Raw genomic sequence first — 115343 nt, 5'->3', positions numbered from 1 at the left:
AATGGCTAGCATCACGATGTACTGATCGCGCAAATCATCCTCCCCATCCGCAGGCGCATCAATAAAAATTGCATCTACATCTAATCGACCTGATAAATGGTTTCGCATTTGTGCAATAGCCATTTTTTCGGCTGTCAGTATTTTACTGCGCTCTGTTGTAGCATCAATAATTTTTTCAATCTCACTTCGAATGAGAACTGTATAATCACTTTCTTTTAAGAATGCCATGTTTTTATTTTACTTAGTAATATAATGCGTCTAAATCCCTCCTGTGTTTGTTAATTGCCTTAGCCCAGTCTGGTAATTTATATTCTTCACTTGGAAATGCACTTGTTTGTTTAGTGACTTCTTTCTCTTCGCAACATATTTCACAGTAGTAAAAAGAAGTACTCACAAATGCTTTATTGTTGCGACCACAATAATACCAGTAGCTTTCATTTCGAGAGAATTCATATTTATGTTTACAACTCATATTAAAAACGGTTTCTGCTGTACGACCTCATTTCCTCTATGGATGTGGTCATAGGTTTAAAATTGTCTCTCTCTATATAGTCAGATAATTGGTTTATGGCTTGTTCATCTGCATCGGGTCCGTCATCATGAGTTTTGTATTTTGGCTCAATTCCTTTAAGCTGACTAATTCCTGTTTGCATATCATTATTACCTTTCTCCCTTTCATTATGGTATATCCTACCATTCTGATAATATGGGTGCATGGTTAAAATACGGTCGTATTTATTAATCCGTGGACGCTCTACGATAATAATATTTAACGGTCTACGTTTCTCATTTTCAACCAACTTTAGAGCATCTTTTAACGGTTTGTTCCAAAACTGGCTTTCAACTTTCCAGTGTATAATTATGTTGCTTGGAATCTCTTTTTCGTAGTCATACATAAAGCGAATGGCATCCACCATTTGACACTGTTTACAAAAAGCTTTTAAGTGCCAAAAGTTACGACCATGCAAGCCCCAAACCTTAACAGCGTTGTAGTCGTTTTTGCCTGAGTAGGCTACATCCCAAAAACCTACAATGATTTTAAAATGGTCGATGCGGGGAGGCTTAGCCCATTGTATTAAGTCATCGGTAAAAATTTTACCTTCAGTATGCTTTTCGTGGTTGTACTCAGCTCGTGAGGCTAAACTTCCGTCTTCCTCTTCGATTTCACGGTAATAGTCATCATCATACTTTTGATGCCATGCCGGTTTATAGGTTACCTGGTCGTAAGCTTTTACTTCATCTAAGTGCCATTTTGGGTGTCTGGCTTCAAGTAAATTCTGAATACTTCTAGGCCATGGATCATTATTAGGGTGAAGGTATCTCCTAATAGGTCCGTCCATTGTTTTTAATAGATCCTTTTCAATCCATTCAACAACATCATCTTGTCTTTTGGGATTTTTAGAAGTGAACTTATCCTCTAAATCATCACAAACAATTAGGTTTGGTCGTTGAGAGCCTTCTCTTAATCCTCGTGGACTGGTATCCATACCCAAAGCTTTACCTTTAAACCTATTGTCCTTAGTATTAAAATCTCCATCAGTCCAAGAACCTACTAGCTTTTGATCTCCATAATCGTGTATAAGTAATGGGTTACTTTCAAATTCGGCTTGCACATCACTTAAAAGAGTTTCAGCCTTATCATAGTTATTACCTACAATAACCATGTAGATTTTTTCATCGTTAATCCATAACCACAATGGAATAAGAATATCACAATGAACCGACTTTGCTAAACCACGTCCCCACCTTACCAACTCTCTACATTTAGGATTCTTTTTAATTCTGTTGGCTAGCTTAATCTGAAAGTCTGCACAATCAGCATCGGCATAATGTTTAAAGTAGGTTATTACAAAGAAACCATAGTCTTTTTTCGCTCTCTCAATTCGTTCCTCTTGTTCTGTTTTGGTTTCGTTGGGGTTAATTGAGTTACCAGATCGAATCAGGTTAAGTTTCTCCTGATACTTTTTTAATGCCTGTTTATCTTGTGCCTTCATCGCTATTTAAACTTTAATGAAACATCGTTTAAATGCACCTCTTGAAAGTCGAGCATTTGTAAAAAAAGCTTTTCGTCATGCTCACGCAAAGCATCAAAAATCATTTCCATAACAGCGAGGTAGGTTGATAATGTTACCGTACTCTCTTTGTTAATAGTTTCAAGTGTTTTATTCCATTTGCTTACCCCGTCATCAACTTTGGCAATAGAGGAACGTAATTCGGTACAGCGTTCTAAATCGAGATTGCTCTCAGCTTCTTTAAGTTCGCGTGTGAGCGTTAAGCGCTGTTCAGTAAGGTCGTTTATTAGTTGTTTAATGTTGTCAGTTCGAACGCCAGGAGCTGATAAACGGGCATTTCGTTCAGCTCTCCAATTTTTTGTATTAATCCATTTGCTTAATGTTTGCTCACTAACATTCACTAACCGGCTAATTTCCTTAGCTGTCTTCCCCTGCTCTACAAAAAGTACGCGTGCTATTTTTTGTTCTTTCTCCTTTGCCATTTATACTTTATTTACATGCAAAAGTGGAGTATACAGCATTGTAAAACGAATATTAGTAATATGATTACACGCTATATTACAAGGCTTACACTATATTTTGCATATGCCTTTCGCATGGGCTAATCTTGTACATACTAAATGACAAATACGTCGCAAAACAAGTAATAAAGCAAATGTTTAAAGTTGAAAAATTAGCAGACAAAGCAGTATTAACCATTTATGGATACGTAGGGGGTTACTATATGGATTATAGAAATGTTGCAGCTGCTATTGAAGAGGTAAAGCAAACAGGATACAATAAGCTAGACTTTAGGATGCACACTTATGGAGGTTCAGTATTTGATGGAAATCTGATATACAATTTTCTATCGGGTTTTGATGGTGAACTAAACATATACATAGATGGGGTGGCAGCGAGTATGGGTTTTATAATCATGTTGGCTGCGCCAGTAGAAAATGTACATATTGCCGAAAATGGTTTAGGAATGTGTCACAGCCCCTCTGGTGGAGCTAATGGGACGGCTAAGGATTTAGAGCAGGCCGCGAATTTGCTTAGGTTGCTTGAAAAGAACTTTAAGGCCGTATTAAAGGAAAGAACCGGTAAAACCGATGACGAAATAGAAAGTTGGTTTGATGGGTCCGACTATTGGTTTGATGCCGATCAGTTAATTGAAATGCGCCTTGTTGGTTCTAAATTCAAACCTAAAGAAAATATCCAAAGCCTTGACACCGATACTGCAAGTGCCATTGGAGCCCGTGCAACATATGAACGTTTTGCTGCACTTACTACGACGCAAAAAACACAATTAAATTCAAAAGCAGAGATGAACAAAGCAGAAATGATTACAAGGTACGACCTTACTAGTGTAACGGCTGAAAGTACCGATGAAGAAATTTTGGCCGCTATTGATGCAAAAATGCAGGCTAAAGATGATGCTGCCAAAGCAGAGAGAAAAAAAGCTATTGTAGCGGCTGTAGATGTTGCTATTGCGGCTGGTAAAATTACTAAGGAGCAAAAATCCGATTATGTTGCTAGAGGAGAAAAGTTGGGTTTAGATGATCTTAACGGCATATTCGCAGATATGCAAAAGGCAGATAGTATTATTAGTCACATAAAAGGAGATAAAGCCGGTTTACCCAGTTCATCTGCTGAGCGTAAAGCTTGGACGTGGGATGATTATCAGAGCAAGGCTCCTGGTGATTTAGAGGCCATGGCCGAAACTGACCCAGAGCAGTTTAAAGCTTTGTATAAAGCTGAGTATGGAGTAGAGCCTGAAGTGTAGGTTCTAGTAATTCGATTGTAAACTTTTTTATTCAAATAAAATGAAATTATTTTTTAGTATTTTTTGCTCATTATTAGTTTCTGTGCTGTCAGGCGCAGGAATAGCCATGGCCACAGGATTGCCAGCCTTTGAAACAACAGCTGTTTTATTTTCAGCTTCGTTTATCCCTTTAAACAGCTTAGGCTTTATTGCTCAATCTGGTGTATATAAGGAGGTGTGGACAAAAGAAGTTGTAAAACGCTTATCGTCTCTAGGTGAAGGAACATTCTTAGATGGAATAAAAGATTATTCGCAGCACGTTGCCGCCGTAGGTGACGAAATGCAGGTTATTCATCTCACTTACTTTGGTATACACCCTGATGTTTTAATAAATAATACAACCTATCCGATTGCAATCAAGGAGCAGGATGGTGAAGATATACCTATTGCGCTTGATAAGTATCAAACTACCGCAACTCCAATAACCGATGATGAGCTGTATGCCTTGTCGTACGACAAAATGGGGCTCACAAAAGAGACGCATGCGGAAGCAATTTTGGAATGGAAAATACAAAAATCCATTCATGCTCTAGCCCCCTCGAGTGAGACTTCTACTATGCCTGTTCTAGTAACAACTGGAGAAGATGATGGTACAGGCCGTAAGCGACTTGTATGGGCTGACTTGGTTCGCTTTAAAAAAGCCATTGATAAGTTAGGGGTTCCTAAGAAAGGACGTCGATTAGTACTATGTTCAGATCACGAAAATGATTTGCTAGAGCTTGATCCAAAGTTTAAGGATCAATATTTTGAGCCTGTTGCCGGAAAAGTATACAACCGTTTAGGGTTTGAATTTTATTCTTATATGGCAAATCCTTACTTTTCTCCAGCCACAAAAACAAAACTCTCATTTGGGGCTATACCTACTGATACAGACAGGGAGGCGTCGGTATTTTTTAGCCTTAATCGGGCTGCAAAAGCGAAGGGATGGACTAAAATGTATCACTCTAAAGCAAGTACTGATCCGCTAACTCAACGTAATCTCGTTAATTTCCGTCATCACTTTATTGTGATGCCTACACGAGAGGAGGCTCGAGGTGCAATCGTGAGTGATAACGCATAACCGTAAATTATGAATGAATCTCGCATGGATATGAGTAAGCTTTCTGAACGAGAGCTGCTCATCCTTCTTAATGAAAGGCAAAACAACATGAACTCCAAGCTCGATGAAGTATCTCGGAGTCATTACACCTTACGAGATGAAGTTCATTTTATTAAAACAAAGAACAAAACATTAAGCGCAGTTTGGGGCGTGATTACGGTAGTAATAACAATATTTATAAACAGCCTAAAAATTTTCAAGTGATGGCAGCAAAAACAAATAAAGCTAAGAATTTAGAATTACTGGACAGATTTAAAACTGACGTCTTGTACAAAAACCCTAAAGGTGAGTATTTTACTAGTGAAAATCTTGCAAAATTGAGCCTTTCCTCTGAGGAGAAAAAAGCAAAAAAAGGACTGACTAAAATTGAAAGGTCAGAGATCGATAAAACCACTGACGCAGAATAAGCATGAACGGTGTAACTATTGATAAAGGAGACGTTGGGGCGGCTGTTAACCCGCTTGCAGATGCTATAAGTGGCCTATTGATAAATGGTGTAGAAGTAGAGTCGAGCGAGTCGGTTACAGGGGTGACGAATGGAACCTTATACAAGCTAGAAAAGATAAAGGATGCTGAGGCGATGGGTATTGATGCTGCCTATGATGTAGATAATGACTTGCGTGTATACAGACATATTACCGAGTTTTATCGTATGGCTGGTGCAGGTACTCCTCTTTATCTTGTAATTGGTTCATTATCCTCCTCAATGGAGGATTTAATAACCAATTATGGTGAACAAATGATAATTGATGCAGGTGGCGAAATTCGCCGTATTGCAGTTGCTTACAATCAACCGGCTGATTATACTCCAACTCTTGTTGATGGTTTAGAAGAAACAGTAAGGGCTTCAATTGCACTTGCGCAAGAGCTTACTGAATTTGCATGGGATACAAACAGACCCTGTAATATTTTTTTAGAAGGTAGAGGTATATCAGGTTTAGCGGCCTCACAACTAAACTTAAGGAATATTGAAGTTTCGGGGGTTGTGATGCAATACAGTAATGTATCAATTATGATTGGACAGGACTGGGACTATGCCGATTCCTTAACGGGGGAATCGAAAAAATTTGCGGATGTAGGTACACTGTTAGGTGTGTCAGCTAGCATTTCTGTAAACCAAAACATAGGAGAGGTGGAAACCTTGGATATTAGCGATGCAAATAACACAATATGGGTTACAGCTGGTTTAAGTAACCACAAAAAAATTACAGCGGTTGAAACCGACCTGAGCGAATACGACAGCAAAGGTTACATTTTTGGCATAAGCTATACTGGTATTACAGGTTTTCGTTTAAACGATGATCATGTATGTGCCCCTGAAGTAGTTGATTCAAGTGGTTATTTTAATGAAAATACAATTGCGCATGGCCTCACAATGGGAAAAGCTAAGCGTGAGCTGCTTACACGATTGCTCCCAAAAGTTAAAACGGTTGTGCCTGTAGATACATCCACTGGTAAATTAACAACCGGTATGATTAAGTACTTTGAAGGGATAGGTAATACAGCCTTTGATTACATGGCTGGACAAGGGCTAATTTCCGGGGGAGAAACTGTTGTTGATCCTGATAGCGACCTTTTAACCGGAGACAAGGAATTGCTTGTGTCTTTTACAATAGTACCAACTGGTACTATCAAGAAAATAAGTGGAACGATAAACCTTAAAACTACGTTGTAATGAGTTTAGTTAGGAAAAACGGAAAAGCGTATGACGGTGGAGATGTTCAAGTCACAATGTTTGGTAGTCTCAGCTACGAAGTAACTGAGATATCATACGCTACAGAGCAGGAACATCAACTAAATCACTCACTCGGTAGCAACAAAGGTACATCGTATAGTATGGGAAAAATTAACCATAATGGTTCAATTACTATTCGATTGGCAAGTATTAGCGCTGTTGAAAAGGCTGCGGGGGGATCTCTAATAGATATTAAACCGTTTGAAATAAATGTTACTTACACAAACGAAAATAACGATATCATTAATGATACATTATTGTGTAAGTTTCAAGATCAGGGGCGCGAAGTGCAAACCGAAATGGACTTAAAAAGGCAGTTTACACTGTTTGTATTAGATATTAATTATAACAATGCATAAATAAGCAGCCCTTCTGGGCTGCTTATTAAAAAAAAATTCACCAATGACGACAGAAAAAAAAGCAACCACTTTACAAACAGTGGTTAACATGAAAGAAGGCAATAGCTTGCCTGACGGAATTACACAAGAAATAATTGACGCTTGGAAAAAGCGGTATGGACAGCAAAAAATAAAGCTTGGAGAGCTTCCTATAAATGAGGACAGAACGCAGTTTCTGGCTGTAATTGGTCGTGTACCTGACCGTAAAACGGTTGGAGAGTTTGAAAAGTGGATGGATAAAGATCCTAATAAAAGCAAAGAGATTTTGATAAATGCCTGTCTTTTAACAGAAAAAGAACAAGTAAAAGCAGATGACTTTCTCTTTTATGGCGCTTTCGACTTTTTAACAACCCTGTTGCCAGTCGCAAAAAGTAACATAAAAAACTTATAAGCGGCTATCCTGCTATCGACAGTGTTGATGATAGTGATAGTCGCATAAGGCAACATGTTAATTTTTTTCGGCGCGGCAATGCTTTGCTTAGCTACTTTTTACACATACCATTTCCTGAGAATTTAGAGGATGAAGTATGGATGGAAAAGTTTAGACAGCTAGAATGGTTGGCAGAACAAGGTATACTAGGAGTAAAAAATAAGACAGATGGGTATTAAAATAAGTGGTATAATTGAAAGGTATAACGAGGCTTTTGGTGTAACAGCACAAAAAGTTGCACCTCGCTTAGTTCAACTGGCCAATTTAGAAGGCATAAACATTAACCTTCCGGGTTTAGATGTTTATAGTAACGATTCAACCGACTTTGCTAATGTTACCTTTAAAAACTCGCTTGATTCAGATAAAGTATATCGATTTGGAGTCAATTCGTCAGACAATAAAGCATTGCCTTTTTTTAAATTTCAGAGCACACAAGATTCTCAAGGTTTTCTAGCGCCTCCGCCTATGGTAAGCTTTAAGCGTGGCAAACATGCAGTAATAACACCAATTGACCGTACTGGTTATGAGGTGATAGAAAATTTTGGTTTAAGAAGTTGGCAAATTCGTATGCAGGGAATACTTGTGGATAGCGATTCGCATAACTATCCACAGCGTCTTGTAAAAAAGATAACTGAGATGTTTGAGGCTGCAGGGACTTATGCCGTTGAAGGAACAATCTGGGATGATTTGGATATTCAAGAGGTATTTTTTAAAGATGATTATCAAATTAGCTTTGTTGAGGGTTATGTTGATACGGTAAAGTACAGTGTGAGTTTAATTAGTACAAGTCAGGCTGAGTTTATTGTGCAAGGGCAATGATATGAAAATGTATTACGAACCAAATAGTAGAGTAACAGTTGGTAATGTTGTTTTTAACAATGTTAACAGAGTACAAATTACCGAGAGTGTAAAAGAACTGGGTGATAAAGCTATAGTTGTATTACCTCGAAACTATTCAACGATTGCCGGGCAGGGGGTTCTTGATTATTTGAAAACAGGTGATCCTGTAAAAATAGAACTTGGTTATGATGGAAACTATTGGACTGAGTTTTCTGGATTCTTAGACGAGATTGAAAGTAGTGAGCCACTTGTATTACATATAGATGATGCTTTTTATCACCTAAAACGCAACAACTTTGTAAAAGCATGGCCAAGTATAAGCTTAAAACAGTTGCTTGAATTTATTGCCCCAAATTACACTATCGAATGTCCTGGGGTCAACTTAGGTACTTTTCAGATTAGTAATGCCAGTAGCTACAGAGTTTTGCGAGAATTACAGAAACAATACGGCTTTTATTCATATATCCGGGATCAGGTTATTACCTGTCAGTTTGCCTACGATGTTAGGGGCATTGGTGATATATGGACTTATAAATTTTACAATAATGTAAAACGAAACGATCTTGCGTATCATAGAAAAGAGGATGTTAAAGTTAGAATTAAAGCCATTGCCAACCAGCGTAACGGTAAAAAGTTGAAGTATGAAACGGGTAGTGATGATGTAAACTATGCCAGTGTTAGAACTTTAAACTTTGGAGCAATAACTGAAAAAGAATTAAAACAAGCTGCTGACGCTTGGTATAATAAACTAAGTTTTGATGGGTATTCAGGTTCAATTACTGGCTTTGCTTACCCTAGAACTCATGCTGGAGATACTCTAAAAATAATTGATGATCTGGAACCTGAGAGAGAGGGGAATTATTTGATTGAAAAGACAATAATCGTTTACGATTTAACAAAGGGTTATGAACGTCAAAACACATTAAGCTTTAAAGTATGAGTTTAGAAAGTGTAATACAGGCAGCAACTGAAAAAGTAGCCGAAAAGGTTATTCCGGTAATGGTTACTGAAGGTACGGTTACCAAAGTGGATAGAGATGCAAATACCTGTAATGTTGAGCGTGAAGATTTACCGGATTTATTTGAAGTAAGATTAAACGCTATTACAAGTCCGGGTCAAAATGTTGTTTCCATTTATCCAAATCTTGGTAGTCGGGTTCTGGTTGTATTGGTTGAGAATAATAAAACAGATGCCTACGTAATTACCGCCACAGATATTGACGAAATAATCATAAACGGTGGAGTCAATGGAGGAATAGCAATCAGTCAGAAAGTGATAGATGAAATACAGGAGATTAAAAACGATTTAAACATGCTTAAAACAGCGTTTCAAAATTGGGCTCCGGCAAATGGAGACGGTGGAGCATTATTAAAGACAGCTGCAACTGCTTGGTTTGGCAATCAGCTTGAGGATCCAGATCCTGAAGCAATCATTAACGAAAAAGTAAAACACTAATGGCACGTGAGGATTATCTATTAGACGAAAACAACGACTTTGCTACGGCAAACGGTGACTTTGTTACGGGTGCTTCCGATGACCAGCACGTTGAAATGTTACTGGAGCTCAACAAAGGGGAGCTGAAAGAAAATCCGACTGTTGGAATAGGTTTAAATAAGTTTTTGAAACAACAAAACACCAGTTTAAACCAAATTAAAAGAGAGATTAAAGTCGGTTTAAAAACAGATGGATACACAGTAACCGATCTTAGCATAAGCGAAGATGGGAGCTTTGAACTTGATTATAAATTGGAGGAATAAAAAAAAGATTATGAAGAAATTTTTTAAAACATTTAAAGAGGAAATGATTTCACTAATCGTGTTAGTGATTTCGTTTGGTTGCCTAAACTGGGTATTAGGAAATTACTTTCCCAATTCTGCATTTTTTGACGTTATGTCTGAACTTGAAACGATAGCGTATAGTATAGTTCGTTATGTTGTTGTGTTGGCTACAGCATGGTTTGGGGTAAGGGTTATTTTTCCAAATGTATTTAGGTTTTTACGAGATGATTTTTATGGAAATTTCCCAACGCTTGAGAAAAATATAAAGTACATATTAGCTACAGTTATTTTTTTAGTGTTTGTGTTAGCTGGATCTATAACGGCATCGGCTCAGCCTGATGTAAGGCAAAAATTATTGAATAATCTAAATGAGCAACTACATGTAAGAGAAGTAACACAAAACAGCTCTCCTGATATAGATAAATACCTACACCATGTAGGCTTTGATTATCCAGTAGCTTGGTGTGCAGCGTTTGTTTCCTGGAATTTATATAATGTAGGAATTAGTAATCCAAATTCTGCGTGGTCGCCATCCTTTGCCAGAGATAAGGATGTGATTTGGTATTCAAAATCAGGCTATAAAAACAAAAAAACAATTGCGCTCGCTGGTGATGTTGTTACATTTTACTATTCATCTTTAAAAAGAGTTGGGCACGTAGGATTTTACATCAAGACTGATAAGTCTGGGTATTTTATAACAATTGAGGGAAATACAAATAATAACGGTAGTAGAACCGGTGACGGGGTATATAAAAAAAAGCGAAGCCCCAAAAAGGTGTATGCCATTTCTCGTTATATAAAAGTAAAGAATTATGACTGTAAAGGGTAAAATATTCATGTGCACAACCTTTCTGTTTCTAGGTATAGGAATTGGTTTGGTTGGAGGGTATACGTTTGCAAAAAAACAAGCAAATACAGGAAATCAGATTAATGTTTCCGTTGACGGTAAGGTTAAAAAAGACGGTAACGTGAATATTAATTTAGAAGGTAACGATCAGGATCAGGCAAAAAAACGCCGAAAATGAACAGCATAAGCATACTGTCGGGTGAAACCCTGTTTGATGTGGCCATACGCGAGTATGGACACATGCAGGGTGTCGCTCAATTAGCTAAGGATAACAATATAGAATTAACATCAATTTTAAGTCCTGGTAGTGTTCTTAAAGTTGATGACTCTGTAACCTATGATTTGCCTGCCGTTACAGTTCGAAAAAATACATCTATTGCACCTAACACACAAACGGTTCATCAAGGACAAAATATTTTTGACATTGCTATACAAGAGTACGGAACCCTACAAGGAATCGAAAAGCTAACAATTGATAACAGTATCGGTTTAACAGAGAATCTGCCTGTTGGAAGTGTTTTAAATATAAGAAACGAAAAGCTAAACAAATTAGTGGTTGAGTTTCTGGCCGGAAAGGGCTTAAAGATAGCAACCGACTTTAGTGTCGAACAATCGGAAACACTAAAACCTCAGGGAATTGGATATTGGAAGCTAGAAGTTGATTTTATAATAAGTTAAATAAATGGCAAGGAATATAACAGAAATACAGCAGGGAATAATTGACAACGTTCAGGATGATGAGGCGTTAAGCGAAGTGCTTACAAGTACAAGTAAAACGGCCTTATGGCGGCTTTTTGCGTATGTTTTTGCAGTTGCTTCATATTTGCTGGAGGTGCTATTTGATAATCACACATCTGAAATTGATGCGAAGCTAGCCACACAAAAAACACATAACGAAATGTGGTATGCCGAAAAAGCTAAAGCATTCCAATACGGGTATGAGTTAGTGACAGAAACAGACTACTACGAAACAGAAGATGAAGATGCAAAAATAGTAAGTCATGCTGCCGTAGAAAGTAAAAACGGAACACTGTTTATGAAGGTGGCAAAAACTGAAAATGGAGAATTGCAACCTTTAAGTACAAGTTCTCCTGATGAATTAACACCTTTTACAGCATATATAACAGCTGTAAAAGATGCAGGGGTTGTTATTAATGTTGTGTCTTCTGAAGGTGACAATCTTCGTCTTGTTATGGATATATATTATGATCCGCAAGTGCTAAATGCGGATGGAACGTTGATTACAGACCCTAGTCAATCACCAGTCGAAGATACGATAAGGAAATTTATTACTGCGCTACCCTTCAACGGTGAATTTATTCCAGCAAGTCTGGTTGATTCGCTTCAGCTCACTGACGGTGTTGATATACCTGAAATATTAAGCGTTGAAACAAAATACGCGGACAACGACTGGCAAGCGGTCCAGGGAAAGGTTACCCCTAACGCAGGTTACTTAACAGTTACAGATGATGATCTAACACTTAACTATAAAGCAAATGTTTAATATCGACTTTAATTCTGTTGTGATATGGTTACTTCCAAACAAGTTGCGAACGATATTTAATGTGGCCTGGTTAAAGGCTCTTATTTCGCAAATTGTTGTAGTGTATAATAACTTTATTAGCTATCGTACACAAACCTTGTACAAACTCAACCACAATAGTCAGGTATGTTATATCGAATCGGCTTTAAATGATGCCTTTGATTCTTCTGATAGAAGGATATACATAACAGACGCTGGAGGTGAGGTGGTAACACTAATTAATAGAGACACTGATTTGGACGCTCTAATCATATCTGATGATGTTGAAGGGGGTATAATAATACATAATGATTCAGCTTATTACGGGGGGAGTTATGATTTTATTGTAAACATCCCATATCAATTTTCGGAGGCAGATCTGTACAGGTTAAAAGGTATTGTTGATTATTATAAGCTGGCAGGCAAAAGATTTGATGTTGTGGTAAATATATAAGAAAGATGGATAAATTAACATTACAAGACAGGAAAGATTTTCCGCTTACAACTAACTCACTCGCATTTATGCAGGCCGCCTATGCAGCTATGGAGAAATTGGGCTATATAGGAGGCGATAACTATATCGTTTCGGGTTGCGAAGTTACAGGAACAAGTGCAGCCCCGGGGTACATGTTCTTAAAGGGTATTTTAATGCCCTTTAAAGGAGGTTCAATTTCAAGCAACGTGCAAATAGTAAAAAAGGTAACAGTTTCTAATGTAGATGCTGGTACTCGTGAGCAAACAAGCTATAATGCTGAGTTTGGAGTGTCAGCTGACGCAGAAAATAATATATCTTGGGATTCTATCATACGTACTGATACTATCATAAGTTTAATGTCGCAAATGACAGCTCTAAATAATCGTTTAGCAGATGTTGAAGATGATATTCTAGTAAACGCTCAGGATATACAATCTAATGCAGATAATATTGAAGAACTTGAACAAAAAGCGATTGTATCTCTCGCTAAAGGCACATACGGACCTTTTGATATCCGAGGTGGTAATCCTGACATTAATAGTGAAGTGATTCCATTTGGTGCTACAATTTCAACCGCAAATTATTTAGTTCTTGGAGCCATTCGACTTGCTAATGATACTGAAGATGGCAACGATGATTTGATATCGTGGGCTGTCAGATCTCGCAGTACTACAAATATGGAGATTTATTTTCAGGAAGAGTTTAGTGAAGATCAAAGTATATTTTTTGATTGGATGCTAATACCGTTAGATTAATTAATATGGGCAAACAGACTATAAATACGCTAAAAAACTGGTTTAAAACAGGATTATTACCAACGCAGTCTCAGTTTTGGGCATGGATGGATTCATTTTGGCATAAAGACGAGCAGATCCCTTCCGCTTCCATTGATGGGCTACAAACTTTGTTGGATTCTAAAATGGATGTTAAAGCGGTTGTGGCTCCTGAACAGGTAGGCGTTTATGATCCTGAAAAAAACTACGTATTTGATGCTTTAGTGGCCGAATACGTAAGTTTTAGTAATCCGGCAAGTGCAGACCCTCAGTTTCAAACCGAAAAGTTTTACCGACTTAAAGAAAATGCACCAGTAGGTGAAAACCCCGAAACCCATCCAGCCCATTGGGCTTATCAAGGCTCTACGATTGGTGAAATTACGATTGATGATGTGGTGGGGTTAAGGGAGGAACTGGACTGGTTGAGAGAGGATGGTGGTGGTACAAGCACAGCAATAGAAACCAGTTTCGACAACTCCGAAAACGACTTTGAGGCCGAAAATGTACAAGCCGCAATTGAGGAAGTTAAAGAGATAGCGGAGAGTAATATGGGTACCTCACAGGAACGATTCTCGCTAATAGGTCACACAAGCATACCAACGGCTTTTAGTGCAGCTACCAGTATTGTCTCTGTACCAAAATTCACTAATCTAACAAGCGTTAAGTTGGTAAACTCCGATGATGACAGCGAAATAGAAATAGTTACCGATAGCGTAGTAGCCGATTTACCTATAGCAGTTGCCGCAGGCGATTACACTTACGAATTGGCATACGAAAGCGGTTACGAACAAGGTGTTTTACTTATAAATTTTAGCGCATGACAACAATAACAGATGACATAATATTTGACCCTGATTTATCCTACGAGGAGCAATCAGAAGCATTCTTAACATATGCACAGGAAGTATTTGCAACCATAGACTTTACCGACATGAGCGATTTAGTTGATGATACTTGCACATGGACAGTTGAGCAAGATGGATTAAAATTCACTGCTACCCGTGTATACATTAATGTAAAATGGTACACCGTTAAATCACACACGTTTAGTGTAGAAGAAATAGAGGAGGAAGTATAATGGCAACTGGTTATGTAACTAATTACGGTAATAGTGAAAATGACGGACTGAGTTGGGATACTCCAAAGCGAAGTATTCAGAGTGCGATTGATGCAGGATTAAGTCCGATTTACGTAAAAGGATATCATAACGAATCCCTTGCAGAAACATCTGCTAGACACATATATGGTGATGGCTATATTATAATAGATGGAACATTGTTATCAAATTTTATTAGCTATATTAATTATAGCTATTTTTTAGGTTTAAGAATTCAGAATTTTGATAAATTATGTAGTAGTAACTTGTTTAGAGCAACTTATAGGGATGTGATTTTTAGTAAGATCGGCTACATTTATTATAAAGACGATACGATTGAGAGAGCAGCTCAGTCGTGTTTATTCGATAGTATAACTACTGAATTGGTAATTACTGGTTATGCGATTCGTTATAATAATACATTTTATAATTCGAAAATATCACTAAGTACGTTCGGTTGTAACTCTACATATACATATAGTAATGTATACTCTGAATGTGATTTAAATATTCAAATTTCTCCAAAATTTCAATATTCATTATTCCACAATTGCACATTCAAATTTACCGGAGGAGATCAGGATGCAGATGAAACAGACTATGCTGCACCTGTTGGCGATACCGATGATGATAAATTAGAAAATATACGTACCCGTATGGCTACTGTATACGGTGGTTCTTCATCCGATTATTTAATCGGCTGCAAATACCAAACAGACGGTGATTTGTTTATTGATGCAGATAACGAAAACTTTTACTTAGTCCCTGGATGTACAGCTGCGAGCATGAGTTATAAGGCTTCATATGTAGGTAAATATCCAGAAGGCGCAGTAGCCGAAATACCAGCCGATTTCACCACGTACACCAATATAGATGATGATGGTAATATTACCGACCAAACTACCAATGCCTATGCCGAAACAGCCATACAGGATATTGGCAAGCTACGACATGTAAACACGCTCAAAGCATTAGGAGAACGGGCAGTGCGTAATGGTAATCAGGTTAACGCCGATGCCGATTTAGGAGATGCCATTTATCCTGGTACAGATTTAACCGACGGCAGCACCTACATAGTTCGCACCGAAGCAATAAGTTTAACAGCTTCCGGCACAACCAGAGATGTTGGCGAAACATTTATAGCCTCTGCCGATGATGGTTTAGCTTTTACATCCGATACAGGCTATGTACAAGAAGTCTATTTAGACAAACCTCGCTGCGTCGAAATCAAAGCCAGCAAAACAGATGCTACACTAGCATCAGCCACATGGATAAAGCTCGATTTATACGAAACTCCTTACGTGAATTACGATGAAAACGGGTTAATAAGTGCAGGTAATTTAGATGAAGGCTATGATGCAGACGCAGCCGAAAAGATGTATATCCGTTATTGGAAAGCTCGTATTTATGTTCAAGCCCAAAACTTACCAGGATAATGTACGATGATGATAGCACATATAAAGGTCAGGTTTTAGGTTTATCGCCCGAAAAAGCAGAGTTCTATCCAAATGATTCTAGCCAATTGTTAGGATTCGAATTAGGCTTAAATGGAGATTCTGATAATCTATTTCCTGACGCAAGTAATTTAAAAGGTTTATGTCTTGGGCTAGGTGATCAGTTGCCTTTTATTAACCACAGTTCAAAGCTGTATATGAAAGAATAAAAAACAATGGGGTAAAAAGAGCCCCCGACTCCGTTAGTAGCTCTCTGACCTTCTACTAACAATAAAGGTGCATACACACCACGCCGGAGGCAAAATGCCTTGGGTTGGTGTGTATGCACCTTTTTTAATTAATTATTGCCAGAGAGACTACAAATATATAAATAACAAAACACAAATGAGTATTAAGAATTACACAAGTGCCCCATTGCCTTTCATGGGGCAAAAAAGACGGTTTTTAACACTGTTTAAATCAGCTTTAAACGAGTTTAAAACAGCCAACACTTTTATTGATTTATTTGGGGGAAGTGGCTTATTGTCTCACACAGCAAAAAGCGTTCGCCCGGATGCTCAGGTGGTGTATAACGATTACGATGATTATCACACCCGGTTATTACATGTAGATAAAACAAACCGCATGCTTGAGCATATCAGGGTATTGGTTAAAGACTGTCCACCGGATAAGAAGATACCCAATGAGATTAAGCAAAAGGTTATTGATTACATCCAAAATGAGGAACAAAAAGGCTTTGTGGATTATATTACGCTTTCATCTTCTTTGCTGTTCAGCATGAACTACTCAAAAAGCTTAAAGGATTTAGAAAAACAGACCATGTATAATTGTGTCCGTAAATCAAACTACAATGTTGCCGGGTACTTAGATGGTTTGCACATTGTAAAATACGATTACAAAGAACTTTTCAACAAATACAAAGGCATTGATAATGTTGTTTTCTTTGTCGATCCACCTTATCTGAGCACTGAGGTAGGAACATATAACAACTACTGGCGTTTAGCTGATTATTTAGATGTTCTCAACACATTAAAAGATACATCGTACTTTTATTTCACGTCTGATAAGTCAAGTATAATAGAACTTTGTGATTGGCTACAAAAGAACCTCGAGGCCAACAACCCTTTTGATGGTGCAATTAAATATGAAATGCCTGTTAAGGTTAACCATAATGCCGGGTATACTGATATAATGCTTTGTAAGGGTAATACAAGCGTTTCAGGCTCATTGTGTCAACCAATATACCAAAGCACCACCACAGATAATAAAAGCAGCTATTAAGCTGCTTTTATTATCTTTACACATATTTTTAAAGGGACATTCCGATTTAAAAAAAGGGACATTCCGATTTTTCAATTATAAAAGTATACCAATGAGTCCTGATGATATAATAACGCAAATACCCATCCACATACCGTCTCCGCCCATCGAATAACGAACGATACTGGTGGTAATCATGGTTATTACAGTAGGTATTGGACCGAAAAATAAACCAGAGATAGAGATCATTACAGAACGTGTGTCAAAAGCTATTCCGGGTACCCAATACCAAGGAGTGTACATGAGTACAATGCCAATACCACTTAAGATGATGCCAATGAGTATTTTGGTGCCTATGGGTTTGTTGTTTTTATTTTTTATCCAGAAATTTCCATAAAGCATGGTGAAAGCCAATAAGAGACCTGTGTTCTGTAATAACTCTATAATGATCGAATTTTCCATGAAACCTTGTTGTGTTTAATAGCATCCAAAACTTAATGAGCATTGCTTAGGCTCATTTTTATCCATCCTAAAGGGGAAAATTGGTTTAGAGTTGAGTAAATATTATTGACTATACGGCCAATAAGGCAGTATGTTACGTGATGTGGCTATGTAGTCGAAAATTGCCGATTACGAAAGGGTAAAAGAGAACCATGAGAATTGGGCCAGGTATAAAGCTGGGGTTGTATTGGATGGGGTGTTCTGGTAATTTTATCCACAGAATCATTGTTGTCATGAAGAAGATATCACGAAGACAGGTTGTCATTGATATACTTGTGGAGTTAATGGCTTGTTTTTGAGGTTGTAAGTCGTTGATGTACAGTTTGAATTTGTTTGCCTACTAAACAGTAGGTACAGGGTGAGCGTAAAATTGTTTTGATTTAGGGATTCAAAATCAAATGTGGTTAGAACATTGCTTATTTTAGCAAGGTTAATTAATTTAGGCGAACCATTTAAACTGATTTATTCAGGCATCTTCGTGTTGTAATAAATAATTTAAGAATAGCTCAGGTTAAAAAAGTGTGTGTTACTATTTTCGTACGTTGTTTAGTAGTAAAATATTTACGGTTGAGAATCGTTGTTATGGTATTCATGCAGATTATCTTTATTACTTTACAAATGATGTTTTTCTTTGATGTTTCCAATTACTAAAAATAAATAGTCATGAAAAATTTTAATTATCAGGCAGGAACAAAGATCCTTTTTGGAAAAAATAAAATCAATGAGTTGGCCGATGAAATATTACCATTTGGCAAAAGGGTTTTAATTACTTATGGGAAAGGTTCTGTGGTTAAGAGTGGGTTGTTGGATGCCGTAAAAAGTGAATTGAAGGAAAAAGATATTTATATAGAGGAATTGGGAGGTATTCAACCTAACCCGCGTTTGGCTAGTGTGAGAGAGGGTATTGCCATTTGTAGAGAGAAGAAAATTGAGTTTGTGTTAGCTATTGGAGGAGGTAGTATTATTGATGGTTCAAAGGCCATAGCAGCTGGTGTAAATTATCCAGGTGATGTTTGGGATTTTTATATCCGAAAGGCCGTACCAGAAACTGCGCTGCCCTTAGGTACCATTCTTACATTAGCGGCTACCGGATCTGAAATGAATGGAAGTTCGGTTATTACCAATGATGAAACGCAGGAGAAGTTACCAACAAGTAGCGAGTGTTTAAGACCAAAAATTTCGGTGTTGGATCCAACGTTGACTTTTACTGTGAATAAGTGGCAGACAGCATCAGGCGTAGTGGACATAATGAGCCATATCTTTGAGCAATATTTTACACCTGATTTGGGAACGGATTTGCAAGATAATATGGCAGAGGGTATTTTGAAAACATGTTTGAAATATGGGCCAATTGCGATCAAAGAGCCTAAGAATTATGAGGCGAGAGCTAATTTGATGTGGGCCTCAAGTATTGCATTGAATGGCTTGATGGTTACCGGTAAGATGTCGGGTGATTGGGGAACCCATATGATAGAACATGAGGTGAGTGCTATTTATGACCTCACGCATGGAGCAGGCTTGTCTATTTTGTTTCCCAATTGGATGAAGTTTGTTCTGAATGAACGGAATGCATTTAAATTTGCTCGTTTGGGAAAGAATGTATTCGGGATTGAAGAAAGTGAAGCTATGCTGGCAGCCACTAAAACCATTGAGGCGATTAGAGCGTTTTTTACATCTCTGGATATGCCAGCTTCGTTGTCGGATGTTGATATACCATCAGAGCATTTTAAAGTCATGGGTGAGAAAGCATGTCAGTTTGGACCCATCGGCTATTTTAAAAGGCTCAATGGAGAAGATGTTACGGCTATTTTAAAAATGAGTAAATAGAAATGGTCATATTGATCCATTAAATGAACTTAGGCATTTTTTTTGCTATATAAACGATATTGTCACTAAAAAACAATTATGTTATTTCGAAGTTTTTTTATACTGCTGGTTTCTGTGTTGTTTGCATCATGTGTAACTTATCAAACATTCAATATGGATGTTTTGATGCCTGCTAAACATACGGTTCAGCCCGAGGTTAAGTCTGTGGTATTGGTAGATAATTCGGTGCCTTTTAGGGGTAAAGATGTTCATCATATAAATACTTTGGGATCAGAGTTAAGTATTGATACCATCTGGCTGGATGCGTTTTCTGAATTGACCTTGTTGGCACTCAAGGAAGAATTACAGCGTAGAAACTTTTTTGATTCGGTATATTTACATGTTGATCCATTGAAGAAAGACCAGCGGTTTATTAACAGGGCTTTGAGTTGGAAGCAGGTTGACGACTTATGCCAACAGTATGATGCACAAGCTGTCGTTGCTGTCGAAAAATATTTATATGGTACTAAAATTCAAGTGGAAAGGATGTTTGATGGAGATTTATTGGGTTACCTGGATGCTGGAGGTGCCATATTGTGGCGAGGATATAATAATTTAAGCCAGAAAGTGATTTATCGTGAAACGCAAAAGGATACCATATCATGGGACGTTACTGGTGGTAATATCACACAGATAGCCAATGGACTACCTGCTATTAAAGGGGGACTGGGTGATTTGGCTCAATATTTGGGTGAACAGGCAGCAGATTACCTGGCACCGGTGTGGGAAACGCAGACAAGAGGTTACTATGTTGCAGGGAATTATCATTTTGTTCAGGCTGCTGAATTTGTTAATGCGGAGAATTGGGGAGAAGCCATTAAACTCTGGAAATATGTTTTTGATCATTCGCAAAAAAAAGTGAAGGCAAGAGCCGCATATAATCTGGCACTGGCAGCTGAGATTTTAAGTGATTATGAATCGGCTTTATACTGGCTTAAGGAAGGAATGAGTGTTTATAGTCAATTAAAGAAGACTGTTGTCGTTGATGATAGGAGGCGCATGGTGAAATACTTTATGTATATGAGCAAACGTGTTAATTCAGTTGAGGTGTTGAAAGAACAAATAGGAGCTATTCAATGAAGGTAAGTCTTTTAATAATTGTTTTATTGCTGTCATTTGCTTGTGGTAGAGCCCAGTTAGATATTGGTGATAAGGGAGCCAGCACAGCTTTGAAAATTCAGAATCTGATAAGTGGTGAAACAATGGTCTCGCATAATGCGTACCTGCGTTTAATGCCAGCTTCGTTAACGAAGGTGATCACCACTGCAACAGCATTGGAATTATTGGGAGAGAATTATACGTATAAAACTGTTTTTTCCTATACCGGATCGCTTGAAAATGGTAAGCTAATTGGTGATTTGCTTGTAGAATCGGATGGAGATCCAACATTGGGCTCTAAATACTTCCCCCAAACAGCCCCTGATATTTTTTTTGCAGATATCTTAAAACACCTGAAGAGAATAGGCGTTCAGTCAGTGGAAGGAAGTATTCGTGTATTAGGTGCTCAGGTGAGTTATTCGGCTCCCCGGTTGTGGGAAGATATGGGTAATTATTATGGTGCGTCACCGCAAGGTTTTAACTGGCATGACAATACTGCTGTAATTACCTTACGTTCTGGCGAGGTGGGAACGGAATGCAAGGTTGTGTCCGTAGATCCTGATATAAAGCCTTATCGATTGCGCTGTAAGGCTGTGGCAGCTTCTCATAGTAAAGATAGTGCCTATGTGTATGGTCTTGGCGAAATAGAGCAGTGGTGGATAGAAGGTTCGATTCCGCAACATCGTTCTTCTTTTAAGATAAAAGCTGCTTTACCAAAGCCTCAGGAAGCATTTGTCAATTATTTGATGAAGTATCTGGACAAAGAGGGTGTTGAAATTCATTGTAATAGAAAAATTAGTCTGAAGGGTCAGAGGAGACGCACTCCTATTTTTACCTATCAATCACCACCACTTTCTCAGATTATTAAAGTGGTTAACCATAAAAGTAATAATCTATTTGCCGATCAGCTTTTGTTGACCCTGGGTAAAGAAATAAAGGGAAGATGGTCGTGGGATAATGGTAATGCGGTGGTAAGGGAGTTTTGGCAGGATAAAATAGATTTCGATACTCATTTTCGACTGAGGGATGGCAGTGGGTTGACGCCGAAGAATTTGGTTTCGGTAGATGGTATGGTGAAGTTGCTGGAGTGGATGTACCGGAATAGTGATCATTTTGACGTTTATGCCGCATCGTTGGCCAGAGGAGGAGAATCGGGTACCTTGCGTAGTGTTTTTAAAAATCCTGATCTAAAAGGTCGTATTATAGGAAAGAGCGGTTCTTTTGAAGGTGTGTTGGGATATTGTGGTTATGCAACAAGCTTGGCTGGTAAAAAGACGGCTTTTTGTATGATTAGCAATAATTACCTTGTGTCAACTCGACAGGTTAGGATGGTTATGGATGATGTAATAACCCATATTTTGCTGGAGAATTAAAATATTTAATATGGCATTTAAAGTAGCACTTATTCAAAACGATATTGCCTGGGAGCAAGCAGGTTCTAATTTGAATCACTTGTCGCACCTACTTCAGGGATTAGAGGATCATGTTGATTTGTTGGTGTTGCCTGAAATGTTTGCAACAGGATTTTCCATGGATACTTCATGTATCGCACAAGGAATGGATGGACAAGTTGTAGAATGGATGAAGGAGATGGCTGAGAAATGTGCAATTGCCATTATGGGCTCACAGGCCATTGAAGAGAATGGTAAAGTTTATAATAGGGCTTTGTTTGTAACGCCCGATAAACAAGTTAGATATTACGATAAGCGACATTTGTTTAGCCCAGGTCAAGAAGATTTGCATTATACACAAGGAAAACAGCGTACTGTCCTTACTTATAAGGGTGTGCGTATTCTTCCTCAGATATGTTATGATTTGCGTTTCCCGGTATGGAGCCGGAATGGAAGCGATTACGATTTGGCTATTTATGTGGCAAATTGGCCAACGGTCCGAAAAGATGTGTGGGACGTCCTACTTAAGGCCAGAGCTATTGAAAATCAATGTTATGTGTGTGCTGTTAATCGGGTAGGAGAAGGGGGCGGAATTCATTATTCCGGAGCGTCTCAGGTGATTGACTTTAAGGGAAGGGTTCTGCTTAATATGAACCATAAATTTAATTCAATAGCTTACTGCAGGTTAGATATGTTGTCTCTTGTTTCTTTTAGAAAAAAGTTTCCAACTTATTCAGATGCGGATGATTTTACTCTTTTTTTAGATTGAATTTTGTCTTTTTATTGCATATTAACAATTTTATCGTTTAATTTAATAGAATGATAGTTGTAATTGTTTAAATATTATATAAATTATATTTTTGTGGTTCGAGATTTGGCCTCAATGATTTTGTTTTAGAAAATGATGGTTGTATTAACACTGTTTATATGAAAAGTTTTAAGGTAACAATAGAGGATAGCGAAGTTAAGTTCTTTAAGGATTTATTGGATAAATTTGATTTTGTTAGGTATGAAGAAGTGGATGGATTTGAAGAAGGTGAGGATATATCCGGGAGCGGATTTTGAGATACGCTCTAAAAAGAAAAGTAATATACAAAGCATTCAATCTGATTCTGCTAATGTAAGCCAACATTCAATTGGAAAAGATAGGCAAAGTAAACCGGATACAATGGAGGATATTCGTAGTGTGATTTCGAAAATAGACCAACTAAGGGATCGTTCAAAATAGATTTATAATCAGGTGTTGGGATGAATTTTTACATTGGACAGTAAGGATGAGATGTAGTAAGAATATGTAAGCGTTTGGAGTTGATAAGAACAAGATTGGTCTATTGTTAGGAAAATGAGTGGAATGCAGTGTTGATAAAAGTTGTTCAGGGCATCATTTTTGTAGTAGGATTGTTCGGAAAAACCAATACTATTTGTTATGAAGAGCTTCGTTTTTATTTTTAGTATGGCACTGATGTTTTCCTGGGGTGGAATGGCACAGGTGACTGAAAAAGTATATACATCGGTAGATAAGGTTCCTGTTTTTGGTAAATATGGTGGGAATGTTAAAAAATATATCCGTAAGAATGTTGCGTATCCTCTGGATGCTTTGGTGAAAGAAACAGAAGGTGAGGTGTTGGTTTCTTTTGTTGTAACAAGCAAGGGGCTCGTGAATAATGTGCAGGTAGAAAAAGGCTTAACGAAAAGCATTGATAACGAAGCTCTTAGGTTGGTGGAGGGCATGAAGAAGTGGAAGCCTGCAAAAGTTGGTGGTACAGCCGTGGCGAGTAAGGTAACTATTCCAGTAGGCTTTTATTTGACAGATGCCAACAGGAATTTGTCAAAGCAATTACAACCATTTTATGCCAAGGGGCAACCACCCTTGTTTGTGCTTGATAATAAAAAAGTAATGGGAATTAAAACCGTTGAGTATTACAATATAAAATCAATTCGGGTTGTTAAAGGAGAGAAGGCAGTGGCGATGTATGGTGAGGACGCTAAAAATGGCGTACTGGTCGTTGAAACCAAAAGAGGTACTCCTAGGGATTATCAGATGTATTAGATTAAAAATTATAAATCATCGCATATAAGGGAATTTATTCACTGAATAAATTCCCTTTTGTTTTACCTTTGTGGTACTTTTAGAACCTTCATAAGGAATTTAATGAGAGACCGAAGTTGTTGTGGGAATTTGAATTTCTATTTATAATGTAATTATTTTATGTATACACCAATTTTTTATTTGATAGTTTTTTTTATAGTAATTGAGTTCGTTTGGGATCGTTTTTTGCTTTATCTAAATACAACACAATGGAGTGATAAGGTACCTGCTGAATTGGAAGGTATTTATGATGCCAGCAAATATGCGAAGCAGCAACAATATTCAAGGGTCAATTATAGGTATGGTTGGTTTACATCGGTCTATGGTATTGTTTTGGTGTTGGCGATGTTGTTTTTTCAGGGTTTTTCCATGTTAGATCGTTGGGTTTTAAACTTTACTGATCATGAAATTCTAAGGGCCATTTTATTTTTAGGTGCACTGGGACTTGGTTCAGCTTTATTAAATCTTCCTTTTTCCTTGTATAGTACATTTGTGATTGAAGAGCGGTTTGGGTTTAATAAGACCACTCCTAAGATATTTGTGCTTGATTTGTTTAAATCAATGTTGATTGGAGCTATATTGGGTGGCGGCATATTGGCATTGATCATGTGGTTTGTTCAGCTGGCCGGTGATTTGTTTTGGCTGTATGCTTGGGGGTTGATGACTTGTTTTATGCTTTTAATGACGATGTTTTACACCTCTGTGTTATTGCCCTTGTTCAATAAACAAACCCCGCTTGAGGATGGCGAATTAAAAACAGCCATTCAGGCATTTTGTGAAAAAGTAGGCTTTAAACTGGATAATATTTATATGATGGATGGCTCTAAGCGCAGTACCAAAGCCAATGCTTTCTTTAGTGGTTTAGGCGCTAAAAAACGAATTGTTTTGTATGATACTTTGGTGAAGGATTTGGAAGTGGATGAGATTGTAGGTGTGCTGGCGCACGAAATAGGTCATTACAAAAAGAAACATACTCTATGGGGAATGATCAGTGGCATCATGCAAACGGGGATTATGTTGTATGTGTTTGCTTTATTTGTGTATTCGCCAGAACTCTCTCAGGCATTGGGGGTTCAAGAGCCTGCTTTTCATATCGGTTTAATCGCTTTTGGTATTCTCTATAGTCCTATTTCCGGTATTGCAGGTTTGTTTTCTACTTTGATTTCCCGTAAAAATGAATATGAAGCAGATGCTTTTGCGGCTAAATATCACAATGCAGAATCTTTGATAAAGGCATTAAAAACGATTTCAGTAAATGCTTTGAGTAATCTTACTCCACATCCTTGGTTTGTGTTTTTTCATTATTCTCATCCTCCCTTGTTATCCCGGATAAAGGCCTTGAACAAGTATAGTTAATGGAAAGAACTGTGCTGAATGTATAACGATATTTTTGATATATAATGAAAATAGAAATAGTTACAATAGGAGATGAGTTGCTCATCGGTCAAGTGGTGGATACTAACTCGGCATGGATGGGCAAACAACTAAATGAAGTGGGGCTTGAGTTGACTCGTATTAACTCTATTGGTGATGATGAGAATGAGATTTTAAATGTTTTACGAGAGACATCGAAAAGAGCAGATGTGGTGCTTATAACTGGTGGTTTGGGGCCAACAAAGGATGATATTACCAAAACGACCATGTGTAAATATTTCAATAGTCAATTGGTGTTTAATGAACAGGTGTTGGAAGATGTTAAGCACTTTTTGACAGGACGGGTAAAGGATATCAATGATTTTAATCGTCAGCAGGCTATGGTGCCCGGTAATTGTCAGGTAATTCGAAATCCCGTAGGGACGGCACCTATCATGTGGTTTGAGGATGCGGGTACTATTTTTGTGTCTATGCCGGGGGTTCCATCAGAAATGAAGCATGCGATGAAAACAGAAATATTACCCCGATTGGTTGCACGGTGTGATACGGGTGTTATTGTGCATCGTACAGTGCTTATTCATAATATTCCTGAGGCGGTATTGGCCGAGATGTTGGTGGATTTTGAGCGTAGTATTCCTGACTTTGTGAAACTGGCTTATTTGCCTGCTCCCGGTAGGATACGTCTTCGATTTACGGGTAGAGGAAGTGATAAGGAGAAAATAGAGGGAGCGATCCTTTTGCTTATTGAACAATTGAAAGGTATTGTTGGGGATGCCATTTTAGGTTATGATGATGTGGCAACGGTGCAGTTGTTGGCCTCTCTTTTTAATAAACATAAATTAACTTTGTCGTCGGCTGAAAGTTGTACGGGAGGAAATATTGCACATCAAATTACTATGTATCCTGGTAGTTCCAGTTATTTTAGAGGTAGCGTTGTTGCTTATCATAACGATGTAAAGATGGGCATGCTTGCTGTAAAAGAGAAATCATTAAAAGATTTTGGGGCTGTAAGTAAAGAAGTGGTAGAGCAAATGGCTATGGGAGCCAGGTATAATTTAGGAACAGACTATGCTGTAGCTACCTCGGGTATTGCAGGACCTGATGGAGGTACTCCAGAAAAGCCTGTGGGCACTATTTGGATAGCTGTGGCTGGTCCGCAAAGGGTGGTGAGTCAGTGTTATAGCTTTGGTTATATTCGGGAACGAAATATTATGCGCACAACAGAAATGGCCTTAGTAATGCTTAAAAAGATGGTGGAAGAGGATTTGAGCTGATCATTTTGTAGTTAATTAGTGAAGGAATTATATAATTAAGTGTGAAAAATATATGCTTTTTGTTGGTGTAAATTTGTTATTTACAATAAAAAATAGTTATTTTGCACCCTGTTTGAAAAATGTATCCGAAAAAACGGTATAAAGATGTCAAGAGTTTGTCAGATAACTGGAAAAAGGTTCTTAGTAGGGAACAATGTTTCCCACTCCAAAAGGAGAACCAAAAGAAGATTTGATGTAAATCTATTTAAGAAACGATTCTTCCTAGTGGAAGAGGAGCGTTGGGTAGACCTAAGGGTTTCGGCTTCTGGGCTTAGAATGATCAACAAGGTTGGTTTATATGCTGCTTTGAAATCCGCACAAGAAAAAGGTTTTATAACTAAATTTTAAGAGGATTAAGAAATGGCTAAGAAATCAAAAGGAAATCGCATTCAGGTAATACTTGAGTGTACTGAGCATAAGGAGAGTGGAATGGCTGGAACCAGTCGTTACATCACTGTTAAGAACAGAAAAAACACTCCGGATAGAGTTGAATTGAAAAAGTATAACCCTATATTGAAGCGTTATACTATACATAGAGAAATTAAATAAATCTTTGTATCATGGCTAAGAAAGCAGTAGCAACATTACAAAAAGGAGGCGGTAAAGGTCACACTAAAGTGATTAAAATGGTTAAGTCGCCTAAAACCGGTGCTTACTCTTTTAGAGAAGAGATAGTAACCAATGAAGAAGTAAAAGATTTTTTCAAAAAATAATTTTGCCCAGGCAGAAGACATTTTTATCAAAAGAGCTTCCTTTATTTAAAAAAGGAAGCTTTTTTGTGTATATGCAGTTATGTATGCATATTTTTTTTACTTTTAACTTGTTCATTTTACAATGCTACGGTTGTTCATTGTAAAAGTGGTGGGTAACCATTCTTCCCATAGAACATATAGTAGTTGTCTATTTTAGAAAATAAGAAATGGGATTATTCGGAAGTTTTACAAAAGAGAAAAAAGAAAGTCTCGATAAAGGTTTAGCTAAAACCAAAGAGAGTGTATTTAAGAAACTTACGCGTGCCGTTGCGGGGCGCTCAAAAGTGGACGATGTTGTTTTGGACGAGCTGGAGGAGGTTCTGATATCTTCGGATGTGGGTGTGGATACCACATTGAAGATTATTGAACGTATTGAAGAACGGGTGGCCAAAGACAAGTTTTTGAGTACTTCCGAATTAAATAAAATTCTTAAGGAGGAGATTGTAGAGCTATTATCTGAAAATCAGGTGGATGGCGAAGGTGATTTTGAACTTCCCAAAAGCGAATTTCCTTATGTGATAATGGTTGTTGGAGTGAATGGTGTGGGTAAAACAACTACCATCGGTAAATTAGCGCATAAGTTTAAGTCGGCTGGTAAAAAGGTGGTGTTGGGAGCTGCCGATACTTTTAGAGCCGCAGCTATTGAGCAACTTCAGGTGTGGGCCGATAGAGTTGATGTTCCGCTAATTCGTCAAAACATGGGATCTGATCCTGCATCAGTGGCTTTTGATACTTTGGCGTCGGCAAAAAAACAAGGGGCTGACGTGGTGATTATTGATACGGCAGGACGACTTCATAATAAGGTGAACCTGATGAATGAACTCACAAAGGTGAAAAAGGTAATGCAAAAGGTAGTGCCTGATACTCCCAATGAAATTATCTTGGTGTTGGACGGGTCTACTGGTCAAAATGCTTTTGAACAAGCCAAAGAATTTACCAAGGCTACAGAAGTGAATGCCTTGGTTATTACTAAACTGGATGGAACAGCCAAGGGAGGCGTGGTAATTGGTGTGTCTGATCAATTTCATATCCCGGTTAAGTATATTGGGATTGGAGAGGGCATTGATGATTTACAAGTGTTTAATCGCACAGAGTTTGTGGATTCTCTATTTAATTAGCGCTTTATTTAGAACCATATGTTGGGCTACCTGTTATGAAGGTGGCCTTTTGTTTTTTAGCTGAAAAATTACTGAGTGTCTTTGAATAATTATGATGCGCTGAAAAAAAAGTAGGGTATTCAGAGCTAGATGTGGTTTATTCTGTAATTTTACCTCGCTAATTGGCGAAGGAATAGTGTATGGGAAGTATGATTCGTGTAATCTTTTCTCTTTAATTTGATAGTTTATAGAAAGTATGAAAAAGATTGATGTTGTTACCTTGGGATGCTCGAAGAATTTAGTGGATTCAGAATCCTTAATTAAACAGTTTGAAGCAGGAGGATTCTCTGTTGCACATGATTCGCCGTCACCAAAGGGGGATATTGCTATCATTAATACCTGCGGTTTTATTGGAGATGCCAAAGAGGAGTCCATTGAGACAATCTTGAATTTTGTGGAAGCCAAAAAAAGAGGAAAGGTTAAAAAGCTCTTTGTGATGGGCTGTCTCTCGGAACGATACTCTCAACAACTTAAGGAAGAACTACCTGAAGTTGATGCTATTTATGGTAAGTTCGATTGGAAGCAGATTGTGGAAGACTTGGGACAAACCTATCGGGCTGATCTGATCAATGAGCGCAGTCTGACCACACCGGGACATTATGCTTATTTTAAAATATCAGAAGGGTGTAATCGTTCTTGTTCTTATTGTGCTATTCCGCTGATCACTGGTAAGCATCGTTCTAAACCCATGGAGCAATTGATACAAGAGGCCGAAGGATTGGCTGCACAGGGTGTTAAAGAGTTACAGGTCATTGCGCAGGATTTGTCGTTTTATGGTCTGGATATTTATAAGCAAATGCGTTTGGCTGAATTGGTGCATCAGGTGGCTGATGTGGACGGGATTGATTGGGTAAGGCTTCATTATGCTTATCCAGCTGGCTTTCCTTATAATTTGCTAAAGGTGATGAACGAGCATCCTAATGTGTGTAATTATTTAGATATAGCCTTGCAGCATGTGAGTGATCATATGTTGCAGATTATGCGCCGTAATGTGTCTAAAGCAGAAACCTATAAGTTGATAGAGCGTATGCGAAAAGATGTTCCGGGGATTCATTTAAGAACAACGATGATCACAGGACATCCTGGTGAAACAGAACAGGATTTCAAGGAGATGTTGGCATTCGTGAAGGAGATGCGCTTTGAACGTCTGGGGGTATTTCCTTATTCTCATGAGGAGGATACGCATGCTTATCGTAACTATAAGGATGATGTCCCACAGGAATTGAAGCAGGAAAGAGCTGATGCCATCATGGAAGCTCAGGAACAAATTAGCCGTGAAATCAATGAGGCTAAAGTAGGTAATACAATGAAGGTGATTATCGATCGCAAGGAGGATGATTATTATGTGGGAAGAACTGAGTTTGACTCGCCGGAGGTTGATCCGGAAGTATTAATTCCCATTGAAGGGAACAAGGCTGAAGTGGGAACGTTTTATAAGGTCAAGATTACCGGTGCAGAATCCTATGACCTTTTTGGTGAATTATCCAAGGATTAAATTGTATGGCAAGATTTTTTATGGAGCTGGCTTATAGGGGTAAAAACTATCATGGCTGGCAGATACAGCCCAATGCCATTACGGTGCAAGAGGTATTGAATACCTGTGTAGGTAAAATGCTTGGCCAGGAAATAAATATAGTGGGGTGTGGTCGCACTGATACAGGCGTGCACGCATCTTATTTTGTGGCTCATTTTGAGAGCGAAAAGTTGCCCTTAGGTACGGAACAGTTTTGTTATAAGCTCAATCGTTTTTTGCCTAGGGATATTGCGGTTTATTCCATGACGCAGGTGGATGAGCAAACGCATAGTCGTTTCTCAGCCATAAACCGTAGCTATGAATATCACTTGGTGACACAAAAGAATCCTTTTTTACAGGAGTCTGCTTACTATTTGGACAAAGGAATTGATTTTTCGAAAATGAATGAGGCAGCTCAGGTCCTGTTGGATTATACTGACTTTACAAGCTTTAGTAAGTTGCATACCGATGTAAAAACCAATAACTGTAAAATTACAAAAGCTATTTGGGAGCAGAAGAGTGATCGATGGGTGTTTGCGATTAGTGCTGACCGTTTTTTACGGAATATGGTGCGTGCTATTGTAGGAACTTTGTTAGAGGTTGGGCAGGAAAAGATTAGTCTGCAAAGGTTTTGTGAGATCATTGAAGCAAAGGATAGAGGACTGGCAGGAACATCGGCGCCAGCCCATGGACTTTATTTGGTTGGGGTGGATTACCCCGAAGCATTGTTTATTCCCAAACATCAACGTGTTTGTTGTTTATAATACTTTTTTCTGTTGGCTATATTTTTATCTTTGCAGCGCAAAAATAAAATCTGATAATGATCTCAATTGATGGCTTAACGGTGGAGTTTGGTGCTACTACCCTTTTTAAGAATATTTCCTTTGTTATTAACGAGAAAGATAGGATAGCCCTAATGGGAAAGAATGGGGGCGGTAAATCGACTTTGTTGAAGATTCTTGCTGGCGTGCGCGAAGCCAATAAAGGACGTGTTTCTGTGCCTAAGGACAAGGTGGTGGCTTATCTTCCTCAGCATTTAATGACGGAAGATACACGTAGTGTTTTTGAGGAGGCATCGCAAGCTTTCTCGGAGATCATGACAATGGAAAAACAGATAGCTGAACTAAATCAACAGTTGGAGGTGCGTACTGACTATGAGTCAGATAGTTATTATGCATTGATAGAGGAGGTGTCGACCTTGAGTGATAAGTTTTATTCTATTGAGGAAACCAATTTTGATGCGGAAGTAGAGAAGGTTTTGTTAGGCTTGGGTTTTGAACGTGAGGATTTTAATCGGCCTACCAGCGAATTTAGTGGAGGATGGAGAATGCGTATTGAGCTGGCTAAAATATTACTAAGAAAACCACATCTGATATTGTTGGATGAGCCAACCAATCACCTTGATATTGATTCTATTGGATGGTTGGAGGATTTTCTGATTCACTGCGGAAAAGCCGTGGTGATAATTTCGCATGATAGAGCCTTTGTTGATAATATAACTACGCGTACCATTGAAGTTACCATGGGGCGGATATATGATTATAAAGTCAACTATTCAAAATATCTGGTATTAAGACAGGAGCGGAGGGTACATCAGTTGAAGGCATTTGAGGAACAGCAAAAAATGATAGCCGATAATGAGGCTTTTATTGAGCGTTTTAAAGGTACCTATTCTAAAACTTTGCAAGTTCAAAGTAGGGTTAAAATGTTGGAGAAGTTGGAAAGGGTGGAAGTAGATGAGGAGGATCATTCTTCATTACGTTTGAAATTTCCTCCAGCCCCTAGGTCGGGTAATTATCCCTTGATTGCCAATGAAGTTAGTAAGTGTTATGGTGATTATTTGGTGTTTGCCAATGCTTCATTTACCGTGGAAAGGGGTGAGAAAATAGCCTTCGTTGGACGAAACGGAGAGGGTAAGTCTACCTTGATTAAAGCCATTATGAAGCAAATTGATTATGATGGGGAGCTTAACTTAGGGCATAATACTCAGATTGGTTATTTTGCCCAAAATCAGGCATCATTGTTGGATGAGAATCTAACTGTGTTTCAAACTATAGATGATGTAGCCCGGGGAGATATTCGTAATAAAATCAAAGATTTGTTAGGCGCTTTTATGTTTGGTGGGGAGCAGTCTACAAAAAAAGTGAAGGTGTTGTCTGGTGGTGAACGGACAAGGTTGGCGATGATTAAACTGCTGCTGGAGCCTGTCAACTTGCTTATATTAGATGAGCCTACCAATCATTTGGATATGAAAACAAAAGATGTGCTGAAGGATGCATTGAAAGCCTTTGATGGTACTTTAATATTGGTCTCCCACGATCGTGATTTTCTGGATGGACTAGTGGATAAGGTGTATGAGTTTGGAAATAAGCGTGTAAAGGCACATTTGGGAGATATCAAGAGTTTTTTAAGTACGAAAAAAATGGCGCATCTCACAGAGTTGGAAAGAAAATAAGGTGGAGAAGGATAGTTGTTGGATCCGAAGAATCACATCATCACTTTAATCCAATTCACAATAGGTGCAGCTAAGTAGGTGATTCCAAAGCTCCAGAGTGTGATGCCCAATAAAAGGTAAAATAAGAATTTGCGCGTATCTTTTAGTAACAGCATTCCAATGAGTAGGGAGATGAGGGGGCCTATCAGGCCAGTGGCTATTAGTCCGAGTCCGGAGATACCATATTTTTGTAACCAACGATTAAATTTCTTTTGTTTGTGCACCATGTTTTTGGTACCGTATTTTTTCATGAGCCACCTGCGGAAAGGTTCACCAGCAAAAGATACAATGAGGGCTGAGGATATGGCATCCAAAGAGGTAAGGGTGGCGGTATAAAATGGTGTGATGCCCATGGCAATTCCTACAGGTATCCCTTTCCAAATACCTAATAGCCCGGTAAAATATACGGCCAAATATTTAGTGAGTTCTTCCATTGGTAATTTTTGCTATGTATGCAGAGGTAATTATTCTTCTGAAACGAATGGTTTGGTGGATTAGTGATGTTTATTGATTCCATATCTCCCAGGCTGCTTCAGCCTGAAGGTGCAGCATTTCTAATCCATTTTTAATGGCGGCTCCTTGTTTTTGGCCTGCCTTTAAAAAAGCTGTTATTTCTGGATTGTAAATCAGGTCGAAAAACAAATGATCTGGCCCACAAAATTGGTATGGAATTGTGGGTTTGGCATCCATGTCTCCATACATCCCCAGGGGTGTAGTATTGATAATAACTTGGTGATCCTTCATCGTTTTTTCATTCAAATTGCCATAAGCTATTTGGTCGTCGTTCTTAGGTGTTCTGGAGACAAGCTTGTAGGTCAGTCCCATCTTTTTTAAGGCGAAACCCACAGCCTTGGCAGCTCCTCCAGTACCTAGAATAAGTGCCCCTTTGTGGTGTGCTTTTATAAAGGGTTGAATGGATTTTGAAAATCCTATAATATCTGAATTGTAGCCTTTTAGAATAGGTTTATGGGGCTTGCTCCAGTCGAATTTGATCACATTTACGGCTCCCGCTTCTTTGGCAATGGGATCCAGTTCATCCAGGTATTGAATCACTTTCTCTTTGTAAGGAATCGTTACATTCAGACCGCCCATATATGGATGATGATTAATCAGACCAGGGAATTCGTCTATGGATGTAATCGGAAAGTTTAAGTATCTGGCTTCTATATTTTCTTGTTTAAATTTCTCCGTAAAATGACTTTGTGAGAAAGACTGTGATAATGGATACCCTATCAACCCAAATGTTTTCATAATCCGTATTCAATTCAGCGGTTCAATAATATTGTTAGTTTTTTTTCTCGGTCACTTTGGAACCTAAGGACTCAGTTAGCCATATGGCTGCTATCCCTAAGATAATAAAAACGACAGCAATAAAAAAAGCCGTATCCATAGCAGGTAAGTGCCAATCGTAACCTGTTGTTTTTACTTTTTCACCAAAGGTTTCAGTGATGATTTCTTTCCAAGGCCATAAGATTCCTAATGAGCCCATTATAAAACCTGTGAGCATAGCAATGGTTTGGTCGTGGAATTTTTTGAGTAACCACGATAAAAAATGAGAAAACCCGACTAATCCCAGTCCTGCACCTGCTGCTACAGGTAATAATACCTTTAAATTTAATTCACTTACCGCATTTATCATTATAAGCTGGTAATTGCCCATCAGAATCAATACAAATGAACCTGATAGTCCGGGAATGATCATGCTGCAAATGGCTACAATTCCGCAAATAAAAAGGTAAAGTAAAGAGCTGTTTTCTGAAGCTGGGGTGAGTACACTGATAACTACAGCAATGGATGTTCCGATTATAAAAGTTAGGATACTGGAAATGTTCCATTTGCTGACTGTTTTGCCAACATAATATATGCTGGCCAATACCAGTCCAAAAAAGAAAGCCCAAATATAAACCGGGTATTCAATAAATAGATATTTAAATAGTTGAGCCAGGCTTACGATTGCCACGCCGATGCCAGCGAATAATGAAAATAGGAACCAAAAGTCAATATGTTCAAATAGCTGCGTGAATTTTCCTTTTAAAAGAAGGTTGAGTGCTTTTAAATCGAAAGATTTGATGGCATCGATTAATCTTTCGAATACGCCGGTTATTAATGCTATTGTTCCACCGGATACGCCTGGTATAACGTTTGCTGCACCCATGGCCATTCCTTTCAGTACATTTTGGAAAAAGGACTTAGAATTCATTGTTTGTATAGTTATATGTGAGGAAAAACAAATAAATGCTGGTTCTGTTTTTTTATTAGCGATGCGTATTGATGTATTCTGCAATTTTTGGCATGGAAACCAAGGCAGGATATTCGTTTAGCACTATTTCCAGATCGTCAGGTAATAGTTGACGAGCAATGACCAAGTGTTGTAAAGCATCTGCATGGTTATTGTTTTTGTTGTAAACAATGGCAGCCAAATAGTGTAATGCACCATTGGTTTGATCTTTACTTAGCAAGCGTTTTAAGAAGGGTATTGGATCAAAATCTTTTTCATTTTCATCAAGAAACTGATACATTTCAATCCAGCTGGAAGTGTCTTCGTGCTGGTTAATCAGTGCACGTTTTAAGCATCTTTTTGCTTCGGCGGGCTTTTTCATCTTTTTATAGGTCTTGCCCAGGGAGAGCCATAGGTCAGATGAGTCGGGATCGAGCATTAAAGCTTTGTCAAATGCAAAGATGCTGGTCTCATAGTCTTGTGTGCGATATGCTGTTCTACCTAGTGCTTGAAGCGCTTCAGTATGTTCCGGGTCTATGTCCACAGCTATTTTGTAAAAGCGTGATGCTAAACCATAATTGTTCAGGTTTTCCCAGCAATCGCCCATATAGAAATAGGTGAGTGCCATGGGGTAGCTAAATGACATATACTCGGCGTAGCACTCGATGGCCTGGCTGTACTCTCCTATTTGTGCCAGACTGTTGGCTTTATTGTAATAGGCTTCGGACAGGTTAGGTGAGATTGCAATGGTAATATTATATGCTTCAATGGCTTCAGTGTATTTCTCTTGTTTGTTGTAGAGTATACCCAGATTATACCACGCATTTTCCAGATACGGATTTATATTTAGTAATTTATTGTATACCTCAATCCCTTCCTCTACTTCTTCCAGTTTATCATGGGCATAGGCCATCTCAAAAAGAATGTTTTCGTTGTTGGGAAAGCGGGGGTGGAGGTTTTTAAGTAAGTTACGCGAGTCCTTATAAAAACCTTCTTGGTTTAGGTTAAAGCCAATTTCAAAAACAAATTCGTCCAATTCCTCTTCGCTAACCAATTTAAGTGCTTTGGTATAATCAGCAATGGCTTTTTTTCTTTCTCCCATCCGGGTGTATACAATACCCAAATTCAGGAATATCTCTGCATTACTATTCTCTACTTCTCGTATATATTCCAATATCTCCAATGCATCCTCGTGCGCATTTTGTTCGATAAGTAAGGTGCTATGTTTTAAGAGGAGTGATGTTGAGTCCGGATGCTGGCGTAGTCCCAATTTAATGGCGGACTCAGCCTTATCCAACATATTTTCTTCGTTGTAATAATCAAAAATGGATTCAATTTGAAACACGTCAAAATAGGATTCCTTGTTGTGGTGAATCATCTCCTCAAACTTTTCAACCGCCTCTCTTGTCCCATCTTGATTTGCGTGAGAGTATTCTTGCATATATATAATACTATTTTATACCCTTCAAAAATACCATATTTTTGTCTAATTACAATAAGCTGAGACACTAAAAAAGGCATTGTTGATAACTTATTAACAATGCCCTCTGTATTTTTATGAAATCTTAACCAAAAGACGTCAGTGGCTTTGGGTAGTTTCGGGTTGGTGTTGAATTCTTAATAAGTCGTTCACTGTTTTAACCGGATTAAAAGTGCTTATGGGAACTTCTACAAATATGGTCGTCCAGTCAGACATGCCGCCATTCCAAAGTCCCGGTAACTCTAAGGCTTTTAGTTTTTTACCATTGATGGATTTCTCGGAGATAAATCCGGTGTTGGGATCCACATATTCTAAAAGGTTAAATTTTTCTCCCTGATAATTTTTTGTACCGCAGATCAGATCCACTGGGTTAAAGTGGGTACTCTGCTGAACTATTTTTCTTTTCTGAGGATCGTTCATGTCTATTTGTGAGCCTTCCACAATTTGGAGCGATGTTTCGCCATTGATACCGATACCCCAAAAAGGACCGCCGCCGGGTTCTCCTTCGTTCTTGACCATGCCGCAGACTCTTATGGGGCGATTTAATTTTGATTGTACATAGAGACGTTTTTCGGCATCGGAGTAATTGTCTATCATCTCAGGTAATGAAATAAATAGTTCGACCTGCATAAAATCAATGATCTCGTTCACGAGGTCGTTGTCGTCCTGATTGTTGTCGAGTTCTCGGAGATATGCAAATATTTTTTGTTGATAAAAATACAATACGCCGGCCAAGGCCTCTTTGTATTGGATGGTATCTCTTAGGCGGTAGGCTGGAATAACATTGTCTATGTTCTTGATAAAGATGATGTCGGCATTTAAATCGTTCAGGTTTTCGATCAATGCACCGTGGCCTCCGGGACGAAATAATAGTTGATCATTGTCTGTGCGAAATGGTGTGTTATCCGTGTTAACAGCTATGGTGTCGGTATATTCTTTTTGTGTTGAGTAGCTGACGTTAAAGGTGACCCCGTATTTGGCTTCGTAACGAGGTAGCTTTTTATGAACGATTTCCTCAAACAGAGGCTGATGATCACCGGAGACCGTAAAGTGGATATTTACATTGCCCTGGGCATCCTGACCATAGGTGGCACCTTCGCATAAGTGTTCTTCGATGGGAGTAATTGCTTCTTCTCCATCAAGATGAAATTTTAATACACCTTTGGGATATTTACCATAGTTGAGACCTTCGGGTAGTAATAGTTTTTTTATGATATGGACACCATTGTCAAAAACGGCTTGTTCGTTGCTGAAATCCATATCGCAGATTTGTTCCAGTTCTTTTGAAAATGCAAAATGTTGAATATGGGTTAGAAAGTCTTTGATGGGGCCTTCTTTTTTTTCTTGCGCCTGCTTGTCTTTGTCGGCATTGATAAATGCGAACAGATCTTTAAACATACGAGTGGCCGCTCCCGAGGCGGGCACAAACTTGAGGACGGTGTAGCCATTGTCAATACCGTTTCTAAATTGGTCGGTAAACATTAGTTTTTGTTCTTCATCCAGGGATAGTATGCCGTTGGTGGTAGAAGCAGGCGCTTTAATATCCATGAATGGGAAACCAATTTTGAATTGAGAAAGTTGTTCTTTCACTTTCTCTTCAGTGATATTCTTACTTTTTAAAAGCGTTCGGTCGTTTTGTTTTATCATTGTTTTTTAGTTTTAGATGTTTAAATATAAGAAACAATTCCTCTTTCTATAGAAAAAAGTGATTTTATATGTTGTTTTTATTAGGTATTTCCTGTGGGCATTTTTTATACATTTGTATTTTATTTTTTTAAGCGTTTATAAAATAGTGAGATGGAATATTTGTGGGGACATGCCAGAAGGTTTAATGATTATAGCTCCTATATAAAAAAGACTTTTAACGGACGGGTTCAAAAGGTATCGGTGGATGCAGGTTTTTCCTGCCCTAACCGCGATGGTTCAAAGGGAACAGGGGGGTGTACTTTCTGTAATAATTCAACTTTTAATCCAGCCTATTGCGGTGAAGGAAACAGTATCACTCAACAAATAGATACGGGAATTGCGGTTTTTGCTCATAAGTATAAAACACAACGTTATTTGGCATATTTTCAAGCTTATAGTAATACTTATGCACATTTAGACGTGTTGAAAGAACGGTACCGGGAGGCTCTAGAGCATCCTCAGGTTATAGGGATTGTTATAGGTACACGTCCGGATTGTATCAGTGATGAGTTGCTGGACTATTTGGCTGAGTTAAATAAAAATTATCATGTCACCGTGGAGTATGGCATCGAATCAACCTTGAATACCACGCTGCTGAAGATCAATAGAGGACACAACTATGAATCGGGACAGGAGGCTATTATGAAAACCGCTCATGCCGGAATCAATGTTGGTGCACACCTGATTTTAGGTTTACCTGGAGAATCACGGGATGATGTATTGAGACACGCGCGTGAGATGTCAGCTTTACCCCTGGATTACTTGAAATTGCACCAGCTTCAATTGGTGAGAGGGTCGGCTATGGGAGAAGCGTATCTGAAAAATCAGAACGATGTGCATCTTTATGCAGTGGATGAGTATATTGAACTGGTGGTGGATTTTCTTGAGATATTAAATCCGGGTATCGTCATGGAGCGTTTTATCAGTCAATCGCCCAAAGAATTGTTGATTGCCCCCCAATGGGGACTGAAAAACTTTGAGTTTGTGGCAAAAGTGGAAAAGCGGTTAAAGGAACGGGATACCTGGCAAGGGAAATTGTTTGTTGCTCAAAGGACTATACCTTGATAGGAAAAAAGCGGGTTTTGTCTCATACAAAACCCGCTTTTTTTGTATTATGCTACTTATTGAGCAGCTTTTATCACAAACGAATACTGATATTTTCCTGATGGAACTTGGTATTTTCTGATGGGTTTTGCTTTAGCACTCCAAGTGTTACAGCCACCTACACCTGTTTGTATTAAGTCAATGTTTACGGTGTTGTAATCTTCTTCTTGTAATTCATTGGTATGTCGTGCTTTTACAAGTGATTCAGGAGTCCATGGCCAAACCGATATGCTCAACGGTTGATCACCTTTTATAAGCAGCCCCTTGCGCTTAGTATCTGTTAGTTTTAACCAACGAACATCTGTCCGGTTGCTACATTCTTGTGGTTGGGCATATTCAAATACAAAGTCATTTACTGTTCCTTTGTAGATATTAATCTCTGCTGCTTCGCAGCGATCACTGTAGTTTTCCCATGGGCCATTGCCGTAGTAAGACATGTTATTAAGCTTGTTAGGAACGCCTGTTTGCATACCTACCCTAAGGAGGTCAGGCAGATTTTTATCTGCATCCAAATTATAGTTTACCTTAATTGTACCATTGTTGTATATAACGTACAGTAAAGTAAGTGCTGCTTTATCCTGAATGAGAAAGTTAGATTTAATAGTAATCGATTCATCGGAAGAGTTGACTATCTCAAACTGATCTAACTTTAGGTTGGAGGAGGCATCTTTCCAGAATTTATTGTGTATCTGGGGTTTCCATCCACGTTCATCATTGTCGGTTAAAGGACGCCAGAAATTAGGTTTTAACGGTTGCGATAGTATTTCTTTCCCTGCCATATGGAGCGATTCGATAAAACCTGATTTTTGAGAAATAAGTAGGGAAAATGCTTTGTTATGATACTTGATGATATCACCATTTTGTTCTTTTAGGATAGGGGAACCAGAGGTCGATTTTTCATCGGCTTGAATATAAAAAGGAAGTTTGAATTGTTGTTTTGCTATTTCGTATCCTTTCTTAGCCCATTGTTTATCGAGGGTTGAGTGTGCGCTTATTCTCAACCAATACTCAGCTCCTATAATTAGTTTGGGAGTTCTAAAGGGAACTGTTACTTCCATAAAATCTTCGGGGCTGATCATTATGTCCGATAATGTACCGCGTTCAATCACTTTGCCATCCTGACTTAATGTCCATTTAAACTCCATGTTATGGGTGTTGTTGAACCATTGTCGGTTTTTGATTCTTATTTTACCTTTGGCGAGATCAATTGCTTCAAAGGTAATGGGTTGATAAATATACTTGCATTCTTCAATCTGAGGTTTAGGAGTTCTGTCGGAAGCGATGATGCCGTTCAAACAGAAGTTGCCTGCATTTACCTTATCGCCATAATCGCCACCAACAGCATAGTAAGGTCTGCCATTTTCATCCTGTTCCAGGATTCCCTGATCAATCCAATCCCAAATGAAACCACCAAGAATATTGTCATGAGTATGAATGATATCCCAATATTCCTTCATGTTACCCAATGAGTTGCCCATGGCATGTGCATATTCGCACATCATTATGGGGCGTTGAATAAAAGGATCATTTGCCATGTGGTTTAGTACCTCAAGGGTTGGGTACATGCGACTTATAACATCCACATAGGGCATATCTGTTGGATTTGCTCCATGCACACTTTCGTATTCTTTGTACTCTTTAGAACCTACTTTTTTGTAATGTGGATGGTGTTTATTTCCTTGTGCACCCTCATAATGTATAAATCGGGTGTCATCATAATCTTTTATCCAGGCAGCCATGGCGGCATGGTTGGGGCCACTACCGGATTCGTTGCCTAAACTCCATGAAATAATAGAGGGGTGATTTTTATCTCTTTCGACCATACGAATAGCTCTATCTAAATAAGCCGCTGCCCATGTGGGTTGATTACTCAGCAATCCACGCACTGCATGGGTCTCCAGATTGGCCTCATCCATCACATAAATGCCATATTGATCGCATAAATCGTAAATATATGGGTCGTTGGGATAGTGCGATGTTCTAATGGCATTCAGGTTGTAACGTTTTAACAGTTTGATGTCTTCTTCCATATCTTCGCGGGTAAGTGCTTTGCCACGAATATGGTCGTGATCGTGTCGGTTAACACCATATAGCTTTACCTTTTTTCCATTAATCAACATGACGTTGCCATGGATACTTACATCCCGGAAACCTACTTTTTGTGAGCGGGTGTCAATGGCTATACCATCTTTGTCTTTTAAAGTAAGGATAAGGGTATATAAATAAGGATTTTCTGCCGACCATTTGTGGGGCGACTTTATCTCTTGTTCTAGCAAGGCAAAATACACATTGTCACGTTGAGGATACCATTCGTTTAAAATTTTGTCAGCATCCATACGCATGGTTTTGCTCGCAGAATTACCCTCAGCATCCAATAGTTGTGCTTCCACTCTCATACCTTTTGTATCGACCTTGTCGATGGTAGTGAGGCGAGGTCGTATTTGAAGTTGGGCATTCTGGTATTGTTGGTCAAATTTGGTACGGACAAAAAAGTCGTTAATAGAAACCTTTGGTTGACTTAAAATCATCACTTCGCGGTGAATTCCACTTAAACGCCAGTGATCCTGATCTTCCAGAAAACTGGCCGATGTCCATCGAAACACTTCAACGGCTACAGTATTTTCTCCATGTTTTACATAATCAGTGATGTCAAATTCGGCAGGTAAGCAAGCGTCTTCACTATAGCCTACTTTTTGGCCGTTGACCCAGCAGTTAAATGCTGAGGTTACACCTCCAAAATGCAAAATAACCTGACGATCTTTCCATTTTTCATTGTATTGGAATGTCCTTTTGTATTGGCCAACTTCGGTTTCCCATGGGTAATGAGGCGGTTGTAGGTCTACCTGAAAATTGGAGTTTACATAAGTGGGTTGCCCATATCCTTTTAGTTCCCAGTTGGAAGGAACCTCGATATCATCCCATTGTTGTACATCAAAACTATTTTTGAAAAAATCTTTGGGGCGTTCTTCTATTTTTTTAGTGTATTTAAACTTCCAATCTCCGTTTAAAAAAGTGATGTCGGTTTTATTTCTGTCACCGGATAGGGCATCTTCAAAATTATAAAAAGAGTAAGATGTTGCACGTCCTTGCATTTTGTTGACGGCAAATACGGATTGATTTTCCCAATGCGGTTTATCAATTTGTGCCGATAAACAAATAAAAAAACTACTCAGTATTCCGAAAATGCAGAGCCTGGATATTGTTTGTTTGAATAGTTGCATAAAATAAAGATTCTAAAAAGTTACAAATTACAGCGAATATACAGGAAGGGATGAGTTAAGGCAAGAAGAAATGCTAATTAATAGAGGGGTAAAATTAAATTTTAGCGTTCCTGAATAAATCGGAATAGATAAATATTATATCTTTTCTAAACTTACTAAATACCCCCCTTTATAGTTTGGATTATTTATCTTATCTCATAGATGAGATTTGTAATTTTGATTGATCAGATTGTTAAATAAAACTAAGAAAATTTGAGTCATGAGAAAATCGATATTTTTGGGAGTCTTGATGTTTTTTTTTACTGTCATCTCATTCGCAAAACCTCCTAAGCCTCCTAAGGGATTTCGATGGGTTTTAAATGCGCAATTCTCCGATGAATTTAATGGAGATGGTTTGGACCATTCAAAATGGATGAATCAGTTTAATGGAGGGTGGAAAGGACGAGCTCCTGCTTGGTTTAATCCGGAGGCCGTTTTTGTGGAAGAGGGTAATTTGAAAATTAAGAGTGGCGTGTTAAAACAAGCTAAAGGAAAATATACAATGTATGGAGGAGCCGTGTCTTCTCTTACCCAGGATGCTCATTTCGGATATTACGAATGCAAAGCCAAAGCTTCTAAGATAGCTATGTCAACCACTTTTTGGATGTCCAATGATAAGGTTCCTTTTACCGAAAATGATGATTGTGAAGATGATAGCTATAGTCAGGAATTGGATATTCAGGAAGCAGTAGGAGGGAGCACAAAGTTCGATAAATTTAAAAATGGAATGAATAGTAATACGCATTATAGGTATGTGAAATGTGGTGAGCGTAAGGAGACATTTATATCTAAGGGTACAGGGCATATTTTGGATAGTCCTGTTTATGAAGATTACCATGTTTATGGCGCATGGTGGAAGAATGCCGAAGAAGTCATGTTTTATGCCGATGATGTGCTGTTTGATACAGTTGAGTTTAGAAAGGATATTTCGCAGAAGCCATTTGATAGACCAATGCAAATCAATATGGTTACAGAGACCTACGATTGGCAACCGGCGCCATCGGCCGAAGATTTGGAAAACCCAGCTATAAATACCGCTTATTACGATTGGGTTCGGAGTTATCGTTTGGTGCCAATCCATGAAAAGATAAAAGATACTTATGAGGTAGAAGTGTTTAAAAATACCATTGAGCTTTCTACCCAAATGGTGGGTAAAAAAATTGTTATTGATTATGCGTATTCTTCGAATGATGATTGTAGTATCGTGTTTACTTTTTGGGATAGCAAAGGAAGGGAAGTAAAACAGTCGACAATACCGGCATTAAAGGGATATGGCTATCATTCGCATGAAGTGAAAATAAAGAGAGGCGATGTTCGTCTGGTAAAAGCTCGACTTCAATCCTTGGAAAAAGGTAGAATAGACATTGGCATTGAACAAGAAATGTGAGATGCTCATGTTGAGAAATGTTATTAGACTGCACAATGAGTGTTTGGGTGAGTTCCATATACCCGTTAAAAATTTAATTATAATCATATGAAAATAGTAATGCTTACGCTGTTGTTTTGGTTGGTTTTAATCTTTTCGGGTGTGTGGGCAAAAATACCGGCTGAGTCTACAAAACCTAATGTTGTATTGATTTTAATAGATGACTTAAGCCATTACGGAATTACGGCATATGGAGCCCATAAAGTCAGTTCCTTGTTAGGTGATTTTGAAAATGAACCCATTTCTACGCCGAATGTGGATCGATTGGCTGAAACAGGGCTCATGTGCACGAATGCCTTTGCTTATCCCTTGTGTGAACCTAGTCGTATTGCCTTGATGAGTGGGAAATATAACCAACGTAACTTTTTGCGGTGTAAAGCGCAGCACAGTTCCGATATAACTTTTGGGGATGTGTTTCAACAGCAGGGCTATGCCACAGGTTTATTTGGAAAATGGAAGCAAAGCAGGGGTACGAAAGAAATACCGGGTAAGGATTATATTTTTGAGTTTGGTTGGGACGAGTTTTGTGCTTTTGATGTTGTTACTGAAGGAAAACGTTTTATTAATCCTAACCTGATTATCAATGGAGAGATTCACGATTATCAACTACGAACAGACCTGGATCCTATGACAGGACGTCGTTGGTATGGTCCTGATATCTGTAATCGATATGCCTTACGGTTCATAGAAAAGAACAAAGACAAGCCATTCTTTTTGTATTATCCAATGTTGTTGGTTCATGATGAGCATCAGCCAACACCCGATACGCGACCTAAAGAACTGTTTGATACCTTTGATGAAGGAAGGAATGCCCATAATTCCAAAAAAGGAGATGATAAAAAATATTTTCCGGATATGATCTCTTATATGGATAAGTTGATTGGCAAGGTGGTTGCTAAACTGGATGAATTGCATTTGAGGGAGAATACTTTGATAGTGGTGATGGGGGATAATGGAACCAAAGAGTGTTTTGCACATGTTTTTTCAGACGGAAAAATATACCCAGGAAGAAAGGGGGGTAATACCGATAATGGTCTTCATGTGCCATTGGTATTGAATCAACCAGGAAGAATACAATCTGGGAAAAAGGGGATGCGCAAATATGATGGTCTTGTGGATGTGACGGATATATTTCCTACAATAGCGGAGGCCTCCGGTGTTCAGATTCCAAGAAAGGATGAATTAGATGGTATTAGTTTTTGGCCACAAGTGATGGGGCATAAAAAAGAGGCACGTGATGTTATCTATACGTGGTACAATAATAACCAACCTTATACCAGTAGTGATGAGTTGCTGGTATATGCTTTTAACAAGGCGTTTAAACGATATGCCCCGTGTAAGGAATATCCTGAGGGAAGATTTTTTGATTTACGGACTGACTCACTTGAAAAGGCAGGGGATACAGTGGTAGAAAGGAGGTTCAAGGTAAAGCTTCATAGTGGATTGGATATTGCGCAGCTGGATGTAGAACAACAAAAAGCTTACGATGAATTGGGCAAAGTATTGGACGCCTATGAGCAGAAAGGTGTGAAAGGTTTACTGATATATACCCCCAAAACCTCCTTAAGGGTGGGAGAGGAACTCAATTTAAATTGTATGGTGTTTCCGCAGGATGCTACACAAAAGAATATTATTTGGGAGTCAAGCGATGAAGAAGTGGCGTTTATTGATAAGTTTGGAAAATTGAAAGCACTTAATAAAGGGAAAACTACTATATCTGTATATTCGTGGAGTGATGCTTTTCCAGTGTCAGCCAACCTGTCACCCAGTTATACCAAAGGAGGCATCAGTCATTCTGTAGAAATGAGTGTTGAGTAGCTTGGTATTTAGTTCGATCACGAAGAGTATATTATTTTTTCGTTATGTAAAGAATGAAATGAGTTTGGGGAATGTTTTTCTAATACAGAAGATGTTTATCTTAGTTTGCTTATTAATGACGAAAATATCATATGATCTTTGAAAAATAAATTTAGACATATGAAACTGGCATGCCCAGCGCAAATAATTGGTCACATAGGTGAATGATTGAAATTTGCACTGGCTGGTTAAGTTTCGCTAATTTTTAAACAGATGAAAATAGTTAATTTATTACAAGTTCTTTTGCTGGTCGTTTTTTCTGCGTGTCAGCAACCTAAACAAGAGGCAAAGAAATTGCCCGAGAAACCTAATATCATTTTTCTTTTTGCGGATGATCAATGTCATTCTACCATTCATGCATTGGGTAATAAGGAAGTGATAACACCTAATTTGGATAAGTTGGTGCGTAATGGAGTTACCTTTACCAATGCCTATAATATGGGATCCTGGAGTGGAGCCGTATGTTTGGCTTCTCGTGCGATGTTGAATACAGGTAAGCCTGTGTGGAAAGCAAATGCGGGTGTTCGATCTGTTAATAAAGGAGAGGCACAATCATGGGCTCAGATGATGAGTGCGCAAGGTTATGAGACTTATATGACTGGTAAATGGCATGTCAGTTTTCCGGCAGCGAAACATTTTGATCATACCAAACATATTCGTGGTGGAATGCCCAAAGATAATTGGAATCATGCTGCGATGGTCAAGAAATTTAAGAATTTGAAGAAAGGGGAGGATTATCGTGACTTTATGCCTACGGGATACAATCGTCCCTTGAGTAAGGATGATCATTCGTGGTCGCCTACCGATACCCTTAATGGAGGGTACTGGGAAGGCGGCCAACACTGGTCTGAGGTATTGCGTGATGATGCCATTGCATTTATTAATCAGGCCAAAACAAGCGAGAAACCATTTTTTATGTATCTGGCATTTAATGCACCCCACGATCCACGTCAGGCACCACAGGAATTTCAGGATATGTATGATGAGGAGTCATTATCAGTTCCCCAAAACTTTCAGCCGCTTTACCCAGAGGCTGAGGCTATTGGTAACGGACCGTCCTTGAGAGACGCTGCGTTGGCACCCTTTCCTCGTACAAAATACGCTACGCGCGTACATTTGAAAGAGTATTATGCCAGTATTACACACATGGATGCGCAGATTGGTAAGATATTAAAGGCTGTAGAAGAAAGTGGAAAAGCAGATAATACCTATATCATCTATAGTGCAGACCATGGATTGGCGGTGGGAGATCATGGATTATTTGGAAAGCAGAATATGTACGATCACAGTATGCGTCCTCCATTCATGATTATTGGTCCCGGCTTGCAAAAAGGAAAAAAAGTAGATGCCGAAATATATTTGCAGGATGCGATGGCAACAGCGCTTGATTTAGCAGGAAGTACTCAAAAGGATTCGGTGTTTTTTCATAGTGTTTTACCATTGGCTTTGGGACAACAGGAGAAAAGTAATTATAGTGCGATATATGGAGGATATTTAGATCTGCAAAGAATGATTCGTGAGGACGGTTATAAGTTGATACTGTATCCTGGCATTCATCAATTAAAACTGTTTAACATTGATGCAGATCCCTTGGAAATGAAAAATTTAGCTGATAGTCCTGAACAAAAACAACGAATCAAACAAATGTTTACTGCTCTGAAAACGCTTCAATCAGAAGTAGGTGATAAGTTAAATTTGGACGATTATTATAAATTATAAATATAGAGCAGGTAGTGTCACTAAGCGCTGTATTACAGAAGGTGAAGATTATTGTGATTTATCTATCTGCTACTTCTAAGCATGTAAACAATGAAATTTAAGACAACCTTTATAGTGCTTGCTGCACTATCTATTGTGGCAAGTTGCACACAAGCTAAAAGCACGGAATCGAAAAAAGAATTAAAACCAAATGTTATTGTGGTCATCACCGATGACCAAGGTTATGGTGATTTGGCTTGTAATGGTAATCCCATTATACAAACTCCTAATATCGACAAGTTTCACGATCAGAGTGTACGTTTAACCAACTTCCATGTGGGAACAACATGTGCTCCTTCGCGTGGAGGCTTAATGAGTGGACGTAATTGTAATAGAAATGGTGTGTGGCATACCATTGGTGGATGTTCTTCGCTACATGAGCGTGAAACCACGTTAGCCGATGTGTTTGTTGCCAACGGTTATGCTACAGGTATGTTTGGAAAGTGGCATCTGGGCGACAATTACCCTTTTCGTCCTTATGACAGAGGGTTTCAAGAGACTTTCTATCTGAAAGGTGGTGGTGTAGGTCAGACGCCTGATTATTGGAATAATGATTATTTTGATGATACCTATTTTAGAAATGGAGTCCCCGAAAAGGTAGAAGGTTATTGTACAGATGTTTGGTTTGATGAGGCGACAAAGTTTATTGATAAACATAAAGATGAACCGTTTTTTGCTTATGTTTCGCTCAATGCACCACATGGACCTTATAATGTGCCTGAGCAATATGTTTCGATGTATGATGAGGCTGATTTAGCACCGAGACAGAAGAATTTTTATGGTATGATTACTCAGCTTGATGAGCGTTTTGGCCAGTTGGCCGAGCATTTGGAAAGTACAGGAATCGCAGATAATACGATTTTGATATTTATGACGGATAATGGTACGGCCGCTGGTTATTATTATAATAAAAAGAATAAATCGTTTACCGGGTATAATGCTGGGATGCGAGGAACCAAAGGCAGTCATTATGATGGCGGACATCGTGTGCCATTTTTTATTCGTTGGCCTAAGGGTGAGTTGATGGGTGCAAAAGATATTCAAAGTCTGACTGCGCACGTGGATATTCTTCCTACTTTGGTTGAATTGTGTGGGTTAGATGTTAACTATAAATATGAAATGGATGGGATCTCTATTGCCAGTCTTTTGTATGGAAAAAAAGCTGAAGTTGATTTTGATAAGCGTATGTTAGTAACTGATACTCAGCGTAATCAATGGCCGGAAAAAGGACGTAATAGTTGCGTGATGACCACTAGGTGGCGTTTAACTAATGGTAACGAGTTGTATGATATTTTTGCCGATCCAGGACAGAAGAATAATATTGCAGATAAGCATCCTGAACAAGTTAAATTGATGCAGGATTTTTATAATGATTGGTGGAGTAGAGCAGAAAAAGACTTTGAGTATCCGGTTATTAAACTGGGTACTGATAATGAAAATCCATCATTCCTGACTTGCCATGATATGCATAATAATCAGCCTATTCCATGGAATCAGAATATGATACGTGCAGGTGTGGCTTTTGATGAAGGTTACTTGCTTACCCAAGTGATGCAAGCCGGAAAGTATCGGATTGCAATATCTCGTTATCCCAAAGAAAGTGGATTGAGGATGGATGCATCAGTGCCTGGAGTTAAGGCTACCAAGGGAACAGAGGCTATCACAGAAGGTGTATCCTTAAAATTAAATCAACCCTTTGTTGTTTTAAATGGTAAAGTGGTGAATTGTAAGTTTAATGATGCCCATACCGCTGCTGAGGTTAGTGTTGATCTGGAAGCCGGCGAATTGAAGTTGGGTGGTGGCTTCTTTGATGACAATGGTCAAAAAGCAATGGCCTACTATTATGAAGTGGAGCGACTGTAAGCTTCTTAAATATTTATGTAATTACCAAGCCCCAAACGATATATCGTTTGGGGCTTGTGTTTGTTAACCCGAAAATGGTTGTTGAATTGTTTTTACCCCCTCAATGCGTTAACTTTTTATTTATCTTAACCTCTCCATTTCAAAATGATATTTACATGCGTAGAGTAAAATGACTTCAATGTTTAAGATGAACGGAGCCATAGGAATGGTTTCGCATACAAGGGAATGATTAAATTTGGCGAGTTCTGAATGACCATCGAAATATCAATTTAATATATTATGTAAATATGTTATTGTTGAAATATGCTTGTTGTGGATAAGGTTTGTTACCTGTTTTTGGGAGAACTGGCTAAGGCTAATAATCCCAATATGGGTCCAATAGCTAATGAGGTATAGATATAAATAAGGTTTGTATAATTTTGCAAAATATTTAAAAGCTGAATACTTATGATGGTTATGAGAAATCCGATACAATTTACAATGGTAAGAGCAGTTCCTTTTATTTCAGGTTTGGCATTTTGTGCCACTAGAGTTGAGAAGAGTGGAGAATCAGCGACAACCACAATGCCCCAACATAGAAGGAAAGCAACAAATAAATCTTTCGATTCGTTCATGAACATGAGTGGAGAAATGAGACAACAGATACATGATAAAAGAAGGGCCATGGAGGCTGTTTTTTTTGTCCCTGTCTTTTGAGAAAGATACCCGCTAAACACACAGGCCAAGCCCCCAATAGCTACAATTAGGAATGATAATAGAGGGATGTTAAAGATTGCTGAAGGGTGTTTGATACTATAGGTTTGAAGTATGATAGGAACAAATGCCCAAAAAGCATATAGTTCCCACATATGCCCAAAATAACCAAAGGAAGCAGAGCGGAGTAGCGGATTTTTGAATACTTTGAAAAAAGAGGAGAGCATTAACTTGCTACCTTTTTTACGATAGGGGCCATCAGGAACCAATAATAACATTAGTAAGCCTCCACATACAGCAAGCGATGAGATAAAGGTCAAAACAAATTTCCAAGGGATGGTATTTGTAATTCCTTTTGTCAGGTGTGGAAAGGCAGTGCCAACTACCAATGCACCTACCAATAGGCCTAGAGATTTTCCCAGTCCTTCTTCGTAGTAGTCTGCTGCTATTTTCATCCCTATCGGATAGATACCTGCCAGAAAAAATCCAGTCATAAAACGCAAGATAAGAATACTGGCTAAGTTGTTTCCATCCCATATGATACCCAAATTAAACAGTGAGCCCAACAAAGCACAGCTTAAAAATACATTGGATGGTGAATATCGGTCGGCAATGGTTAAAATGGCTAAGAGTAGTGAGCCCAAAATAAAACCGAACTGTACAGCAGTCGTGAGGTGACCCAAGGCATTGCTACTTAGTTGGTAATGAATGATAAGGTCGTTCATTACTCCATTTCCGGCAAACCACAGCGAAGTGCAACAAAATTGAGATAGGACGATGATCGGAAGTATGTACTTTTTGTTTTTCATATCCGCTGCCTTCATTTTTTTCCGAATGAGATTCTGATATTTAAATTGTCCCCATCATCACTACAATTTTTTTTCATCCATAACCCATTTATACCAGCAGCTCTATCTTGCATTTTCGGATTCTATGATCTTGATATGCAAGAGACCATAAATCGAATAGCAAACCAATAGCAAAGACTGTGTGAACCGTCAGGATATTAAAAGAGTATGTGATGGGGTAATGTTTTGTTTTTATTGTTTGTCTGTTTTTTCTTAATGAGTTTCATTACTGACCTTATAGGTCACTAATTTTTTAAAATCGAAACTGTTAGATCCTGCAATGAGAAAGTGATTGTCTCCAATTTGATGAGATTTTAAACCGTAATAGATAGAAAAACCTGTTTCACAATAACTTAGTGGTTGGAGAATGCCTTTTTTGTTTAATTTGCACAGTTGAATGCTGGCGTCATCTCTGGTGGCGACAGCTAATACAGCCTCCCTTTTATTTACGGAAAGTATTTCGATTCTTGTTTGTCCGGATAACTTGGTGTTTTCATCATTTTTGAGTACAAAATGGGGTAGAAGTTCTCCCTTTTTGTTAATTTTAAAAATGCTTACCCCATCGCCGTGATATACAAAATCTGTGTTTTTTATAAAACCAGCTCTCTTATAGTATTTATGGTGTCTGTGACCTACTATTATATAGTGATTTCGTCCCAGTTTAACCCCGGTAACAGGATAAGCTCCAGTTAGGTATCTGTCTGTCTCATTGTCGTCAATATTGTTAATGTTTTTAAAAGTTCCGTTTTCGTAAACTTTAAAACTACTGACTCCGTTGTCATGAAAACCACCTGTATATAAAAAGGTGTTACCGTTTATTTTATGCGTAAACATTCCAATAATTCCATCGGTATGTATTTTGTCATTATCTTTTATTGATTGAATGTGAGTGAGTTTACCATCGCCATTTATTTGAAAGCAACTTAAGCCTGGGGTTTCTTCCAATCCGCCAGCAAATAAATAGGATGATGTTTTCATGTGCACCACCTGTAATGTGATTGCGGTGCCAAGGTAAGTGCTATCGGTATCTTCTGTTATGGAAACCCGTTCAAGCAATCCGTCAGTTAATATTTTAAATACTTCGATGGCATTTCCATATTTGTTAGCCACGAATAAAAAATCGCTACCTTCAATTTTGTCAGCAATCATACCTCTAGCAGGACCTTTTTTTAAATATAGTTCCTGTGTTCCTATAGGCTTAAGCTTTCCTTCTTTATTCAGACTGAATATATCTACATCGCCAAAGCCTCCGGCATATACGTAATGGTTTCCACCTTTTTCATAGCTGGTAACCGATACTGTATTGTTGGCAGATATATCTTTTATGTCTGTTTTGTTAAGCATGAGCTTGTTGTTAACTTGTGCAAAACATAGGGACGAAAGAAATAGTAGACCTATAAGAGTGTAATTTTTGATAATGCTCATGTTTTTTATTTAAAATGGTTTTTTGTTATTAACAAATTATTAGAGAGGTTGTTTTAAGAATTCGAAGTAATCCACGTCAAACATATGACCTGATCCGCCTTTAAAGACGAGGAACAATGCATGTTTTCCTTTTATATTACTGACTTTACATTCGGATATTTGATAAGCTGTATTGTTGGGTTGAGGATTTATTTGGCATGTACCCACAAGTTTTCCGTCTTCACTGTCTATTCTTAGTTCAACGGCCCCACCGGTAGCATTAAAAGTTTTTATTCTAAAGCGATTGATTCCTTTTTCGAAATGGAGGTATTTGTATGCCGCATAATCGTTATGATTAATATGTGTTAATATTTCATTGGGATAATCATTATTTATGAGGTGGTCGATGAATACACTTCCATATAACAGACAGGCTCTTTCTGCTTGAATCAGGGATTGCGCAGGTAGATATGATAATGCTCCTTGGGAGGTCATTTCTACCTCGTTGATGGTACCGTCTTTATTTATTTGGATGGGTTCGAGGCAGGTTTTTCTGTATTTTTGTGAGTTATGAGTAGAACGATGGTAAAATACGTACCATTGTCCATTAAATGCTTCAATAGAACCGTGATTATTCCATATGGATGGATCACTCCCGGCATTGTCGATGATGACTCCTTTATACTCGTATGGGCCCATCGGTTTTTTACTGATCGCATATCCTAAGCAGGTAGGGCGGTTGTTTCTACTATCGTCGGCAAATACCAGATAGTACCAATCGCCAATTTTTCGAATGGAAGATCCTTCGTGAAAGGCTTCGTTTCCAGCCTGGTTAAGAGGTTTGCATATGGTCGTTTGATCTATACACATCATGTTAGGTTTCAGCTTGGCCATCTTTGGATATCCTTGTCCCCATAAATAATAGGCCTGGCCATCATCATCTACCAATACTGCCGGATCTATCTCTTGGGCGCCTTTTATATGTTTTCCATTCGTAAAGGGGCCGGTGGGATATTTACTGGTGGCTACCCCTTCGGTATACATTTTCCTGTCGGGTGAGCAATAATAGAGGTAGTAGGTTCCGTCTTTGTAGGCGCAGTCTGGGGCAAATAGTAAGTGGTCGCAATAAGATACTTGGTCGTTAGTCCCTTTTGAAGCGAAAGCATCTTCAACCACTTGCCAGGTTTTTAAATCATCGCTGAATAGCACATGATGTTTGTGGGAACACCAATAGGCATCACTTTCGTCGCGTGAGCCATAGATGTAAATTTTACCATCCTCCCATACGTGAGCTTCGGGATCGGCAATATACATTCCAGGCGGACAGATTGGGTTTTGTCCATGGGTGTTCGTGCTTAAGATGTTGATTATTAATATGGTGGCGATGTATTTTAGTGTACGTTTAAATAATGTCATTTCTATACTTATTGCGATATTCTAATGCGTCATCCAAGTTAAAAGGAAGAGAGCAATTTAGTCATATAGAATGAAATGAAGGACGAAATAGAGATGTGAAAAAGGGGGGTAAATATTTTTCTTGAAAAACAAAATAGCCTGTTTAACCCAGAAAATGCATTAGAAATTCTATTGCGCATTAAAATTGCTTTCAAACAATTCCTAAGGCTTGTTTTAACTTACCATAGCGGTGCTATGTCTCATCACAACAAGATATTGATTGCACTTTTAATTCTTATGACGAAGTTCTAATACATCATCTGGGTTTAAGGCTGTTTTGTATATGCACTATACCTATCTTTTTTGTGCTTTTATTAAGTCGATAAAGGCCACAATGTTTTCAATGGGCGTATCTCCTTCAGTGGCATGGGACGGACAGAAAATATAACTGCCATCCTTACCCAATTCCAATAAGTGCATTGTTTCGTCTTTTACGTCTTGAACAGTGCCATAGGGCAATGTTTTTTGCGTGGAAAGGCCACCGTGAAATGTAACTTTACCTCGGTAAGTATTCAAGAGCTCATCAACATTCAGCACTTCGGGCTGGAAGGGATTGATTGAGTTAACGCCAGCATCAATGAGTTCAGGAATCACCTCTGCTATATCGCCGCATGAGTGTATCAATTGGTATTTGCCGTGTGACTTCGTGTTGGCGTACATCCTTTTTAATTCTGGGTACAAGAACTCCATCCATACTTCTTTGCCCATCATCAAGCCCTGTTGAGCGCCCCAGTCGTCACCAAAATAAATACCATCTACTTCAGGATAGCGTTCGCATACATTGGTAATTACAGCAATGTTAAAGTCGGCTATCTTGCGTAACAGATCTTTTACAAAATCAGGATACATCATAAAGTCAAGGAAAGCATTTTCCATTCCTCGTAATGTCCAGTAACGTTCAAAAAGGCTAAAGCCGATGCTATAAAGTACGAATTTGTCTTTGTTGGCGGCTATTTTTTCTTCTATTCCTTCGTATAGCATGGGGTTTTCGATATCAGGAAACTCATACCCCTCCATTGTTGGTTCAGGAATAACCAATCCTTCCACGTTGCCAATATCTTTTTCGAGTGTCATATCCCATGTTACCCCAAAGATGTCTTTTTTTCGGTTATTTCCTATGTCTACTTTAAAGCCACTGGATTGCCCCAATTTGATAAAGTGGTTATCTACCAGGGCTTCCACATCAACATCCTGGCCGTAATGGGCCTTCATTTTTTCAAGTGCTTCTATTGTAAATTTACAATCCCATGGCACATAGGGCGGTTTTTTACCGTCCAGCACCATTTTTATCACCTCTTTTTTTGTCATTGTATCTTATATAATTTTGTCAGCATGTGCTTGACTATTTAAACATTTTTTTTAGTAAATTCGTAATCACCGATGTGAATTGTTATTCGGATTCTGTGTGCTTGATTACTTGTTTCGAATTTGTGGATTTTATGGTCTCAACATGTGTTCCTAAGGCCGTTTTTACACCATAGATATCACATTCAATACCAGTAAGTTTTTTATAGGTATCAAAAACGTCCTTTTTAAATTCTTCCAGTTTGTCCTTGTATACCAAAGACACCATGCAGCCACCAAAGCCGGCGCCTGCCTGACGCGAAGCGACTACACCTGTAGCAGAACTCATGGCCTTGTACATATTCTCCATGGCATCATTTGAAATCTCAAAGAGATCTTTAGCTCCATTAAATGATCGCTTAAAAATATCCTTTAGTTTTTCTACTTCACCTTTTGTCAATGCTTCTTCGAGTTCATGGGTGCGATTGTTCTCTTCAATAATAAACTCTGCTCGTTTGGCTGCTCCTGTTGTGAGTTTATTTTTATGTTGGTGAAAAAAATCGATGCTTACATCGCGCAGTGCCTTAATATTGCTATCTATTTTTGCAAATTCCGTTACCGCTTCTTCACATTGCGCACGGCGATCATCATATTCTGAACCATGTAGTTCTCGTGGTTTATTGGTATTACAAATGGCAACCATGATTTCTTCCGGCCAGCTGACTTGTTTGTGTGTTAGTTCGCGACAGTCTAATTTAATTACCTTGTGACGTTCCCCAAATATGACAGAGTATTGGTCTAGGATTCCACAGTTTACTCCTACATATACGTTTTCGGCGCGTTGGCTCAAAAGCGCCATGTTCTTTTTGTCTATTTTAAACCCAGATGTTTGGGCCAACATGGCCATGGCTATAGCTTCTAGTGCTGCAGAACTGGATAGGCCCGAACCTATTGGAATGGTGCTGCAGAAAGAAGCTGAAAAGGCCTTTAATTCGTAGTCTTCATCCAGAAGTACTTTTACTACTGCGCTCATGTACTTAGCCCAATTTCCACCTTCTATGATATCGCCCGTTTTTGTGTTTATTTTTGTTTTGTTTTTTAGGTTACAGGAATATATCTCAATTATATCGGTGTCGTTGGCAGAGAAGGCACAATCAATCACTAAATTAACAGGCATGGTTACTACGTATCCATGATTGTAGTCGGTATGACTTCCCATTAAATCCACCCTGCCGGGTGAATATGCATAATAGGTGGGTTTAGAATGGTATAGTTCTTCGTACTTGCTTAATACTTCATTGTTCATAATGTCTGATTTTAAAATTTTAATAAACGATCATAGACTTTGGGTAAGCTCTTCTTACCCTTTGGTTTTACTATAGTTTACAAATGTAGATGGAGTGTATGGAATTATTTTTCTGATAATTGATTTTAGTTTAGTTATATTTGCTTATATTTTTATATAGGGTAAAATTATATTATGATTCCATATATTGAGAAAATAGAATTAGATAAGGGAAAGTCCTTTTTTGTTGGTACCTATTCCAGTAAATATTTTGAGCGCTCGTGGCATTACCATCACGAATTTGAATTATTATTAATAACAAAAGGGTATGGAACAAGAGTGATTGGGGATAACACCAGCAAGTTTGCAGTGGGTGATCTGGTGTTAATTGGGGGTAATATTCCGCATGCCTGGTTTTCTGATCCCGTATTTTTTGAGAAGGATAATAATGAGACTTGTGAATCTGTTTACCTTCAGTTTGATCGATCCATATTTGGTACTCGTTTTGCCGGATTGCCCGAAATGAAATCGATACAAACGTTGCTGAATGCTGCAAAATTTGGGTTAAGATATGCACCCAAAAATGAATCTGTTGAAATTATGAATTTGATTTGTGATTTTCCGTCGTATAGTGGGGTGGACCGATTGTTGAATTTGATTAAAATATTAGATTTATTTGAGAAAGGACATTGGGATCCCATTGTTTCGAAAGCTTATTTTGATAGTATTTTTGTTACAAAATCTGTTAGAATAAAGAAAGTACATGAATATGTGATGAACAATTATATGGAGGATGTGAGTGTGCAAAAGGCAGCTGAATTGTCAGAAATGAATGTAAGTAGTTTTTGTCGTTTTTTTAAAAAAGTAACCCATAAAACATTTTCGCAATTTGTTAAAGAAACGCGTATTGACTTTGCGCAGCAACTGCTTATAAATACTTCTCTTACGTCTAACCAAGTTGGTTTTGAATGTGGTTTTAGCTCTGTGGCCTATTTTAATCAGTGTTTTAAAGCTATTAGTGGAGTTTCTCCTTTGGAATATAGAGCTAATTATAAAAAAGTATAGTGTTTCCTCGGTTGAAGTCAATGCAAATATGCGGTATGGACTTGTGTGAAATTTAGAATTTATTTGCTTTGACTGAAAGATGTTGGTAATATAACTAAATGATTGGTAATATAGCTTTAAATATTAGCTGGAGGGAAAGTTAGTTTTGTGTTTTCTATGATTGAAAGAAAAATTATAAACATATGAAAGGTATATCTACAGCAATTTTGTTATTTGTTTTTTTGATTGCACTAAATGCGCAATCGCCGCGTTCTGTGGAAGATTTTAATTTTGGTTGGAAATTCAATTTGGGAGATACGCCAGAAGCGAAGTCAGTTGATTTTAATGATGAGTGTTGGCGTGTTTTAAACTTGCCACATGATTGGTCCATCGAGCAAAATTATACTACCCAAAATACATCTGGTTCAACGGGTTTTTTACCAACAGGTATTGGATGGTACAGAAAAACATTTATTGTTCCGGAGGAATCAAAGGATAAACTCACTTTTATTGAGTTTGATGGGATTTACCATCATTCAGAAGTGTGGCTTAATGGTCATTTTTTAGGAAAACGGCCCTATGGCTATAGTGTGTTTGGCTATGAACTGACTCCTTACCTAAAATACGGAACTGAAAATACTGTGGTTGTAAAAGTCGATCATTCTAATTATGCAGATTCTCGTTGGTATACTGGTTCTGGTATCTATCGTAATGTACGATTAATAACCACTTCTAAGGCATATGTGCCTCAGTTTGGAGCTTGGGTTGAAACCCCTGAGGTCAGTTCAAAGAAGGCTGTTGTAAAAACTTTTGCGGTAATTAAGTCCACCTCAAAACAGAAACTTACCGTGCGGGTATCTATCAAAGATAAAAGTGGAAAAGTTGTGGGAAGTAGTAGTCAGAGAGCGGTGGTTTCAGGTATTGACACCCTGGCGTTGCCAGTGAATGTATTTAAACCAAAACTTTGGGATATTGCTCATACTGATATGTATACGGCTAATGTTCAGGTGTATGCAGGAAGTAAATGGTTAGATGACTACCAGGTTGAGTTTGGGGTTCGAACCTTTAGGTTTGATGCCAATAAAGGATTCTTTTTGAATGGAAAAAACCTAAAGCTAAAAGGCGTTTGCTTACATCATGATGCTGGTGCTGTGGGTGGTGTTTTTATCAAAGATGTTTGGAAGCGTAGACTACAGGGCTTGAAAGATATTGGAGTGAATGCCATTCGTATGTCACATAACCCTGCAGATCCCGGGTTGTTAAAGCTTTGTGATGTGATGGGTTTTGTTGTTATCAACGAAGCGTTAGATGAGTGGCGTAAAAATAAAGATAAGTGGATTACTTCTCGTTTTGCAAAAGACATGCGACCGGCCTTAAAAACCGGATATGGAGATATCTATGAGGAGTGGGCAGAACAAGATGTGAAAGATATGGTTCGTTCTTCGCGAAACCATCCCTCTATAATTATGTGGAGTATGGGTAATGAGATAGAATGGACTTATCCGTATTATTACAAAATGGAGCAAAGTAATCAAGGTCTTGGGAATCAGGTTTTGGTGGAGGAGACGGGCGATGGTAGAGATGAACTGAAAGAGACGGCGGAAGAAATAAAAAGATGGATTAAAGAGGTGGATACTACACGTTATGTAACCGCTGGAGGTGTATTACCTAAAGCAGGAAATATGACCGGGTATTTTGATGTACCCGACGTGATGGGCTATAATTATAGGGCGGTAAATTATGATGAGGATCATAAGAATTATCCGAATAGGTTCATATATGGATCAGAAAATTGGGGTACTTATCAGGAATGGAAAGATGCCATAGATAGAGATTTTGTGGCAGGCATTTTTATATGGACTGGTATCGCTTATTTGGGAGAGTCGGGACCGTTTCCCTGGAAAGGTTTAGAGATTTCTCTGATGGACTTTGCAGGTTTTTATACCCCCAGAGGACATTTTTATAAAACACTTTGGAATGATGAGCCATCTATCTATGTGGCAACCAAACATGCAAAAAAAGCGCAATGGATATTTGAAGATGGAAAATGGGTGGATAATAGGGTTCGATTTTGGTTAGACAAATGGTTGTTTGAAGATGTGGAGCCTACCTGGAATTATGAGAAGGGGGACGAGGTTTTTGTAGAAGTTTATTCTAATTCTCCTGAAGTGGAGCTGTTTGTTAATGGTGAAAGTTATGGGGTTAAAAGTCCCAACGACTTTGAAGATCACATTGTTAAGTATTTGGTGCCTTATCACGAAGGTGAAATAAAAGCAATTGGAAAGGATGGAGACAAAGAAACGTGTGTGTATTCACTGAAAACGGCCAAATGGGTTTCGAAAATTAAGCTTAACGCAGATAGAAAAACGATGAAAGCCAATGGTTATGATGTGGTGCATGTGGAAGCTGAATTGACCAACGGAAATGGTGACTTGGTGCCGGATAAAAAAATGCAATTGGTGTTTGAAATTGAGGGAGAAGGTGTTCTTATTGGTGTGGATAATGGATGGGACCGAAATGTGCAGCCTCATAAATCAAATCAGATTGTTACCCATAACGGAAAAGCATTGTTATTGATTCAGAGTACCCAAAAGGCAGGAGAGATAAAGATAATAGCTAAAGCGGGCTCTCTTGTTTCTAATGAAATTTTGGTGGCGACTGAATAAAGAAATTAATGAGGTTCTGATAGTGATTCCTTTGTTGTCCTGATCAATAGCTTCCATAAAGCCACTCGACCTATAGGGATAAGATTGGTATGCTGATGGGGTGATGTCTTTTTCTTCAAGTGTTAATTCCAACTGTTTATCGTAAATATGCTTTCCGCTTGAATATTTTCTATAGGATACGATCTGGAAATATTCTAATATTCCTGCTGGTAAAAATAGAGACAGTAGCTCCGATGATAATTCTTCTTTCTCAATTTATTTATCTGTTTCTATTTAACAGCTAAATAAAAACTTTTTTATCAGACCCAACTTTTGTGCGTGATCTCTAAATATGACCGAATAGTATATTGAGCGGGCTTTTTATGGTACATGCCAATAGTATGTGCTGATAGTTGTAAATTCTTATTTCCTTTGTCTATAATGACAAAGGGAAGTGTCATTTATTTCCATTCATAATTTATAAATCTATTACGCATTACAATTGCTGACCATCAAGTCGCCCGCTGATTTGCTTCCATTCACCATAGCGCTGCTATGCCTCGTATCAACAAGTTCTTGGTTGTTTGTGCCTTTCATTTTAAGGACGAAGTTATAATGCATCTAATCCAAGTGAAATATTTCTTCCATATCCGCCCAGAATTCTCCCTCGGATCTACTTTCTATAGGCTCCATTAGCGGTTTTACAATATCCCACCATTTGCGTGTTGTGGGATCTGCAGCAATAAGCTCCATGTCTTTTTGATAATTTGTACCGGAGTATTCAAAATAGGCAAATAATATATTGTCCTTCCTAAATATTGAATACCGTTCTATATGAGCCTCTTTTAATTTTGCGTTGACTAAGGGCCAGGGATTCGCATGGTATTCGATATATTTTTTAATGCCTTCTTCTTTCAGTTTGATTATTTGTCCAAAACGTTTCATTGTAGATAGATTTTATGTAAGCAAAACAAAAAAGAGTTTGTTTTGTTTGATGTATGATTTGTATTAATACGATATTTTTAAAGGTATTGTATTGTAATGTATTGTAAAACAAAGTAATAATAATGTGTGATGAATGATTCTTTTAAACAAATACGAGATTACTCCTTGCTTGGAGAAGAGTCTGGTTTGGCTGTTTCTAAAGGCTTGGCGGAGGCGGTTTGGTACACCACGCCAGTTCCACGAGAAAAAATGATCGAATTACTGCAAAGAAAAAATGGTCCCGCAATTCGGGATACTTTGATTTGGTTTGGACTAATGGTTGGTTTTGCCATTTTAACAGTTGTATTTTGGGGAAGTTGGTGGGTGCTATTGCCTTATCTGGCCTATAGTGTTTTGTACGCTTCTACTTCAGATTCTCGTTGGCACGAATCTAGTCATGGTACCGCTTTTAAGTCCGATTGGATGAACAATGTTTTATATGAGATTGCTTCGTTTATGGTCTTTCGTCAGTCTACGGTATGGCGTTACAGTCATACTAGGCATCATAGCGATACATTGGTTCGCGGCCGTGATCCGGAGATATCTGTTCCTCGTCCGCCTGACATACTTGGTATTATTCTTAATTTTTGGGGGTTAAAAGCGATGCCCAGTGAAATGCGCAAAATATGGATTCATGCAAGCGGTAAAATAGATAAGGAAGTAGCTACTTATTTGCCAGAATATGAACATGAAAAAGTAATTTTAAAGGCCCGTATTTATTTGGCTATTTATTTGGTTGTCATCTTGATGTCTATCTTTTTGGCTACCCCGTTACCTATTATGTTTATTGGTCTTCCTGTTATTTTTGGTTCCTGGCTGATGCCTGTTTATGGATTAACCCAACATGCCGGATTGTCAGAAAATGTTTTAGATCACCGGTTGAATTGTAGAACTGTTTATATGAACAGGATTCATCGTTTCTTATATTGGAATATGAATTATCACATCGAACATCATATGTTTCCTCTGGTTCCATATCATGCTTTACCGCAATTGCATGCGCTTATTAAATATGATTGTCCACCTGCTTATAATGGGATCATCGAAACCTTTAAGGAAATTGTTCCAGCAGTTCTTAAACAAGTGAAAGATCCGTCTTATTTTGTAGAGCGAAAACTTCCTCAAAATGCCCATGTAGAGGAAGCTACCACATCTATGATCGTTCATAGAGCAGATGCTGATGAGGCGGGTTGGGTAGAGGTGTGTAAAGAGCGAGATATGGTTCTTAATGAAGTTGTACGAGTGGACTGTCAGGACGCAACCTTTGCCTTATATAAATTGGGGGGTGATCAGTATTATGCCACCGAAGGTATCTGTACGCATGGAAACGCGCATTTAGCAGATGGATTGATTGTAGGGAATCAAATAGAATGCGCCAAGCATAATGGACGCTTTAAAATAGAAGATGGATCTGTTCAACGACCGCCTGTGTGTTTGGGCTTGTCAACCCATGAGGTAAAAACCAGGGATGGACATGTTTATTTAAATTTAAATACGGCCCATCGTTATGATAAGGGAGATCGTATTCAGTGTAAAGTGGTGCGCAATAATAATGTAGCTACTTTTATAAAGGAGTTGGTACTTGAGCCGGTAAATGGTAAGGGATTAAGTTTTACTGCCGGTGAATATATACAACTTGAAATTCCGGCTTATCATATTCGCTTTAGTGAAATGCATATCTCAGAGCCATATCGTTCTGCATGGGAACAGGAACGTGTCTTTGAAAATTTTGCATCCAATCATACCAAAACCCGTCGTAATTATTCTATGGCCAATAATCCCGACCAAGGAAATCAACTGATTTTTAATGTCAGGATTGCTACTCCACCTTCAGGAAAAAAGGTAAAGGCTGGTGTTGGTTCTTCTTTTGTGTTTAATTTGAAACAGGGTGATTTGGTGTATGTGAGCGGGCCATTCGGAGATTTTCATGTGAAAGAAAGCGAAAAAGAAATGGTTTATATCGGTGGAGGAGCTGGGATGGCTCCCTTGCGTTCTCATTTATCTAACTTATTGGAAACCAGACGTTCAAAAAGAAAGGTGAGCTATTGGTATGGAGCTCGTTCATTACAAGAGCTTTATTACGACGATTATTTTAAAGAATTGGAGAGCTGCCATGAAAACTTTTCCTTTAATGTTGCACTGTCAGCCCCCCAAGATTCTGATCATTGGAATTCGCATACAGGCTTTATTCATGAGGTAGTGGAAAAAAACTATTTGAATAAAAGAACAGATTTATCAGAATTAGAGTTTTACTTATGTGGTCCTCCGAACATGATTAAAGCTTGTTTAAAAATGCTTGAAAACAAAGGAGTGTCTTCTGATGTTATATCTTATGATGAATTTTAACTGATATTAAGATGGATATAAAATATATTTGTGCTTTTTGGGGAAGTGAGAGCTTGATGCCCAAGATGTTCATAAACAAAGTAATGTCTGCCGGATATGATGGTGTAGAAATGAATGTTACTCCTAACCCTGATTTTGAAAAGGAATTGAAGGAAACGCTGGATAATACAGGTCTTATTTTTATTGCGCAACAATGGTTACCACCGAAAGATGAAAGTGTGGAGGACTATCGTGAACGAATGTTGAGGCGCTTAAGATTCTTAGCTTCGTTAAAGCCTTTATTTATAAATACTCATACAGGCAAAGATTTTTTTTCGTTCAAAGATAATAGCAGTCTGATAGAAAGCTGTAGGCAGTTTACCGAAGAAACGGGGATACCGCTTGTGCACGAAACACATCGTGGCCGGTTTACACATCATGCATTTGGATTACTGCCCTATCTTGAAAAATATCCGGATCTACAATTGAATGCCGACTTTTCTCATTTTTGTAATGTTTCCGAAAGTTTATTGTATGATCAGGAGCATGTTTTGGAAAAGATATATCCGCATTGCAGGTATATTCACGCCCGGGTGGGATTTGACCAAAGTGCCCAGGTTAATTACCCTTTTGCTCCAGAGTGGAAAACAAACTTGGATCGTTTTGTGGCTTGGTGGCAGCATATTGTAAATTTGGCCAGAGAACGAGGAGAAGAGGTGTTTTATGTCTGCCCCGAGTTTGGGCCATATCCATATATGCAGCGACTTCCGTTTACACAAAAAGAAGTAGCCGATCAATGGGATATTAATTGTGAAATGATGGCATACTTAAAAAATAATTTACATTAAATAAATAGTTGTATTTTTACTTATTATCTCAATGATATGGGATAAATGAATCTTATTGTACCCAGTTGGAGTATGTTGGTTATTAGTGATTAAATAAAATATAGTTTTGTAGCTGTTAGCATAGTATCTAATAAGATTTCTTCGCTTCACAAAAAACAGATACACATTAAATTTATAACGTTTAAAGACTGTTTGAAAGGGGGAAATATGAAATTAGGTACTTATTGGAGGGGTTGGCTTTCTTTAGCAGTTGGAATAGGAATCACCTGTGTGGTGGTGTTTTTATTTAAGCAGGAAAGAGATAGGGTAGAAGAAGCGCAGTTTCTTTTTGAATGTAAAGAAATTACAAACCGAATTGATTTACGTCTCCATGCCAATGCGCAGTTACTTAGGTGTGGAGCAGCATTTCTGGATGCTTCGGATGCCGTAGATCGGAATGATTGGTATAAGTTTGTTCAAAAATCCAGAATAGAACAAGAGTTACCCGGTATTCTGGGTACTGGTTTTTCTTTGATTATCCCATATAAAGATCTTAATGCCCATACTCAGCTAATACGAGAGATGGGCTTCCCTGATTATTCTGTTTGGCCTAATTATAAACGGGATGTTTATACTTCTACCGTGATGGTAGAGCCCTTTACTCAACGAAACATTCGTTCGTTTGGATATGATATGTTCACCGATCCGGTGCGGAGAGAAGCTATGCAAAAGGCACGTGATTTGGATGAGCCTGTTCTCTCTGGAAAAGTAAAATTAGTACAAGAAACAGAAACCGATTTGCAAGCCGGATGTTTGATGTATGTTCCTGTTTACCAAAAAGGAAAATCTATTGAAACGGTTGAAGAAAGACAAAAGTCTATTGTGGGGTGGGTTTTTAGTCCTTACCGAATGAAGGATCTGATTTGGGGAATATTAAATGATTGGGATTTAAAAAAAGGTGAGAGTGCATTGCAACTAAGCATCTACGATGGAGCGGTTAATGCGGAAAATTCACTGTTATTTGTATCTCATGAGGAAAAGAATATTGGTGAGGGACTGCAGTTTGGGGGACAGAGTAGGATTGATTTTAATGGTCGAGAATGGATTTTAGTCTTTAGACAGGAAAGAGGTTCTTTGTTGACTGTTTATAAAGGGGCTTTATTGGCAGCTATTGGTGGATTGATTATCAGTATTTTAATGATGTTGCTTACTCGTTCTTTTGTGGAAACAAAACGTAGGGCTTTGCAGATGGCCGAGCAGCTGACGGTTGAGTTAAGAGAACAAGAACGGCAATTAAATGAGTCTCAAGAGATTGCTAGGTTGGGACGGTATTCTTTAAACATTACAGAAGGATTATGGACCAGTTCTGATATTTTGGATGATATCTTTGGAATCGATTTTCAGAAAGTACATCAGTTCGACGAATGGGTGAATATTCTTCATCCGGACGATAGAGAGTGGATGATAGATTATTTTAATCAATTTATTTCGGATAAGGGTCTTTTTAATAAGGAATATAGAATATTAAGAAGGAGCGATCAGCAACTTAGGTGGGTGCACGGCCTTGGGAAGTTGGAACTGGACGATCATCAGGTTCCTGTGCGTATGGTAGGAACAATGCGTGATATTACGGAGAAAAAGCAGATAGAGAAAAGCTTGGAAGAAAGCCATGAGAAGTATCAAGGCCTGTTTAATAACTCACCACTTGGTATTTATAAAACCACGGAGGAAGGGGCGATTTTAGATGCAAACCCCGCTCTGTTAGAGATGATGGAGTATGATTCGTTAGAGGAATTGCAGCAAAGAGGGGTATCAGTAAATAGCTATAGCCATAACTCGGCTGTTACGCGTGATGATTTTATTGAAATGATATCTAAAGAAGGTTTTGTGAAGGGACTGGAAGGATGTTGGCTTACAAAAAATGGAAAAGAGATTCATATTCGTGAGAGTGCTCGTGCAGTGGAAGGAACAAATGGATTGAGCTCTTGTTTTGAAGGAACCGTCGAAGATATTACAGAGAAGAAACTGGCTGATAAGGAATTTAAAGATGTGACAAATAGGTTGCAGCTGGCAACAAGCGCAGCTAGTATTGGTATTTGGGACAGAAATCTGGAAGGAAAGACATCCATCTGGGATAAGACTATGTACCGGCTTTTTGGATGTTCTCCCGATGATTCGCTATCGCCTGATGCCATATGGCAAAATGCTATTTCAAAGGAAGAAAGAAAGAGATTAAACTTTGAGATACAATCGGTATTACGTGGTGAAAAGAATTATAACACCGAGTTTAAGATAGTATGGCCCGATAAATCAGTTCATTACCTTAAGGGATACGGTTTTGTTAGTTATGATGAAGATGGTAATCCATCACGACTTTTGGGTGTAAATATGGATATTACTGAGCAAAAACGTGCCGAGCAAATAATTAAGAAACAACACGAAGAATTGGAAGAAAAGGTAGCTGAACGAACCCGTGAACTAACTGTTTCTGAGCAAAAATTAAAAGAAAGTATCAAAGAAATTACGGATTACAAATTTGCACTTGATGAATCGAGCATTGTGGCCACTACTGATAACAGGGGAGTTATTAATTATGCCAATGAAACTTTTTGCAGGATATCCAAATATAATTTGGGGGAACTGATTGGTAATACACACCGAGTAGTAAATTCAAAATATCATTCCAATGATTTTTTCATTGACTTATGGTCTACTATTTCTTCAGGAAAAGTATGGAGGGGAGAAATTAAAAACAGGGCTAAAGATGATAGTATTTATTGGGTTGATTCAACCATTGTACCTTTTCTGGATGAGAATGGGAAACCTTATCAGTATATTGCAATTCGTTTTGATATCACTACCAAAAAAATAGCAGAAGAGGCTTTGATCAGTGCCAAGGAGCAAGCAGATATGGCCAACCGAGCTAAAAGTGAGTTTATGGCCAATATGAGTCATGAAATACGTACGCCTATGAATGCTGTTATCGGTTTTTCGGAGTTGCTTGTTAGATCTATTGATAACGATAAACAACGTTCTCAAGTGGAGTCTATTCGAAATAGTGGAAAGACTTTGTTGAAAATTATTAATGATATTCTGGATTTGTCAAAAATAGAGGCCGGTAAATTCGAAATTCAACCTTCTCCGGTAAACCTACCATCCTTATTGTCGGAAATTGAAAATATGTTTATCCAAAAAGCAGAGGAGAAAGCACTGTTTTTTGCGGTCGAATATGAAAGTATGATTCCCCATATGTTAATGCTCGATGAGGTAAGGGTGCGTCAAATACTTTTTAATTTGATAGGTAATGCCCTTAAATTTACCGAAAAAGGAAAGATTATTGTCACCTTGGATGCGCGTTGGAATTATGATCAGACCAATAAGATAGACTTGTGCTTGCGTGTGGAAGATACCGGAATTGGTATTTCAAAGGATCAGTTAGAAGCTGTTTTTGATCCTTTTACCCAGCAAAAAGGACAAAGTTCAAAATATGGAGGAACGGGGCTAGGCTTGTCTATCACCCAAAAACTGATTGTTAAAATGGGTGGACATATAGAGGTTACAAGTGAGCCGGGAGAGGGTAGTTGTTTTACTGTTCTGATTCCCAATGTAATCGTTTCACATGAGGCATTTGATGATGTGGAAGAAAGTTACGATGATTTAGATATTGATTTTGAAAAAGCCAATGTACTGTTGGTTGATGATAATGCAGAAAATAGAAATCTGGTAAAAGCATTGCTGGAGTACTCACAACTAAGTATTTATGAGGCAGAGGACGGAAAACAGGCTTTATCAGTGGCCCGGGAAATTCTACCGGATATCATTTTGATGGACTTAAGAATGCCCGTGATGGATGGCTATGAAGCTGCAGAATTGTTAAAGGATGATCTAAATACGCAGAATATTCCGGTAATTGCCATATCGGCTTCTTCCGATAAGATTTTATATGGAAGTCGTTCTAAGAAAATTTTTAGCGAGTATCTTTTGAAACCCCTGGATGTATCTGACCTGTTTGAAAAATTGAAAAAGTATTTGCCGTATAAATCTTCAAGCCAAGAAGAGGAGGATACAGCCCAGTCTGCATTATTGTATTCAGAAACGCAAGCTTCAAAACTTCCTGAGCTTGTTGAGATGTTGGAAGCAAAATTTATTCCGATGCATAGCATAGCCATTAAGCACCAAATTATTGATAAGATAGCTGATTTTGGGAAAGAGTTAAAAAATGTTGCGGGAGAGTATGAAAATCAATATCTTGTAAGTTACGCAGCTGATATTTGTCGTTTCTCTGATAATTTTGAAATAGATAAGCTTATTCCATTGATGGAGCGTTTTGTATTTATGGTAGAACAATTAAAAGAGCATAGCTTAAACAAAGGCTGATATGGAGGCTGACTTGAAAAGTAATAAGATAAAAATATTGGCTGTTGATGATAATCCCAAGAATATACAAGTGATTGGAAATCTATTGCGCGATGCCGGATACTCTGTGGGATTTGCATATAATGGTAAGCAGGCATTGGATATTTTAAGAGAAATTCAGGGGTTCGACTTGGTGCTTCTGGATATTAATATGCCTGTGATGAATGGCCTGGATACTTGTAAGGCCATGCGCAAGGATGATATGTTGAAAGATATACCGGTTATATTTTTGACCGCATTGAATCATACGGAGGATTTGGTGGCTGGCTTTAATGCCGGAGGTCAGGATTATGTGAGTAAACCTTTTAATTATGAGGAGGTTATTTCGAGGGTGAAAACCCATATTGAACTAAAACGAAGCAAGGATCAGCTGAAAAGAGTGAATCAATGGTTGGAGGCTAAAGTACAGGAACGAACCTTAGAGGTAAAACAAGCCCATGGAAAATTGAAAAAAGCATATCTTGAGCTGGAGCAGCTTGATCAATCTAAATCGGAGTTTTTGGCCATTATCAGTCATCAGATTAACACTCCTTTAAATGGTATTCTCGGGTTTATAGATATATTGAAGCACGAAATAGAAGACGCTCATCTTCAAGAGATGTTTGAACATCTGGAACTTTCTGCTAACAGACTCAATAGTTTTTCAAAAGTGAGTCTGAAAATTACCCGGCTGCGAACCAGAAAAGTACCCTTGGATAAGAGTGATGTTGCCATAAGTGCTATATTACAATCAAGCAAAGATGCATTGGCAAATTTGATACAAGCCAAAAATATTACATTTTGTATTGAAAGTAATACGAATGTAGTCAAAGGAGATCCGGAATTAATTGAGTTTTGTCTGGAGAGTATCCTGGATAATGCCATTCGCTATTCTCGAAATAATGATACCGTAAAAATAGATATTACTAGTGATGAGGAATACACTTATATTCGCGTTGTAGATAAGGGAAAGGGTTTTAATCCGCAATCTTTCAGTAATTTATTTGATCTTTTTGTGTCAGATAATAAATATGCTGAAGAGAATAAAGGCCTGGACCTGGCTTTGGTAAAAATTATCATGGATGCACATCAAGGACAGGTTACTGCTTCCAATAATGATACAGTAGGTGCAAGTTTATTATTAACTTTTCCCAATAAGTTGTGATGGAAGAGTCATATTGGAAACCTCTATTTGTACCAATAGATTTAAAGATATTAATTCTGCTTGTAGCAGTCTTATATTAATCTTTTACCCAGCTACCAAAAGTATTGATCAGCTTTAAGATGTTTTCTATATTAAAGCTATCGATAGATTCACGGAATTCTTTGGCATATAGACTTAAAGTCTTAATACTGTATGTTGTGCCCGCATCGCTGAGCGCATCGGCAAACTTTTTTAGTTTATCAAAGGACTGTCTGTTTTTTATTTCCTCATACAAAGGCAGTATAAGGGTATTCAGCTCCTGATTTATTAGCTGAAGCTCCTGTTTACTTAGTGCTTCCAGTGGTTCAGTGTGTATACGTGCGGTCTTTTGTTGAATATTATAAGTAAGGTGTTTCATGAGTTCACCAATAAGTTCATCCAATTGGATGGGCTTAAAAAGAACTCCGTCAAAGTCATTACGTCTTATTTCTTCCAGTTCTTCTTGCAGTGCTGAAGCGGTAGCTACTATGCAAGGAATATGCTGATGCTTACTGCTCTTAAGTTTCTTAATAAAACCGTAGCCATCCAGTACTGGCATTTTTAAATCGCATATGATCAGGTCTGTTTTTTCATTCTCCAGAGATTGATAGGCCTTCATGCCATCAGTAGCCAAAGAAACCACTAAGCCTAGTTCTTCCAGTGCACTTTTCATGTATTCACGATTTGTGCTGATGTCATCCACCACAAGAATTCGTTTGGATTCAAATACTATTTCACTATTGGTCTCGGTTCTGTCATGATCGTCTTTAGAGGAAAGGGGACATTTGATTTCCTTCAAGGATAGTGTAAATGTACTGCCCTGATTACTGATTGACTTTAAGGAGATGTCTCCACCTAACATATGGGCTAGTTTTTTACTGATGGTCAGTCCTAAGCCGGTACCTCCATATTTTTTTGAGTCCTGTCCGTCCTGTTGTATAAATGATTCAAAAATCTTTTTTTGCATTTCTTCCTTTACTCCAATGCCGGTATCTTCAACAATAAATTGGATATTGGATAGTCCTTCGGATTGATCTTTACCATCGATGATGATGTCAGATTTAACTTTTACAGAAATATGTCCTTGCTCCGTAAATTTGATGGCGTTTGATAAGAGGTTAAAAAGAATTTGTTTAATGCGTATTTCGTCTGAGCTGATGGTGGAGCAAACGTTCTTATCTATCTCCACATAAAAGTCGAGTCCCTTTTCTATGGCCTGTCTTTGGAAGGTTGCTTTAAGCTCGCTGAGTAATTGCGATAAATCTACGATCGAAGATTCTATTTTCATTTTTCCTGACTCTATTTTAGATAAGTCAAGTATGTCATTGATGATAGACAAAAGATTTTTTCCACTTACCTTAATGGAGTTAAGATATTGTCGCTGAGTAGGGCTTTTTATTTGTCTGTAGAGTATGTCGGTAAAGCCGATGACAGCATTCATGGGGGTACGTATTTCATGGCTCATATTGGCCAAGAATTCACTTTTGGCGTTATTGGCCTCTTCTGCTTCGGTTTTAGCTAATTTTAGTTTTTCAACGAATTCCCGTTTTTCGGTGATATCTTCCTTAACAGCAATGAAGTTAATGATTTTTCCATTTTCATTTTTTATGGGAGAGATGATAGCCGTTTCCCAGAAAACGCGGCCGTCTTTTGTTTGGTTGCAAAGCTCACCTTCCCAGGTTTCACCCTTTAATATGGTTTGCCATAGGTCTTTGTATATTTTCTTAGGAGATATTTTGGCATTGAGAATTTTGGGATTTTTGCCGATCACCTCTTCAGGGCTATATCCGGTAAGGTTTTCAAAAGCAGGGTTTACATATTCAATGATACCGTGTTTGTCGGTGATTTCAACCACCACCTGGCTTTGTTCAACGGCTTTGGATAATTTTAGTCTGTCGAGTTCTGCTTTCTTGCGTTGATCGATATTTTGGGTGGTGCCAATAATACGTTTGGGGAATCCTTTTTCGTCTCTAGCGATCACGGTTCCCTGATCATACACCCAAATATAATGACCCTTTTTATGTTTTAACCTGAGTTCTTGTTTATAAGAATCTGTTTTTCCTGAGTACATTTCTTTATAAAGATGATCTGTTTTTTCAATATCATCGGGATGTATTTGCTCTCTCCACCAGGTTATGGTGTCATTTATTTCTTCTTCTTTATAACCGATAAAGATAAAGCGAGAAGGGTGGGTGATCATTTTTTGCTCTAAGGTTTGTTGATCCCACCATCCGTATTCTCCACCGTTAAATGCGGCATTAAGTCTATATTCGTTTTCTTTGATTTGAAGATAAGATTTTTTAAGTTCTTGGGTTCGTTTTTCTACTTTTTGCTCCAGTTGGTTGTTAATTTGTAGGATCTTTTGTTCGTGTTCTTTCTGAATTGAAATATCCAGTATGGAACCAATACTACCTATGTTATTGCCGTGGCTATCGTAGCGGTTCGAAAGGGATAATTGGGCAGTGAAAATAGTACCATCTTTTTTGGTAAGTTGTATTTCTGTTTGTTTTTTATTGCTGGTAAAAAAGTCTTTTAGCAATCCTGTTTGTGGATTTGAATGATTGTTTTTGGGACAAAGAACATCAATGTGACAGCCTAGTATTTCTTCGGAGCTATGGCCAAATAATTTCACAGCTCCCTTGTTCCAATAAGTGATAATACCTTCGTGATCCATGGCCAGAACAGCTTCAAAAATCTGATTTAAGACTTGCGCATTATCGAAAAGTTTTTCTTGATAATGTTTTTTATCTGTGATTTCACTTACTGTTGCAATTATATTTTCTATTTCGCTGTCATTATTCAGTAGTAGAGATACATGCAGGTCTACCCATATAACCTTACCATCTTTGCGTACATAGCGCTTTTCAATATTATAACCGGTGATTTGTTTTTTGATTAGTTTATTGAAGAGACGGGTGTCTTTTTCTATGTCTTCGGAATAGGTGAATTCCTGGAAGGTTTTAACAGACAGTTCTTCTGCCGAATAGCCCAGTATATTGCAAAATGTGCCATTGGAGAATTCTGGTTTCCCTTTTAAGTTTACCAACGCTACCCCGATACCTGCATTGTTAAATAAAGAGTAAAATTTTTGTTCCGTAATAGCGAGTTCATTGAGTTTGAGTTCAAGATTATTTTCCAGTTTCTCTTTTAAAAAGGTAAGCTCAGCTTGAGATTCTTTTAGAATTTTATTTTTTTTCACCAACTTGGTTCGTGAGAATTGTATACCTATAATCAAGGAAGCAAAGAGTATGGCCAATAGTATAAACGAAATCCACTTCATTTGATTATAATAGGGAGCATTTACTCTGATGTCACTATTTTTAACCTTGCTAATTAGAATGAACTCTTCGTCAATTTCAAAAATAAGTTTACTGTCCAGTTTTTGTGGGGGGGCAAACCTTATAAATGCGTAAGAATATTCCTTTGATTGGTAAAAGCCTTTTGATTTACCCTGTATTTCGCTCCATAGCTTACTGCGTTTGATGGGTAAGCTGATGCTATCACTTTGGGGCTTGATATGACCAAATGTAAGGTCTGGATTATTGGCCATTAACCAATATCCTTGTTTGTTGATCATTTCAAAGGAAGAGTCTATATTTTCGTCGTAGGTGAGCAGTTTATTGGATAAATGTGTGATAAAGTGGTTGGTGATAATAATTCCCGTACAGTTTCCCTTGGAGTCGTACGTTTTTTTAGCTACGCGGATGACTGGTTTATAAGGGGTTTCTATTTGACCATTTTCGAAGTTTAGGTCTATTCTTGAGAAATAGATCTCGTTTGGAGAGAGTTTTTTTGCACTTTGAAAATAGTAACGCTCACCTTTGTTCTGAAGATTATTTTGTTCGATAAATAGGTTTCGATCTTGTGTGTCCAAGTCAATTCTAATTATTTCGTTGCCCAGCGTATCCAAAAGCCTAACCTGATCGTAACTCTTAAGTATGGAGGAGAAGCGTTTGAAAAAGTTGGCCTGCTTTTTTATGGAATTAACAGGCGAACTACTGATGGTGTTGGAATGCTGCCATGTTAATAGATTGATATCCTCAACCAATCTGGTGTAGAAGTCGTTAATGATAATTTTCTTAATACTAAGTTCGTCAAGTTCTGAGTGTAAAGCTATTTTTGTTTCGTTGTTCAGTATGGTATTGTAATAATGCGAAACACCTAAGTAGCAGATTAACAACAGTGGGATGTAGACAATCAAAAAGCGTACGAAATTTAGATTTTTAAGAGAGCGCATATATTTATTTAAAATGATATGTTCGTAAAGATTAAACTAAGAGCTATTTCATTTAGTCTTTTAACAATGTTTCTGTTGGGAATCCCCTATTTTTCTGAAAATAGTTGTCTAATCCTTGTTCAGTTTAAAAAAGGAAATTCTTTCTTTCAGCAAGTTAGCATATTCGTTCAGTTTTTGGGCCTTTTGCGACATGTTATCTGCTATTTGTACGTTGGTTTGTGTCACATTATTGAGTCCTTGAATGGCATTGTTTATTTCAGATGCACCAGAGCTTTGTTCTAAGCTGGATGCCACAATCTCAGACAATAAGGTGTGTGTTTTGGTAATATCAGGAACCAGCTGAGATAGTTTGTCGCTTGTAGAGTTTACTGTCTCTACTCCGTTGGAAAATAATGTCTCAATTCGGTCGGCTGAGCTTTTACTTCGTTCGGCCAGTTTTCTGACCTCACCTGCTACAACGCTAAAGCCGGCACCAGCATTTCCGGCACGAGCTGCCTCTACAGAAGCGTTTAATGCCAGGATGTTTGTTTGTTTCGCAATGTCACCTATTGAATTGAGTTCTTCTTTAATGGATAACATGGAGGCGATGGCACTTTTAGACGACTCGTTGCCTGTCTCTATTTCCAGCGCTGAGTTTTTAGCAATAGTTTCGGTTGTTTGTGCATGTTCGCCGTTTTGATCTATTGTTGATGTCATTTCTTCCATGGATACTGATATTTCTTCTACAGCAGCAGCTTGCGAATTGGTGGATGATGCCAGTTGACGAGATAATTTAGTGGACGAAGTACTTTCTTCAATTAATAATGCAGAGGCTTCATTGACTGCCTTTATAACAGATTTTAATGAATCACTCATGGTATTCAAATTACGAAAAATATCAGAAAATTCGTCTGTTCCTGTTTCGGGGAGTACCTCACTGAGGTCACCGTTTGCTATTTTTTTATTGGCTTTGACGATACGGCTGATTTTGTTGTTTGTTTTTTTTATGAAAAAACCACTGACCACAATAACTGCCACTAATACCGCCAACATGATGAGTATTATCTCCCAAATGGCGGTTCTAATATTGGCCTGCACCTCGTTGGTGTTGGCATTTAAACTTGATTTGATGATAAAAAGACCTTCTACATCACCATCTTTGTAGTTTTCCATACCATATCCCAAAACATCTTTGCCATTGCCCCAAGGACTGGTATCGGGGGCACCATGACAATTTAGACAGCCTTGCTCTTTAGATAGCCTAACGGGGCGCATTACCCATAATTCATTGGTGTTCTTATTGGTGTAAGTGATGGTGTTGAGCGTGTCGTTTTGTTCAAATTCTTCAATAAAATCTATCTCTAGCTGGCTGGCGTTATTTTTTTCATTTCTCGCTCTTTTAGATGCGATCCTGAATACGTAATTATCCTTCTCTGCATCCGTCTCGCCAACAGCCATGGAAGCAAAAATGGGTACTTTTTTCAACATGGCTTTCTTCTCAAAATCTGGAATTACTCCATCTGGGTAATTGGAAACAACTTCTTGTATTTCTTCTTTTATGTTAAACTGTGTCGCTACATAGGTTCTAATGGCCTCCATACGCGTTAGAATCGTCTGCGTTTTTTTCTCTAAGGTCTGAACGCCTTGCTCTTTTAAACGGGTGGATGAAACGTAAACTGCTGTTATGGTGGATATTACTATGGGTAAAAAAACTATTAATATTAACTTTGTTCCAAATTTCATTTCTTCAAAATAATTTAAGATGTCAGAGTATTCTATTACGGAAACATGAGCTTGCGGTTACGAATACGTGATTAAATTAAGGTATATTAACATAAAATCATTTGGATTCTAACAAAATAAATATTATGAGTTAAGCTGAAATATTCCATTAGGGTTTTAGGGATGGTTTTATGGGGTCTTTATAAATGTTTAGATGCAAAGTCTTGGGCTACCTTGCTTAGATATAAATTGGCTTTACGTATGGAGTCTTCTTGATTTTTTGCATACGCACAGGTTTCTTTTAAATAGTCAATTTTTAAGGTATGGTGATGATTTGTATTCAACTCGCTTATTCCGCAGAATATGGCTAGTTTTTGAGTGGTTATTGACTCCATTATACCTTTAATTACTTTGCCCGATAAGGTCTGGTTATCCAGTTTACCTTCGCCTGTAATAATCCAGTCGGCATCAGAACTATCTATGGTGAATACAGAAAGCAGATTATTTCCATTTCCCTCTAATTCTTGATGGGAGTTATTGTAAAAGTGATAGCCCAAAGCTTTTGCCATTCCTATTCCGGCATCGTTGGTAGCGCTACCGCCTATACCTAAAATAATGTGCTTAACGCCTTTATGAAGTGCATCTTTTATTAATTCTCCGGTTCCATAGGAGGATGTTTGCAGCGGATTTAGTTCATAATCCCGGAGCAGTCGAATACCTGATGCTTCGGCCATTTCGATATATGCTGTTTTTTTTATTTCGGAATAGAGGTACGATGCTTTTATCACACGGTGAAGTGGATCATGCACTTCTAAGGATATCATTCTTCCTTCGAGGTAATAATTGAGAACTTCGATGGTTCCGTCACCACCATCGGCCAATGGAAGGTTGATAATCTTTGCATCGACCGAATGTGCTTTGAGGCTGCGCTCTACTGTTGCACAAAATTCGAGTCCCGTTAATGACCCTTTAAATTTATCGGGTGCGATTACTATTTTCATGTTTAAATTTATCTTTTAGTGGTCATATGGAACTCACAAGAAATTTTATTGTTTGCTAAATTTTATATTCAAAGGTATTCATGAATACGATCTATTTCATTCATAGGAGTGTAATTTTTATGAATTAAATTGATACTACCCAGTAGAAAATTGAATATGAGGAAAGAAGAACTGGAGCAATTGATCAGGAAAGATATTCCATTTTTAGTTATTGACAGAATTTTGTATTTGGATCATGCACGTGTGCCTTTTATTTCTTCGGATGATTATGTGGGTGCAAAAGAAGGGATGGAACATTTGTTTGAGCAAGGTTATCAAAGGATAGCTCATGTGAAAGGTAAGGGTTTATATCACTATATGGACTTGTTATTTTAACACCTCATCCCAGCAATCGTTTTGTATGAATGGTCCAGGAATGAGGTGTTGGTGGTAAGTTTATTGAACAATGAATTTTCCTGTAGAAACGCCTTGCTTGTTCTCCAGCAAATAAAAATATAATCCATTATTCAGGTCGGATATATCAATTTTGTTGGCTTTAATATGTGTTATGACTTTAGTCAGTGTGCCATTGGGAGCAAATATTTTCATGTTTAAATTCCCCGTATAATCTCCTTTCACAAACAACAAGTTTTTGGTGGGGTTAGGAAACACCGATACCTCAATGCTTTTTTGGTTTTTGATACCAATATGTTGATCACTTACCACCAAGTAGAGAAAATCGGAATATCGGCCATCTTCGGAAGTGGCCCATATTTTAACAGCTCCTTTTTTGATGGCTGTTACCAATCCGTTTTCAGAGACGGAAGCTACACTTTGATTGCTTGATTTATATTGGATAGTTCCACTGAGCCCTGTTTTTTCAACATGAAGTTGTAAGGTTTCTTGTGGGTTAAGTACGCTTGTCCCTGGTGTAAGGGTTATTTTACGAGTATCTTCTCCGTTTTTAAAATATCCTTTATAAAAACCACTTCCCATTACAGATAGCCATAAGGTAGTTGGGTTGTGTAAGTCAAACTCCACTTGGGTGATTTTAGATGGAGTTCCTATTGTGTGGTTATTTTTGCTCCAGGTTTTGCCTCTATCCAAACTAATAAATATGCCAGGGTTGGTGGCTAATTCCCCCATCGAAAATACCAGTACATTGTTGTCAAATGGTGAAATATCAAAGTTATCTACATATTCAGCTTCAAAAATTTGTGTCCAGCTTTCTCCATAGTCGTCGCTATAGAATAATCCACCTGCATCATCGTTGGCAGCTCTTCTGCCAGCGCTTGCATACAAACGACCTGTATGGTCAAATGCAATATTGTTAACCCCTTCGATCTTATTAGATATGGGAATCTCGCTCCATGTTTCACCTCTGTCGTTAGAGTGAAACAGACCGCCATTGATCTGTACTTCTTTGTTCCATGGGGCAGCTACAAAAATGGAGGCACGGGTGTTATCTCTTGGGTCAAACTCTATATCTCTTACCCATACTTTAGTAGGCATTCCATTGTTGCTGGGAGAGAAGGTCTTGCCGCCATCAGTAGATTTATGGAAGCCACCTTCTTTGTCTTTGTCGGGACCATCAGTACCACTACCTCCTCCCGAACCGGCTACTTCAGTAACGCCAAAGTACATGTTAAGTGGGTTGATGGGATCAATTCGTATGTGGTTGGTTCTCATCCACTCTTCTGCCATCGTTGCTTTACCCCAATCTACAAAAGTTTCACCACCATCGGTTGATTTGAATATTCGGTCCAGGTCTTTTTGACGCATAGAAGTGGTATAAACCGTATTTTCGTCCCATGGATGTGTTGCCACAGCAAATACGCTTTCTTGTGTTCCATTTAGGTATTTGGCGGCTTGTTTTCCTTCGGAACCATCATTGGTGGTTTTCCATAAATGGTGTTCTCCAGAACCGCCATATATAACATTTTCTCCTAATCGTTTATCCTGCCATATGCACTGTCCTGGTAGATTACTGTTTCCGGCAGGCATGATATTACCATTGCTGGTATAGGTTTCATCTATCTGTTGAAAAGTCTCTCCACCATCTGTACTTCGAAATGTATTGTGCGCATAAATCAGCATTATATCCCCCCGTGAATTAACGCTGCAGTATCTCAGGGATCGCAGAGGGTAGTTTTGGTTCCATTGCTGGTTGGATAGTTGGTGTCCTTCGACCATATTGTCGTTGTATGGATTGTTTCTGCTCTCCCAGTATGCTTTGTCTGCTTCCCAGGCAGGGGCGTAATCTCTGGCTATATTGATCCAGTTTTTGCCTCCATCGGTTGTTTTCCACAAACGGCCAGGTGTGAAGGATTTTTGAACTTGTGCATCATAAAAACCAACGTATAATGCATCTTTACCACTGGGATCTACATTTAATGAGTTAAAATATTGCAAAGCGGCAGTTGGTAGGCTTGGATAAGTACCTTGTGCCTCACTTACTGTTATGCCAAACCATTTTGCAATATATTGGTAGTAGTTGTATGGCACGCCTCCAGTTAACTGGTTGATATCCAAACCTAAATTACCGTTGATGTTGATCCATGTTTCTCCATTATCTTCTGATTTAAAAATACCTCCATCACAGCGGGTGCTTTGGCCATCAGGATAATAACGTACCTGATCAATTACGTATAATACGAACCTGTGCGAAGCTGCATCGTAGTAGTAATCCATGTTCATGATGGTATTGTTGTCCAGTTTCCCGTTGCCAATATTTGTCCAAGATGTACCTCCATTGTTTGATTTGTATAGTCCGTACTGTGAACCGGCAAAAATCATATTTTTATTTTCGGGATGTACGATGATTCTGGAGAATTGCGCTTTCTCATCGATTCCGCTTGTTAGTTCTAACCATGTTTGTCCGGCATCGCTTGTTTTCCATATCTTACCCTGATACTTAATGTTATCGTAGATATTTTCACTACCACGAGGGTTGTCGTAGGTTGGTGAACTGACGGTACTCCATAGTTGTTGTTGTCCACGACAAAAGTTACCTGCGCCTACATACCAAGTGTTATTGTCCTGGGGATCGATGGCTACTGAAGATATTTTTCTGTACCATGAACGGCCTTCGCTTCCCTTTGGATCCATATGTGTATACCAAGGGCAATTGTTGATTGCTTGCCAGCTTCTGGCGGTATCTTTACTGATGTATAATCGTGAACTTTCGATGGCGATGGCAAACTCAGGTGTTTTTGTAGCATAAAACATATCATATATACGAGCGAGTTCTCCTGTGCCGTCTATATCTTTTACTGTGAACCAAGTGTTTCCATTATCTTCGGTTTGGTAGGTGTTAAGCATATCTGGTGATGTCAGGCATATATCTGGTAAAAGTGGGTGATAGCGTAAAAAGTTGTTGAATCCTGCATTTCCCGGTCCAAATTGTTTCCATGTAACGAGTTTATCCGATTCAACTCGCTGTGTTTGTATTATTTCCATGTTTTCTTCATAGAATGTCTTGGTAGTAAAACTCCACTCATCACCTGTTGTAATATGATTGGAAGCATCCATCTCATCTACTCGCCAAAAGTATTGGGTTTGGTTTTCTAAATCAGCAATCGGGTAGGTGGTGGCACTTGTTTCAGATGCTATTAGGGGAAGGTTTCCTGAAGATGTTCCTAAGTAAATGTTTCTTTTGACAGCATTTATACCTCCAACCCACTGTAAGATAGTGTTGTTAGCGTTTATTCCGGTGCTTCCATTGAGGGGGGTAGGACTGGTTGCTTTGGGTTCTGTAGCGATTTTATTTAACATTACATCGTCGATATACAAAAAAGCCCCTTCAGAAATATAAGGTATACGGATATATGGAGCAAAGGTGGTAAAGCTTTCATTGGCTTCGAACTCTACGCTTACTTTTACAAAACCATCCTTGGCCTCGCTTACTATTGGTTTTTGTTGAACACTGATGCTGGTTGTTCCACCGCTTTGGGTTCCATAACGAATGTCAAATTCAATATATGAGGAGGAGCGATCGATATCTGTTTTATAGTAAAATGAAAATTGATAGCTCCCTTCGTCCAGTAGTGGGTAATGCTCAGTTCTGAATGAAGGACTTCCATTTCCATAATTTTTGTAAACAATTTTTAGTGATCTGGAACCGCTGTTTTTGATTTCGTTATCTATTTCAAAGCCAATAAAAGGCCAAGCTCTCCATAGTGTTTTTCCTTCGTAGTTATAGTAGTCGCTATTGCTGCCTGTAATGGTGCCGGACTCAAAGCTTGCGTCGGGTAACAGGTTGGTTTGTGCGGCTATTTGTCCTGCTATCAAAAGCAGAAGAACATTAAAAATATGTTTCATGACCTATGTTTTATATTATTGTTTTTGCTGCCAAACTCTTACATAATCTACTTTGTAGAGCTCGTCTAATCGATTGTCATCGGGCAAGGCACCAAACCATTTGTTAGATTCGTTATTCAAGTTGATTTCCAGAGGCTGATGCCAGTGGGTGTTGGGTGCTTCACGAAAAAGAACACCATCCAGATAGAAACGAATGTAGTCTTTGTTCCATTCAAGACCCCAGGTGTGGTAATCATCCTGGAGTTCAAAAGGAATGTAGTATTTGGCATTTCTACTAAAGTGTTCTTTCACATCACCTTTGTCTTTGGGTGCTCTAAAAACATGCAGGTTAGAGTTTAAGTCGTGGCGATTGTCCGCTACGCCGGGACAGTTTTCGCATATGTCAATTTCAGTCCACCAGTCTTTGCTTACATTGGTCATCCAAAAACCTGTTACCCAAGGTGAGTTGTTGGGTTTTAAGCGGGCTTCGATGTAACCATAGAGAATTTTCTTTTTACTTTTGATAAAACCAGCAGAATGGGTATATCCTTCTGGCAGTGTTTCATCTCCATGCTGATTGATTTGCATGATTAGTTCACCGCCTTCTAGACTGACATTGGAGCCATGAAAATAGGTGGGTGCTCTTCCTTTCCAGCCTGGGTTATTGGGATACCATTTGCTAATATCCAAGGTGTCGTCGTTAAATTCGTCAGAGTAGTCCTTGAGCATCTTCCATTTTTTTTTGTTTTTTTGATCTGATAATGGATATTTATGATTGATGCGTTTGGGAGCATTACTGAAATCAACAGAGTCTTTGTAAAATTTTTTTGGCTTGGTGAGCCCTTCACTGTTTGTTTTGGTAATAGGTACCAGTTTGTATGCGCGCACCCAGTCGTAATATGTTGTATTTATCTTGTCATTATTTAATTCTTCAGGTGTTGGAGGGCTTTCCCAATTGTAGGTTTCTGTTACCATGTGCATATACATGGGTCTGCTAAAAGGTTTGTTATTAAATTGGGTACTGGGATGTATGGTAAAACGGTATTCTCCATCCACATAAAATAACAGTGTATTGGCATCTTTCCACCAGCAGCCATAAGTGTGAAAGGCTTCGTTGGCAGCAGGCGTAATTGGACAATTTCCGCCAACTGATTTGCTTTGTTTTTCACCATCACAATCAAAATATAGGTAATGAGAGTTGGCGTGGAGTATATGATTAAAATCGTGGCCTGTTTTACGCTTGCCAACAACTTCAACAATATCTAACTCTTGTCGATTATGGGTGCATCCTTCTTTTTGAGGTAAATTTTTTAGCCAGAATGTGGAGGACATAGATATGCTAGAGGCTTTCATGCGGCACTCATAATAACCATAATGAGCATCCATAGCTTTCGAAGCCACGGCTCCACCAGCAATATTGTATTTGTTATCTCCTGTTAATACTGAGTTTTTGATTTGCATATAGCCATCCTTGACGGATACACTATAGTCACGAAATGTGGCAGGTGGTCTGCCGTGTTTCCAAAAAGGAGAGCGTTGATGCCAAATATTTGTATCTAGTTCTGTTCCATTAAATTCATCTGAAAACTTTTTGTTTTTTACCCATTTAAAACCCAGGGGAGCAGGTGGTAGTTTGTTGTCAACCTCAGGCATGTTAATTTTTAGTACCGCACCACTGTGTTTTCTGCCTTCACGTAAAATGGCGTTAAAAAGGTATTCTGGTTCTCCATTTCTAAAAAGTACTTGAACACGTTCATAACGGGCTTTTTTGTCGACAGGTAAATAATGAGCGCCTTTATGATGACTACGATAATAGGGGCCCCAGTTTAAACCATCATCAGATTCCAGATATAACCCACTCAACCAATCGTAATTACCCATATCTCTGATCAAACAGTGAAATTTGTTCTTATAGAAGAAAAAATAAGGGTCTTCCGTTTGCCCTCCTCTTTCTGGAAAATCAATGATGGGGTTGTTTTTATATTTTACATATGGTCCTGTGAGATTTTTAGCCATGGCTACGCCTGTTTTTCGGCGGTCGTCGTTTCTTCTGTCCCAACTGCGGTAATATATCCAATATTCGCCATTGGGATGTTTTAAAAAGCCCGGATTTACCGTACAATAGCCATCCCAGGCCATGGTATCTGGTGAGACATCAATCATGGGTTTGTCAAATCGTTTCCAAGGACCGTAAGGATTATCAGCGATAGCCATTCCTACTCTTTGTGTGTTGGCTGATTTAGCTTTGGCACGCCAATTATCTTGTTGGGTAGTATCGTTACCGATATACAATAAAACATACTTACCATCTACTCTATAGATACTGGGGTTATGGATGGTGTTGGCATCCCATTTTCCCTTTCTACCTTCTAATATAATACCTAGTTTTTTATAAGGTCCCTCCGGGTGATCGGCTACTGCGTGCGCTATTTTGCTGTGGATAAGCCAGTTGTCTTCTTTTTTCCAGGTGGAGTAATAAACATGTACTTTTCCTTCATCGTCGTAAATAGGTGCACAACCCCATACAATACTGTCTTTGCTTTCTAAAATAAAATGAGCACTATCTGATAACAATGGGGTGAGCCATGAATCAGGCGGGCTTGGTTTGTTTTGACTGTTGGCTGTTAAACCAAGGAAAATAGTGAAAAATAAGATTGATAATGTTTTCATGTTTAAATGTATATTTCAATGGTCATATGGAACTCGCCAACATTAATCATTCCCCTGTGTGTGAAATTATTCCCATGGCTCGCTTCATGTATCTATATTTTATTTTTAATGGTCACATGCAACTTGTCAAGGTTCATTCTCTATTTAAGTGAGAACAATGTTCGCTTGACGGTACCTGTGTTAAAAATTAGCAAAGTGCTGATTATCCGTGTCCTTTGTCTTTGCAAGATATGTAGATTCTCCGCGGAGCCATGATTATTTTAACAGGATTTAAAGGGGTATTTTCACTTTTTTATGTCTATCATTAAAATATACAAATGTTGTTGTCTTTTATTTCGAATGGAAATGGATGGTGGTAGATGGTAGACCTGAGGATTTTACAATGAGAGAAATATCTCCGCTTATTCTTGTTGATTGAATAATAGCCAAGCATTTTCCATTGAAAGCACTGTGTTGATTGCTTTTGAAAGATTCCAGGCTCATGTTGTTGCTATTTCCTACGCCCGCGATTGTTGCCGGACCAAGCATTTCAAATTCTATCATGTTGTCTGCCGTAGGGACTTCGTTACCATCCTTATCAATTATTGTACATTCCACATAAATCAAATCCTGTGCATTGGCCTTCATGGAATTTCTTCGGCAGTTCACTTGTATTTTTGCTGGTTCACCTGCTGTTCTGACTGTTTTTTGGGCATGAATCTTTCCGTTTTTATAGGAAACAGCTTTGAGTTCGCCTGGTTTGTAAATCAAATCCCAGCTTTGGTATTCAACACCTTGGCAATTGTTTGTTTTTTTACCTAATGATTTTCCATCTTGGAAAAGTTCTACCTCTTCTCCGTTGGTAAAAGCATATACCGTTACTTTTTTACCTTCCATACCATCTAAGTTCCAATGTGGAAAAATATGAACCATTGGTTTATCTGTCCATTGACTTTGATAAAAATAGTAACCGTCTTTAGGGAATCCACAGAGATCTATAGGGGCAAAGGAAGATGAACGGGCAGGCCAACCAAAGGGAATTACTTCTCCCAGATAATCCCAACCGGTCCAGATAAACATACCCATGACATGAGGACGTTCTTTGACCCATTTCCATGCGTTCATACCGCTTTCTCCGCGTATATCTCTTTTCTCTACCCATTCAAAGGCTTCATTGTATTCGTAGGCTAACTTGTCCCACCATGCTTTTTTTGCATCATCGTATAAATAGGTTCCGCGAGGGTAAAATGATTGTGCCGATTCGTGTTCTGTGATGATCGTCTTAGTGTTGGGGTGTAGTTGACGCTCTTTGTCTAGTCCGTCGTTTTTGATGTAGTTATAACCATAAATATCATTTACGGCAGCGGCAGCTGAATCAGGCCATACTCCCCAACCATATCCGTGGACGCCATTGGTTATGGGGCGATAATCCAGCTGGTGAACGATTTTTGCCAGTCGCTTACCAATTATTTCACCTGCAGGTTTACGCATCTGGTCTATTTCATTTCCGATACTCCACATAATAACAGAAGGATGGTTTCGGTCTCTCATTACAAAATCAGTCAGGTCTTTATCGGCCCATTTGTGAAAAATGTTAGCATAAAAATCTACGGGTATTCTAATTTTTTTTCCATTCTGTGTTGTGGCAGGTTCTTTTACTTTTTCCCATTCATCAAACATTTCGTTCATAACAAGGAAACCCATGCTATCACAAACATTTAAGAATTCTTCAGAAAAAGGATTGTGAGCGGTGCGTACTGCGTTACATCCCATCTCTCTTAATTTCTCCAGTTGGCGTTCAATCGTTCTGCGGTGAATCGCGGCTCCAAGTGGGCCACCAGCATGGTGAAGACAAACACCTTTTATCTTTATGTTTTGTCCGTTTAGGAAAAATCCTTTTTGATCATCAAAGGATATGTTGCGGATGCCTGTTTTGTCTGTTTGACTATATATGGGCTGTTGGTGGATGGATATTACTGTTTTTATGGTGTACAGATGTGGTTTTTTGAGATCCCATAGTTGGGGTTTTTTTAGTGTTATGTCCAGTTTAACCTTCTTGTTGTTTTCGGCTTCTATTATTTCATTTTGTGAAGATTGTGCTACTTTGTTTCCCTGCTGGTCGTATATCGTATATTTAAGTTCGCACTCCTTACTTTCTTTGAAGTCATTGTTGATCTGTGTTTCTATGTTGATGGTGGCTTCCTCTTTGGAAGCATTATTACTTACAATATAATTTCCCCATATGGGCACATATACTTTATTCGTTGTAATTAAGTGAACATGACGATAGATTCCCGTACCTGTATACCAACGAGAACCCGGCTGAGATGAATTGTCGAGTTTTACTGTGATTACATTGGGTTTGTCTACTTTTATATATGGAGTCATATCGTAATAGAATGCGATATAACCCAAGGGTCTTTTGCCTAAAAGGGTACCATTGATATATACTTGGGAGTTACGGTAGGCTCCATCAAAATAAATTATAAAGCGTTTATCTTTTTGGTTTTTAGTGATATGAAAGGTTTTGCGATATGCACATTTGCCAGTAGGTAACCACCCTCCTCTTGAGAAAGAAGGATTATCCTTGCTAAATGGGCCTTCGATACTCCAATCGTGGGGTAAATTGACAGATTGCCACTCCTTATCAATAAAGTGGGGGTTTTCTGCTCCCAAAGCTTCTCCTCGCGTAAATTTCCAGTCATAGTCAAAAAGCTCCTTTTTATTCAGATGAGATGTTTGATGACAGGAAGAAAATAATACCATGGTAATGGCGTAAATAATAAGCGATAAATGTTTCATGCTTTATTTATTAAATTATTGTGAATATCAATAGAATTTAGTGTAGTGTAAATGTATAAAAGTACATGATACAGTATTGGTGAGTGTTGCTTAAAACAGTAATTTAACCGTTAATTACCAGGTTAATTTTTCTGGTATTCAATGTGGTAAATAGTTTGATGGATTTTTATTGTTCATTTAGATTTTTATAGTTTTGTGCTCCTATGGAACATACGGTCGATATCACCATTATTAATCAATCACTGGAGAGAGTAGTTAATCATCCTATTTTTGCTAAGTCGCCAAGAAATGCTCGCTTACTAAGTTTTTTGGTATCTAAGGCTGTGCAAGGTGAAGATATTAAAGAGCATATTATAGGTGTTGAGTTGTTTCAAAATAATTATAAGCCCGAAAATAATGATGGGAAGGTCAGGGTGTATATGTTTAATCTGCGTAAGAAACTGGATGAATACTATAGAGAAGTTGGAGCGGAAGATGGCGTGATGTTCAGGATTGAAAAAGGGCAATACAATGTGCAATTTATTACTCCAGATACAGGTGAAAGAAGAATTAAAGGAAAGTGCTTGTTTACTCATGCTAATGAGATGACTGTAATAGGAGTGCTTTTGTTAATAGGTGCTTTGGTGCTTGTCTTTTACCCTAAGAACGATGCGTATTGTTGGGGTGATTTTTTTTCTGCTGATGCGCAAAATATTTGTGTAATTGCGGACCATATTATTTGTGAACAAAAACAGGACGATGGGTCATGGATGCCTGTTCATATTAAAGGCATTAATTCACAAATAGAATTATCAAAGTATATGAGTGATCATCATATTACAAATTTGCGGGCGGCGGACTATACTATGATGACGAAAATGGCGCCTTATGCTGTGCACGAATTGGACCAGTGGTTTCATGAGCATGGAAATACCTTTGAAGTACGATTGGAGTCAGAATTTCGCTTGGAGCAATCCCGGGATCATCATGTTATTTATGTGGGACAGTTTAAAACGATGAATACTTCCGATGCATTATTTTTAAGCACTAGTAAAGTGTTTTCCAAGTATGTGGACGGTTTCATGTATAAGGATGGCGCAAAAACGTTTAAATATACTACACACATTGAAAATGGAAGAAAAACAGAATATGCCATGGTTTCATGTATGCCACTGGAGAATAATAATGTGGCGCTGTTTTTAACATCCAATAATGATATTGGAACTCTGGCAACGGTCCGAAATTTCACCAATAGAGAATGGCTTAAACAGTTTTATAGTGAGCTTCCTGAAGGAAGCAAATTTTTTAATGCTTTGTTTCGAGTTACAGGTATTCACCGAACAGATATAACCTGTGAGCTTGTTCAGATAGAGATTTTATGAGGCTGCGACACTAAACTATTTGTAAATCATCATTCTCAATGTTGAAGGCTTATTTGATTAAATCATAAGAAGTTACAGTTTAATAATGTCGATATTCAATAAATTCTATTTAAGTGTTCAACTACCAGCAGATAGACCGCGGGGTTGGACAGCGTAATAGCCCTGGGGGCGGCGTTGGCGAGAGGCCATGAACCCCGAAAATGCATTAGAAAATCCATTGCGAAGATCTAATGCATCTTTGGGGTTTGGAGAAAAATTATAGACACAAGGAAAAATGATGCCTACAAATCCTGTTCTAGGTCACCTCCAATATTTGCTTCTTTATATCCTTCGCAGATAATTCTGAAGGCATGTCCGTAATCTGTTGGGTATTTTGATGGAGCTTTTATTTCTAAACCTTTTGAAGTTCTTTTCCATTTGATTTCTTCTTGGCTTCCCACCAATTCTACTTTTTCAATGGCAACAGGTAATACCGCAATGTCTGTGCTCAATGTTTTGATGACAATATCTTTTTTAGGAGTATCCATTACGATGGCAAAAAATTCAGTATCTGATTTTTTTGTAAAACGAATATCTTTTTCGGTATATCTGATTTTTTTACGCTCAATTTTATGACCGCCAGAGGGTAAGCGTGTTGGTCCTTCGCCAAAGCAGGCCCAAGGGCGCGTACCGTATATGGCATCGCCATTTACTTTTAACCATGCACCCATTTCCAGAAGTAAGTCTTTCATTACTTGTGGTATGGTTCCATCTGGGTCGGGGGGAACATTTAGGAGCATATTGCCATTTTTAGCAACAATATCCACCAATATGTCTACTAGTTCATTGGCGTCAACAAACTTGGCATTGGAGCGATAAAACCAGGTGCCCGGCGATGTGTCTGTTAACCAATAATCTGGTTTTGTTTGGTTAGGACGTCCTCTTTCATAGTCGCGTATCGCTGTTTCGTCAGGAAATGTACTTTCTTTAAAACAGATAGCTACTTCTTTACCCCATTCATTTGCTTTGTTATAATAGTATGCCATAAATTTCTGACGGTATTCTTCCTTCATGTTTTCTAACCACCAGTCAAACCATATTACATCAGGCTGATATACATCGATGTATTCCTTTAATTTAGCCCACCATTCTTCGTGAAAGCGGTCGGTTGGCATTTGGGAATCATATCCGTGTGGCTCGGTGTATAAATCATAGTCTTCTTCCTTTATTTGGTCGCCACCATAAACGTGAGCTGGCGCAAAATACTTCCAGGTAAAGGCATGGTGAAATGAACCGATAAATTTCATTCCTCGTGCTTCGATTTCCTTTTTCAATTCCCCTGATATATCTTTTCCGCCATAGTTCATGGAGTTCCATCGGGTCGCTTTACTATTCCACATAGCAAAGTTGTCGTGGTGCATAGCAACAGGACCCGCAAATTTAGCACCTGATTTTTCAAATAAATCAGCCCACTCCTTAGCGTCAAAGCCTGTTGTCTTAAAGCTTTTAATGAGTGATTTGTAACCATATTTTTCAGGGTTTGCAACCGGATCACCAAATTGTTCGGTATGGTGCAAATAGTTGGATGTGGGTTTAGGTATACCATCTTTTCCTGTGGCTATTTTACCAGTCTTCCAGTTGGGTATGCCTTCTTTTCCGTACATGAGCATGCCGTGCCAACCTCCCATATACTCCTTAGGAGCCATATTTATAAAGGCTTGAGAGGCAGGCCCCCAGTGAGTGTAAATACCAAATTTGGCATCTTTAAACCATTTAGGTTCATCATTTACTTTCTTCAGAGATTCCCAATCTTCAGTGAAAGCTTTCGTTTTGCTTTGGCAACATTCGTCTTTGACTTTGGATGGTTCTGAACACCCTCCTAAAGTTAAGATAGTAGCAGTTGCGAATGCATAAAATCCAGTTCGTAATTTTCTGTTCATCTTAATGTGTGTCAAATTATTTGGTCTATATTTTTTATTATACAAATGGAGTATGATGTAAATAAATTTCTTGGTAAAAATAGATCAACACATCAGAAGGTTTGGAAAAAAAGGATGGGGAAAGAAGGGGGGGAATCCTATAATTATATAAAAAATGTTGTATTTATATGTGTTGTTTGTTAAACACCCCCTATAATCAGTTGGATTTATGGATGTGCACTGCTGTTAAAGTATTAATTTAGTTGTTGAAAAAATATAAAATTATTTAAAGTCATGTATAGGAATATTTTTAATAAAGTGGCGGCTGTAATGCTGATATTATCTGCCATTTTTTCTGCTTGTAGCGAGAAAGCTAAAGAAGTAAAGAAACCCAATATTATTTTCATCATGTCTGATGATCATACAACGCAGAGCATAGGAGTATATGGGAGCCGTTTGGCTAAGTTAAATCCAACCCCTAATATTGATGCATTGGCTAAGGAAGGGGTGGTATTTGATAATTGCTATGTGACCAATTCCATTTGTACCCCCAGTAGGGCATGTATTATTTCAGGTCAGTATAGTAATGTAAATGGTGTGCTTGATCTGGAAGGTACTATCGGTGATAAGCAATATCTACCACGGGAAATGAAAAAGCTGGGGTACCAAACGGCAATGATCGGAAAGTGGCATTTACATGCTGAACCGTCGGCATTTGATTACTATAAAGTTTTAGTTGGACATGGTGGGCAAGGCGAATATTTTAATCCTGTATTTATTGAAAAGGGAATGAAATATGAGTTTCCCGCTACCAAAAATACCGAAACAATCAAAACAGAAGGGCATAGTACTGATGTAATAACAGATATTACTTTGGATTATCTGAAAAACAGAGATAAGACGAAACCTTTTTTTCTAATGCACCATTATAAGGCGCCTCATGATCTTTTTGAGTTTGCACCTCGTTACAAAGATTATTTGGAAGATACATTTATTCCTGAACCAGCCAGTCTGTATGATAATAAGAATAACGGCTCTGTGGGTACCAAAGGATATAATGATGAGTTAATTCATATCATTGGATCTTCTGTTTCTCATAGAAATACCATACGTAACATGGGTATGCATATGGGTATAGACCAGGATATTCCGGATCCCGAGTATACTAAATTGGCGTATCAGGAATATTTGAAAAGATATTTACGTTGTGTGAAAGGAGTGGATGATAATTTGGCACGTTTGTTCGATTATCTAAAAAAGGAAGGACTCTGGGAAAATACAATCATTGTTTATACCGGAGATCAGGGTTTTATGTTGGGTGAACATGATTATATTGATAAACGATGGATGTACGAGGAGTCTATGCGTATGCCTTTTATTGTTCATTATCCAGCAAAAATAACAGCTGAACAGAGAACTGATGCTATTATAAATAATACTGATTTTGCACCTACTTTAATAGAATTGGCAGGTGGAAAAGCGCCCGAATATATGCAGGGGAAGAGTTTTAAAACAATTCTTGAAACAGGGAAGGAGCCTGAAGGCTGGCGAGATGCTACTTATTACAGGTATTGGATGCACATGGCTCATCGTCATGCAAACCCTGCCCATTTTGGCGTGCGTACTAAGGATTATAAACTAATCTTTTTTTATGGCAGATATTGGGTGGATACCGATGATCCTAATGCTGAATGGAACAAAAAGTCGTGGGGGAATGACTTTACACGTCACACACCGCCGGCATGGGAACTTTATGATTTAAGAAACGATCCTAAAGAGATGAATAATGTATATGATAATCCGGATTACGCACAAGTGAAAGTTATGATGAAAGAAAAACTGAAGGCTTTGCGCGAAGAAATAGGAGATACGGATGAAAATTTTCCACATATAAAAAAGATAGTGGACGAGTATTGGGACAAGTAATCGAATTTTGTTAAATGTAAGATTGTAGCGAAAGACACTGTATTTTATTGCGTGTCTTTCGCTTTTTTTTGAGGGAAAGCGTATGATAAGGTTGACGCAATAGTTATAAAATATATCGTATTAGTATAAATATTATTCATCGACACTGTTTATTTTTGTGCTTATAAAGTATTGTATCATAATTATTAAATTAGTTGGCGAGTTGAAATGTTAACCGAATTTATATAAATTAGAGAATGGTAAATTTATTGTACGAAGATAGATGAAACAACCATGTAAATTCAATCAATTAATTTGTCCACAGGCAATGAAATACATAGGATTCATGAATGCCTTTGAATATAAAATTTGGTGAATAATAGGTTTATTTGGGAGTTCTCAAATGACCATTGAAAAATAAATTGAAACAAATGAAACTGGCATGGCCAGGGCAAACAATTGGTCACGCAGGTGAATGATTGACATTTGTACCGGCCAGAGAGGTTTTGTTAATTTTTAAACATATGAAAAAATATTTATTGATTTTTTTTGCTGCGACTGCATTAGTTGCCTGTAATACAAAGCCGCAGAAATCGAAAACAGAAGCAGTAGCAGTAGCTGATAAAATAGAATATACGGCTGACTGGGAATCGTTAAAACAGTACAAAGTGCCTGAATGGTGGTTAAATACCAAGTTTGGTATTTATTTTCATTGGGGACCTTATTCTGTTCCTGCCCATGAAACAGAATGGTATTCCATTAGAATGTATGAGAAGGGGAATCCTATTCGTAAGTATCATGAAGAGACTTATGGTAATTTAAAAGAATTTGGATATAAAGATTTTATTCCAATGTTCACTGCAGAAAAGTTTAATGCAGATGAATGGGCTAAGCTTTTTAAAGAATCGGGTGCTCAGTTTGCCGGTCCTGTAGCAGAGCATGCAGATGGTTTTGCCATGTGGGACAGTGACCTGACAGAGTGGGATGCAATGGATATGGGACCTAAGCGTGATATCGTTGGAGAAATGGAAAAAGCTGTTCGTAAGCAGGGGATGAAGTTTATTGCTACTTATCACCGTCATTGGTTATACGCTTGGTATCCAACATGGGATAAAAATACCGATGCCGGAGATCCAAAATATGCAGGTCTATATGGTCCTTATGTTCCCGAAGGCTCTTTTGTGATGGCTACCGGTGATTATCCCAATCCTCCGAAAAAAGAATTTCACCAAGAGTGGTTAGATCGTTTAAATGAGTTGATGGATAAATATCAGCCGGATATTATTTGGTTTGATAATAAAATGGATATTATTGAGGAACAATACCGTAAACAATTCTTAGCTAATTATTATAATAAAGCACAAGAATGGGGTAGAGATGTAGTGTGTACCTATAAGTTTCATGATATGGCTGAGGGTAGTGCAGTGCTTGATTTAGAACGCTCTCGGATGAAAGAAAAAAAAGAATTTCCTTGGTTAACAGATGACTCGATTGATTGGAAAGCTTGGTGTAATATTTCAGATCCCAAATATAAATCAACCAATAGGTTAATTGACTTTCTTGTTGATGTGGTAAGTAAAAATGGTGCTGTTTTGTTAAATGTTACACCTCAAGCCGATGGCGTAATGCCTGAGGGGGTTAAAACACGTTTATTGGAAATGGGGCAGTGGCTGAAAGCCAATGGTGAGGCCATTTATGATACTCGTCCTTGGAAAGTTTTTGGTGAGGGACCTCAGGAAATTAAAGAAGGTCATTTGAGTGAGGATAAAAATAAGGATGCGGTGGCCGAAGATATTCGTTTTACTACCAAAGATGGAAACTTATATGCAATTGCACTGGATTGGCCTGAAAACAATATGGTGATTCATAGCCTTGCAAAAAAAGAAAACTTACTTAGTGATGAAATCCGGAAGGTGACCATGCTGGCTACCGGCGAAGAATTATCGTGGGAGTTGACAGAAACAGGTCTTACAGTAGAATTGCCCAAAGAAAAGCCTGGTGATTTTGCTTTTGCCATTAAGATTGAGTTAAAGTAAATGGTTTAATTTGAATAATGCATTGGAAAATCGAGTGTGAAGTTCTGATGCATTATTTGGTTTTAATGCTGTTTATATGGTTCGTAATAAGGTTGTTGTAATAGATTGTTATAAGCATGTAATGGAGAAGCCTCCTCGGCATGAATCTGTATGAGGAAGGTCTGGAAGATGCATCAGAGAGATCATATATTTATCTCTCTGACCATCTACCTGATTATGTTAGTTGTTCTTATTCAGTCTGCCAATAAGAAGGCAGTAAGGCGGTTTATTTATTGAACAATTAATTTAGAAATTTTATGGTTTTCTATTTCGATAAAATACACACCTTTGGTGAGTTTTGAAATGTCTAACTGGTATTTTGTATTGGTTGGAATATGTTGTGTTAACATCACCTTTCCAGCAGTGTCAAATATTTTTGAAAGTAATTGAGTATTTACCAAATCTTCTATGTGTACATAGATATAACCAGTTGCTGGATTGGGAAATATCATGTCATTCATTTCTTCTCCTTTTTCCTGCATATCATCCTTTATTGATGAGCTTTTAAGAGCAGTGACTTTAGTCAGTGTAAAGTTGTTCAAATTCCAGGCCCATGTGTTTCCACCTGCGCTTATTCGGATAAGATGAGTGCCTGCCGTGAAGTTAGCTACTGAGCTGGCCTTTAGCGTTTGATAACTTCCCCAACCTCCTGTATTGGGTACGTCTGTGGTGTTCCAAATTTCGGTTCCCATTCCAAAATGAATGGTTGCACCTGTTGCTGGTGCTGCTATTTGGTAGTTTATCTCATAAGTACCTTCTTCAGGAATTGAGATTGAATACTCAGCCCAATCACCACTATTCACATAATTTATTATGGAGCCCGCATTATTTACACCATAACCTGTTCCGCCCGATGGCGCATCATTGTACGATCCGCCTGTGTTTGTGAAGCTTTCTGCTTCAATTGTTACAGAGCTTGCGGTACTAATATCTTCTGGTTTATAAACCCGAATCCAATCTACTAACATCTTGTTTTTGGACGCATCACTTAAATCTGCATCGGAAGGAGTGCGACCTGCGCTGACATGCCAGTTCTGAGATTCCATGTTTATGATGATATCCATTTCTTTATGCATACCGTAGCCGTATTGGAAATAGTAGGCATCTATCGCATTAACAGAGGAAGCTTTACTGGCAGCTTCTAAGGTGGCAAATGAATATTGTGCACTTGTGGCATATTGTTTAACTACTTGATTGCCATTGGCATCAAATACAAGTACATCATTCGACATCGTTGGGTAGGTATAATACCAGGTTCCGTCTCTTTTTGAAGCAAAAGCATTTTGATAAACTACTCTTTCTAATTCGCCATCAATATAATATTCAAAATGGAATGGTGATTTCCAATTCATTCCAATTCTTACGTAGCGTCTGGTACCTGAATTCCAGCAATAATCACCCCACGATGTAACACCACTTTTGGGCCACCAACTGTACGCATCTTTGGGCTGGTAGTCCGTGAATGGGTCACGAATAAATGAATGGTGACTTAAGTGAATGAATTGGGCATAATAAGCATTGTTATTATCTTCTCCTCCATAGCATTCAATCATATCAATTTCTTGCGTGTCATCTCCACTGAGCAACCAAATATCTGAGGCTAAGGTAATATCTGATACACTAATGCTAGCCTCTATAAATACCGGATAAATAACTTTAGAATTAGAAGTTATGCAGCCTGTGTTAATTCCGGGTACGCCCATTTTTGTGGTGCTTGTATTTCTGGAGGCTCTTATTACTAAATTGTCTCCATTGACGGATACGTGGTTGTGCTGCCAATAGGTAGTTCCGGGACCATCCCAGGCGTTGTGGTAGAAGTTGTACCATTTATCATCACCAAAATTTGCTTTGGTTGATTCTTCATTAAAGGTGTAGTTAAAGTCATCAGATACGTTTGACTGAATGACCCATTTTTTTCCAGCGCCAGGATCTGCAGGAATCGGATAGTTGCTCCATTCTTGTGCGTTGGATAGCATTGCTGCAGAGAGTACTGCAAAAAGCATAATTTTTTTCATGAAATTAAAATTTGCGAAACTTTAATAAACAGTGCCAATTCAATTGTTCATCTGTGTGACCAATTGCATGCACTGACCATGCCAGCTTCATGTTTATAAATGACTAATAGTAAATATATGTAAACTAATCCTGTGTGAGGGTGTCTTAAAAATACAAATATAGGTTGTGTGTGATAACTAATTGTGCTGTATGTCTTTGTGTAATTGGGTTGTGTAAAAAGTTGCTTTTTGTTATGGCGAAGGGGGATATTTTTTGTTTTTAGATAGGTAAAGACGGGTGAGTCATTTTTTATTTTCAGGACTTTTATGCATTAAAAATGTCCCCCTTATTGGCATGAATTTTTGGATGGACAATCCCTATACAAAGTATAATTTAGTGGATTAAAAGATAACTAAGATGATAAAAAATGCAATTGTTGGACTGATATTCTCTTTGGCTATGCTGGGATGCACAGGTGTAGAAAAAGTGCGAATTACAGAAGATTTTAATTTTGATTGGAAGTTTCACTTGGGAGATGAGGCAAAGGCTTTTGAAGTGAATTATAATGATAGTGCCTGGGAAAATATAAGACTACCTCATGACTGGAGTGTGGCACATTCCTTTACACAAGAAAATACAGGTGGAGCCACCGCATTTTTGCCGGGAGGCATCGGTTGGTACAGGAAAAAGTTTCATGTACCCTTGTTTTTTAAGGATCGGATGAGCTGGGTGGAGTTTGATGGCATTTACACCAATTCTGAAGTCTGGATTAATGGGCATTATCTGGGGAAGCGACCATATGGTTATGCGCCTTTTAGTTATCTTCTATCTCCTCATCTTAGGTATGGGGAAGAGAATGTCATTGTAGTAAAGGCTGATAGAAGCGCTTTTTTAGATAGTAGATGGTATCCGGGTTCTGGGATATACAGGAATGTAAAGTTGGTAACTGTCCATAAGTCACACATACCACAATGGGGTGTTTTTATTACCACACCTCATATATCGGAGCAACAGGCTGAAGTGAAGCTCGCTTGTGATTACGTTCTCGATGATGTTAAGCGCGATTTTAAAATCAAGAATACTATTTATTTTAAAGGGAAAGTTGTGGCTTCCAACAAAAGTGATGTGAATACAATAACCAAAGGAAGGGACAAAGGGACTTTGTTCTTAAGTGTAAAAGTCCCTAATCCGAAGCTCTGGGATGTGACAGATCCTAATATGTATACTGCTGTTACAGAATTATTGGTTGATGGTAAGGTGTGTGATGTTGTAGAAAATAATTTCGGGATCAGATCTTTTCATTTTGATGCAGAAAAAGGCTTCTTCTTAAATGGAAAAAAGACCTTGCTGAAGGGTGTTTGCTTGCACCATGATGGGGGACTGGTTGGGGCAGCTGTGCCTAGAGGCGTTTGGGAAAGACGACTGAGAATACTCAAGCAAGCGGGCTGTAATGCCATCAGAACCGCACATAACCCCCCTTCGGAAGAGTTTTTGGATATTTGTGATGAAATGGGCTTTCTTGTCCAAGATGAAGCTTTTGATGAGTTCCAAAATCCAAAGGATAAGCGTAATAATTATAACCAGCAATCGGAAGATGAGGAAACAAAGGGATATACGTATTTTTTTGATGAGTGGTCGGAAAGAGATTTGACCAATATGGTGCTGCGTGACAGAAACCATCCTTCTATTATCATGTGGAGTATCGGGAATGAAATAGAATGGACATTTCCTAAATATGGCAATGCAACAGGTTATTGGGGAAGTACGAAGGTGGGTGATGTGAATTATTATTGGGATGAACCTCCATTGTCCATTGAAAAAATAAAAGAATTGTTTTACCAATCAAGCGATCAGGATATATTGGTGGAAACAGCCCATAAGTTATCTTCTGTCATTAAGCGCTTAGATACAAGTCGTCCAGTGACAGCTAATCTGGTGATTCCATCTGTTAGTATGTTTTCGGGCTATGCAGATGCTCTGGATATTGTTGGTTTGAGTTATCGTCATTCTGTTTATGATTATTGTCGCAGAAATTATCCTGATAAGGTCATATTAGGGACGGAGAACTGGACCAGATATCATGAATGGAAACCGGTAGTGGAAAATGATTATATGTCAGGTATTTTTATGTGGACAGGTATCAATTATATGGGAGAATCTCATCAGTGGCCTTTTAGAGGTAGTGGAAGTGGCCTTTTGGATTTTGCAGGTTTTGAGAAACCATCCTACCATATGTTTAGGAGTCTTTGGAATAAAAAACCACATGTTTTTATATGCACGCAAACCATTGGTAAATCACCGTACTTGTTAAAGAATGACCAGCAGCTGGACGAAAAAGTAAAGGACTGGTCTAAGCGACAAAAGTGGGGATGGCAGGAAGTAAACAGGCATTGGAATTACATGGAAGGAGATACTGTTATTGTTGAGGTATATACAAACCAAGAAGCTGTTGAGTTATTCTTGAATGGAACGTCTCAGGGAGTGAAAAAACTCTCGGAGGTGAATGATCATATATTAAAATGGGCTGTGCCTTATAAAGGGGGTGAAATAAAAGCGCAGGCAGTCAATGGTAGCGCGGAGAGTGTGATAAAAACAGCCAAAGACCCTGTTGATGTCTCCATTCAAGTAGATAAAAGACAATTGGTGGCCGATGGGTATGATGTGGCACATGTAGAGGTTCAACTGATTGATAAGGATGTTACCCCAGTAAGGCATTTTAACCGTCAAGTAAAATTTGATATTTCAGGACCGGTTAAGTTATTGGGTGTTGATAATGGATCGCCGGGCAGTGTTCAGGATTATCAAAGTCAACAAGTGATTACTTCGGAAGGTAGGTGTTTGATGATTTTACAGTCCACACGCGAGAAAGGAAAAGCGGAGATTGCTGTAACCATGGGAGCAGTAACAAAGCGTATTGAATTAGAAATTCATTAATTGGAAGAAATATAAGAGTAATGAAAAAAAATCTACAAAAAATTGCAGGTATCCTGTTAACATCAACCCTTGGTTTGACAGGTTTTGCCCAACAACAGATTAGTGTTTATGTTGCCCCAACTGTTTCCTTAAGCATTGAAGGGCACAAAGAGTTAAGTCGTGCAAAATATTTTAATTTGGCCACTACTGCAGCAGAGCTTAAAAAAAGCGTATTGAATTACGATGAAAACATGGCCGACTACTATATCAATGAGCTAGGTATAACCGTAGGTCGAAAATTAAGTATGGTGAAAGGTGAAACATATTGGGGTAATTCTTTGAAAGAAGATGCTTCAAGAGAGGGGTATACCGATTTGGATTATTTTAAAAACAAGAAAGCCGGGTTGAATGATGAGGGGATGAACATGTTACAAGCAGCATTCGGAGATAATCAGAATGTGGTGTGTCACGAAAGTTCAGATCCGTATCCTGATTATATGGACTTGTATACGGTTGAGGGGAGTAATGGACATAAATACCCTGCGGATGCTGCCTCTGCAGCAGAGTTAATCGCTACTATATTAAAATATGGGTATACGGATTTTCAACGTCCTGCTTATTATGAGTTGATGAATGAGCCACATTGGAAACATTTTGATGATAAGCGTTTTATTGACCTGCATGTGAAAACCAAGGAAAAGGTGGTGGCTGAAGGTGTAAATACACAAATAGGAGGTCCGTGTTCTTCGGTTAGTAATTACCATAAAAATGAGTATAAAAACCTAGGCGGAATTACTAATTTCATGAGTAATACCGACTTTAAATTGGATTTTTATTCCTTTCATTCTTACGATTATATGCATTGGGATGACGATGCCAATGACTTTGTGGGATCCATTAACTCCGGTTTACCATTGGAAGGTGTGTTGGATGCATGTGCCGCTTTTTGTAATAATGCAGGACATGACTTTAAATACTTAACCAGTGAACATGGCGGTTATATTAACGATGTCAATAATAGAGACTACGCACTTGAGAAATTAGGACAGCTGTATTTTCCTGGTTCGGGTTTTGACTATGAAATGGAAAAACGGAATATAGATAACTTTATTATGGTGAATAGTGCTATTGCCAATACCATGACTTATATGAACCATCCCCATGTGGTATTAAAATCTGTTCCTTTTATTTTATTGGAGAGTGCTGGCTGGAACACCGAGTATTACTCAAGCTTGTTGGTAAAAGAAAATTTTGACAAAAACAGTTCGGTTTGGAGAGAATCGAGATTGATAGATTTTTATAAGTTTTTTAAAGGAGTAAAGGGACGAAGAGTGGAGACTTATTGCGATGATACTGATATACAGCATCATGCCTTTGTGTCGGATCGTCAGCTGATATTATTGTTTCATAACCAAAGTAATCAGAAGGGAGCAATAGATGTTCATGTGGAGCAATTTGTAGAAACGCCCAGTGAAATATCAATTAGAAGATTAAGGAGAAAAGAAGACTTTAGACCCGAAATGATTGAGGAAACAGTTGCTTCTTTGTCTGCATTAAAGATTGGAGGACAGGAGTCGGTAGCTGTATTTGTCAATTATTCATCAGAAGTGCCTGAAGAGGAGGAAATACCTGTTAAGTTGTACTATTCCAGTGCTTCAGATATTGGTGTGCAGTTTTCTGGTAGTCGAAATTTTTCTATTCGTACATTGGATTACAAATATATTAAGGAGGCCGAATTACGTATTGGTATTAGCAGAAAGGCTGCGAATAGCAAAGAGGTGAAAATTTATTTTAACGGGACTGAATTACTTGCGCCTGTTGAAGATTGTGCCGATAGACTGACTGGAGATTTTTATGCTACTACAAAAATAGTTAAGGTACCCGGTTCATTGTTAAAAACGAATAATACTATTCAGGTAAATTTTCCAGATGGAAAATCGGGTGGTGTAGGAGCGGCTGTGTTGAGAGCTAAAATGGGAGATGATGTTTCTGTGCGAAATTTAAAGTATCATAAAAATAAACTCAACATATTTCCAAACCCCTCAGATCATGAGATCACTGTTTCTTCGAATAAAGAAGGGGTGATAGAGATTATCGGTTTAGATGGTAGACTAAAAAAGAGTGTAGAGGCCTCTGTTGGTGATAATAAGTTTTCAATTGAGGATTTAATGAGTGGGACTTTTATTGTTCAGTTGGTTACTGGTAAGGATTTGTACACCAATAAGTTATTGGTGTACTGAGCTTGTAAATAGAATAAACTATTTTTGACAATGCAATTATATGTTTGTGTTTTGATGTAATAGTCATTATTTTATGGGTTTAAAATGCGCAATTTCACTAAATGATATCTGCTATGGAGGTCTTAATCGATGATAGACAGTTTAATGTAAGTCAAGAAGATTTGAATGGCTTAAGAAAAGGAGATCGAAAGATATTTGAAAATATATTTAGTGAATACTATGAAAGATTAGTTCGCTTTGCCGAAGGTTATGTGTTCGATCATCAGGTGAGTGAGGATGTTGTGCAGGATTTTTTTGTTTGGCTATGGGAAAATAGAAAGTCGCTCCTATTACGAACTTCGCTTAAAACTTATTTTTTTACAGCGGTTCGAAATCGTTGTTTTGACTATTTGAAGTCACGTAAGGTGAAGGATAAATATAGACTTATGTGCATTCAAGCTGTAATCAATATCTCAGATGAAGAAATTGATAACAGCCATTCTTTACAGCAGCTCAGAGAAGCTATTGACAAATTGCCGCCTGAAATGTCCAAAGTATTTAAGGCGAGGTATTATAAACAGCTTAAGATAGAAGAAGTGGCTGCCGAATTGGAAATTTCGGTTTCTACTGTAAAAACGCAACTTGCTAGAGGAAAACGCAAGTTGCGAGTGCTTATTCCAGATTGTGCCCTGTTGTTTTTATTGTAATTTAGGAGGATTTTGCTACAGCAGTATGTTGTGTTATTTGCACTCATGTATGGGTTTATTAAAAAATGTATAAAAAAGTTAAGATGTTTGTCGTCCTTTTTGATTTGTTAGTCGTCATACGACAAAATAAACAGTCAAAATGCAGAAATCACATATCGACTTTTACATTATCTGGAAAAAAATCTTTTCAACTACCTCTGCAGAGGAAGATAGAGAATTGCAAAAATGGTTAAACGCTTCGGCAAAGCATTTTAAGTTTTTTTATGATGCTGAAGCATTTCATAAATATGGTTCCTCATTTTCAAAAAAGCCTGTAGATAGTCAAATTGCTTTAAAAAAGGTCAGGTCAAGAATCTTTAGGAAACTTGTTTTTAGACGTATTGCTGCGGCAGCTGTTATTCTATTTATTTTTAGCACGGTTACGTATGTACTCCAAAAAGATTGGCATACGTCTGATGAACTGATTGCAAAAGATATTACTTCAGAATCTAAATCAGGTAAGCAAAAAGCCATATTAATATTACAGGATGGTACAACTAAAAGTTTGACAACAAAGTCTGCTATAAAGGTGCAGCAAGGGCAAACTTTACTGCAACAGTCCGAGGAAGGCTTGTTTTATGTTGCTGGCCACCAAAAAACAGATAAATTAGTTTATAATACTCTCAAGATTCCCAGAGGAGGAGAATTTTTTATTGAGTTGTCAGATAAGAGTAAAGTGTGGTTGAATTCTGAAACTACACTTCGTTACCCAGTTTCCTTTACCAACAAACAAAGAGTTGTTGAACTGACAGGAGAAGCCTATTTTGAAGTCTCTAAAGATACTAAACGTCCATTCATCGTTATTTCAAATAATCATACTGTACAGGTTTTAGGAACTCAGTTCAATATTTCATCTTATCCTGAAGAAGCAGATATTAAAACTACCCTTGTACAGGGATCTGTTAAAGTAAAGGCTGGAGATGCTGATAACGTGATACTTAAGTCTAGTTTTCAGTCGGTATATCGTGTGGAAGATGATGTTGTTATTGCGAAAAAATTTCATGTTGGTATGAATGCCGGAGACTTCGATGGCGTAGCTGATTTGATTGCTAAATATCCGGAACGCTTTTCAAGTCCTTTAGATGTGCTTTGGTACGAACGAAGAGTTGAGCTTGCAGGTGAAGGTGATCGTTGGTTTGATTTGGTTAGAAGTGGCAGGACTGCAAGTGTTATGGGTGCTATTTATCCGGGTGTTGATTGGAATAAACATATTTATCTGCCCGTCGGTTTAATAGAACAAGGAAATTCGGGAAATACACTGACAGCTTATCCTGATGAGGTATATCCAGACCCAATTGAGTAGTTGAAATAGTACTTATAATTATTGTATATTATATTTTTATTTACCTTTGCATCAATAACTATTAGGGGTGCCTTTTATCATAGGCTGAGATAATACCCTTGAACCTGAAATGTATAATGACATCGTAGGGAAATGGTTTTGATATTTAAATACTAGTTTTATTTATATATGAGCCGTTTCGTATTTTACGAGACGGCTTTTTTGTTAGGTGACTATTGGTGTCAATAAAATAAATCTCATGATAAAGACAAATCAAGTAACGGAGGCTTTACTTAAAGTGCGGACAAAAGCACCGCTGGTTCATAATATTACCAATTATGTGGTAATGAATAATACAGCCAATGCCCTTCTTTCCATTGGTGCATCGCCTGTTATGGCGCATGCAATCAATGAGGTAGAAGATATGGTTGGGATAGCATCATCGCTGGTAATAAACATGGGTACATTGAGTGATAGCTGGGTAAAAGCCATGATCTTGGCCGGTAAAAAAGCCAAAGAAAAAGGTATTCCTGTCATTTTTGATCCGGTAGGTGTGGGTGCCACTCCTTATCGTATTGAGGTGGCACAGCAAATACTTAAAGATTGTAATCCTTCTGTAATAAGGGGTAATGCATCGGAAATAATGGCGCTGTACAATTCTAATGCGAAAACAAAAGGTGTGGATAGCACCGTATCGTCTAATGTGGCACTTGATTCGGCTAAATTACTGGCAAAATCAATGAATGTTATTGTTGTGATCAGCGGCCAAACGGATTATATAACCGATGGTGATAGAGTGGTGTGTATTCATAACGGAAATACCATCATGGCAAAGGTTACAGGTATGGGCTGTACAGCCAGTGCTTTATGTGGCGCCTTTGCCGGAGCTGAAGAGGATTTATTTGTGGCTACTGTTAGTGCGATGGCCATTATGGGTATAGCAGGTGAAATAGCAGCTAAACAGTCTAAAGGACCGGGATCAATGCAAATTAATTTTTTAGATACTCTTTATAGTCTGCAAGCAGATGAAATTGTAAATAGGTTACGACATGAATAAGCGCTGGAGTGATCAAGCTTGGAATACGGTTCTTTATCATTATAATAAGATAACGGAACTCAAGTTTATTGAAGAGTTAATGGACGGAACCCTAGCGTCAGAGAAATTCTCCTTTTATATTCACCAAGATTCTATTTACCTGGGTGAATATGGAAGGGTTTTGGCTGGTATTGGGGCTCGTATGTCGAATGCAAAACAGCGTAGTCTATTTTTGAAATTTGCGTCAGATACCGTTTTTGTGGAGCAAGAATTACACCGAGGATATCAGGAGACATTGAAGGCTTATAAAACTTCGGAAGCTTCGCCTGCTTGTTTATTATACACTTCTTTTTTGCATAAACAGTTGGCCATGGAACCTATAGAGGTGGCAGTGGCTGCTATTTTGCCTTGTTTTGTGATATACGGAAAGATAGGTAATTATATAAAAGAGAATCAATGCAATGTGAATAATCCTTATCAACAATGGATTAATACCTATGGAGGAGAGGAGTTTACGCTGGCAGTCAAACAAGCAGAGCAGATAAGTAACGATTTGGCACAAAATACGACTGATGTAATACGTCAACAAATGACGGAAGCTTACGTTATGGCTTCGCGGATGGAATATATGTTTTGGGACAGTGCTTATAAACTAGAAAAATGGCCATTGAATGAGAGATAACCTGGATTTAAGTCTTTACCTGGTGACGGACCAAAAGTTGTCGAGAGGTAGAACGCATGAGTATATTGTGGAACAGGCTGTGAGGGGTGGCGTTACCATTGTTCAGTTACGCGAAAAAGATGTTTCGTCACGTGTGTTTTATGAATTGGCCAAATCCCTGATGGGACTATTGAGACCATTGAATATTCCTTTGATCATCAACGATAGGTTAGATATTGCATTGGCCGTTGAGGCCGATGGTTTGCATATTGGTCAAAGTGACTTGCCTTATGCGGTCGCCCGAAGATTGATGGGGAAGGATAAAATAATAGGTTTGTCTGTAGAAAATCTTGCACAGGCACGAGAGGCCAATGAGCTGGATGTTGATTATATTGGACTGTCTCCTGTGTTTTCTACTCGTACAAAACAAGATATCAATAAGCCTCTGGAGTTATCTGGAGTTAAAGAGATTATTGGTATTACTAAGCATAAAACGGTGGCTATTGGCGGTATGAATAGTTTGAATATTGAAAGTGTGATGAAGACCGGAGTAGATGGGATAGCAGTTGTGTCAGCTATTGTATCACAAGAGAACCCGCAGGAAGCAGCCTTTCGTCTTGCCTCTCTTATTCATCATGAAAAGTAATTGTACATGAAACTGGCATGGCCAGCACAATAACTAGATATACAGGAAAAAGAAATACGCGGTATTTATGAACACCTTTGAATATAAAATTTGGTGAATAATAAATTTTCAGATCCATATGACCATTAAAAAGTTTAATCTAAATACATGAAAAGTTATCATAGAGTACTGGCAATAGCTGGTAGTGATTCCGGAGGAGGAGCAGGTATTCAGGCTGATATTAAAGCCATATCGGCATGCGGTTGTTTTGCCACAACGGCCATTACGGCTATTACCGCTCAAAATACGGTGGGCGTATTAGATATACATCCTATCCCTATTGATACCTTGAAAAAACAGATGGAAGCGGTGCTTGGAGATATAGGTACGGATTGTGTAAAGATAGGGATGTTACATAATTCAGAAACCATTCTAACGGTTCAAGAGGTACTTGGTAGGTTTCAAATTACAAACATTGTGCTGGATCCGGTAATGGTGGCTACTTCTGGTAATCAATTGTTGCAATCAGAGGCTATTGAGACACTGAAACATGTGCTGATTCCTGCGGTGAGAGTCATTACTCCGAATTTACCGGAAGCCGAGATTTTATTGGGCGAAAAAATATTACATCAGGATGATTTTCCCCTACGGGCTCAGCAGCTTGGTAAAAGATACAAGGTGTCGGTTTTGTTAAAAGCAGGGCATCTGCATGATCGTGATTTGATAGATGTTTTTTATAATTATGAGAATAATGAAACACTTGAATTGAAATCAAAACGCATATTAACTAATAATATGCATGGAACTGGATGTACGCTTTCATCTGCATTATCGGCATTTCTAGCCAGAGGGTATGATCTTAATGAAGCTGTTTGTAAGGCGAAAGATTATGTCAATAATGCCATTGTCGAAGGTGCAAACTACCAGATAGGTAAGGGGCATGGGCCGGTAAAACATTTTTATGATTATTGGAATATACTTCTTTCATCCAAATAATAGACATAAAGTGTTTTTGTCAATATCACCCCTAAATTGACACTAATTTTTTTAGTAGACCGATGACTTTACATGATATTTTTACAATGAATTATTTGTAAAATATCAAAGTGAATGAAAAATCTACTATTTAAAAGTTCTATATTTTTATTGTTCGTATTTATAAATCCATTATTTGGATTTGCACAGAATATTCTTAAAAACCCAGGCTTTGAGTCTGATTTAAGTGATTGGGTATATGGATCATGGGGTGGCCCTTCGGCTTCTTTTGTTATTACAGATGAATTTGTCCAGGAAGGAAGCAAGGCTGCGAAGGCCACAGTTTCTGTTGCGGATGCGGATGCGGGAAAGATTTTTTTTCGTCAACAGAATTTGGCCCTATCAACGGATGAAGAGTATCACCTTAGTTTTTATATATTCAGTAATTCGGGGAATGAAGAGTCTATTGATTTGTCTGTTTATTCTCATACCAATATGGATGGTGCTGCTTGGGGGACTGTCTTTAGTGTTACAGATATCACATTTCAAGGGGATGGAAACTGGCATAAGATAGCGTATTCTTTCACTCCATCTGTTGTGGCGGGAGAGCCCGATTTTGATCATCTTGCTTTATCTCTTAGTTTGGCTCGTAATGTAAGTACCATTTATCTGGATCATTTTGTTTTGACTACGGATATGGTTGATGAAGCCCATGAAGCTCAACATTATTATGTGAGTAAAGTGGGTGATGATGCGAATGTAGGTTCAGAAGATAGCCCGTTTCTTACTATTGCAAAGGCTGCATCCATGGTAAAAGCTGGAGATGTGGTTACCATTAAGGAAGGTACTTATGAAGAGACCTTAGCGCCTGCTAGCTCTGGTACGGCCGAAAAACCTATTGTTTTTCAGGCGGCTGCAGGTGAAAAGGTGATTTTGACTGCCATGCAGGAGGTAGGAGATTGGGAGTTGGATGAGGGGAGTGTTTATAAAACGACGGTGGATTGGTCTTTGGGACAGAATAACTTTGTGATGAATGGGGCAGATGCTTGCCAGCTTGCTCGTTGGCCCAATAAAACGGATAAAGATCCATTTGTATTAAACTCCCTGCGTAATACAGGTGGTACTGATGGTAGCGTTGTCAGTAATGCCCGTTTGGAATATAGTCCGGGCATTCAGAATATCGACTGGTCTGATGGGGGGTATTTATTTTTTTACTGCGATAAGGGTGGTAGTGGATGGACTTCCTGGAGAGCATGGATAACATCAAATAATACCAATAGTGTGACTTTTGACTTACCCGATAGTCCTACGTGGTTGGGAGGTCAGCATCCACCAGCTTGGTTGGGCGATTTCTTTTTGGTAGGAGCAAAAGGAGCCTTAGATTATGCCAATGAGTGGTTTCTGGATGAAGCTAGTCATACTTTATATCTTCAAACTCCTGATGGACAAATGCCTGAAGATGGACAAATACAAGTTCGTAAGCGAAAAGTATGTATTAATTTGAACAACAAAAGTTATATACATATTAAAAATATGGCGGTCTTTGGTGGGTCTATTGAAATGACCGGTAATGCCAATTATAATTTGGTGAGTGGCGTTTCGTCGTACTACGGAAATTTTACAGAAGGGGTCATTAATAATTTCTCTGCCAATGAACAGAGTGTTAATATAGAAGGTTCGTATAATACAATTGATAAGTGTGAGATTGCTTTTGGAGCTGCCTCTGGGATTAGAGATGCTGGTGCGTATACCACGATTAGTAATTGTTTTATTCACGACTTTGATTTTTTGGGAAATTATGATTGTCCTGTGAATTTGCGGGGAGGTTCATACACAACTTTAAAGAATAATACCATTTATAATGCCGGTCGTGATTGCATTCAAATGTTTAATGCTAACAGTGAGATAGCTTATAATAATATTTATCGAAGTAATTTAATAGCGGACGATTGTGGTTTGTTGTATACGGTTGGAGGTCCTCATTATGCCGAGATCCATCATAACTGGTTTCATGATACGGAGTCAAGAGGAGACTTACATAAGGCTGCCGGTATTTACCTGGATAATGATGCTTCTTCTTTTTCGGTGCATCATAATGCGGTTTGGAATACAGAATGGAATAGTATTCAAATTAATTGGAATGGAACAGATATTGATATTTTTAATAATACGTTATGGGAGGGGGAAGGTGCCATGGGAGCCTGGCATATGGATGGTACCGCTTTTTCAAATGTGAGAGTCTGGAATAACCTGGCCAATAATAATGAGTGGGAGGAGCAATCTGACCAACAAAATAATTTGAGTGTGACGGTAGGTAATCCTTTTACAGACCTTGACGCCGGTGATTTAACCCTGAAAGCGAGTAGTAGTGCCATTGATTACGGGAGAGTAATTGATGGAATTACAGATGGCTTTGTAGGGGATAATCCAGACGTGGGAGCTTATGAATATGGAACGACTGCATGGACAGCAGGTACCAATTGGTTGCTTGCAGAAGGTCCCAATAAGCTTGGATGCTATGGCTTGCCAGGTGATGACTGTTCGGTGAATCCGGATCTATCGGAACTGGATACTGATGGAGATGGGGTTAGTGATGATATTGACCAATGCCCCAATACTGAACCGGGTAAAGAAGTGGATGACAAAGGTTGTGTAAATGTAAGTGTTGGTTCATTGGAAGAGGTAAATATGAATATATATCCTAACCCGGTTAAAGGGAACTTCTTAATAATTGAAACCGGTGATCTGACAGGGGGGAACTTTTTATATGAAATTTATTCGCCATCAGGTTCTAAAGTTAAAAGTGGTTGGGTAGATCAATATAGTGCTCAAGTGCGATTAGATATCTCAGGCCTGCCTGCAGGATGCTTTTTTATGGTTTTTAAAAATGCTCATCTGCAAGTGGGAACTAAATTTATTAAGTTGTAGTTAACCTTTAGAGCTTGTTTGGCTCTTCTTCTGGATTCTTGTACTTATGACTATTTATTGAGTTTATCCACTTTGCTTTTATCACGCATAGCATTTCGAGAAGCCTTGTCAACCAGCGAAAATAATCTGTCTATCTTCTTCTTTTGATTGGTGGGGACATGACCTTTTATTTTGATAAATGTGCAATCCATGAGATCGACGAGTCGGTAAAATTCTTGGTATAGTTTGTAATTTTTTAGGTAGGTGTTGTTGTTAGATATGTAGCCCTTTTGTTCAAGTTTGTGACGCCGATCGGGTAGATTGATAATATTTTGAGAATCTGTATAGACTATGATCTTATGATTTGCGCAATTTTTATTGGACAAGGCCCATAAAAGGTTTTTTAATTCCAATTGAGTGGATGAGGTGTCGTCAAAACGTTTTATTTTGATATGTTTTTTAAGCTCATTTGTTTCTGTTACTGGTTCACGAACCAGTAAATAGGCGCCGAAACCAATATGTGTTTCCGGATTATAACTACCATCTATAAAGAGTAATATTTTTTCCATAGCCTACTTCATCGTATAATACATGGATGCGAATATAGAAATTCATTGTATAACAAGGGACTTTTATGGTGAAACTTAGTTTTCTTTATGTATTTTAAGCACCAAAAATTAGAAGATGTGTTTTTCAGCGGAAGTAAGTTTTGGTGCAAGTGCTGTAATTTCTACAGTAGGAGTAATGGCTATACGTAAGAGTGTGAATAAGGAGCAGTTATTTTTGGCAATGATACCTCTGTTATTCGGGATACAGCAGTTTTTTGAAGGTGTATTGTGGTTGGCATTGGAGAATACGGAATATGCTTCATGGACACCATTGGCTACCTTTGGTTTTCTGATATTTGCCCAATTAATATGGCCTGTCTGGGTTCCCTTCTCTACTTTGATGATCGAAAATAATAAAAAACGAAAGCGGTTGATTGGGGCTTCTCTGTTCCTGGGGATTGTATTGTTTTTTATTTTGGGGTACCGGATGATTGCTTATGATGTAACAGCGCAAATAGATCATCAGCATATTTTTTATACGGTAGGTCATTTTAAAAGTACCAATTGGTGGAGTGGTATTTTTTATTTGTTACCTGCAGCCTTTCCATTTGTGTTTTCAAGTTACAGGCATATTAATTATTTGGGGTTTTTGATGTTACTTTTTTTTGTTATCGCAAAAGTCTTCTATCTTAAATATATGATTTCGGTGTGGTGCTTGTTTGGCGCCATATTGAGTATGTATATCTTTTTAATTTTAAAGCGTAGAGAAATGATTCGTTAAATATAGAAGTGTCACAATTCTCACTAAATGGAAGATATCCTTTAGATCAGAGTTCTTGAATATGATTTTTTATAATTGAGAACTTCTATGTTTTACTTGAAATTGTTCATAAAATGAAAAATATTGTTTCTGTATGGAGAGGATAGATTGATTCTTTGGCCCTGTATGATTACCCATTATAAATCATACAGGGCCAAACAATGCCATGCATTGAACTCTGGTTTTTACTTCATTTTTTACATAACTATTCATCAAGAGCGTATCTTGACTATAATCAAGTGAGTGTTCCTCTAAAACGACATATTCCTAATTATGAGAAAACTACTAAATTCCTTAAATCAATTGACCTTTATGAATATTTAAACAATATTGGAGATTGTGAATTAGCGAAACAATATGCGACGAGGTTAGAAACAGAAAAAAAATGAAAGCGACAATCCTTTATTTAATTTTACTCAAATAAATAATTTGATAACTCGCTTAAAAGAAAAATATAGCACATACCCCTACAATGCGTAATAAGTAATGCGGATTCAGCTGTATTTATGACGGTTTGTCGATTTTTGAGCTCCGCCAAATCTACGATTTGACAAGCTTTAAAATTTGAAAGTTACCTGTAAAATCGTAATTTTAGCTACGTAGTTATTTGAAGCAGTTGTGGGTTAAATTCCGCACTACTCATACGCGTAACGTTTTTGGCTAATACAAAGCAACCATTACTAAGTTTATGCATCATAGATAAGTTGAATGAAATATAAATTAAAACCAAATTCATGAATAAGAGATTGATTATTTACATATCCTGTACTTTTGTGATAGGGTTACTAACCCAAAGCTGTGAAAAAACTGATAAGGAAATCAAACCTGAATTTTCTTTAGAACAAGCAGACTTGATTTCAGATGAGAATTATAATATCTATTCTTTAGTAATTGAGGAAATGTATTCATCCGAAAAAATTGTAATTGCGCAAGCTACAAAAACAAGTATTGATTTAAACTACGATAATTACTTCTATGATTATTTAGTTGAAAACCACCAAGATTTTGATACAATTTTGGTTAAAACTCATGGTGATTTAAACGAAAACTCAGTAAACTTTGGAGAACAATTCCATGATGAAACAAAAGAAATAATTTTGATAACTTCAGAAGAATTATCATATGTGTTTGATAGTCAAGACTTGAATCGAGATTGGGAGGAATTTTATAATGACTATGAGAATTCTAATGGCATAATTCGTTTTTCGAGAATTGCTTATAATGATGACAAAACTCAAGCAATTTTTGAAATAGGACACTCATATGCTAGCTTAGGAGGGGGAGGAAGCATTATATACCTTAAGAAACAGGATGGGATTTGGACAATTACTGAGGTTATTCCGACTTGGATATCATAAAGTACTAGCCACAATCGAATTCTAAGACTTAAACAAACATTTTTAAAGAATTAATTTCTAACTTTATTCTTGCCGAACAGCGACCGATGGTGATTATTATACCGAAGATTTCTTTGCATTGAGGTATGCTTTATTTAAGGCATACCTTTTCCTTTTACACAGGCATCGAACCTGTATAAAAGGAGCCGAACAACTGTATTGGCCTTTAAAAACCGAGCACTTTTTTAGTTTTTTTCTATTTTTGTGTCGGACAAACTGGTCCGACGGTGATTTGTTATACCGAAGGATCTACGAAAGGGGTATTGGCATTGTTAGGCCTTCTTTGCATGCGCTTTTTAACCTTGAAATAGCCTTCAGATTTAAATACACTATTCTGAATTTCAACCTTGATCTCATGCAAGACGGTCTCATCACTATGAAGGGGTTTTCTACCTCGTTTACCTGTTTTTGCCACTGGTTTCTCATACCAAGTGCTACTACTATAACCCACTACCTTAAATATAAGTCGCTTTGGATATGGTTTTTGCGTTATAGAGCAAACCTCTTTCATCAACAAGGCGATTATCTCCTTTTTAGTTTTGCTACCAATTCGTTCTTTTTTTTGTGAGTTCCAACTCCATTTGCAGCTTACCAATCATACGTTCGGCCTCCTTTAGTCTAGAATCATCGGGCTTGCGCTTAAATCCATCAGCACCATGCTTAACAAACTGATCACGCCAAAAACTCAGATCGGCGATCGTTACTCCATACTTACGGCTTGCAGCCTCCATGCTTTCTCCTCGAAGCAAGGACAGAACAATTTCTGTTTTGATTTTTGTCGTAAAACGTGTCTTTTTTTCCATAGCAGTACAAATTTAATTGTTTATTTTTCTGCTCGGTTTTATTACGGGCTAATATAAAATCATAGAGACACATACATTTCAGATAATAATAAAGGAGAATTATTTGTGGAAAACCTAAAAACAGACATAAAAGATGTATTTGTTGATGACCCAAATGATATGAGTTTGTTTACTACATATATATCTACAGAGAAGAAAATTGATGGAGCTATTTGGAATTTAACAGGCGCATATTTACCAGTAAAAGCTGGAGACTTTCCTAAAGGAATTTCAAGTAGTTATGAAACTTATAAACCTCAATAAAATGTATAAAGAAAAAATTAAAAATGCATTAACAATTAGCTTACTGTGTGCCATATTTGGCGCATTACAAATGTATTGGTTTCTTCCTGATGGATTATCTTGCATTGACGCTAAAAGTTGTGTTACAGAGGCAATTTTTAAATTTATGGGTATTCAATTTTTAGTTATCTTTTTTATTCTATTATTAAAATCAAGTTTTAAGCTTTATATCATTGCTGTATCTTTATGTATTTTCTGGTTTTTTATTAATAAAAATGAGTTTACTTACAGATATGCATGCTGGTCAACATTTTCTAGTTCGGATATACTATATTATTCATTGAAAAACTCTACAGTATCTATAATCACTTGCTTAACAATTTTAATACTAAGTATTTATTTTTATAAATCAAAAAGTAAAAATTTACATTAAAATATGTTTAATATTAAATTCCAGTATACTATAATTTCGTTATTCATATTAGGAATATTATCCTTTTGGCTTTTAAAAAACTTGAACTTAAATCGGAAATACCATATTGGTGAAGAAATAGATAGTTTTAATGGAATAATAGTCTATCATAATGGTGGGGTCAATAATGATAGTGGTCGTAATATTTCAAAAACAGGTTATAATATCGGATTAAAATATCAATGTGTAGAATTTGTTAAAAGGTATTATTTAGAATATTTAAAACATGAAATGCCAGACAGCTATGGTCATGCCAAAGATTTTTATGACAAAATACTAAAAGACAATGAATTAAATAAAAAACGTGATTTAATACAATTTAGTAATCCTAGTATAAAAAGACCTGAAATTAATGATATAATTATTTTTGACAGTAACATATTCAATAAATATGGTCATGTTGCTATTATAACAGAAGTGAGTGATGGTTCTATTGAAATAATACAACAGAATTCAGGAACTTTGGGAAATACTAGAAAAAACTCAAAATAGAAAAAGGAGAAGTTAAATGGAATATATTAGACAATAGTATACTAGGTAGATTGAGAAAAAAGTAACGTTTTGTAACACGTGCTCATACATCATAGCTTTGCCGCAGGCGTAACACAAAGCTACGCTGCATAGTACCAACGTTAGTGTGCCACGAAGCTGTGGTAATTCAGTAGGTGTAAATCCTACCTAAATAATTTTGTTAAAAGATTATTGCTTCGCTCAGCATAGCCCAAGTAAACTTGGCTCTGCGTTCGCTTATGGCAATAATTGCTGTTCATTTAGAAGAACTGCCGACAGTAAAGCCTGTGAGGATCTTCGCTGAAGCTCGGTATGCTCAAATGACCAAGCCGAATTAACAATCACAAATTCTATAAGAATATTTATTGGCGCAGCCAAAAGGTATAATTCCTCGAGGCTTGCCTCGTTATTGAACTTAGTTTTCAACTTTATGCCTCGTGGGCTTGCCCCGAGGTTGGTTGACTCATGAGTAAATGCGCAAGCGTGAACCCGTGGTAACTTCGAGAAGTGTATCTGTAGACGGGGAGAGTTTTGACGGTCTTCGAACCCTGAAAAATAAAATATAGAAGAGGATACTCAATGCCTTAGTATTTTATGGGTACTAATTTGCGTGTAAGGCGAAACTCTGGTAGTGTTAGAACTGAGCTTTTGAGCGATTTAAACGATTATAAATCAAATAATTTATTTCGTCCTTTTTCAGAAGAAGGTAAGTCTTCGGTCTTTCACATATTGCGACCTTCATACTAGAGCTGTTTCTTTGATGGCAAAAAATGAGAATGACATTAACTACATTTAAGCGTTTGTATAAGGATTACCAGGAATCAGGTTTGAACATAAAAGATTTCTGTACCAACCAAGATCTGGCTCCTTCCACTTTTTATTACTGGCGAAACAAATTGGAAGAGGCATTAGCACATGAGCCAGATAGCTTTGTTCCACTAGAATTTGACAGTAATCCGTTAGCGACGAATAACCAATCCAATCCAGTCCATCTATCATCAAGAGTAAGCCTACTTTAAATAATGATGCTCCCATTGAATTCGTATTTCCCAATGGCACCAAGATGCTACTAAGGGATAATATAAACACGCAAGTATTAAAAGAAACTGTTCTAAAATCTGATTATATTCAGGTTGACGAAAGTACCATT

Annotated in this window: 95 protein-coding genes, 1 pseudogene and 1 riboswitch (1 of these 97 running past the window's edge); of the genes and pseudogenes, 69 read left to right on the top strand and 27 right to left on the bottom strand. The window is 38.0% G+C overall.

Features of this window, described 5'->3' with window-relative positions:
* From CYTFE_RS25895 to CYTFE_RS0109420, 3 genes are all read right to left on the bottom strand, one after another.
* Positions 1-228, bottom strand: partial view of a phage protein Gp36 family protein gene (locus CYTFE_RS25895; RefSeq protein ID WP_052343115.1) — the 5' portion only. The gene continues 207 nt to the left of window position 1, outside the view; 228 of the gene's 435 nt are visible here — the first part of the coding sequence; the start codon lies at positions 226-228; its stop codon lies off the left edge, out of view.
* 245 nt (positions 229-473) lie between these two features.
* Positions 474-1994 (bottom strand): hypothetical protein, encoded by a 1521-nt coding sequence (locus tag CYTFE_RS25890; protein WP_044262708.1) that lies wholly within the window; start codon positions 1992-1994, stop codon positions 474-476.
* Positions 1995-1996: 2 nt separating this feature from the next.
* Complete coding sequence (locus CYTFE_RS0109420; RefSeq protein WP_027471591.1) at positions 1997-2494, bottom strand: DUF1804 family protein; 498 nt, start codon at positions 2492-2494, stop codon at positions 1997-1999.
* Positions 2495-2667: 173 nt separating this feature from the next.
* Here CYTFE_RS0109420 and CYTFE_RS0109415 point away from each other — a divergent pair, with 173 nt between their 5' ends.
* The 21 genes from CYTFE_RS0109415 to CYTFE_RS25870 all read left to right on the top strand — a co-directional run bounded on the left by CYTFE_RS0109415 (position 2668) and on the right by CYTFE_RS25870 (position 17544).
* Positions 2668-3777: a Clp protease ClpP gene (locus CYTFE_RS0109415; RefSeq protein WP_044262705.1), complete on the top strand. Its 1110-nt coding sequence runs from the start codon at positions 2668-2670 to the stop codon at positions 3775-3777.
* 40 nt (positions 3778-3817) lie between these two features.
* Positions 3818-4876: a hypothetical protein gene (locus CYTFE_RS0109410; protein WP_027471589.1), complete on the top strand. Its 1059-nt coding sequence runs from the start codon at positions 3818-3820 to the stop codon at positions 4874-4876.
* A 242-nt stretch (positions 4877-5118) separates the two neighbouring features.
* The gene (locus tag CYTFE_RS0109400; protein ID WP_027471587.1) at positions 5119-5322 is read left to right on the top strand and encodes a hypothetical protein; all 204 of its coding nucleotides are present in this window, start codon (positions 5119-5121) and stop codon (positions 5320-5322) included.
* Between the two features lie 2 nt (positions 5323-5324).
* Positions 5325-6590, top strand: a complete 1266-nt coding sequence (locus CYTFE_RS0109395) for a DUF2586 family protein (protein WP_027471586.1) — start codon at positions 5325-5327, stop codon at positions 6588-6590.
* Positions 6590-7009: a hypothetical protein gene (locus CYTFE_RS25885; protein WP_044214256.1), complete on the top strand. Its 420-nt coding sequence runs from the start codon at positions 6590-6592 to the stop codon at positions 7007-7009. The genes CYTFE_RS0109395 and CYTFE_RS25885 overlap by 1 nt, the downstream gene beginning before the upstream one ends.
* An 88-nt stretch (positions 7010-7097) precedes the next feature.
* Positions 7098-7439, top strand: a complete 342-nt coding sequence (locus CYTFE_RS0109385; RefSeq protein ID WP_152541901.1) for a hypothetical protein — start codon at positions 7098-7100, stop codon at positions 7437-7439.
* Between the two features lie 207 nt (positions 7440-7646).
* Positions 7647-8297 (top strand): DUF6046 domain-containing protein, encoded by a 651-nt coding sequence (locus CYTFE_RS0109375; RefSeq protein WP_027471584.1) that lies wholly within the window; start codon positions 7647-7649, stop codon positions 8295-8297.
* Positions 8298-8304: 7 nt separating this feature from the next.
* On the top strand, positions 8305-9258 hold the full coding sequence (locus CYTFE_RS0109370; RefSeq protein ID WP_044214258.1) for a hypothetical protein: 954 nt from the start codon (positions 8305-8307) through the stop codon (positions 9256-9258).
* Positions 9255-9773, top strand: a complete 519-nt coding sequence (locus CYTFE_RS28640; protein WP_052343114.1) for a hypothetical protein — start codon at positions 9255-9257, stop codon at positions 9771-9773. Before CYTFE_RS0109370 ends, CYTFE_RS28640 begins: the two co-directional genes overlap by 4 nt.
* Positions 9773-10075: a hypothetical protein gene (locus CYTFE_RS0109360; RefSeq protein ID WP_027471582.1), complete on the top strand. Its 303-nt coding sequence runs from the start codon at positions 9773-9775 to the stop codon at positions 10073-10075. The genes CYTFE_RS28640 and CYTFE_RS0109360 overlap by 1 nt, the downstream gene beginning before the upstream one ends.
* A 10-nt stretch (positions 10076-10085) precedes the next feature.
* Positions 10086-10925 (top strand): C40 family peptidase, encoded by an 840-nt coding sequence (locus CYTFE_RS28635; protein ID WP_161636330.1) that lies wholly within the window; start codon positions 10086-10088, stop codon positions 10923-10925.
* A complete protein-coding gene (locus CYTFE_RS0109350; RefSeq protein WP_027471581.1) occupies positions 10909-11121 on the top strand; it encodes a hypothetical protein in 213 nt (70 codons plus the stop codon). Before CYTFE_RS28635 ends, CYTFE_RS0109350 begins: the two co-directional genes overlap by 17 nt.
* Positions 11118-11621 (top strand): hypothetical protein, encoded by a 504-nt coding sequence (locus CYTFE_RS0109345; RefSeq protein WP_027471580.1) that lies wholly within the window; start codon positions 11118-11120, stop codon positions 11619-11621. The genes CYTFE_RS0109350 and CYTFE_RS0109345 overlap by 4 nt, the downstream gene beginning before the upstream one ends.
* Positions 11622-11625: 4 nt before the next feature.
* On the top strand, positions 11626-12447 hold the full coding sequence (locus CYTFE_RS0109340; RefSeq protein WP_027471579.1) for a hypothetical protein: 822 nt from the start codon (positions 11626-11628) through the stop codon (positions 12445-12447).
* The gene (locus CYTFE_RS0109335; protein ID WP_027471578.1) at positions 12440-12919 is read left to right on the top strand and encodes a hypothetical protein; all 480 of its coding nucleotides are present in this window, start codon (positions 12440-12442) and stop codon (positions 12917-12919) included. Before CYTFE_RS0109340 ends, CYTFE_RS0109335 begins: the two co-directional genes overlap by 8 nt.
* A 5-nt stretch (positions 12920-12924) precedes the next feature.
* On the top strand, positions 12925-13695 hold the full coding sequence (locus tag CYTFE_RS0109330; RefSeq protein ID WP_027471577.1) for a hypothetical protein: 771 nt from the start codon (positions 12925-12927) through the stop codon (positions 13693-13695).
* A 5-nt stretch (positions 13696-13700) separates the two neighbouring features.
* Positions 13701-14534 carry a hypothetical protein gene (locus CYTFE_RS0109325; protein WP_027471576.1) on the top strand — a complete coding sequence of 278 codons (834 nt, stop codon included), beginning with the start codon at positions 13701-13703 and terminating at the stop codon, positions 14532-14534.
* Complete coding sequence (locus CYTFE_RS0109320) at positions 14531-14791, top strand: hypothetical protein (RefSeq protein WP_027471575.1); 261 nt, start codon at positions 14531-14533, stop codon at positions 14789-14791. Before CYTFE_RS0109325 ends, CYTFE_RS0109320 begins: the two co-directional genes overlap by 4 nt.
* Positions 14791-16245: a hypothetical protein gene (locus CYTFE_RS0109315; protein ID WP_027471574.1), complete on the top strand. Its 1455-nt coding sequence runs from the start codon at positions 14791-14793 to the stop codon at positions 16243-16245. The genes CYTFE_RS0109320 and CYTFE_RS0109315 overlap by 1 nt, the downstream gene beginning before the upstream one ends.
* The gene (locus tag CYTFE_RS30350; RefSeq protein ID WP_027471573.1) at positions 16245-16472 is read left to right on the top strand and encodes a hypothetical protein; all 228 of its coding nucleotides are present in this window, start codon (positions 16245-16247) and stop codon (positions 16470-16472) included. Before CYTFE_RS0109315 ends, CYTFE_RS30350 begins: the two co-directional genes overlap by 1 nt.
* Positions 16473-16647: 175 nt before the next feature.
* The gene (locus CYTFE_RS25870) at positions 16648-17544 is read left to right on the top strand and encodes a DNA adenine methylase (RefSeq protein WP_200871479.1); all 897 of its coding nucleotides are present in this window, start codon (positions 16648-16650) and stop codon (positions 17542-17544) included.
* A 75-nt stretch (positions 17545-17619) separates the two neighbouring features.
* On the opposite strand, the gene CYTFE_RS0109300 is transcribed toward CYTFE_RS25870, so the two are convergent.
* Positions 17620-17985 carry a LytS/YhcK type 5TM receptor domain-containing protein gene (locus CYTFE_RS0109300; RefSeq protein WP_027471572.1) on the bottom strand — a complete coding sequence of 122 codons (366 nt, stop codon included), beginning with the start codon at positions 17983-17985 and terminating at the stop codon, positions 17620-17622.
* 702 nt (positions 17986-18687) lie between these two features.
* Here CYTFE_RS0109300 and CYTFE_RS0109295 point away from each other — a divergent pair.
* From CYTFE_RS0109295 to CYTFE_RS0109225, 16 genes are all read left to right on the top strand, one after another.
* Positions 18688-19851: an iron-containing alcohol dehydrogenase gene (locus CYTFE_RS0109295; RefSeq protein WP_027471571.1), complete on the top strand. Its 1164-nt coding sequence runs from the start codon at positions 18688-18690 to the stop codon at positions 19849-19851.
* Positions 19852-19929: 78 nt separating this feature from the next.
* Positions 19930-20970, top strand: a complete 1041-nt coding sequence (locus CYTFE_RS0109290; protein ID WP_027471570.1) for a DUF6340 family protein — start codon at positions 19930-19932, stop codon at positions 20968-20970.
* A complete protein-coding gene (gene dacB, locus CYTFE_RS25865; protein ID WP_052343112.1) occupies positions 20967-22361 on the top strand; it encodes a D-alanyl-D-alanine carboxypeptidase/D-alanyl-D-alanine endopeptidase in 1395 nt (464 codons plus the stop codon). Before CYTFE_RS0109290 ends, dacB begins: the two co-directional genes overlap by 4 nt.
* 10 nt (positions 22362-22371) lie before the next feature.
* Positions 22372-23148, top strand: coding sequence for an amidohydrolase (locus tag CYTFE_RS0109280; RefSeq protein WP_044262703.1), 777 nt, complete (start codon positions 22372-22374; stop codon positions 23146-23148).
* Positions 23149-23306: 158 nt separating this feature from the next.
* Entirely contained in the window at positions 23307-23444 is a 138-nt protein-coding gene (locus tag CYTFE_RS29925; RefSeq protein WP_154665644.1) for a hypothetical protein, read from the top strand.
* Complete coding sequence (locus CYTFE_RS30345) at positions 23389-23607, top strand: hypothetical protein (RefSeq protein WP_152541707.1); 219 nt, start codon at positions 23389-23391, stop codon at positions 23605-23607. Before CYTFE_RS29925 ends, CYTFE_RS30345 begins: the two co-directional genes overlap by 56 nt.
* 198 nt (positions 23608-23805) lie before the next feature.
* On the top strand, positions 23806-24429 hold the full coding sequence (locus CYTFE_RS25860) for an energy transducer TonB (protein WP_081735959.1): 624 nt from the start codon (positions 23806-23808) through the stop codon (positions 24427-24429).
* A 159-nt stretch (positions 24430-24588) separates the two neighbouring features.
* Positions 24589-25824, top strand: a complete 1236-nt coding sequence (locus CYTFE_RS0109265) for a M48 family metallopeptidase (protein ID WP_027471568.1) — start codon at positions 24589-24591, stop codon at positions 25822-25824.
* Between the two features lie 44 nt (positions 25825-25868).
* Entirely contained in the window at positions 25869-27116 is a 1248-nt protein-coding gene (locus CYTFE_RS0109260) for a competence/damage-inducible protein A (protein ID WP_027471567.1), read from the top strand.
* A gap of 144 nt (positions 27117-27260) precedes the next feature.
* Entirely contained in the window at positions 27261-27503 is a 243-nt protein-coding gene (gene rpmB, locus CYTFE_RS0109255; protein ID WP_027471566.1) for a 50S ribosomal protein L28, read from the top strand.
* Positions 27504-27515: 12 nt separating this feature from the next.
* Positions 27516-27704, top strand: coding sequence for a 50S ribosomal protein L33 (gene rpmG / locus CYTFE_RS0109250; protein WP_027471565.1), 189 nt, complete (start codon positions 27516-27518; stop codon positions 27702-27704).
* A gap of 11 nt (positions 27705-27715) precedes the next feature.
* Positions 27716-27868 carry a DUF4295 domain-containing protein gene (locus CYTFE_RS29410; protein ID WP_081735958.1) on the top strand — a complete coding sequence of 51 codons (153 nt, stop codon included), beginning with the start codon at positions 27716-27718 and terminating at the stop codon, positions 27866-27868.
* Positions 27869-28074: 206 nt separating this feature from the next.
* A complete protein-coding gene (ftsY, locus tag CYTFE_RS0109240) occupies positions 28075-29025 on the top strand; it encodes a signal recognition particle-docking protein FtsY (protein ID WP_027471564.1) in 951 nt (316 codons plus the stop codon).
* Positions 29026-29260: 235 nt separating this feature from the next.
* A complete protein-coding gene (gene rimO, locus CYTFE_RS0109235; RefSeq protein ID WP_027471563.1) occupies positions 29261-30559 on the top strand; it encodes a 30S ribosomal protein S12 methylthiotransferase RimO in 1299 nt (432 codons plus the stop codon).
* 5 nt (positions 30560-30564) lie between these two features.
* A complete protein-coding gene (gene truA, locus CYTFE_RS0109230) occupies positions 30565-31341 on the top strand; it encodes a tRNA pseudouridine(38-40) synthase TruA (RefSeq protein ID WP_027471562.1) in 777 nt (258 codons plus the stop codon).
* 56 nt (positions 31342-31397) lie between these two features.
* Entirely contained in the window at positions 31398-33032 is a 1635-nt protein-coding gene (locus CYTFE_RS0109225; RefSeq protein WP_027471561.1) for an ABC-F family ATP-binding cassette domain-containing protein, read from the top strand.
* Positions 33033-33064: 32 nt separating this feature from the next.
* Here the strand turns inward: CYTFE_RS0109225 and CYTFE_RS28630 are convergent, their stop codons facing one another.
* From CYTFE_RS28630 to CYTFE_RS0109200, 5 genes are all read right to left on the bottom strand, one after another.
* On the bottom strand, positions 33065-33505 hold the full coding sequence (locus tag CYTFE_RS28630) for a hypothetical protein (RefSeq protein WP_027471560.1): 441 nt from the start codon (positions 33503-33505) through the stop codon (positions 33065-33067).
* A 70-nt stretch (positions 33506-33575) separates the two neighbouring features.
* Positions 33576-34322 carry a shikimate dehydrogenase family protein gene (locus CYTFE_RS0109215; protein WP_027471559.1) on the bottom strand — a complete coding sequence of 249 codons (747 nt, stop codon included), beginning with the start codon at positions 34320-34322 and terminating at the stop codon, positions 33576-33578.
* Between the two features lie 34 nt (positions 34323-34356).
* Complete coding sequence (locus CYTFE_RS0109210) at positions 34357-35271, bottom strand: DUF368 domain-containing protein (RefSeq protein ID WP_027471558.1); 915 nt, start codon at positions 35269-35271, stop codon at positions 34357-34359.
* Positions 35272-35326: 55 nt separating this feature from the next.
* Positions 35327-36730 carry a tetratricopeptide repeat protein gene (locus CYTFE_RS0109205; RefSeq protein WP_027471557.1) on the bottom strand — a complete coding sequence of 468 codons (1404 nt, stop codon included), beginning with the start codon at positions 36728-36730 and terminating at the stop codon, positions 35327-35329.
* Between the two features lie 138 nt (positions 36731-36868).
* A complete protein-coding gene (locus CYTFE_RS0109200) occupies positions 36869-38416 on the bottom strand; it encodes a DUF4301 family protein (protein WP_027471556.1) in 1548 nt (515 codons plus the stop codon).
* Between the two features lie 150 nt (positions 38417-38566).
* Between CYTFE_RS0109200 and CYTFE_RS0109195 the strand changes: the two genes are divergently transcribed.
* Entirely contained in the window at positions 38567-39520 is a 954-nt protein-coding gene (locus CYTFE_RS0109195) for a TIGR01212 family radical SAM protein (protein WP_027471555.1), read from the top strand.
* Positions 39521-39576: 56 nt separating this feature from the next.
* On the opposite strand, the gene CYTFE_RS25850 is transcribed toward CYTFE_RS0109195, so the two are convergent.
* Entirely contained in the window at positions 39577-42780 is a 3204-nt protein-coding gene (locus CYTFE_RS25850; protein ID WP_052343110.1) for a glycoside hydrolase family 2 TIM barrel-domain containing protein, read from the bottom strand.
* Between the two features lie 259 nt (positions 42781-43039).
* On the opposite strand from CYTFE_RS25850, the gene CYTFE_RS25845 reads away from it, so the two are divergent.
* The 4 genes from CYTFE_RS25845 (at position 43040) to CYTFE_RS0109170 (ending at position 49723) form a co-directional block, all read left to right on the top strand.
* Positions 43040-44206, top strand: coding sequence for a LamG domain-containing protein (locus tag CYTFE_RS25845; protein WP_052343109.1), 1167 nt, complete (start codon positions 43040-43042; stop codon positions 44204-44206).
* A gap of 87 nt (positions 44207-44293) precedes the next feature.
* Entirely contained in the window at positions 44294-46063 is a 1770-nt protein-coding gene (locus CYTFE_RS0109180; RefSeq protein ID WP_044262702.1) for a sulfatase-like hydrolase/transferase, read from the top strand.
* A gap of 252 nt (positions 46064-46315) precedes the next feature.
* Positions 46316-47821 carry a sulfatase-like hydrolase/transferase gene (locus CYTFE_RS0109175; RefSeq protein ID WP_027471553.1) on the top strand — a complete coding sequence of 502 codons (1506 nt, stop codon included), beginning with the start codon at positions 46316-46318 and terminating at the stop codon, positions 47819-47821.
* Between the two features lie 90 nt (positions 47822-47911).
* Positions 47912-49723: an arylsulfatase gene (locus CYTFE_RS0109170; protein WP_027471552.1), complete on the top strand. Its 1812-nt coding sequence runs from the start codon at positions 47912-47914 to the stop codon at positions 49721-49723.
* Between the two features lie 326 nt (positions 49724-50049).
* Here the strand turns inward: CYTFE_RS0109170 and CYTFE_RS0109165 are convergent, their stop codons facing one another.
* From CYTFE_RS0109165 to galK, 5 genes are all read right to left on the bottom strand, one after another.
* Positions 50050-51225 carry an MFS transporter gene (locus CYTFE_RS0109165; RefSeq protein WP_027471551.1) on the bottom strand — a complete coding sequence of 392 codons (1176 nt, stop codon included), beginning with the start codon at positions 51223-51225 and terminating at the stop codon, positions 50050-50052.
* A gap of 252 nt (positions 51226-51477) precedes the next feature.
* The gene (locus CYTFE_RS25840) at positions 51478-52608 is read right to left on the bottom strand and encodes a lactonase family protein (RefSeq protein WP_200871267.1); all 1131 of its coding nucleotides are present in this window, start codon (positions 52606-52608) and stop codon (positions 51478-51480) included.
* A gap of 120 nt (positions 52609-52728) precedes the next feature.
* Complete coding sequence (locus CYTFE_RS25835) at positions 52729-54084, bottom strand: family 43 glycosylhydrolase (protein WP_044212378.1); 1356 nt, start codon at positions 54082-54084, stop codon at positions 52729-52731.
* 333 nt (positions 54085-54417) lie between these two features.
* A complete protein-coding gene (locus CYTFE_RS0109145; RefSeq protein ID WP_027471550.1) occupies positions 54418-55431 on the bottom strand; it encodes a uroporphyrinogen decarboxylase family protein in 1014 nt (337 codons plus the stop codon).
* Between the two features lie 82 nt (positions 55432-55513).
* The gene (galK, locus tag CYTFE_RS0109140; protein WP_027471549.1) at positions 55514-56713 is read right to left on the bottom strand and encodes a galactokinase; all 1200 of its coding nucleotides are present in this window, start codon (positions 56711-56713) and stop codon (positions 55514-55516) included.
* Positions 56714-56887: 174 nt separating this feature from the next.
* On the opposite strand from galK, the gene CYTFE_RS0109135 reads away from it, so the two are divergent.
* Positions 56888-57757 (top strand): AraC family transcriptional regulator, encoded by an 870-nt coding sequence (locus CYTFE_RS0109135; RefSeq protein ID WP_044212379.1) that lies wholly within the window; start codon positions 56888-56890, stop codon positions 57755-57757.
* Positions 57758-57939: 182 nt separating this feature from the next.
* Positions 57940-60402 (top strand): sugar-binding domain-containing protein, encoded by a 2463-nt coding sequence (locus CYTFE_RS0109130; protein ID WP_027471547.1) that lies wholly within the window; start codon positions 57940-57942, stop codon positions 60400-60402.
* A 600-nt stretch (positions 60403-61002) separates the two neighbouring features.
* Here the strand turns inward: CYTFE_RS0109130 and CYTFE_RS0109125 are convergent.
* A complete protein-coding gene (locus CYTFE_RS0109125; protein WP_027471546.1) occupies positions 61003-61326 on the bottom strand; it encodes an L-rhamnose mutarotase in 324 nt (107 codons plus the stop codon).
* 129 nt (positions 61327-61455) lie between these two features.
* Here CYTFE_RS0109125 and nqrF point away from each other — a divergent pair, with 129 nt between their 5' ends.
* From nqrF to CYTFE_RS0109105, 4 genes are all read left to right on the top strand, one after another.
* The gene (gene nqrF, locus CYTFE_RS0109120) at positions 61456-63711 is read left to right on the top strand and encodes an NADH:ubiquinone reductase (Na(+)-transporting) subunit F (protein WP_044212380.1); all 2256 of its coding nucleotides are present in this window, start codon (positions 61456-61458) and stop codon (positions 63709-63711) included.
* 11 nt (positions 63712-63722) lie between these two features.
* On the top strand, positions 63723-64538 hold the full coding sequence (locus tag CYTFE_RS0109115; RefSeq protein WP_027471544.1) for a sugar phosphate isomerase/epimerase family protein: 816 nt from the start codon (positions 63723-63725) through the stop codon (positions 64536-64538).
* Positions 64539-64745: 207 nt separating this feature from the next.
* Positions 64746-68894, top strand: coding sequence for a CHASE domain-containing protein (locus CYTFE_RS28625; RefSeq protein ID WP_027471543.1), 4149 nt, complete (start codon positions 64746-64748; stop codon positions 68892-68894).
* Between the two features lies 1 nt (position 68895).
* On the top strand, positions 68896-70077 hold the full coding sequence (locus tag CYTFE_RS0109105; RefSeq protein WP_027471542.1) for a hybrid sensor histidine kinase/response regulator: 1182 nt from the start codon (positions 68896-68898) through the stop codon (positions 70075-70077).
* A gap of 76 nt (positions 70078-70153) precedes the next feature.
* On the opposite strand, the gene CYTFE_RS28620 is transcribed toward CYTFE_RS0109105, so the two are convergent.
* The 3 genes from CYTFE_RS28620 to CYTFE_RS0109090 form a co-directional block, all read right to left on the bottom strand.
* The gene (locus CYTFE_RS28620) at positions 70154-74332 is read right to left on the bottom strand and encodes a PAS domain S-box protein (RefSeq protein ID WP_052343108.1); all 4179 of its coding nucleotides are present in this window, start codon (positions 74330-74332) and stop codon (positions 70154-70156) included.
* A gap of 108 nt (positions 74333-74440) precedes the next feature.
* Positions 74441-76054, bottom strand: coding sequence for a methyl-accepting chemotaxis protein (locus tag CYTFE_RS28615; RefSeq protein ID WP_052343107.1), 1614 nt, complete (start codon positions 76052-76054; stop codon positions 74441-74443).
* 179 nt (positions 76055-76233) lie between these two features.
* On the bottom strand, positions 76234-77034 hold the full coding sequence (locus tag CYTFE_RS0109090; RefSeq protein ID WP_027471541.1) for a glycerate kinase: 801 nt from the start codon (positions 77032-77034) through the stop codon (positions 76234-76236).
* Positions 77035-77190: 156 nt separating this feature from the next.
* Between CYTFE_RS0109090 and CYTFE_RS0109085 the strand changes: the two genes are divergently transcribed.
* Entirely contained in the window at positions 77191-77409 is a 219-nt protein-coding gene (locus CYTFE_RS0109085; RefSeq protein WP_027471540.1) for a type 1 periplasmic-binding domain-containing protein, read from the top strand.
* A gap of 60 nt (positions 77410-77469) precedes the next feature.
* Here the strand turns inward: CYTFE_RS0109085 and CYTFE_RS0109080 are convergent, their stop codons facing one another.
* The 3 genes from CYTFE_RS0109080 to CYTFE_RS0109060 form a co-directional block, all read right to left on the bottom strand.
* Entirely contained in the window at positions 77470-81333 is a 3864-nt protein-coding gene (locus tag CYTFE_RS0109080) for a VPS10 domain-containing protein (RefSeq protein ID WP_027471539.1), read from the bottom strand.
* 15 nt (positions 81334-81348) lie between these two features.
* Positions 81349-83982: a family 16 glycosylhydrolase gene (locus CYTFE_RS30735; RefSeq protein ID WP_211238161.1), complete on the bottom strand. Its 2634-nt coding sequence runs from the start codon at positions 83980-83982 to the stop codon at positions 81349-81351.
* A gap of 330 nt (positions 83983-84312) precedes the next feature.
* Positions 84313-86763 (bottom strand): glycoside hydrolase family 2 TIM barrel-domain containing protein, encoded by a 2451-nt coding sequence (locus CYTFE_RS0109060; protein WP_027471538.1) that lies wholly within the window; start codon positions 86761-86763, stop codon positions 84313-84315.
* A 203-nt stretch (positions 86764-86966) separates the two neighbouring features.
* Between CYTFE_RS0109060 and CYTFE_RS0109055 the strand changes: the two genes are divergently transcribed.
* Complete coding sequence (locus CYTFE_RS0109055) at positions 86967-88124, top strand: helix-turn-helix domain-containing protein (protein WP_027471537.1); 1158 nt, start codon at positions 86967-86969, stop codon at positions 88122-88124.
* Between the two features lie 281 nt (positions 88125-88405).
* Here CYTFE_RS0109055 and CYTFE_RS25805 read toward each other — a convergent pair whose 3' ends face one another.
* Positions 88406-90043 carry an alpha-L-fucosidase gene (locus CYTFE_RS25805; protein ID WP_052343106.1) on the bottom strand — a complete coding sequence of 546 codons (1638 nt, stop codon included), beginning with the start codon at positions 90041-90043 and terminating at the stop codon, positions 88406-88408.
* 273 nt (positions 90044-90316) lie between these two features.
* Between CYTFE_RS25805 and CYTFE_RS0109040 the strand changes: the two genes are divergently transcribed.
* A complete protein-coding gene (locus tag CYTFE_RS0109040) occupies positions 90317-91948 on the top strand; it encodes a sulfatase family protein (protein ID WP_027471536.1) in 1632 nt (543 codons plus the stop codon).
* 503 nt (positions 91949-92451) lie between these two features.
* Positions 92452-93963: an alpha-L-fucosidase gene (locus tag CYTFE_RS25800; RefSeq protein WP_044212412.1), complete on the top strand. Its 1512-nt coding sequence runs from the start codon at positions 92452-92454 to the stop codon at positions 93961-93963.
* A gap of 269 nt (positions 93964-94232) precedes the next feature.
* On the opposite strand, the gene CYTFE_RS28610 is transcribed toward CYTFE_RS25800, so the two are convergent.
* Positions 94233-96017 carry a carbohydrate-binding protein gene (locus CYTFE_RS28610; RefSeq protein ID WP_052343105.1) on the bottom strand — a complete coding sequence of 595 codons (1785 nt, stop codon included), beginning with the start codon at positions 96015-96017 and terminating at the stop codon, positions 94233-94235.
* A gap of 397 nt (positions 96018-96414) precedes the next feature.
* Here CYTFE_RS28610 and CYTFE_RS25790 point away from each other — a divergent pair, with 397 nt between their 5' ends.
* The 10 genes and pseudogenes from CYTFE_RS25790 (at position 96415) to CYTFE_RS31885 (ending at position 109382) form a co-directional block, all read left to right on the top strand.
* On the top strand, positions 96415-98931 hold the full coding sequence (locus CYTFE_RS25790; protein WP_044212381.1) for a glycoside hydrolase family 2 TIM barrel-domain containing protein: 2517 nt from the start codon (positions 96415-96417) through the stop codon (positions 98929-98931).
* A gap of 20 nt (positions 98932-98951) precedes the next feature.
* Complete coding sequence (locus CYTFE_RS0109020; RefSeq protein ID WP_027471535.1) at positions 98952-101150, top strand: T9SS type A sorting domain-containing protein; 2199 nt, start codon at positions 98952-98954, stop codon at positions 101148-101150.
* Positions 101151-101263: 113 nt separating this feature from the next.
* Positions 101264-101836: an RNA polymerase sigma-70 factor gene (locus tag CYTFE_RS0109015; protein ID WP_161636239.1), complete on the top strand. Its 573-nt coding sequence runs from the start codon at positions 101264-101266 to the stop codon at positions 101834-101836.
* 139 nt (positions 101837-101975) lie between these two features.
* Entirely contained in the window at positions 101976-103178 is a 1203-nt protein-coding gene (locus tag CYTFE_RS28605) for a FecR domain-containing protein (protein ID WP_052343104.1), read from the top strand.
* Positions 103179-103231: 53 nt separating this feature from the next.
* Positions 103232-103326, top strand: a riboswitch (TPP riboswitch).
* 90 nt (positions 103327-103416) lie between these two features.
* On the top strand, positions 103417-104214 hold the full coding sequence (gene thiM, locus CYTFE_RS0109005; protein WP_027471533.1) for a hydroxyethylthiazole kinase: 798 nt from the start codon (positions 103417-103419) through the stop codon (positions 104212-104214).
* Positions 104207-104875, top strand: coding sequence for a thiaminase II (gene tenA / locus CYTFE_RS0109000; RefSeq protein WP_044212383.1), 669 nt, complete (start codon positions 104207-104209; stop codon positions 104873-104875). The genes thiM and tenA overlap by 8 nt, the downstream gene beginning before the upstream one ends.
* Positions 104865-105500 (top strand): thiamine phosphate synthase, encoded by a 636-nt coding sequence (thiE, locus tag CYTFE_RS0108995; protein ID WP_027471531.1) that lies wholly within the window; start codon positions 104865-104867, stop codon positions 105498-105500. The genes tenA and thiE overlap by 11 nt, the downstream gene beginning before the upstream one ends.
* 147 nt (positions 105501-105647) lie before the next feature.
* The gene (gene thiD / locus CYTFE_RS0108990; protein ID WP_027471530.1) at positions 105648-106475 is read left to right on the top strand and encodes a bifunctional hydroxymethylpyrimidine kinase/phosphomethylpyrimidine kinase; all 828 of its coding nucleotides are present in this window, start codon (positions 105648-105650) and stop codon (positions 106473-106475) included.
* A gap of 114 nt (positions 106476-106589) precedes the next feature.
* Positions 106590-107303 (top strand): annotated as a pseudogene (locus tag CYTFE_RS31890) (carbohydrate binding domain-containing protein); the annotation flags it as partial.
* A gap of 738 nt (positions 107304-108041) precedes the next feature.
* The gene (locus tag CYTFE_RS31885; protein WP_407689941.1) at positions 108042-109382 is read left to right on the top strand and encodes a right-handed parallel beta-helix repeat-containing protein; all 1341 of its coding nucleotides are present in this window, start codon (positions 108042-108044) and stop codon (positions 109380-109382) included.
* A gap of 50 nt (positions 109383-109432) precedes the next feature.
* Here CYTFE_RS31885 and CYTFE_RS0108980 read toward each other — a convergent pair whose 3' ends face one another.
* Complete coding sequence (locus CYTFE_RS0108980; protein ID WP_027471529.1) at positions 109433-109930, bottom strand: ribonuclease HI; 498 nt, start codon at positions 109928-109930, stop codon at positions 109433-109435.
* Between the two features lie 115 nt (positions 109931-110045).
* Here CYTFE_RS0108980 and CYTFE_RS0108975 point away from each other — a divergent pair, with 115 nt between their 5' ends.
* The 3 genes from CYTFE_RS0108975 (at position 110046) to CYTFE_RS0108965 (ending at position 112087) form a co-directional block, all read left to right on the top strand.
* Entirely contained in the window at positions 110046-110690 is a 645-nt protein-coding gene (locus CYTFE_RS0108975; RefSeq protein ID WP_027471528.1) for a DUF6629 family protein, read from the top strand.
* A 200-nt stretch (positions 110691-110890) separates the two neighbouring features.
* On the top strand, positions 110891-111118 hold the full coding sequence (locus tag CYTFE_RS31880; protein WP_027471527.1) for an RloB domain-containing protein: 228 nt from the start codon (positions 110891-110893) through the stop codon (positions 111116-111118).
* Positions 111119-111463: 345 nt separating this feature from the next.
* Positions 111464-112087: a hypothetical protein gene (locus CYTFE_RS0108965; protein ID WP_027471526.1), complete on the top strand. Its 624-nt coding sequence runs from the start codon at positions 111464-111466 to the stop codon at positions 112085-112087.
* A gap of 274 nt (positions 112088-112361) precedes the next feature.
* Here the strand turns inward: CYTFE_RS0108965 and CYTFE_RS0108960 are convergent, their stop codons facing one another.
* Positions 112362-112637, bottom strand: coding sequence for a hypothetical protein (locus CYTFE_RS0108960; RefSeq protein WP_027471525.1), 276 nt, complete (start codon positions 112635-112637; stop codon positions 112362-112364).
* 31 nt (positions 112638-112668) lie between these two features.
* A complete protein-coding gene (locus tag CYTFE_RS25775; RefSeq protein ID WP_044262699.1) occupies positions 112669-112929 on the bottom strand; it encodes a transposase in 261 nt (86 codons plus the stop codon).
* 105 nt (positions 112930-113034) lie between these two features.
* On the opposite strand from CYTFE_RS25775, the gene CYTFE_RS0108950 reads away from it, so the two are divergent.
* The 4 genes from CYTFE_RS0108950 (at position 113035) to tnpA (ending at position 115212) form a co-directional block, all read left to right on the top strand.
* Positions 113035-113232, top strand: a complete 198-nt coding sequence (locus CYTFE_RS0108950; protein ID WP_027471524.1) for a hypothetical protein — start codon at positions 113035-113037, stop codon at positions 113230-113232.
* A 1-nt stretch (position 113233) separates the two neighbouring features.
* On the top strand, positions 113234-113644 hold the full coding sequence (locus CYTFE_RS25770; protein WP_052343102.1) for a hypothetical protein: 411 nt from the start codon (positions 113234-113236) through the stop codon (positions 113642-113644).
* A gap of 3 nt (positions 113645-113647) precedes the next feature.
* Positions 113648-114175, top strand: a complete 528-nt coding sequence (locus CYTFE_RS25765; RefSeq protein WP_200871480.1) for a CHAP domain-containing protein — start codon at positions 113648-113650, stop codon at positions 114173-114175.
* Positions 114176-114963: 788 nt separating this feature from the next.
* Positions 114964-115212 (top strand): IS66 family insertion sequence element accessory protein TnpA, encoded by a 249-nt coding sequence (gene tnpA, locus CYTFE_RS29400; protein WP_235208381.1) that lies wholly within the window; start codon positions 114964-114966, stop codon positions 115210-115212.
* The last annotated feature ends 131 nt before the right edge of the window (positions 115213-115343 follow it).

It is taken from the genome of Saccharicrinis fermentans DSM 9555 = JCM 21142, from assembly GCF_000517085.1.
Classification (GTDB): Bacteria; Bacteroidota; Bacteroidia; order Bacteroidales; family Marinilabiliaceae; genus Saccharicrinis; species Saccharicrinis fermentans.
Note: the sequence above shows the minus strand (reverse complement) of the source record. Positions and strands in the feature narration are given on the sequence as shown.

Coding starts and splice junctions, on each gene's coding strand:
- thiM (WP_027471533.1), top strand. CDS start 103,417: ATGATAAAGACAAATCAAGTAACGGAGGCTTTACTTAAAGTGCGGACA.
- CYTFE_RS28635 (WP_161636330.1), top strand. CDS start 10,086: ATGAAGAAATTTTTTAAAACATTTAAAGAGGAAATGATTTCACTAATC.
- thiE (WP_027471531.1), top strand. CDS start 104,865: ATGAGAGATAACCTGGATTTAAGTCTTTACCTGGTGACGGACCAAAAG.
- CYTFE_RS28625 (WP_027471543.1), top strand. CDS start 64,746: ATGAAATTAGGTACTTATTGGAGGGGTTGGCTTTCTTTAGCAGTTGGA.
- CYTFE_RS0109265 (WP_027471568.1), top strand. CDS start 24,589: ATGTATACACCAATTTTTTATTTGATAGTTTTTTTTATAGTAATTGAG.
- CYTFE_RS0109130 (WP_027471547.1), top strand. CDS start 57,940: ATGAAAGGTATATCTACAGCAATTTTGTTATTTGTTTTTTTGATTGCA.
- CYTFE_RS0109400 (WP_027471587.1), top strand. CDS start 5,119: ATGGCAGCAAAAACAAATAAAGCTAAGAATTTAGAATTACTGGACAGA.
- CYTFE_RS0109170 (WP_027471552.1), top strand. CDS start 47,912: ATGAAATTTAAGACAACCTTTATAGTGCTTGCTGCACTATCTATTGTG.
- CYTFE_RS28610 (WP_052343105.1), bottom strand. CDS start 96,017: ATGAAAAAAATTATGCTTTTTGCAGTACTCTCTGCAGCAATGCTATCC.
- CYTFE_RS0109175 (WP_027471553.1), top strand. CDS start 46,316: ATGAAAATAGTTAATTTATTACAAGTTCTTTTGCTGGTCGTTTTTTCT.
- CYTFE_RS0109335 (WP_027471578.1), top strand. CDS start 12,440: ATGTTTAATATCGACTTTAATTCTGTTGTGATATGGTTACTTCCAAAC.
- CYTFE_RS0109280 (WP_044262703.1), top strand. CDS start 22,372: ATGGCATTTAAAGTAGCACTTATTCAAAACGATATTGCCTGGGAGCAA.
- CYTFE_RS0109370 (WP_044214258.1), top strand. CDS start 8,305: ATGTATTACGAACCAAATAGTAGAGTAACAGTTGGTAATGTTGTTTTT.
- thiD (WP_027471530.1), top strand. CDS start 105,648: ATGAAAAGTTATCATAGAGTACTGGCAATAGCTGGTAGTGATTCCGGA.
- CYTFE_RS28605 (WP_052343104.1), top strand. CDS start 101,976: ATGCAGAAATCACATATCGACTTTTACATTATCTGGAAAAAAATCTTT.
- CYTFE_RS28615 (WP_052343107.1), bottom strand. CDS start 76,054: ATGAAATTTGGAACAAAGTTAATATTAATAGTTTTTTTACCCATAGTA.
- CYTFE_RS30345 (WP_152541707.1), top strand. CDS start 23,389: ATGAAGAAGTGGATGGATTTGAAGAAGGTGAGGATATATCCGGGAGCG.
- CYTFE_RS0109415 (WP_044262705.1), top strand. CDS start 2,668: ATGTTTAAAGTTGAAAAATTAGCAGACAAAGCAGTATTAACCATTTAT.
- galK (WP_027471549.1), bottom strand. CDS start 56,713: ATGAACAATGAAGTATTAAGCAAGTACGAAGAACTATACCATTCTAAA.
- CYTFE_RS0109360 (WP_027471582.1), top strand. CDS start 9,773: ATGGCACGTGAGGATTATCTATTAGACGAAAACAACGACTTTGCTACG.
- CYTFE_RS0109300 (WP_027471572.1), bottom strand. CDS start 17,985: ATGGAAAATTCGATCATTATAGAGTTATTACAGAACACAGGTCTCTTA.
- CYTFE_RS0109195 (WP_027471555.1), top strand. CDS start 38,567: ATGGAATATTTGTGGGGACATGCCAGAAGGTTTAATGATTATAGCTCC.
- CYTFE_RS0109145 (WP_027471550.1), bottom strand. CDS start 55,431: ATGACAAAAAAAGAGGTGATAAAAATGGTGCTGGACGGTAAAAAACCG.
- CYTFE_RS25775 (WP_044262699.1), bottom strand. CDS start 112,929: ATGGAAAAAAAGACACGTTTTACGACAAAAATCAAAACAGAAATTGTT.
- CYTFE_RS25860 (WP_081735959.1), top strand. CDS start 23,806: ATGAAGAGCTTCGTTTTTATTTTTAGTATGGCACTGATGTTTTCCTGG.
- CYTFE_RS0109295 (WP_027471571.1), top strand. CDS start 18,688: ATGAAAAATTTTAATTATCAGGCAGGAACAAAGATCCTTTTTGGAAAA.
- CYTFE_RS0109180 (WP_044262702.1), top strand. CDS start 44,294: ATGAAAATAGTAATGCTTACGCTGTTGTTTTGGTTGGTTTTAATCTTT.
- CYTFE_RS0109080 (WP_027471539.1), bottom strand. CDS start 81,333: ATGAAACATATTTTTAATGTTCTTCTGCTTTTGATAGCAGGACAAATA.
- CYTFE_RS25890 (WP_044262708.1), bottom strand. CDS start 1,994: ATGAAGGCACAAGATAAACAGGCATTAAAAAAGTATCAGGAGAAACTT.
- CYTFE_RS28640 (WP_052343114.1), top strand. CDS start 9,255: ATGAGTTTAGAAAGTGTAATACAGGCAGCAACTGAAAAAGTAGCCGAA.
- CYTFE_RS0109020 (WP_027471535.1), top strand. CDS start 98,952: ATGAAAAAAAATCTACAAAAAATTGCAGGTATCCTGTTAACATCAACC.
- CYTFE_RS25765 (WP_200871480.1), top strand. CDS start 113,648: ATGTTTAATATTAAATTCCAGTATACTATAATTTCGTTATTCATATTA.
- CYTFE_RS0109115 (WP_027471544.1), top strand. CDS start 63,723: ATGGATATAAAATATATTTGTGCTTTTTGGGGAAGTGAGAGCTTGATG.
- CYTFE_RS0108965 (WP_027471526.1), top strand. CDS start 111,464: ATGAATAAGAGATTGATTATTTACATATCCTGTACTTTTGTGATAGGG.
- nqrF (WP_044212380.1), top strand. CDS start 61,456: ATGAATGATTCTTTTAAACAAATACGAGATTACTCCTTGCTTGGAGAA.
- CYTFE_RS0108980 (WP_027471529.1), bottom strand. CDS start 109,930: ATGGAAAAAATATTACTCTTTATAGATGGTAGTTATAATCCGGAAACA.
- CYTFE_RS0109040 (WP_027471536.1), top strand. CDS start 90,317: ATGTATAGGAATATTTTTAATAAAGTGGCGGCTGTAATGCTGATATTA.
- CYTFE_RS0109325 (WP_027471576.1), top strand. CDS start 13,701: ATGGGCAAACAGACTATAAATACGCTAAAAAACTGGTTTAAAACAGGA.
- CYTFE_RS30350 (WP_027471573.1), top strand. CDS start 16,245: ATGTACGATGATGATAGCACATATAAAGGTCAGGTTTTAGGTTTATCG.
- CYTFE_RS25845 (WP_052343109.1), top strand. CDS start 43,040: ATGAGAAAATCGATATTTTTGGGAGTCTTGATGTTTTTTTTTACTGTC.
- CYTFE_RS30735 (WP_211238161.1), bottom strand. CDS start 83,982: ATGAAAACATTATCAATCTTATTTTTCACTATTTTCCTTGGTTTAACA.
- CYTFE_RS0109085 (WP_027471540.1), top strand. CDS start 77,191: ATGAGGAAAGAAGAACTGGAGCAATTGATCAGGAAAGATATTCCATTT.
- CYTFE_RS0109290 (WP_027471570.1), top strand. CDS start 19,930: ATGTTATTTCGAAGTTTTTTTATACTGCTGGTTTCTGTGTTGTTTGCA.
- CYTFE_RS29410 (WP_081735958.1), top strand. CDS start 27,716: ATGGCTAAGAAAGCAGTAGCAACATTACAAAAAGGAGGCGGTAAAGGT.
- CYTFE_RS25790 (WP_044212381.1), top strand. CDS start 96,415: ATGATAAAAAATGCAATTGTTGGACTGATATTCTCTTTGGCTATGCTG.
- truA (WP_027471562.1), top strand. CDS start 30,565: ATGGCAAGATTTTTTATGGAGCTGGCTTATAGGGGTAAAAACTATCAT.
- CYTFE_RS0109350 (WP_027471581.1), top strand. CDS start 10,909: ATGACTGTAAAGGGTAAAATATTCATGTGCACAACCTTTCTGTTTCTA.
- CYTFE_RS0109330 (WP_027471577.1), top strand. CDS start 12,925: ATGGATAAATTAACATTACAAGACAGGAAAGATTTTCCGCTTACAACT.
- ftsY (WP_027471564.1), top strand. CDS start 28,075: ATGGGATTATTCGGAAGTTTTACAAAAGAGAAAAAAGAAAGTCTCGAT.
- rpmG (WP_027471565.1), top strand. CDS start 27,516: ATGGCTAAGAAATCAAAAGGAAATCGCATTCAGGTAATACTTGAGTGT.
- CYTFE_RS25840 (WP_200871267.1), bottom strand. CDS start 52,608: ATGCTTAACAAAACAGACATAAAAGATATATCTGCCAACAATACAGTA.
- CYTFE_RS0109105 (WP_027471542.1), top strand. CDS start 68,896: ATGGAGGCTGACTTGAAAAGTAATAAGATAAAAATATTGGCTGTTGAT.
- CYTFE_RS0109420 (WP_027471591.1), bottom strand. CDS start 2,494: ATGGCAAAGGAGAAAGAACAAAAAATAGCACGCGTACTTTTTGTAGAG.
- CYTFE_RS0109055 (WP_027471537.1), top strand. CDS start 86,967: ATGGAACATACGGTCGATATCACCATTATTAATCAATCACTGGAGAGA.
- tenA (WP_044212383.1), top strand. CDS start 104,207: ATGAATAAGCGCTGGAGTGATCAAGCTTGGAATACGGTTCTTTATCAT.
- rpmB (WP_027471566.1), top strand. CDS start 27,261: ATGTCAAGAGTTTGTCAGATAACTGGAAAAAGGTTCTTAGTAGGGAAC.
- CYTFE_RS0109205 (WP_027471557.1), bottom strand. CDS start 36,730: ATGCAAGAATACTCTCACGCAAATCAAGATGGGACAAGAGAGGCGGTT.
- CYTFE_RS0109410 (WP_027471589.1), top strand. CDS start 3,818: ATGAAATTATTTTTTAGTATTTTTTGCTCATTATTAGTTTCTGTGCTG.
- dacB (WP_052343112.1), top strand. CDS start 20,967: ATGAAGGTAAGTCTTTTAATAATTGTTTTATTGCTGTCATTTGCTTGT.
- CYTFE_RS0109375 (WP_027471584.1), top strand. CDS start 7,647: ATGGGTATTAAAATAAGTGGTATAATTGAAAGGTATAACGAGGCTTTT.
- CYTFE_RS28620 (WP_052343108.1), bottom strand. CDS start 74,332: ATGCGCTCTCTTAAAAATCTAAATTTCGTACGCTTTTTGATTGTCTAC.
- CYTFE_RS0109340 (WP_027471579.1), top strand. CDS start 11,626: ATGGCAAGGAATATAACAGAAATACAGCAGGGAATAATTGACAACGTT.
- CYTFE_RS0109260 (WP_027471567.1), top strand. CDS start 25,869: ATGAAAATAGAAATAGTTACAATAGGAGATGAGTTGCTCATCGGTCAA.
- CYTFE_RS0108960 (WP_027471525.1), bottom strand. CDS start 112,637: ATGAAAGAGGTTTGCTCTATAACGCAAAAACCATATCCAAAGCGACTT.
- CYTFE_RS0109320 (WP_027471575.1), top strand. CDS start 14,531: ATGACAACAATAACAGATGACATAATATTTGACCCTGATTTATCCTAC.
- CYTFE_RS25850 (WP_052343110.1), bottom strand. CDS start 42,780: ATGCAACTATTCAAACAAACAATATCCAGGCTCTGCATTTTCGGAATA.
- CYTFE_RS0109060 (WP_027471538.1), bottom strand. CDS start 86,763: ATGAAACATTTATCGCTTATTATTTACGCCATTACCATGGTATTATTT.
- CYTFE_RS0109090 (WP_027471541.1), bottom strand. CDS start 77,034: ATGAAAATAGTAATCGCACCCGATAAATTTAAAGGGTCATTAACGGGA.
- CYTFE_RS29925 (WP_154665644.1), top strand. CDS start 23,307: ATGAAAAGTTTTAAGGTAACAATAGAGGATAGCGAAGTTAAGTTCTTT.
- CYTFE_RS0109135 (WP_044212379.1), top strand. CDS start 56,888: ATGATTCCATATATTGAGAAAATAGAATTAGATAAGGGAAAGTCCTTT.
- CYTFE_RS0109385 (WP_152541901.1), top strand. CDS start 7,098: ATGAAAGAAGGCAATAGCTTGCCTGACGGAATTACACAAGAAATAATT.
- CYTFE_RS25800 (WP_044212412.1), top strand. CDS start 92,452: ATGAAAAAATATTTATTGATTTTTTTTGCTGCGACTGCATTAGTTGCC.
- CYTFE_RS0109125 (WP_027471546.1), bottom strand. CDS start 61,326: ATGAAACGTTTTGGACAAATAATCAAACTGAAAGAAGAAGGCATTAAA.
- CYTFE_RS25885 (WP_044214256.1), top strand. CDS start 6,590: ATGAGTTTAGTTAGGAAAAACGGAAAAGCGTATGACGGTGGAGATGTT.
- CYTFE_RS0109225 (WP_027471561.1), top strand. CDS start 31,398: ATGATCTCAATTGATGGCTTAACGGTGGAGTTTGGTGCTACTACCCTT.
- CYTFE_RS0108975 (WP_027471528.1), top strand. CDS start 110,046: ATGTGTTTTTCAGCGGAAGTAAGTTTTGGTGCAAGTGCTGTAATTTCT.
- tnpA (WP_235208381.1), top strand. CDS start 114,964: ATGAGAATGACATTAACTACATTTAAGCGTTTGTATAAGGATTACCAG.
- CYTFE_RS28630 (WP_027471560.1), bottom strand. CDS start 33,505: ATGGAAGAACTCACTAAATATTTGGCCGTATATTTTACCGGGCTATTA.
- CYTFE_RS25805 (WP_052343106.1), bottom strand. CDS start 90,043: ATGAACAGAAAATTACGAACTGGATTTTATGCATTCGCAACTGCTACT.
- CYTFE_RS25870 (WP_200871479.1), top strand. CDS start 16,648: ATGAGTATTAAGAATTACACAAGTGCCCCATTGCCTTTCATGGGGCAA.
- CYTFE_RS0109345 (WP_027471580.1), top strand. CDS start 11,118: ATGAACAGCATAAGCATACTGTCGGGTGAAACCCTGTTTGATGTGGCC.
- CYTFE_RS0109215 (WP_027471559.1), bottom strand. CDS start 34,322: ATGAAAACATTTGGGTTGATAGGGTATCCATTATCACAGTCTTTCTCA.
- CYTFE_RS31880 (WP_027471527.1), top strand. CDS start 110,891: ATGCCATGCATTGAACTCTGGTTTTTACTTCATTTTTTACATAACTAT.
- CYTFE_RS0109015 (WP_161636239.1), top strand. CDS start 101,264: ATGGAGGTCTTAATCGATGATAGACAGTTTAATGTAAGTCAAGAAGAT.
- CYTFE_RS25835 (WP_044212378.1), bottom strand. CDS start 54,084: ATGACATTATTTAAACGTACACTAAAATACATCGCCACCATATTAATA.
- CYTFE_RS0109165 (WP_027471551.1), bottom strand. CDS start 51,225: ATGAAAAACAAAAAGTACATACTTCCGATCATCGTCCTATCTCAATTT.
- CYTFE_RS0109395 (WP_027471586.1), top strand. CDS start 5,325: ATGAACGGTGTAACTATTGATAAAGGAGACGTTGGGGCGGCTGTTAAC.
- rimO (WP_027471563.1), top strand. CDS start 29,261: ATGAAAAAGATTGATGTTGTTACCTTGGGATGCTCGAAGAATTTAGTG.
- CYTFE_RS0109315 (WP_027471574.1), top strand. CDS start 14,791: ATGGCAACTGGTTATGTAACTAATTACGGTAATAGTGAAAATGACGGA.
- CYTFE_RS0109210 (WP_027471558.1), bottom strand. CDS start 35,271: ATGAATTCTAAGTCCTTTTTCCAAAATGTACTGAAAGGAATGGCCATG.
- CYTFE_RS0109200 (WP_027471556.1), bottom strand. CDS start 38,416: ATGATAAAACAAAACGACCGAACGCTTTTAAAAAGTAAGAATATCACT.
- CYTFE_RS25770 (WP_052343102.1), top strand. CDS start 113,234: ATGTATAAAGAAAAAATTAAAAATGCATTAACAATTAGCTTACTGTGT.